The 115,343-nt window shown below is 70.1% G+C and carries 90 protein-coding genes (1 of these 90 running past the window's edge); 40 read left to right on the top strand and 50 right to left on the bottom strand.

All coding sequences use genetic code 11. From position 1 onward, the window contains the following. From ACGFJ2_RS43990 to ACGFJ2_RS43980, 3 genes are all read left to right on the top strand, one after another. On the top strand, positions 1 to 585 hold the final stretch of the coding sequence (locus ACGFJ2_RS43990) for an aminotransferase class I/II-fold pyridoxal phosphate-dependent enzyme (RefSeq protein WP_393478696.1). 1,200 nt of this gene lie to the left of the window's left edge; the window shows 585 of its 1,785 coding nt (coding positions 1,201-1,785); its start codon lies off the left edge, out of view; it ends in the stop codon at positions 583 to 585. Then, positions 582 to 1,385: a phosphatidate cytidylyltransferase gene (locus ACGFJ2_RS43985; protein WP_393478693.1), complete on the top strand. Its 804-nt coding sequence runs from the start codon at positions 582 to 584 to the stop codon at positions 1,383 to 1,385. The genes ACGFJ2_RS43990 and ACGFJ2_RS43985 overlap by 4 nt, the downstream gene beginning before the upstream one ends. 64 nt (positions 1,386 to 1,449) lie before the next feature. Then, entirely contained in the window at positions 1,450 to 1,881 is a 432-nt protein-coding gene (locus tag ACGFJ2_RS43980; RefSeq protein ID WP_393478691.1) for a DUF1622 domain-containing protein, read from the top strand. Here the strand turns inward: ACGFJ2_RS43980 and ACGFJ2_RS43975 are convergent. From ACGFJ2_RS43975 to ACGFJ2_RS43965, 3 genes are all read right to left on the bottom strand, one after another. Beyond that, on the bottom strand, positions 1,870 to 4,779 hold the full coding sequence (locus ACGFJ2_RS43975; protein ID WP_393478688.1) for a CBM35 domain-containing protein: 2,910 nt from the start codon (positions 4,777 to 4,779) through the stop codon (positions 1,870 to 1,872). The genes ACGFJ2_RS43980 and ACGFJ2_RS43975 overlap by 12 nt on opposite strands. Before the next feature lie 134 nt (positions 4,780 to 4,913). Continuing rightward, positions 4,914 to 6,794 carry a potassium transporter TrkA gene (locus tag ACGFJ2_RS43970; protein WP_393478686.1) on the bottom strand — a complete coding sequence of 627 codons (1,881 nt, stop codon included), beginning with the start codon at positions 6,792 to 6,794 and terminating at the stop codon, positions 4,914 to 4,916. Between the two features lie 247 nt (positions 6,795 to 7,041). Then, positions 7,042 to 9,030 (bottom strand): GTP-binding protein, encoded by a 1,989-nt coding sequence (locus tag ACGFJ2_RS43965; protein WP_393479272.1) that lies wholly within the window; start codon positions 9,028 to 9,030, stop codon positions 7,042 to 7,044. 243 nt (positions 9,031 to 9,273) lie between these two features. Here ACGFJ2_RS43965 and ACGFJ2_RS43960 point away from each other — a divergent pair, with 243 nt between their 5' ends. After that, positions 9,274 to 10,452, top strand: coding sequence for a cytochrome P450 (locus ACGFJ2_RS43960; RefSeq protein ID WP_393478683.1), 1,179 nt, complete (start codon positions 9,274 to 9,276; stop codon positions 10,450 to 10,452). Between the two features lie 19 nt (positions 10,453 to 10,471). Next, the gene (gene clpX / locus ACGFJ2_RS43955; RefSeq protein ID WP_393478680.1) at positions 10,472 to 11,686 is read left to right on the top strand and encodes an ATP-dependent Clp protease ATP-binding subunit ClpX; all 1,215 of its coding nucleotides are present in this window, start codon (positions 10,472 to 10,474) and stop codon (positions 11,684 to 11,686) included. A 4-nt stretch (positions 11,687 to 11,690) separates the two neighbouring features. On the opposite strand, the gene ACGFJ2_RS43950 is transcribed toward clpX, so the two are convergent. After that, on the bottom strand, positions 11,691 to 12,677 hold the full coding sequence (locus ACGFJ2_RS43950) for a phosphotransferase family protein (protein ID WP_393478678.1): 987 nt from the start codon (positions 12,675 to 12,677) through the stop codon (positions 11,691 to 11,693). Positions 12,678 to 12,835: 158 nt separating this feature from the next. Here ACGFJ2_RS43950 and ACGFJ2_RS43945 point away from each other — a divergent pair, with 158 nt between their 5' ends. The 4 genes from ACGFJ2_RS43945 to ACGFJ2_RS43930 all read left to right on the top strand — a co-directional run bounded on the left by ACGFJ2_RS43945 (position 12,836) and on the right by ACGFJ2_RS43930 (position 19,928). Next, entirely contained in the window at positions 12,836 to 13,318 is a 483-nt protein-coding gene (locus ACGFJ2_RS43945) for a cation:proton antiporter regulatory subunit (RefSeq protein WP_357954113.1), read from the top strand. 8 nt (positions 13,319 to 13,326) lie between these two features. Continuing rightward, positions 13,327 to 14,487 (top strand): cation:proton antiporter, encoded by a 1,161-nt coding sequence (locus ACGFJ2_RS43940; RefSeq protein ID WP_357954116.1) that lies wholly within the window; start codon positions 13,327 to 13,329, stop codon positions 14,485 to 14,487. Between the two features lie 219 nt (positions 14,488 to 14,706). Then, positions 14,707 to 18,669, top strand: a complete 3,963-nt coding sequence (locus tag ACGFJ2_RS43935) for a Pls/PosA family non-ribosomal peptide synthetase (RefSeq protein WP_393478674.1) — start codon at positions 14,707 to 14,709, stop codon at positions 18,667 to 18,669. After that, positions 18,666 to 19,928, top strand: a complete 1,263-nt coding sequence (locus ACGFJ2_RS43930) for a M1 family metallopeptidase (protein ID WP_393478671.1) — start codon at positions 18,666 to 18,668, stop codon at positions 19,926 to 19,928. The genes ACGFJ2_RS43935 and ACGFJ2_RS43930 overlap by 4 nt, the downstream gene beginning before the upstream one ends. A gap of 6 nt (positions 19,929 to 19,934) precedes the next feature. Here the strand turns inward: ACGFJ2_RS43930 and ACGFJ2_RS43925 are convergent, their stop codons facing one another. Beyond that, positions 19,935 to 21,299 carry an MDR family MFS transporter gene (locus ACGFJ2_RS43925; RefSeq protein WP_393478668.1) on the bottom strand — a complete coding sequence of 455 codons (1,365 nt, stop codon included), beginning with the start codon at positions 21,297 to 21,299 and terminating at the stop codon, positions 19,935 to 19,937. Between the two features lie 95 nt (positions 21,300 to 21,394). Between ACGFJ2_RS43925 and ACGFJ2_RS43920 the strand changes: the two genes are divergently transcribed. Then, positions 21,395 to 21,976 carry a TetR/AcrR family transcriptional regulator gene (locus ACGFJ2_RS43920; protein WP_357954124.1) on the top strand — a complete coding sequence of 194 codons (582 nt, stop codon included), beginning with the start codon at positions 21,395 to 21,397 and terminating at the stop codon, positions 21,974 to 21,976. 15 nt (positions 21,977 to 21,991) lie between these two features. Here ACGFJ2_RS43920 and ACGFJ2_RS43915 read toward each other — a convergent pair whose 3' ends face one another. After that, on the bottom strand, positions 21,992 to 22,861 hold the full coding sequence (locus tag ACGFJ2_RS43915) for a phenylalanine 4-monooxygenase (RefSeq protein ID WP_357954125.1): 870 nt from the start codon (positions 22,859 to 22,861) through the stop codon (positions 21,992 to 21,994). Positions 22,862 to 22,971: 110 nt separating this feature from the next. Here ACGFJ2_RS43915 and ACGFJ2_RS43910 point away from each other — a divergent pair, with 110 nt between their 5' ends. After that, a complete protein-coding gene (locus ACGFJ2_RS43910) occupies positions 22,972 to 23,508 on the top strand; it encodes an NUDIX hydrolase family protein (RefSeq protein WP_225296815.1) in 537 nt (178 codons plus the stop codon). 95 nt (positions 23,509 to 23,603) lie between these two features. Here the strand turns inward: ACGFJ2_RS43910 and ACGFJ2_RS43905 are convergent, their stop codons facing one another. The 5 genes from ACGFJ2_RS43905 to ACGFJ2_RS43885 form a co-directional block, all read right to left on the bottom strand. Then, positions 23,604 to 24,257 carry a DUF4142 domain-containing protein gene (locus ACGFJ2_RS43905; protein WP_393478664.1) on the bottom strand — a complete coding sequence of 218 codons (654 nt, stop codon included), beginning with the start codon at positions 24,255 to 24,257 and terminating at the stop codon, positions 23,604 to 23,606. A gap of 104 nt (positions 24,258 to 24,361) precedes the next feature. Further along, positions 24,362 to 24,838: a MarR family transcriptional regulator gene (locus ACGFJ2_RS43900; protein ID WP_357954129.1), complete on the bottom strand. Its 477-nt coding sequence runs from the start codon at positions 24,836 to 24,838 to the stop codon at positions 24,362 to 24,364. A 76-nt stretch (positions 24,839 to 24,914) separates the two neighbouring features. After that, complete coding sequence (locus tag ACGFJ2_RS43895; protein WP_357954131.1) at positions 24,915 to 25,583, bottom strand: nitroreductase family protein; 669 nt, start codon at positions 25,581 to 25,583, stop codon at positions 24,915 to 24,917. After that, positions 25,580 to 27,265, bottom strand: a complete 1,686-nt coding sequence (locus tag ACGFJ2_RS43890; protein WP_393478661.1) for an AMP-binding protein — start codon at positions 27,263 to 27,265, stop codon at positions 25,580 to 25,582. Before ACGFJ2_RS43890 ends, ACGFJ2_RS43895 begins: the two co-directional genes overlap by 4 nt. A 334-nt stretch (positions 27,266 to 27,599) precedes the next feature. Further along, positions 27,600 to 29,375, bottom strand: a complete 1,776-nt coding sequence (locus ACGFJ2_RS43885; protein WP_393478658.1) for a PA14 domain-containing protein — start codon at positions 29,373 to 29,375, stop codon at positions 27,600 to 27,602. Positions 29,376 to 29,558: 183 nt separating this feature from the next. On the opposite strand from ACGFJ2_RS43885, the gene ACGFJ2_RS43880 reads away from it, so the two are divergent. The 5 genes from ACGFJ2_RS43880 (at position 29,559) to ACGFJ2_RS43860 (ending at position 35,488) form a co-directional block, all read left to right on the top strand. Then, positions 29,559 to 31,199: a serine/threonine protein kinase gene (locus ACGFJ2_RS43880; RefSeq protein ID WP_393478656.1), complete on the top strand. Its 1,641-nt coding sequence runs from the start codon at positions 29,559 to 29,561 to the stop codon at positions 31,197 to 31,199. A 935-nt stretch (positions 31,200 to 32,134) separates the two neighbouring features. Continuing rightward, the gene (locus ACGFJ2_RS43875) at positions 32,135 to 33,019 is read left to right on the top strand and encodes a hypothetical protein (protein WP_393478653.1); all 885 of its coding nucleotides are present in this window, start codon (positions 32,135 to 32,137) and stop codon (positions 33,017 to 33,019) included. Between the two features lie 96 nt (positions 33,020 to 33,115). Then, positions 33,116 to 33,529: a peptidase inhibitor family I36 protein gene (locus tag ACGFJ2_RS43870; RefSeq protein WP_357954140.1), complete on the top strand. Its 414-nt coding sequence runs from the start codon at positions 33,116 to 33,118 to the stop codon at positions 33,527 to 33,529. Positions 33,530 to 33,814: 285 nt separating this feature from the next. Beyond that, on the top strand, positions 33,815 to 34,807 hold the full coding sequence (locus tag ACGFJ2_RS43865; protein WP_357954142.1) for an NlpC/P60 family protein: 993 nt from the start codon (positions 33,815 to 33,817) through the stop codon (positions 34,805 to 34,807). Positions 34,808 to 34,882: 75 nt separating this feature from the next. Then, complete coding sequence (locus tag ACGFJ2_RS43860) at positions 34,883 to 35,488, top strand: Chromate resistance protein ChrB (protein WP_357954144.1); 606 nt, start codon at positions 34,883 to 34,885, stop codon at positions 35,486 to 35,488. Positions 35,489 to 35,516: 28 nt separating this feature from the next. Here ACGFJ2_RS43860 and ACGFJ2_RS43855 read toward each other — a convergent pair whose 3' ends face one another. Next, positions 35,517 to 35,726 carry a hypothetical protein gene (locus tag ACGFJ2_RS43855; protein WP_357954146.1) on the bottom strand — a complete coding sequence of 70 codons (210 nt, stop codon included), beginning with the start codon at positions 35,724 to 35,726 and terminating at the stop codon, positions 35,517 to 35,519. 9 nt (positions 35,727 to 35,735) lie between these two features. Further along, positions 35,736 to 36,509 carry a COG4280 domain-containing protein gene (locus ACGFJ2_RS43850; RefSeq protein ID WP_393478649.1) on the bottom strand — a complete coding sequence of 258 codons (774 nt, stop codon included), beginning with the start codon at positions 36,507 to 36,509 and terminating at the stop codon, positions 35,736 to 35,738. Positions 36,510 to 36,691: 182 nt separating this feature from the next. Here ACGFJ2_RS43850 and ACGFJ2_RS43845 point away from each other — a divergent pair, with 182 nt between their 5' ends. Beyond that, positions 36,692 to 38,215, top strand: coding sequence for a flavin monoamine oxidase family protein (locus ACGFJ2_RS43845; RefSeq protein WP_358184267.1), 1,524 nt, complete (start codon positions 36,692 to 36,694; stop codon positions 38,213 to 38,215). 149 nt (positions 38,216 to 38,364) lie between these two features. Here ACGFJ2_RS43845 and ACGFJ2_RS43840 read toward each other — a convergent pair whose 3' ends face one another. Together ACGFJ2_RS43840 and ACGFJ2_RS43835 are read right to left on the bottom strand one after the other, a co-directional pair. Then, positions 38,365 to 39,501, bottom strand: coding sequence for a MalY/PatB family protein (locus ACGFJ2_RS43840; RefSeq protein WP_393479269.1), 1,137 nt, complete (start codon positions 39,499 to 39,501; stop codon positions 38,365 to 38,367). A 5-nt stretch (positions 39,502 to 39,506) separates the two neighbouring features. Beyond that, complete coding sequence (locus tag ACGFJ2_RS43835) at positions 39,507 to 41,084, bottom strand: APC family permease (protein ID WP_358184264.1); 1,578 nt, start codon at positions 41,082 to 41,084, stop codon at positions 39,507 to 39,509. A gap of 74 nt (positions 41,085 to 41,158) precedes the next feature. Between ACGFJ2_RS43835 and ACGFJ2_RS43830 the strand changes: the two genes are divergently transcribed. Beyond that, complete coding sequence (locus tag ACGFJ2_RS43830) at positions 41,159 to 42,079, top strand: LysR family transcriptional regulator (protein WP_357954154.1); 921 nt, start codon at positions 41,159 to 41,161, stop codon at positions 42,077 to 42,079. Between the two features lie 104 nt (positions 42,080 to 42,183). On the opposite strand, the gene ACGFJ2_RS43825 is transcribed toward ACGFJ2_RS43830, so the two are convergent. The 4 genes from ACGFJ2_RS43825 to ACGFJ2_RS43810 all read right to left on the bottom strand — a co-directional run bounded on the left by ACGFJ2_RS43825 (position 42,184) and on the right by ACGFJ2_RS43810 (position 47,603). Then, a complete protein-coding gene (locus tag ACGFJ2_RS43825; protein ID WP_357954156.1) occupies positions 42,184 to 42,423 on the bottom strand; it encodes a hypothetical protein in 240 nt (79 codons plus the stop codon). A 109-nt stretch (positions 42,424 to 42,532) separates the two neighbouring features. After that, positions 42,533 to 44,674 carry a hypothetical protein gene (locus tag ACGFJ2_RS43820; RefSeq protein WP_357954158.1) on the bottom strand — a complete coding sequence of 714 codons (2,142 nt, stop codon included), beginning with the start codon at positions 44,672 to 44,674 and terminating at the stop codon, positions 42,533 to 42,535. After that, positions 44,671 to 46,293 carry a peroxidase family protein gene (locus ACGFJ2_RS43815; protein ID WP_393478645.1) on the bottom strand — a complete coding sequence of 541 codons (1,623 nt, stop codon included), beginning with the start codon at positions 46,291 to 46,293 and terminating at the stop codon, positions 44,671 to 44,673. Before ACGFJ2_RS43815 ends, ACGFJ2_RS43820 begins: the two co-directional genes overlap by 4 nt. Positions 46,294 to 46,295: 2 nt before the next feature. Then, complete coding sequence (locus ACGFJ2_RS43810; protein ID WP_393478643.1) at positions 46,296 to 47,603, bottom strand: cytochrome P450; 1,308 nt, start codon at positions 47,601 to 47,603, stop codon at positions 46,296 to 46,298. A gap of 204 nt (positions 47,604 to 47,807) precedes the next feature. Between ACGFJ2_RS43810 and ACGFJ2_RS43805 the strand changes: the two genes are divergently transcribed. Continuing rightward, positions 47,808 to 48,791 carry an acyl-CoA desaturase gene (locus ACGFJ2_RS43805; RefSeq protein ID WP_393478641.1) on the top strand — a complete coding sequence of 328 codons (984 nt, stop codon included), beginning with the start codon at positions 47,808 to 47,810 and terminating at the stop codon, positions 48,789 to 48,791. Positions 48,792 to 48,902: 111 nt separating this feature from the next. After that, entirely contained in the window at positions 48,903 to 49,805 is a 903-nt protein-coding gene (gene ppk2 / locus ACGFJ2_RS43800) for a polyphosphate kinase 2 (protein WP_393478639.1), read from the top strand. Here ppk2 and clpB read toward each other — a convergent pair. From clpB to ACGFJ2_RS43765, 7 genes are all read right to left on the bottom strand, one after another. Further along, a complete protein-coding gene (gene clpB / locus ACGFJ2_RS43795) occupies positions 49,794 to 52,397 on the bottom strand; it encodes an ATP-dependent chaperone ClpB (RefSeq protein ID WP_393478636.1) in 2,604 nt (867 codons plus the stop codon). The genes ppk2 and clpB overlap by 12 nt on opposite strands. A gap of 24 nt (positions 52,398 to 52,421) precedes the next feature. Then, positions 52,422 to 52,715: a chaperone modulator CbpM gene (locus tag ACGFJ2_RS43790; protein ID WP_357954169.1), complete on the bottom strand. Its 294-nt coding sequence runs from the start codon at positions 52,713 to 52,715 to the stop codon at positions 52,422 to 52,424. Further along, entirely contained in the window at positions 52,712 to 53,638 is a 927-nt protein-coding gene (locus tag ACGFJ2_RS43785; RefSeq protein WP_393478633.1) for a DnaJ C-terminal domain-containing protein, read from the bottom strand. The genes ACGFJ2_RS43790 and ACGFJ2_RS43785 overlap by 4 nt, the downstream gene beginning before the upstream one ends. Next, positions 53,638 to 54,336 (bottom strand): nucleotide exchange factor GrpE, encoded by a 699-nt coding sequence (grpE, locus tag ACGFJ2_RS43780; protein WP_393478630.1) that lies wholly within the window; start codon positions 54,334 to 54,336, stop codon positions 53,638 to 53,640. The genes ACGFJ2_RS43785 and grpE overlap by 1 nt, the downstream gene beginning before the upstream one ends. 1 nt (position 54,337) lies before the next feature. Beyond that, positions 54,338 to 56,221 (bottom strand): molecular chaperone DnaK, encoded by a 1,884-nt coding sequence (dnaK, locus tag ACGFJ2_RS43775; RefSeq protein WP_393478628.1) that lies wholly within the window; start codon positions 56,219 to 56,221, stop codon positions 54,338 to 54,340. 43 nt (positions 56,222 to 56,264) lie between these two features. Next, entirely contained in the window at positions 56,265 to 56,741 is a 477-nt protein-coding gene (locus ACGFJ2_RS43770) for a general stress protein (protein WP_357954175.1), read from the bottom strand. 142 nt (positions 56,742 to 56,883) lie between these two features. Then, entirely contained in the window at positions 56,884 to 59,595 is a 2,712-nt protein-coding gene (locus ACGFJ2_RS43765; protein ID WP_393478625.1) for an AAA family ATPase, read from the bottom strand. A 155-nt stretch (positions 59,596 to 59,750) separates the two neighbouring features. On the opposite strand from ACGFJ2_RS43765, the gene ACGFJ2_RS43760 reads away from it, so the two are divergent. Beyond that, positions 59,751 to 62,738 (top strand): glycoside hydrolase domain-containing protein, encoded by a 2,988-nt coding sequence (locus tag ACGFJ2_RS43760; protein ID WP_393478622.1) that lies wholly within the window; start codon positions 59,751 to 59,753, stop codon positions 62,736 to 62,738. 94 nt (positions 62,739 to 62,832) lie between these two features. On the opposite strand, the gene ACGFJ2_RS43755 is transcribed toward ACGFJ2_RS43760, so the two are convergent. Further along, positions 62,833 to 63,984, bottom strand: a complete 1,152-nt coding sequence (locus ACGFJ2_RS43755; RefSeq protein ID WP_357954180.1) for an ROK family transcriptional regulator — start codon at positions 63,982 to 63,984, stop codon at positions 62,833 to 62,835. A gap of 77 nt (positions 63,985 to 64,061) precedes the next feature. Between ACGFJ2_RS43755 and ACGFJ2_RS43750 the strand changes: the two genes are divergently transcribed. The 6 genes from ACGFJ2_RS43750 to ACGFJ2_RS43725 all read left to right on the top strand — a co-directional run bounded on the left by ACGFJ2_RS43750 (position 64,062) and on the right by ACGFJ2_RS43725 (position 72,423). Continuing rightward, a complete protein-coding gene (locus ACGFJ2_RS43750; protein ID WP_393478620.1) occupies positions 64,062 to 65,324 on the top strand; it encodes a Gfo/Idh/MocA family protein in 1,263 nt (420 codons plus the stop codon). A 1-nt stretch (position 65,325) separates the two neighbouring features. Then, complete coding sequence (locus tag ACGFJ2_RS43745; RefSeq protein WP_393478617.1) at positions 65,326 to 66,570, top strand: ABC transporter substrate-binding protein; 1,245 nt, start codon at positions 65,326 to 65,328, stop codon at positions 66,568 to 66,570. Then, complete coding sequence (locus ACGFJ2_RS43740) at positions 66,567 to 67,448, top strand: sugar ABC transporter permease (protein ID WP_357954187.1); 882 nt, start codon at positions 66,567 to 66,569, stop codon at positions 67,446 to 67,448. The genes ACGFJ2_RS43745 and ACGFJ2_RS43740 overlap by 4 nt, the downstream gene beginning before the upstream one ends. Then, positions 67,445 to 68,311: a carbohydrate ABC transporter permease gene (locus ACGFJ2_RS43735; RefSeq protein ID WP_357954188.1), complete on the top strand. Its 867-nt coding sequence runs from the start codon at positions 67,445 to 67,447 to the stop codon at positions 68,309 to 68,311. The genes ACGFJ2_RS43740 and ACGFJ2_RS43735 overlap by 4 nt, the downstream gene beginning before the upstream one ends. 8 nt (positions 68,312 to 68,319) lie before the next feature. Further along, positions 68,320 to 70,053: a beta-galactosidase family protein gene (locus tag ACGFJ2_RS43730; protein WP_393478613.1), complete on the top strand. Its 1,734-nt coding sequence runs from the start codon at positions 68,320 to 68,322 to the stop codon at positions 70,051 to 70,053. 63 nt (positions 70,054 to 70,116) lie between these two features. Beyond that, positions 70,117 to 72,423, top strand: coding sequence for a family 43 glycosylhydrolase (locus tag ACGFJ2_RS43725; RefSeq protein WP_393478611.1), 2,307 nt, complete (start codon positions 70,117 to 70,119; stop codon positions 72,421 to 72,423). Positions 72,424 to 72,482: 59 nt separating this feature from the next. Here the strand turns inward: ACGFJ2_RS43725 and ACGFJ2_RS43720 are convergent, their stop codons facing one another. From ACGFJ2_RS43720 to ACGFJ2_RS43695, 6 genes are read right to left on the bottom strand one after another with little or no spacing between them, the layout of a single operon-like run. Next, positions 72,483 to 73,103, bottom strand: coding sequence for an alpha/beta hydrolase (locus tag ACGFJ2_RS43720; protein WP_393478608.1), 621 nt, complete (start codon positions 73,101 to 73,103; stop codon positions 72,483 to 72,485). A gap of 41 nt (positions 73,104 to 73,144) precedes the next feature. Further along, on the bottom strand, positions 73,145 to 74,137 hold the full coding sequence (locus ACGFJ2_RS43715) for a hypothetical protein (RefSeq protein ID WP_393478605.1): 993 nt from the start codon (positions 74,135 to 74,137) through the stop codon (positions 73,145 to 73,147). A 2-nt stretch (positions 74,138 to 74,139) separates the two neighbouring features. Then, the gene (locus ACGFJ2_RS43710) at positions 74,140 to 77,757 is read right to left on the bottom strand and encodes a WD40 repeat domain-containing serine/threonine protein kinase (protein ID WP_393478602.1); all 3,618 of its coding nucleotides are present in this window, start codon (positions 77,755 to 77,757) and stop codon (positions 74,140 to 74,142) included. 55 nt (positions 77,758 to 77,812) lie between these two features. Then, positions 77,813 to 78,481: a DNA-binding response regulator gene (locus ACGFJ2_RS43705; protein ID WP_393478599.1), complete on the bottom strand. Its 669-nt coding sequence runs from the start codon at positions 78,479 to 78,481 to the stop codon at positions 77,813 to 77,815. Continuing rightward, complete coding sequence (locus tag ACGFJ2_RS43700) at positions 78,478 to 79,596, bottom strand: hypothetical protein (RefSeq protein ID WP_393478596.1); 1,119 nt, start codon at positions 79,594 to 79,596, stop codon at positions 78,478 to 78,480. The genes ACGFJ2_RS43705 and ACGFJ2_RS43700 overlap by 4 nt, the downstream gene beginning before the upstream one ends. Next, complete coding sequence (locus ACGFJ2_RS43695) at positions 79,593 to 80,747, bottom strand: ATP-binding protein (protein WP_358184210.1); 1,155 nt, start codon at positions 80,745 to 80,747, stop codon at positions 79,593 to 79,595. Before ACGFJ2_RS43695 ends, ACGFJ2_RS43700 begins: the two co-directional genes overlap by 4 nt. Positions 80,748 to 81,051: 304 nt before the next feature. On the opposite strand from ACGFJ2_RS43695, the gene ACGFJ2_RS43690 reads away from it, so the two are divergent. After that, positions 81,052 to 81,882: a SpoIIE family protein phosphatase gene (locus ACGFJ2_RS43690; protein ID WP_393478593.1), complete on the top strand. Its 831-nt coding sequence runs from the start codon at positions 81,052 to 81,054 to the stop codon at positions 81,880 to 81,882. A gap of 189 nt (positions 81,883 to 82,071) precedes the next feature. After that, positions 82,072 to 83,142: an ADP-ribosylglycohydrolase family protein gene (locus tag ACGFJ2_RS43685; protein ID WP_393478590.1), complete on the top strand. Its 1,071-nt coding sequence runs from the start codon at positions 82,072 to 82,074 to the stop codon at positions 83,140 to 83,142. Positions 83,143 to 83,341: 199 nt separating this feature from the next. On the opposite strand, the gene ACGFJ2_RS43680 is transcribed toward ACGFJ2_RS43685, so the two are convergent. Then, positions 83,342 to 84,316, bottom strand: a complete 975-nt coding sequence (locus tag ACGFJ2_RS43680; protein ID WP_393478587.1) for a maleylpyruvate isomerase family mycothiol-dependent enzyme — start codon at positions 84,314 to 84,316, stop codon at positions 83,342 to 83,344. Between the two features lie 60 nt (positions 84,317 to 84,376). Beyond that, positions 84,377 to 85,318 (bottom strand): LuxR C-terminal-related transcriptional regulator, encoded by a 942-nt coding sequence (locus ACGFJ2_RS43675; protein ID WP_393478585.1) that lies wholly within the window; start codon positions 85,316 to 85,318, stop codon positions 84,377 to 84,379. A gap of 199 nt (positions 85,319 to 85,517) precedes the next feature. Here ACGFJ2_RS43675 and ACGFJ2_RS43670 point away from each other — a divergent pair, with 199 nt between their 5' ends. The 4 genes from ACGFJ2_RS43670 to ACGFJ2_RS43655 all read left to right on the top strand — a co-directional run bounded on the left by ACGFJ2_RS43670 (position 85,518) and on the right by ACGFJ2_RS43655 (position 89,298). Then, entirely contained in the window at positions 85,518 to 85,994 is a 477-nt protein-coding gene (locus tag ACGFJ2_RS43670) for a hypothetical protein (RefSeq protein ID WP_393478582.1), read from the top strand. Positions 85,995 to 86,038: 44 nt separating this feature from the next. After that, a complete protein-coding gene (locus ACGFJ2_RS43665) occupies positions 86,039 to 86,536 on the top strand; it encodes a hypothetical protein (protein ID WP_393478579.1) in 498 nt (165 codons plus the stop codon). A gap of 69 nt (positions 86,537 to 86,605) precedes the next feature. After that, positions 86,606 to 88,162 carry a M48 family metalloprotease gene (locus ACGFJ2_RS43660; protein ID WP_393478576.1) on the top strand — a complete coding sequence of 519 codons (1,557 nt, stop codon included), beginning with the start codon at positions 86,606 to 86,608 and terminating at the stop codon, positions 88,160 to 88,162. Beyond that, positions 88,081 to 89,298: a hypothetical protein gene (locus ACGFJ2_RS43655; protein ID WP_393478573.1), complete on the top strand. Its 1,218-nt coding sequence runs from the start codon at positions 88,081 to 88,083 to the stop codon at positions 89,296 to 89,298. Before ACGFJ2_RS43660 ends, ACGFJ2_RS43655 begins: the two co-directional genes overlap by 82 nt. A 61-nt stretch (positions 89,299 to 89,359) precedes the next feature. Here the strand turns inward: ACGFJ2_RS43655 and ACGFJ2_RS43650 are convergent, their stop codons facing one another. The 5 genes from ACGFJ2_RS43650 to ACGFJ2_RS43630 all read right to left on the bottom strand — a co-directional run bounded on the left by ACGFJ2_RS43650 (position 89,360) and on the right by ACGFJ2_RS43630 (position 95,147). Further along, a complete protein-coding gene (locus tag ACGFJ2_RS43650) occupies positions 89,360 to 89,944 on the bottom strand; it encodes a GNAT family N-acetyltransferase (protein ID WP_393478571.1) in 585 nt (194 codons plus the stop codon). 272 nt (positions 89,945 to 90,216) lie between these two features. Further along, a complete protein-coding gene (gene uidA, locus ACGFJ2_RS43645) occupies positions 90,217 to 92,007 on the bottom strand; it encodes a beta-glucuronidase (protein ID WP_393478568.1) in 1,791 nt (596 codons plus the stop codon). A 41-nt stretch (positions 92,008 to 92,048) separates the two neighbouring features. Then, entirely contained in the window at positions 92,049 to 92,918 is an 870-nt protein-coding gene (locus ACGFJ2_RS43640) for a carbohydrate ABC transporter permease (protein ID WP_393478566.1), read from the bottom strand. Position 92,919: 1 nt separating this feature from the next. Continuing rightward, positions 92,920 to 93,693, bottom strand: coding sequence for a sugar ABC transporter permease (locus tag ACGFJ2_RS43635; RefSeq protein WP_358184185.1), 774 nt, complete (start codon positions 93,691 to 93,693; stop codon positions 92,920 to 92,922). A 167-nt stretch (positions 93,694 to 93,860) separates the two neighbouring features. After that, positions 93,861 to 95,147, bottom strand: a complete 1,287-nt coding sequence (locus ACGFJ2_RS43630; protein WP_393478563.1) for a sugar ABC transporter substrate-binding protein — start codon at positions 95,145 to 95,147, stop codon at positions 93,861 to 93,863. Between the two features lie 159 nt (positions 95,148 to 95,306). On the opposite strand from ACGFJ2_RS43630, the gene ACGFJ2_RS43625 reads away from it, so the two are divergent. After that, positions 95,307 to 95,927, top strand: a complete 621-nt coding sequence (locus ACGFJ2_RS43625) for a TetR/AcrR family transcriptional regulator (RefSeq protein ID WP_357954229.1) — start codon at positions 95,307 to 95,309, stop codon at positions 95,925 to 95,927. A gap of 185 nt (positions 95,928 to 96,112) precedes the next feature. Then, positions 96,113 to 96,892, top strand: coding sequence for a pectate lyase (locus ACGFJ2_RS43620; RefSeq protein ID WP_357954231.1), 780 nt, complete (start codon positions 96,113 to 96,115; stop codon positions 96,890 to 96,892). 125 nt (positions 96,893 to 97,017) lie between these two features. Here the strand turns inward: ACGFJ2_RS43620 and ACGFJ2_RS43615 are convergent, their stop codons facing one another. Further along, a complete protein-coding gene (locus ACGFJ2_RS43615; protein WP_357954233.1) occupies positions 97,018 to 97,845 on the bottom strand; it encodes a hypothetical protein in 828 nt (275 codons plus the stop codon). Between the two features lie 253 nt (positions 97,846 to 98,098). Between ACGFJ2_RS43615 and ACGFJ2_RS43610 the strand changes: the two genes are divergently transcribed. Continuing rightward, entirely contained in the window at positions 98,099 to 99,223 is a 1,125-nt protein-coding gene (locus ACGFJ2_RS43610; protein WP_393478559.1) for a S8 family peptidase, read from the top strand. Here the strand turns inward: ACGFJ2_RS43610 and ACGFJ2_RS43605 are convergent. From ACGFJ2_RS43605 to ACGFJ2_RS43590, 4 genes are read right to left on the bottom strand one after another with little or no spacing between them, the layout of a single operon-like run. Further along, a complete protein-coding gene (locus ACGFJ2_RS43605) occupies positions 99,213 to 100,775 on the bottom strand; it encodes a glycoside hydrolase family 43 protein (RefSeq protein WP_393479267.1) in 1,563 nt (520 codons plus the stop codon). The genes ACGFJ2_RS43610 and ACGFJ2_RS43605 overlap by 11 nt on opposite strands. A gap of 33 nt (positions 100,776 to 100,808) precedes the next feature. Next, the gene (locus tag ACGFJ2_RS43600) at positions 100,809 to 101,654 is read right to left on the bottom strand and encodes a carbohydrate ABC transporter permease (protein ID WP_357954236.1); all 846 of its coding nucleotides are present in this window, start codon (positions 101,652 to 101,654) and stop codon (positions 100,809 to 100,811) included. Further along, positions 101,651 to 102,601: a carbohydrate ABC transporter permease gene (locus tag ACGFJ2_RS43595; protein WP_393478557.1), complete on the bottom strand. Its 951-nt coding sequence runs from the start codon at positions 102,599 to 102,601 to the stop codon at positions 101,651 to 101,653. The genes ACGFJ2_RS43600 and ACGFJ2_RS43595 overlap by 4 nt, the downstream gene beginning before the upstream one ends. Positions 102,602 to 102,608: 7 nt before the next feature. Next, the gene (locus ACGFJ2_RS43590; RefSeq protein ID WP_357954240.1) at positions 102,609 to 103,883 is read right to left on the bottom strand and encodes an extracellular solute-binding protein; all 1,275 of its coding nucleotides are present in this window, start codon (positions 103,881 to 103,883) and stop codon (positions 102,609 to 102,611) included. Between the two features lie 221 nt (positions 103,884 to 104,104). On the opposite strand from ACGFJ2_RS43590, the gene ACGFJ2_RS43585 reads away from it, so the two are divergent. After that, complete coding sequence (locus tag ACGFJ2_RS43585) at positions 104,105 to 105,172, top strand: LacI family DNA-binding transcriptional regulator (RefSeq protein ID WP_393478554.1); 1,068 nt, start codon at positions 104,105 to 104,107, stop codon at positions 105,170 to 105,172. Here ACGFJ2_RS43585 and ACGFJ2_RS43580 read toward each other — a convergent pair. The 3 genes from ACGFJ2_RS43580 to ACGFJ2_RS43570 form a co-directional block, all read right to left on the bottom strand. After that, positions 105,160 to 106,074: a CoA ester lyase gene (locus ACGFJ2_RS43580; RefSeq protein ID WP_357954245.1), complete on the bottom strand. Its 915-nt coding sequence runs from the start codon at positions 106,072 to 106,074 to the stop codon at positions 105,160 to 105,162. The genes ACGFJ2_RS43585 and ACGFJ2_RS43580 overlap by 13 nt on opposite strands. Further along, positions 106,064 to 107,323 (bottom strand): CoA transferase, encoded by a 1,260-nt coding sequence (locus tag ACGFJ2_RS43575; protein ID WP_357954247.1) that lies wholly within the window; start codon positions 107,321 to 107,323, stop codon positions 106,064 to 106,066. Before ACGFJ2_RS43575 ends, ACGFJ2_RS43580 begins: the two co-directional genes overlap by 11 nt. 97 nt (positions 107,324 to 107,420) lie before the next feature. After that, the gene (locus tag ACGFJ2_RS43570) at positions 107,421 to 108,338 is read right to left on the bottom strand and encodes a LysR substrate-binding domain-containing protein (protein ID WP_393478550.1); all 918 of its coding nucleotides are present in this window, start codon (positions 108,336 to 108,338) and stop codon (positions 107,421 to 107,423) included. 103 nt (positions 108,339 to 108,441) lie between these two features. Here ACGFJ2_RS43570 and ACGFJ2_RS43565 point away from each other — a divergent pair, with 103 nt between their 5' ends. The 3 genes from ACGFJ2_RS43565 to ACGFJ2_RS43555 are packed head-to-tail and all read left to right on the top strand — an operon-like array spanning position 108,442 to position 112,911. Continuing rightward, positions 108,442 to 109,800, top strand: a complete 1,359-nt coding sequence (locus tag ACGFJ2_RS43565; RefSeq protein WP_393478547.1) for a CitMHS family transporter — start codon at positions 108,442 to 108,444, stop codon at positions 109,798 to 109,800. A gap of 22 nt (positions 109,801 to 109,822) precedes the next feature. Beyond that, positions 109,823 to 111,352, top strand: a complete 1,530-nt coding sequence (locus ACGFJ2_RS43560) for a CocE/NonD family hydrolase (protein WP_393478545.1) — start codon at positions 109,823 to 109,825, stop codon at positions 111,350 to 111,352. 44 nt (positions 111,353 to 111,396) lie between these two features. After that, positions 111,397 to 112,911: a tannase/feruloyl esterase family alpha/beta hydrolase gene (locus ACGFJ2_RS43555; RefSeq protein WP_393478542.1), complete on the top strand. Its 1,515-nt coding sequence runs from the start codon at positions 111,397 to 111,399 to the stop codon at positions 112,909 to 112,911. A 29-nt stretch (positions 112,912 to 112,940) separates the two neighbouring features. Here ACGFJ2_RS43555 and ACGFJ2_RS43550 read toward each other — a convergent pair whose 3' ends face one another. Then, complete coding sequence (locus ACGFJ2_RS43550; protein WP_393478540.1) at positions 112,941 to 114,212, bottom strand: cytochrome P450; 1,272 nt, start codon at positions 114,210 to 114,212, stop codon at positions 112,941 to 112,943. A gap of 10 nt (positions 114,213 to 114,222) precedes the next feature. Continuing rightward, positions 114,223 to 115,113 (bottom strand): TetR family transcriptional regulator, encoded by an 891-nt coding sequence (locus ACGFJ2_RS43545; protein WP_357954258.1) that lies wholly within the window; start codon positions 115,111 to 115,113, stop codon positions 114,223 to 114,225. Positions 115,114 to 115,343: the final 230 nt, after the last annotated feature.

The raw sequence follows: 115,343 nt of genomic DNA, 5'->3' as shown, positions 1-115,343 counted from the left end.
TACGTCGAGTACGCCGACTCGGGGCATTCGCCGTCGTCGCAGTCGCCGCCGTCGTCGCCGTCACCGTCGCTGGAGCGGTACGCCGCTGCCTCGGGCAATACCGTGGTGTGCAAATCGCTGTCCAAGATGTACGCCCTATCCGGTCTGCGGGCGGCCTACCTCGCCGGACCGGCGGAGCTGGCGGCCGAGTCGCGCCGCTGGACCCCACCCTGGGGGCTCAGCCTGCCCGCCCAGATCGCCGCCGTGCACGCCCTGCGCGACCCCGGCTACTACGCCGGATGCTGGGCCCGGACCCGTACCCTGCGCTCCGGCCTCGCCGAACGGCTCGCCGGTCTCGGCGACGACCTGCGGGTCCACGAGTCGGCCGCCAACTTCGTCCTGCTGACGCTGCCCCGGTCCGGACCCACAGCGGCCGGTCTGGTGGCGGCGTGCCGGCGGGACGGGGTGTTCCTGCGCGACCTGTCGCCCCTGTCCCCCGCCTTCGAGGGCCGGACGGTACGGATCACGGTACGCGACCCCGACGCCAACGACCGCGTCGCCACCACCGTCGCCACCGCACTGGACCGCCTGCGGACCACCCCGTGATCACACCTGCCACAGCCGTCCCGTACATCGCCGTCGCGCTCGTCGTCGGTGGGGTCGCCGTCGCGCTGTCGCGCCGGCGGGAGTACATGCTGCGGTGGTGCGCTTGGGCGGTGGCCGTGCCCGTCGTGGTCGCCGCCCTGTACGCCGGGCCGGGTGGGGCCGCGGTGCTCGCCGCCGTGGCCGGGGTGGTGTGCGCCGTGGAGTACGGCGGGCTGGTGGGGCTGGCCGTTCCCGACCGGGTGGTGCTCGTGGCGGTCGCGGGCGCGCTGCCGCCAGTGGCGTGGCTGGCGCCGCCGTACCTGCCGCGGGTGCTGGTCGCCGCCGTCCTGGTCGTCGTGCTCGTGCCGCTGCTCGGGGGCGACGCGGCGGGCGGGCTCAGGAGGGCGTCGCTCGGGGTGTTCGGGGTGGTCTGGTTGCTTCCGCTGGTGGGAGTGGTGCTGCTCGGGCCGGTCGTGCTGGCGGTGTTCGTCGCGGTGTCGGTGGGCGACATCGCGGCCTCGTTCGCCGGGCGGTCGCTGGGCGGGCCGTCCCTGTCACCGCTGTCCCCGGCCAAGCGCTGGAGCGGCGCGCTGGCCGGGGCGGCCGTCGGGCTGGGCGCGCTGGCGCTGCTGGGGGCGTTCACCATCCCGCTGGCGATCGCCGTGGCGGCGGGTGCCCCGCTGGGCGATCTGCTGGAGTCGATGGTCAAGCGCGGGGCCGGCGTCAAGGACTCGGCGTCGTGGCTGGCGGGCGCGGGCGGGCTGCTGGACCGGCTGGACTCCCTGCTGCTGACGCTCGCGCTCGCCTTGCTGCTCACCTGACGGGCCTGCGCGCTGGTGGGTACATGCCGGATGACGCAAGCGCGTCCAAGTGGCGTATGCGACCATGATCCGGACGTATCGGCGGGCCGGGGAGAGGGACAGCGTGCAGGTGAAGGACGTCATCGAGCTCATCGGCACGGTGCTGGACATCGTGGGCGTGGCCGTGATCTCGGCCGGCCTGGTCATCGCCACCATCACGTACGGCGTGAGCCTGGCGCGGTCCCGCCAGGTGGCCGGCCTCTACCAGGCCTACCGGCGGGGCGTGGGCCGCTCGATCCTGCTGGGACTGGAGTTCCTGGTCGGGGCCGACATCATCAAGACCGTCGCGGTCTCCCCCACCTTCCAGAGCCTCGGGGTGCTGGCCATCATCGTCGCGGTCCGCACGTTCCTGAGCGTCTCGCTCCAGGTCGAGCTGGACGGCCGCTGGCCCTGGCAGCCGCCCCGTACCGCCGGGGAGCCCGGCGGTACGGGGCGGGCACCGGCCTCAGCCGAGTGACAGCCGGTCCAGGTCGGGCGCGGCCTCCGTGTCGTTGTGAATCTTGATGGTGTTGGCGCCCGCCCGCAGGGTGACGGGCACGGACGTCGTGTACGGGGTGTTGTTGCCGACGCCGCTCACCTTCACCTCGATCGGCGCGGCGTCGTTGACGGTGACGAAGTAGGAGCGGTCGCCGTTGACCGTGAAGTCGATGAACAGCGTGTACTGGCGGGCCGTGTCGACGGTGACGTCCTCGAACAGCACGTACGCGTCCGCCGCCCCGCCCAGGTTGCGCACCTTCTGCCCACCCGAGCAGGGCGAGCAGTTGGTGATGCCCGCGCTGCCGAGCCGGTTGCGCGAGTCCTCGGCCTCCCGCACGAACACCCGGTCGGCCGGACGCAGCCGCACTCGCAGCTGCTTGGTGACCTGGTTGGCGCGCCCCAGCACCTGGAAGGACGCGGTGATGGGGATGTCGGCCGCGGTGACGTCCTGGCCGGGCGGCGAGGTGAGGGTCCAGGTGCCCTCCAGCGTCTGACCGAGCCGCAGGGTGGCGGCCGTCGCGGCGGCGCCCGTCAGCGTCCAGCCGGCCGGCACCACCGGGGCCAGGTTGACCTGGTCGAGCGCGTCGTCGACGTCGAGCCGCAGCTTCGTCGACACCTTCATCGACTGCTGCCCGGGACCGACCCACTGCAGGCCGGACGGGTCCACGGTCATCGTCGTCTTGGGGACCTCCGAGGCCGGCGGCATCGGCGCGACGGCGATCCGGTCGAGCCCTGGGCCCTGCCGGGCCGTACTGGACAGCGTGATCGTGTTGGCGCCCGCGTTCAGCGGTACCGCCAGTGCCGTGGCGGCGGGAACGTCGGCGTTGTCGCCGCTCACCGGCACCTCCACCGCCGCCGCGCCGTTGACGCTCACCGACAATGAGGTGGCCGCGGCGGCGGTGTGATCGAGTTCGAGCCGGTACGTCCCGGCCGCCGGCACCGTGACGTCGCGGTAGGTGACCGCGTTGCGCGGGCCGCCGCCGAGCCCCACCACCCTGGCCAGGCCGGAGCACGCCTGGCACAGGTCCGGCCGGGCCGAGCCGCTCCTGGCCTGCCGCTCCGCCTCCAGCGGCATCGCCGCCCCGAGGCCCACCGGGTAGGCCGACGCCACCTTGATCTCGTCGATCTGAAGCTCCTGGTAGAAGCGCGGCGCCTGCGGGCCGCCCCAGGTGTTGAGGACCTCCAGCTTGAGGTAGCGGGCGCGGATGCCACCGAGGTCGATGAACTGCACGCCGCGCGCGCTGCGCATCGCGGCGGAACGTACGGGCTTGCCCCAGTGCTTGCCGTCGTCGCCGGCGTAGATTCGGTAGTCCTTGATCCGGGCCGAGTCCTCGGGCCGGCCGAACGTCTCGCGGGCGTACGTCGGCGACCACTCGCGCTGGTTGACCGCCAGGTAGGCGGCCTCGCGCCGCTTGCCGAGGTCGAGGGTGAGCGAGACGGGCAGCTTGGCGTCGGCGTCCCAGTAGTTCTGGAAGCTGCCGTCGACCAGGGCGCCGGCCGGGTGACCCGCGCGGGTGGACGTGGCGGTCGCCTTGAGCGCGCTCTGGGGATAGAAGTGCTCCTGGCCGTGGGTCTCGACCTTGAACACGGTGTCGTAGTCGTCCCACTTGGTGATGCCGAGGATCGTCAGGTAACCGCCGGACTGGGCGAACCGCATCCGCTCGCCGGTACGCAGATCGCTCACCGCGGACACGCGGTAGCCGTTGTCGCGCAGCCGCACCTGATCGGTCCTGGGCCTGGTGACCACGTGCACGTACTGGACCTTCGCGCCGCGCTCGACGGTGACGACGCCGTGCGCGCCGTCGTTCCAGAAGCCCGGCTGCATGCCGCCGTACATGTAGCCGCCGCCCTCAGTACCCTGCAGCGAGGACCGGATCGGCGGCACCCACCCGGCCATGAAGTTGTTGAACTCCTCCTGCTGCGGCGGGAACCTGCCGTTGACCATCGGGGTCTCGGCCATCAGCGACTTCATCGAGGAGCCGGCGTTGGTGACGTAGCGGCCGGTGCTGAGGCGGAAGTCGACGGGGTGGCTGCCGCCGTCGTACCACCAGTCGCCGGTGGTCGGGAGCTTGTAGTCGGCCTCGGTCAGGCGCGGCATCGGGGTGAAGGCGGCCTGCGGGTAGTCGTAGGCCGGCGTCATGCCGGTCTTCTGCTCGTTGCTGACCGTGTCCATGATCGGGGTGTCCTCGTTGTTGTTGCTCAGCAACCAGGACGGGCGCTTCTGCCTGATCTGCTCATAAAGCTGGTTCTGCTCCCAGTACTCGTTGTCGTTGTCGATCCAGAACCCGGCCAGGTCCGGATAGTTCTCCATGACCTCGAAGAACAGGTCGTAGCTGAACTGGCCGAATCCGTTCCTGGTGGTCAGGTCGACCGAGCGGCCCTTGTAGGCGGAGTAGGCGGCCGAGTCGAGCGTCTCGACGCCCTGCTCGTTGTGCCACTGCGGGTCGTCGGTCATGTAGAGGATGACCCGTACGCCCTTGGCCTGCCCCGCCTTCACCAGCTCGCCCAGCAGGTCGCGCTGGGTGGCGCAGCTGCCGGGGATCTTCGACGGCCACGGCCGGGCGTAGCCGAGCCTGCTGTGGAAAGTGGCCAGCACGATGTAGGAGGCGCCCAGCTTGCGGGCCTCGTCGACCCAGTAGTCAGGGCTCCAGCCACCGCCGGTGACGTCCCGCTCCCAGGCGGCGCAGTCGAGGTGGCGGGGCGCGGTGAACATGCCCCAGTGCAGGAAGAGTCCCGCGGTCGAGTCGCGCAGCCACTGCTGCCGCGGGTGCTCGACCTCCGCGCCGGCGGCGGGAGCGCCGACGATGTAGGCGGTCAGGGCGAGAAGAAGGGCGGCGCAGGCGGACAGGACTCTGGAGGGGGTGCGGCGGCGCTGCATGGCGATCGCTCTCTCGTTGGGCTGACGGGGGGTAACGCCAACAAGACTGATCTCTCAGACATCCGACGAATACACGAGACAAAGCCCAGAGTCAAGAAACACCGCCCTCCGGGCGGTCAACTCATCCGATGACTTCAGTCCTCAGCGAGGACGATCACCAGGTCGCGGGGGCCGAACGTGACAGCGGCCGACTTACCCGGATTTAGTACGACACCGTAGGCGGGTGGCGAGGCGGCCTCGGCCAGCACGCGGTAGCCGATCGCGGTCTCGCCGCGCGTCCGCGCGGAGTAGATCACGGTGGCGAAGCTGACCGGCACGCCGGGCTGGACGTAGTCCGTCGCCGGCTTGAGGTAGATCTCCGACCCGGCGGAGTCGAACAGGAAGCGGAACACCTGCCCCAGGTGCGGGTTCTCCGACAGCTGGGTCATCAGCAGGCTGATCAGCTTGTCGCTGACGACGAAGTCGTCGGCCTTGGTGACCTGGGCCAGCCGGCGGTTGCGGTCGTCGTTCATCTCGCTGACGATCGCGTACCGCTGCCCGGACTTCGAGGCCATGTCGCGCAGGTGCAGCAGCGTCACCAGCGTGCGCGAGTCGGCGTGCTGCGGCTCCAGGTTGCTGTCGGCCAGCACGATGATGTGGTCGAAGGTGCCCACGTCCAGCGCTTCCAGGGTGACCCGGTCGGTGGTGTCGCACTCCTTGACGTTCACCGCCAGGTTGCGCAGGGCCACCTTCGCCCGGTCCAGGCTGTCGCTCTCCTCGACGGCGGTGGCCGCCACGTGCAGGGTCGACCCGGGCGAGACGTAGTGGTCCAGCTCCTGCACGATCTTCGGGGCGCGGTTGTTCCAGCCCAGCATCAGCGTCCGCTCCGGGGGCGTCTGCTGGCGGACCGGGCGGGTGATCGCGCCCTCGACGATCGGCGGGAAGCTGCGGACGAGCCGGATGGCGGAGTCGTCCTCGGCGACCACGATCATCTGGTCGTCCGGCGTGATCTCGGTGTTCATCGGCGGGTTGAGCACCACGGACCCGTCGCCGTGCCGGATGCCGATGAGCGAGGCGGTCTCGTAGGCGAACAGCGCCTCGCCATAGGGGAAGCCGGTCAGTTTCGGCTCGGGCCGCAGGTAGATCTCGTCGCCGCCGAAGTCCAGCAGGTCCGTGCAGACCACCGACAGGCCCGACTGGCGGCAGGACTGCACGATGAGCCGGGAGGCGATGTCGTCGGTGTCGACCACCTGCGCGTGGCCGCCCCCGGCCAGCTCGGCGGCCACCAGGTTGGTCGTGTCCGTGACGGAGGCGATGATCGGCGGACGGCGCCGTCGCCAGTTGCGGTTCGTCAGCGCCAGCAGCGTCTTGACGACGTGCGCGTCGGGATCGTCACCGGCGGGGGACAGCACGATGGCCGCCCGCGCCGTGTCGAGGCTCATCAGGTCGAGGTCGGTCGGCTCGGTCGGGCTGCCGGAGCGGACGACGACCCGGGTCTTGCCGGTGCTGCCCAGCCGGGAGCGCAGCTCCTCCTCCATGTCCAGCTTGTCGCGGTCCCCCAGGATCGCCACGCAGGACTTCGACTCGCTCTCGTTGGCCTCCACCAGCTCGGGGATGATCGTGAAGATCTGGTCCGACCAGCCGATCAGCGTCGTGTGCCCGGACTCCACGATCCTGGAGCGGCCCTTGCGCAGCTCCGTCAGCTTGTTGTCCAGACCGGTGGTGAGCACACCGACGAGGCTGCTGACGATGAGCAGGCCACCGATCGTGATCGTGAACCCCAGGACGGTGAAGAGCGGGCTGCCCTCGTTGTCGCCCGCCACGGTGCCGGCGTCCATCGCCCGCATGAGCATGCCCCACAGCGCCTCGCCCCAGGACTTGTGCGGCACGTCGTCCTGGGCGAGCAGCATGACGAGCACGCCGAAACCCACGACCATGACCACGGTCACCAGCGCGAGCCAGCCGATCAGGGCCGGAGTGCCCTTCGACATCGTGTTGTCGAACCAATAGCGAAGACGCTCGCGCCGCGTGGCCATGACCAATCCCGTCCTTCATGGATCGCCGCATGGGACAAGCGACCCGGTCCCTATCCCCGTTCGGCGGACGGGACGCCGTGCAGCGCGCCTTCCCCGTGGCTGTCCCGTTCGCCTGTCTCTCGGGCTCTGCCTCGGTGACCGTGGTTACCAGAGGCGCCGGAGGTGACTCTGAGGCGCGCGGGCCCAACAATAGCGACATCTACCCCTTTGCCCCCACTGATCCGTCGAAAGCATCCCTGACCTCTGATCAGACCCGCCGCATGACGTGCAGCAGGTACTCCTTGCGATCCAGGGGGTTGTGGTCCGTGCGCGGCCGGGCCGGTGGCGCGCCGGAGACGGGCTGGTAGCGGTCGAAAGCCGACTCCAGCACGCCTTCGCCGCGGGTCAGCCCCGGCAACTGCTGCTGCAACTCGTGTACGCGGGCCGCCGGGATGTCCCCCTCGACCAGGCAGGACGCGCCTCGCATGGCCGGTGTGCGGGGGACGGCCCGCAGCCGGGCCAGCTCCGGCAGCACGCCGCCGATTGTGTCGGCCGGGACTTCCAAAGTGAAGCGGTGCATCGGCTCGTGCACCCTGGTGCCGGCCTGCCGTAGCGCGTCCATCAGCACCAGTGGCGTCAGGTGGCGGAAGTCCGCGCCGGTGCTCGACATGCTCTTGTCGAAGATGGCGTGGGAGTGACTTTGGCGGGGCGAATAGCCGGAATGCGTCATGGTGACCGTGCAGTCGGTGACCTGCCATCCGTACAGGCCCTGGTTCAGGCTCTCCCGTACGGTGTCCTCGACCGCCTTGTGGAAGGCCGGCGGCAGCGCCCCGGGCGAGACCGCCAGCCGGTAGCGCACGCCGGCGCCCACCGGGGCGGGCTCGACGCGCAGCCCGACGGTGGCCAGGAACGGGTTGGGCGCCTTGCCGTTGAACTCGACCGCCGCGCCCGCGCCGATCGGCCGTTCGACGCAGATCGTGGTCGTCTCGCGGAAGCCGACCTCGAGGCCGAAGTCGGCGGCCAGGGTCGCCTGGATGACCTCCTTTTGCACCTCGCCGTAGAGCGAGACGTAGATCTCCTGCCGGATGTCGTCCTGGCGCAGGTCGATGAGCGGATCCTGCTCGGCGAGCTGGGCGAGGGCCACGCGCAGGGCACCCAGCGCGGCGGGGCGCGCGGGGACGACGACCGTCTCCAGGGTGGGCGGGGCGAAGTGGTGGCCGGCGTCCTTGCGCGGTTCGCCGATCGTGTCGCCGAGCTGGATGTCGGCCAGGCCCCACAGCTTGCCGATCTGGCCCGCCGCGACCGAGGGGCGCTGGACGTCGGCGCCGCGCTCGAACACGCTCAGCGCGGTGACCTTCTGATCGTCGCGGGGCTCGCCCTGACCGTCGTGGAACCGCAGCCGGTCCCGTACGCGTACCGTTCCGCCGAACATCCGGGCATAAGCGATCTTCTCCCCCGCTGGGCCGCGTTCGACCTTGAAGACCGTGCCCGAGACGGGATCGCCGGGCTCGCCCTGGGCGGCGGGCAGCAGTTCCGCGATGCCGGCGCTCAGAGCGTCCACGCCCGCGCCGGTGATCGCCGAGCCGAAGAACACCGGGTGCGCCAGCGCCTGCCCGGTCTGCGCCGCGAGTTCTCGCCGCAGCCGCCGATAGGAGACGGCCGTCTCGTCATGGACGTAGGCGGCCAGGAAGGCGTCGTCGTGGTCGGCCAGCAGCTCGGTCAGCCGCGCGGTGAAGGCGGCGTCGCCGGGCCCGTACGGAAGGAAGGCCGCGTCTGAAGTGCCCGGATCGCGCACCGAGCCCATCGCCACGATCGCGGGCGTCAGCTTCTCGGCGATGGCCCGCAGCAGCCCGTCGTCCTGGGCGCCACGGCGGTCGATCTTGTTGACGAACAGCAGGGTGGGAATCCGCAGCCGCCGCAGCGTGCGCATCAGCACGCGGGTCTGGGCCTGCACACCCTCGACGGCGGAGATGACCAGCACGGCGCCGTCGAGCACGCTCAGCACGCGTTCGACCTCGGCGATGAAGTCGGGGTGGCCGGGCGTGTCGATCAGGTTGACCGTGACGTCGCCGATAACGAAGGAGACGACGGCGGACTTGATCGTGATGCCGCGCTGTCGTTCCAGGGCCAGCGAGTCGGTCTGGGTGCTGCCGTCATCGACGCTGCCGATCTCGTCGATGACACCGGCGGCGTAGAGCAGCCGCTCGGTCAGGCTGGTCTTACCGGCGTCTACATGCGCCAAGATCCCCAAGTTCAACGTGCGTTTCAAGCGTTCTGTCCTCTAGATAGGTGGCTGTTGCCGTAGCGGGGGACACGAACGCCGGCCTCATCGGTGTGCTCCTTGGGTCGGTGGACTGGTTGCCGGGAGGGAGTACAACAGACGGCCGCCGGGCCGGGCAACCGATTTTGCGCGACCTGCTGGAGTTTGCCGAACAGCCATCATCAAGATACCTTCACCATCCGTATGATGAGATCATCCGAAATTCGGCGTGGAGGACACATGACCAGCGACGTACCGCACATCGACCTCACCGACCCCGACGTGCACCGCGACCCCTTCACCGCCTACGGCCGCGCTCGCGAGATCTCCCCCATCGCCCGTGTGGGCGCCCCCGGCTTCGGCCCCATGTGGGTCGTGACCCGCCACGCCGACATCAAGACGATGCTCGGCGACCCCCGATTCGAGATCAGAAGCGACAGCTTCATGCGGCCCGACGTCCCCGAGGACTACCGGCCGCACATGCGCACCATGTCGGAGATGAACGGCGCCGAGCACCTGCGGCTACGCAGGCTGGCCGCCCCCGCCTTCACCGCCCGCCGCGCCGCCGACTTCGCCCCGCGCGTCGCGCCGATCGTCGAGGCGCTCCTCGACGACCTGCCCGGTCACGGCCCCGTCGACCTGATGGCCCATTTCGCCCGGCCGCTGCCCATGGACGTGATCTGCGAGCTCGTCGGCATCCCCGTGCCCGACCGCCTCCGCTGGCGCGAGTACGGCGCCACCGTCGTCACCAGCGCGGGCCCCGCCTTCGCCGCCGCCATACCCGCGATCATCGACGGCGCCAAGGCGGCGGTCGCCCGCCGCAGGACCGAACCCGCCGACGACCTGATCTCCGACCTCATCGAGGCCCAGGCGGAAGACGGCGACCGGCTCAGCGACACCGAGCTCGTCACCCTCATCTGGCATCTGGTCATGGCCGGCCAAACCCCCACCAACCTCATCGCCAACGCCGTCGAGACCCTGCTCACCCACCCCGAGCAACTGGCCGCGCTCCGCGCCGACCCCGGCCTCATGCCTGGCGCCGTCGAAGAGCTCATCCGCTGGTGCGGCCCCACCCTGCTGACGATCCCCCGCTACGCCCGCGAAGACGCCGAACTGTGCGGCACCCCCATAGCCAAGGGAGACGCCGTCACCGCCTCCATCGCCGCCGCCCACCGCGACCCCCGCGCCTACGCCGACCCGGACCGCCTCGACCTCACCCGGCCAGCCGGACAACCCGGGCATCTCGGCTTCGCCCACGGCCCGCACTTCTGTGTCGGCGCCGCCCTCGCCCGCGTACAGACCGAAGTCGCCCTCACCACCCTGCTGCGCCGCCACCCCGGCCTCGCGCTCGCCGAGCCCGCGCCGCGCGCCCCCGACCCCGGCACCTGGCGCCTGGCCGCCCTCACCGTGACCCTCTGATCATCGAGGAGACACCTCAGTGGTCCGCGACCAGCCGACATGCACCTTCTGCGGCAAGACCCAGCGGCAGGTCCGCAAGCTCATCGCCGGCCCCGCCGGCATCTGCATCTGTGACGAATGCATCGGACTCTGCACCGAACTCATCAAGGCCGAGCGCACCCCGCCCCCTGACCTGCCCACACCACGGGACATGCACGAACGCCTCGACCACTACGTCATCGGCCAGGACGCCGCCAAAAGAACACTCGCCGTCGCCGTCTACAACCACTACAAACGCGTCCGGCACACCGAGGACCTCGAACTCGGCAAATCCAACATCCTGCTCATCGGCCCCACCGGCAGCGGCAAGACCCACCTCGCCCAGACCCTCGCCAGAATGCTCGACGTGCCCTTCGCCATCGCCGACGCCACCGCGCTGACCGAAGCCGGCTACGTCGGCGAAGACGTCGAGACCATCCTCCTCAAGCTCCTTCAGGCCGCCGGAAACGACATCGCGAAGGCCGAGACAGGCATCGTCTACATCGACGAGATCGACAAGATCACCCGTAAGAGCGACAACCCCTCCATCACCCGCGACGTCTCGGGCGAAGGCGTCCAGCAGGCACTGCTCAAGATCCTGGAAGGCACCACCGTCGGCGTCGCGCCCCAAGGCGGCCGCAAACACCCCCACCAGGAAGTCATCCACATCGACACCACCCATGTGCTGTTCATCGCGGGTGGCGCCTTCACCGGCCTCGACGACCTCATCGGCCGACGCACCGGCCGCGGCAGCGCCGGATACGCCCCCACCCGGAGAACCGGCCCGCGACCTCACGTCACCCCCGCCGACCTGCTGAGCTTCGGTCTCATCCCCGAACTCGTCGGCCGGCTACCGGTGATCTCCACCCTGGACCCGCTCGACCGCGCGGACCTCATCCGGATCCTCACCGAACCCCGCAACGCGGTCATCAGGCAGTATCAGCGGCTCTTCGCCCTCGACGGCATCGACCTCGAATTCACCGCCGAAGCCCTCGCCGCCATCGCCGACCAGGCGCTCCTGCGCCGCACCGGCGCCAGGGCCGTCCGCGCCATCCTCGAAGAGACACTGCTCAATCTCATGTACGAAATGCCGAGCCGCGACGACGTGGCCCGGATCGTCATCGACCGCGACACCGTACTCGACAATGTCAATCCCACCCTGGTGCCCCACGACCACCCCAGCCGCCGCCCGGAACGCCACGGCAAGTCGGCCTGACAGCTCACCCGCCGACGAACGCCAGCGCCTGCTGCAGATTGTGCTCGGCGATCCCCCGCATGAACTCACGCCCCGGAAAATCACCCTCGATCAACCGCAACGGCCCGGCCACCAGCGACAGCCGCATCGCCAGCGTGTAGAACGACAGCCGCCGCTCATCCAGCCCCTCCCAGCGCAGCGACTCGTAATGCTCGTGGAAGCGCAGGCGCAGGAACGCGTGCTCCCACTCGACGTCGAAGTACATCAGCCCCTCGATGTCGATCAGCATCGGCCGCCCCGCGTCGTCCACCAGCACGTGGTCCGGTCCCAGCTCCCCATGGACCAGCGCGTGCGCCGAGCGCGGCCGAACGCCCGCCGCCAGCTCCCGGACCACGCCCGCCAGCCGATCATGAGCCGCCGCGAGCCGCCCGTCCCGAGCTGCCCCGTCCTCGAGGTCGACGAGCGCCCGGTCGAAGACCAGCTGCTCGCACGACCGGCCCGCCGAGACCCCGCCACGGTCGACCCAGGCCACCTTGCCGAAGCCCGGCGCCACCTGACCCCGCATCTCCTCGAGCGCTTCGGCCAGCCGCGCGAGGACCGGAGCCGCCGCCCGCGGATCACGCTGGAGCAGCGTCTCCAACGTCCCGCCCGGCACGTCCTCGACCACCGCGATGTCGGCCGGATAGAGCTCCCTGCTCCGGTCGGCCAGATAGACCCGCGGCACCCGCACCCCGGCGGCGTCCAGCCGCCGATGAGCGGCCTCGAACAACTCCAGACCGGAAGCGGGCGAGAACGGGTCCGCGGGATCGTCGACCTGAAGACCGGGCCAGTAGTTCTCGGCCGCGTCCCAGATATAGGCGATGGCGGTGAAACCGTCGTCGAGGAGGAGCCGGTACACGCCCTTCTTCGTGCCCCCTCGAAGGCGCGTCACGTCGGCCAGCCGGCGCTCGGCCCCCAGGGCCGCCCGCGCCACACCCGTCAGCTGCTCACGCGCGGCGAACCTGCGTTCCATGGCTCCCCCGATGGTCTAGCGGCGACTTTCAGGTGTGGGACGATAACACGGCGTTGACGCCGTCCCGCCTGCTCTCCCCCCAGACGACCCCCGCTGTCAACACTCAGAATTGATACGGTTTGGCCAAGTAATCGAAATCTTGACCGGATGGGGTAGCGGTGGAGATCGAACAGACGGCGTTGCCAGGAATCGGGCTGCGGCACGAGTTCACCACGCGGTCCGGGCGGCGGATCGGCATCGTCTCACACCGCACCGGCCGCCGGGATCTGGTGATCTACGATCCCGCCGACCCCGATCGCGCGTGCGAGACCGTCAAGCTGAACGACGAGGAAGCCGACGCGCTGGCCGAGCTGCTGGGCGCGCCGCGGGTGATCCAGCGGCTCAACGACCTGCACCGCGAGGTCGAGGGACTGGTCAGCGAGAAGCTGCCGATCGCTGAGGACTCGCCGTACGCGGGCCGGCCGATGGGAGACGCGCGGGTGCGCACCCGTACGGGCGCCTCCATCGTGGCCGCGGTACGCGCCGGCCAGGTCCTGGTCAGCCCGGGCCCGGACTTCGTCCTGGCGGCGGGCGACATCGTCGTCGTGGTGGGCAGCGCTGACAGCACCGCCGCGGTGGCCGACATCTTCATCAACGGGTAGGGCCGCGAGTGCATCACACGGCGATTCTGTTCCTGGAGTTCGGCGCGGTTCTGCTGGGGCTTGGCATCCTGGGAGCGCTGGCCCTGCGCGTCGGCATCTCCCCGATCCCCCTCTATCTGATCGCTGGACTCGCCTTCGGCACCGGCGGCATTCTGCCGCTGGCCACCAGCGAGGAGTTCATCTCTGTCGGCGCCGAGCTCGGCGTCATCCTGCTGCTGCTCACCCTCGGCCTGGAGTACAACGCCGACGAGCTGGTGACCAGCTTGAAGGGCAACGCCCGGGCCGGGCTCGTGGATCTGGTGCTGAACGCGGCACCGGGCGCGATCTGCGCCTTACTTCTGGGCTGGGGCCCGGTGGCGGCGGTGGCGATGGCCGGGGTCACCTACGCCACGTCCTCCGGCATCACCGCGAAAGTGCTGTCGGACCTGGGCTGGATCGGCAACCGGGAGACACCGGTGGTGCTGTCGCTCCTGGTCTTCGAGGACCTGACGATGGCCGTCTACCTGCCCGTCCTGACCGCCCTGCTGGCCGGGTTGAGCCTGGTGGGCGGCGCGGTCACGGTGGCCATCGCGCTGGGCACGGTCAGCGTGGTGCTGCTGGTCGCGCTGCGCTACGGCCGCTTCATCGAGGCGTTCGTGCGCAGCCCCAACTCCGAGGTGCTGCTGCTGAAGGTGGTCGGGCTGGCGTTGCTGGTGGCCGGTGTGGCCCAGCAGCTCCAGGTGTCGGCCGCGGTCGGCGCGTTCCTGGTCGGCATCGCGCTGTCCGGGGAGCTGGCGGAGGACGCCCAGGCGCTGCTGGCCCCGCTGCGTGACCTGTTCGCGGCCGTCTTCTTCGTCTTCTTCGGCCTGCAGACGGACCCGACGAAGATCGGCCCGGTGGCCGGGCTGGCCGTGTTGCTGGCCGTGGTCAGCATGGTCACCAAGTTGCTGACCGGCTTCTACGCCGCTCGCCGGGCCGGCATAGGCAAGGCCGGACGGGCCAGAGCGGGGATCTCGCTGATCCCCCGCGGTGAGTTCAACATCGTGATCGCCGGGCTGGCGGTGGGCGCCGGTGCCCACCCCGATCTCGGGCCACTGGCCGCGGCATATGTGCTGATCCTGGCCGCGTTCGGGCCGCTGGCGGCGCGGCTGGTCCAGCCGTGGATCACCGCCATCGCCAAGCGTGCGTGAGCTCGGGACTAAGCGCGCCCGCCGCCTTTACAAAGTAGACTCCTACCCGCGCGCCCCCGCAGGCACCGCTGGATCGGAATATACGGCCGATGTGCGACTGTTGGTATCCCGGTGGCGCAAAAGCCACAAAGGCGGCGGACGCAGCGTGTGCCCTTCGGAGCCCCTTCAGGGGCAGCAGGATGCGGCAGGGTCGGCTCCGCCTGACTTGAGGAGCAGTATTTGCGCCCATACGCAGCCGATCTCCTACACCTCGATCATATCGAAGACATTGACCGTTTCGAGCCGTTAAGAATCGCTTCACGGGCCGTTTATCCAGCGGGCCCGCTGGCCTCGGCGCCCCGTACCCTGCTCGACATCCTCGACGAGACCGCGCGCCTCCACCCGGACGAACCCGCGCTCGACGACGGCACCACCCGATTCGACTACCGGCGGCTCCGCGCCGAGGTGGCGCGGGTGGCGGACGAGCTCACGGCGTCCGGCGTCCGCCGCGGCGACCGGGTGGGCGTGCGCGTGCCGTCCGGCACCGTCGAGCTGTACGTCACGATCCTCGCCGTGCTCGCGGCCGGCGCCGCGTACGTGCCCGTCGACGCCGACGACCCCGAGGAGCGCGCCGAGCTGGTCTTCACCGAGGCCGCCGTCTCCGCGATCGTGACCGGCAGGGCGAGCGACGAGCCGGCGGACGACCCGGCGGACGAGCTGACCGGCAGACTGGTCGTACGGACCATGTCGCCCGAGTCGCCGGCCCCCCGCGACGATCACGCTCCGCGACCGCCCGAGCCGGACGACGACGCCTGGATCATCTTCACCTCCGGCTCCACCGGCAAGCCCAAGGGCGTCGCCGTGACGCACCGCTCCGCCGCCGCGTTCGTCGACGCCGAGGCCGGCCTGTTCCTCCAGGAGCGCCCGCTGGGCCCCGGCGACCGGGTGCTCGCGGGCCTGTCGGTCGCCTTCGACGCCTCCTGCGAGGAGATGTGGCTGGCCTGGCGGCACGGTGCCTGCCTGGTGCCCGCCCCCCGGTCGCTGGTGCGTACCGGCATGGACCTGGGACCCTGGCTGGCCGCGCAGGGCATCACGGCCGTCTCGACGGTGCCTACCCTGGCCGCGCTCTGGCCGGTCGAGTCGCTCGACGGCATCCGGCTGCTCATCTTCGGTGGCGAGGCGTGCCCGCCCGAGCTGGTGGAGCGGCTGGCCGTACCGGAACGAGAGGTCTGGAACACCTACGGCCCCACCGAGGCGACGGTCGTCGCGTGCGCGGCGCGGCTCACCGGCGCGGAGCCCGTACGCATCGGGCTGCCCCTCGACGGCTGGGATCTGGCCGTGGTCGGCGAGTCGGGCGACCCGGTGGCCATGGGCGAGACCGGAGAGCTGATCATCGGCGGTGTGGGCCTGGCCCGCTACCTGGACGCGGCCAAGGACGCCGAGAAGTACACGCCGCTGCCGTCACTCGGCTGGGAACGCGCCTACCGCAGCGGCGACCTCGTACGCGCCGAGCCGGAAGGGCTCTACTTCCTCGGCCGGGCCGACGACCAGGTGAAGCTGGGCGGCCGGCGGATCGAGCTGGGCGAGGTGGACGCCGCGCTGCAGGCGCTGCCGGGCGTCACGGGCGCGGCCGCCGCGGTGCGGACCGCCGGTGGCGGCCACCAGTTGCTCGTCGGCTACCTGGTCGCGGGCGACGGGTTCGACCTCGCGGAGGCCCGCGAACTGCTGGCGGAATCGCTGCCCGCCGCGCTGGTCCCCCGGCTGGCGATGGTCGAGGCGCTCCCGACCCGTACCTCGGGCAAGATCGACCGTGACGCGCTGCCCTGGCCGCTGACCGAGCCGGGCACCTCGGCCGCCGCGCCCGGCGAGCTGAGCCCGGTCGAGACCTGGCTGGCCGAGCGGTGGAGCGACATCCTCGGCGTCGCGCCGGACGGGCCGGAGGCCGACTTCTTCACCGACGGCGGTACGAGCCTGGCCGCGGCCCGGCTCGTGTCGGTCCTGCGGGCCGACTACCCGGACGTGGCCGTGGGCGACGTCTACGCGCACCCGACGCTGGCCGGGCTGGCGGAGCTGCTGGCCACGCGCGGCCCGGCCAAGTCGGCCCGCCGGGCGGTGACCCCGATGCCCGTGCGGGCCTCGGTGGCGCAGGCCGCGCTGATGGTGCCGCTGCTCACGGCGGGCGCCATGCGCTGGATCGTGCTGCTGGCGACGCTCGGCAACCTGCTCGCGCCGCCTTGGGCGCCTGCCCTGTCGTGGTGGTGGGTGGCGCTGGGCTGGCTGGTCTTCGTCACCCCGCCGGGACGGATGGGCCTGGCCGCGGGCTCGGCCCGGCTGCTGCTGCGCCGCGTACGGCCCGGCCGCCATCCGCGCGGCGGCGGCGTGCACCTGCGGCTGTGGTTCGCCGAACAGCTGGCCGCCAGGCTCGGCGTCCCCGACCTGGCCAGCGCGCCCTGGATGGGCCTGTACGCCCGGATGCTCGGCGCCAAGGTGGGCCCCGACGCCGACCTGCACTCCGCTCCCCCGGTGACCGGGCTGCTCCGGCTGGGCGGCGGCGCCTCGGTCGAGCCGGAGGTCGATCTCAGCGGCTACTGGTACGACGGCGACGTCGTGCGCGTCGGCGAGATCCGGATCGGCGCGGGCGCCACGATCGGCTCCCGGTCGACGCTGCTGCCCGGCACCAAGATCGGAAAGAACGCCCAGATCGCCCCGGGCTCGGCGGTCGCGGGCACCGTACCGGCCGGGCAGCGCTGGGCCGGGGCCCCGGCCTCCCGGCAGGGCAAGTCGCGCCGGTCCCGGCCTTCCGACCGGGCCGTCCGCTCCCGGCGCTGGGTGCTGGTGTACGGCCTGTCGGCCGTCGTGCTCAGCCTGTTCCCCGCGGTCGCCATCGTGTCCGGCCTGGCGGTCCTGGCCCGCTACGCCGGGGACGCGCGCACCCTCGGCGAGGCGCTCACCGGCGCGCTGATCGGCGTGCCGCTCGCGACGGTCGTCGGAATGGCGGTGTTCGCCCTGGTCACGCTGGTGAGCGTGCGGCTGCTCGGCATCCGCCTGCGCCCCGGCCACCATCCGGTGCACAGCCGCCAGGCGTGGCAGGCGTGGGCGACGGGCCGGCTGATGTCCGCGGCCCGGGTCTGGCTGTTCCCGCTGTACGCGAGCGTGCTGACGCCGGCCTGGCTGCGCGCGCTCGGCATGAAGGTGGGCCGGGGCGTGGAGCTGTCGACCGTGCTCGCGCTGCCCACCATGACCTCCGTCGGTGACGGCGCCTTCCTGGCCGACGACACGATGGTGGCCCCGTACGAGCTCGACGGCGGCTGGATGCACATCGCGACGGCGCGCATCGGCAAGCGGGCCTTCCTCGGCAACTCGGGGATGACCGCGCCGGGCCGCAAGGTGCCAAAGGACGGCCTGGTGGGCGTGCTGTCGGCGACGCCGAAGAAGGCCAAGTCCGGCTCGTCGTACCTGGGCATGCCGCCCGTCGAGCTGCGCCGGACCACCGAGGAGGGCGACCGGAGCCGCACCTACGACCCGCCCGCGCGGCTGAAGGTGGCCCGCGCGCTGGTCGAGATCTGCCGTGTGGTGCCCGCGATGGGCACGGTGGCGCTGGCCGTGCTGACCGCCGGGGCCGTGGAGTGGCTCGCGGCGTCGTACGGCTTCGTGGTGGCCGCGCTGCTCGGCGGCGTGCTGTTCCTCACGGCCGGAGTGGTCGCGGCGGCCGTGGCGACCGCCGCGAAATGGGCGCTGGTGGGCCGGATCGCGGCGGGCAACCGGCCGCTGTGGAGCTCGTTCGTCTGGCGCAACGAGCTGGCGGACAACTTCGTGGAGGTGCTGGCGGCGCCCTGGTTCGCCGAACCGTGGCTGGGAACAGCGCCCCTGAACGTGTGGCTGCGCTCACTCGGGGCAAGCATCGGGCATGGGGTCACCCTTCACACCTACTGGCTGCCCGAGGCGGACCTGGTGAGCGTCGGCGACGGCGCCAGCGTCAACCGGGGCTGCGTGCTGCAGACGCACCTGTTCCACGACCGGGTCATGAGCATGGACACCGTCACGCTGGACGGGGGCGCGACACTCGGCCCGCACGGCGTGATCCTGCCCGCCGCGCGGGTCGGCGCCGACGCCACGATCGGCCCCGCCTCGCTGGTCATGCGTGGAGAGGGCGTTCCCGACGGCTCCCGATGGTTCGGCAATCCCATCGCGGCCTGGCGATGACGTCGTACTTCCCCTCGCACGGCGACCTCAGGTACGGGGTCGCGCACTACGAACTGGCGCTGAAGTACCGCGTGTCGACCAACTGGCTGGACGGCACGGCCCGGCTGTCGGTGCTCGCACACGAGCCGCTCGACGGCCTGGACCTGGACTTCGGCCAGTTCCGCGTGGTCGGCGTCACCGTCGGCGGCCTCAGCGCCCGCTACACACATCGCGACGGCAAGCTGCGCGTCAGCCTGCCGTCGACACTGCTCGCCGGGGACACCGCCACGGTGGAGGTCCGCTACACCGGCAGTCCCCGGCCGGTGCGGAGCCCGTGGGGCGGCCTGGGCTGGGAGGAGCTGAGCGACGGCGCGCTGGTGGCCGGTCAGCCGATCGGCGCGCCCTCGTGGTTCCCGTGCAACGACCGGCCCGACGACAAGGCGTCCTACCGGATCACGGTCACCACCGCCTCGCCGTACCAGGTGGTCGCCAACGGCGTGCTCGCCGGCAAGTCGCGGTCGGCGGGCACCACGACCTGGGTGTACGAGCAGGCCGAGCCCATGGCGAGCTACCTGGCCAGCGTGCAGGTCGGGCGCTACCAGTTCACGGACGTGGGCCGCACGCGCCTGGCCCACCCCTCCCGGCTCGGGACGCGCGCCCGCCACGACTTCGGCCGCCAGGACCAGATGATGGCGCTGTTCACCGACCGGTTCGGCCCGTACCCCTTCGCCACCTGCACCGTCGTGGTGGCCGACGACGACCTCGACATCCCGGTCGAGGCCCAGGGCATGGCGATCTTCGGGCGCAACCACGTCGACGGCCGGCGCGGGCACGAGCGGCTGGTCGCGCACGAACTGGCGCACCAGTGGTTCGGCAACAGCCTGACCGTGGCCGCCTGGAACGACATCTGGCTGCAGGAGGGCTTCGCCACCTACGCCGAGTGGCTGTGGTCGGAGGCGTCCGGCGGGCAGACGGCCGACGAGCTGGCCGCCCGCTGGCGCCGCCGCCTGGAGGTGCTCCCCCAGGACTTCGTGCTGGCCGACCCGGGGCCGGCGGTGATGTTCGACGACCGCGTCTACAAGCGCGGGGCCCTCACCCTGCACGCGCTGCGGCGGACGCTGGGCGACCAGGCGTTCTTCTGGCACCTGCGGGACTGGACCACCGCTCACCGGCACGGCAACGTCTCCACCGACGCCTTCATCGCCCACATGCGGCGGCACACCGCCCTGCCTGTCGGGCCGCTGTTGTCGTCGTGGCTGTACGACAAACAGCTGCCGTGACGCCGGTCACGTGCGCTGATACCAGAGAGCCGGTACGACGGCGAGGGCGGTGAACGCCAACGCCCAGGCGAACGTGTGGCCGAACGCGGTCCCCGGATGGTCGGCGAGCTGGCGTTGCAGGATGACGGCGAGCACGGCGGTGCCGAACGAGCCGCCGAGCTGCTGCATGATCCGGGTGGTGCTGCTGGCGTGCGGAATCCGCGCCCGGTCCAGGCCGCGGAAGGCGCCGACCATGATGGCCATGTTGGCCGCGCTCAGCCCGGCACCCCGGACGACCAGCGCGACGCCCAGGATCAGGCCGCCGGTGTGCCGGTCGGCGAGGGCGAAGGGGAGGGTACCCAGCGCCGTCATGGCGATGCCCGCGAGGACGACCGGCCGGGGGCCGACGCGGTCGGTGACGCCGCCCAGCCCTCTGGCGAGGAGGCTGCCCAGCCCCTGCGGCGCCAATAACAGCCCCGCGGCCACCACGCTCGCGCCGCGGTCCTGCTGGTAGTACAGCGGGAGCAGCAGCATCGATCCGAACATCGCCAGCCCCGACAGGAACAGCAGCGCCGAGGACACGGCGAACGCCCGCGTGCGGAACAGCCGCAGGTCGATGAGCGGGTCCTCGGTGCGCGTCGCGCGGTAGGCGAAGCCGGTCAGCAGCAGTGCCCCGGCCGCCAGCGGGCCGAGCACCGCCGCGTGACCGAACCCGCCTTCGGCGCCCACCCGCGTCAGCCCGTACACGAGGGCGGCCAGCGCGGGCGAGAGCAGGAGCAGGCCGGTCACATCGAGGCGGTGGCCGTCGCGCGGAGAGTCGGCGGGCAGGCCGCGCCAGGCCAGCAGCACCGCGAGCAGGCTGATGGGGACGTTGACGTAGAAGATCCAGCGCCAGCTCAGATGACCCGCGATCAGGCCGCCGGCGACCGGGCCGAGGATCGGGCCGACGAGGGCGGGCAGGCTGACGACGGCCATCAGCCGGCCGAGCCGCCGGCCGTCCGCCGCCCGCATGAGCACGGTCTGCAGGATCGGCAGCATCAGCCCGCCGCCGACGCCCTGCGCCACGCGGAAGGCGATGAGCGAGCCGAGGTTCCAGGCCAGGCCGCACAGCACGGAACCCGCCAGGAACAACAGCTGCGAGGCCAGCCACATCCGCTTGGCGCCGAAGCGGTCCACGGCCCAGCCGGTGATCGGGATCGCCATCGCCAGCGCGAGCAGGTAGCCGGTGCTCACCCACTGGACGGCCGACACCGGCGCGTCCAGGTCGCGGCCCAGGGTGTGCAGGGCGACGTTCACGATGGTGCTGTCCAGCAGGGGCGCCAGCGCGCCGAGAACGAGGATCCCGGCGAGCTTCAGCACCGCGGGGTCCAGCCGTTCGGAGGTGGTGGTCATGTTCCGTCTCCCCGGTCGATTAGAGACGCATCGTCTCCAATCCGTACGATAAGCTCGGCATGACAGGAGACGCAACGTCTCTAACGGAGGTTCTGGTGCCGCAGCAGACCAACCAGCGCCGTCGCGGCGCGGCGCTGGAGGAGACGATCCTCGAGGCCGCCTGGGCGGAGCTGGCCGAGGTCGGCTACGCCCGTCTGACCATGGAAGGCGTGGCCGCCCGGGCCCGCACCGGCAAGCAGGTCCTCTACCGCCGCTGGCGCAACCGGGCCGAGCTCGTCGTCGCCGCCATGCGCCACAGCACCGGATCCATCGCCGACCAGCCGCCCGACACCGGCGAACTGCGCGGCGACGTCCTCGCCGTGCTGCGCCGGATGGTCGAGCGGCAGCGCGACATCGGCCAGGACGTCATCCACGGCCTCCTGGCCGACGCCCCCGACCTCGACCCGGGCCCGTTCGCCATCATGAGCGAGGTGATGACCGGCGTGCTCGAACGGGCCGCCCAGCGCGGTGAGATCGCCTCCGCCCAGCTGAGCCCCCGCGTCGTCTCGGTGGCGACCAACCTGCTGCGCCACGAGATCATGTTCGCCCGGCACCCCGTCTCCGACGGCACGCTCGTCGAGATCGTGGACGAGGTGTTCCTGCCCCTGGTCCACGCCACAGCGCGCCGGCGCCGTTAGGCGTCCGGCGGGTCTCTAGCCTTGTGGCCGCAGTCGCGCCGCCGTGTCGTCGTCGAAGGTGTCGAGGAAGGCCGCGAGGGTGTCGGCGACGTGCGGCAGGGAGCGGGCGCGGAACAGCACGGGCTGGTATCCGGAGATCTCGTAGGGGGTGGCCAGCACCTCGAGCGGCTTCAGGTCGCGGATCCGGCTGCGGCCGATCCGCTCGATCTCGCCGTACGACGACAGCAGCGCTGCCCCGTACGCCTTCGGACTCCCGCCCTCCTCCAGAACCCCATATTCCAGGGTGAACCAGTACAGATCACTGATGATCTGCAGGGCTTTCTCCGTCTCCACCCGCGTCGCGGCGTTGCCGATCAGCCGGTAGATCGCGGCGAACTCCGGCGCGGCCAGGTGGATGCCATGGCCGAACACGTCGTGGATGATGTCCGGCTCCGGCGAGTACAACGGCACCGCCGGGTGGCGGACGAACTGCACGGCGTGGAAGTAGCCCCGGGCCATCGACCCGAGGAAGCGCTTGTTCTCCACCACTCCCCCGGCCAGCGTGAAGTCGAACCCCGTCAGCCGCCGCAGCCGGGCGCCGACCACCGCGTGCGGCGGGATGCGGTCGGCGGGGACCCGGATCTCCTCCCGCGCCTCCAGCGCGGCCCGGCACGCGTGGGCGCGGTGCGCGCCGTCGAGCGCCCGATGGACCCGGCGCCAGGTGGCGTGCTCGCTCTCGGTGTAGTCCACCGGCGGCGACGGGTCCCCCACCCGGTGGCCGCGGGCCAGCTCGGCGAACGCGTGGCGCCGGGCGAGGTAGCGCGAGTCACACCGCCCGGGGTGCTCGGCGGCGGCGCCGATCGCGCCGTCGGCGCTGATCGGGGTCCGGCGCCACACATCGCTCATGGACAGATTCATTACCGGACGGTCGCGCGCCTGACGCCTGCGGCCATAGGCTTTACCGAAGCTTGGCGGGTCCGCGTGGATCATGGGACGCTGGGACGTACGATCGGCAGATGACCGAAAAGACCGAAACTGTGCCCGGCTGGCTCGCTCCGGAGGAACTGGAGTCGGTTCGGGGGCGGATGCCGATCCTCTATATCGACGCCGTGCCCGTGCGAGTCGACGAAACCGGCGTGGTGACCCGCGTCGGCCTGCTGCTGCGCATCGCCTCGGACGGGACGGTCAGCCGGGCGCTGGTCTCGGGACGCGTGCTGCACCACGAGCGGGTCCGCGACGCGCTCCTGCGGCATCTCGAGAAGGACCTCGGCCATACGGCGCTGCCCCAGGTCCCGGCGTCGCCGCAGCCGTTCACGATCGCCGAATACTTCCCGACGCCGGGTGTCACGCCCTACCACGACCCGCGCCAGCACGCGGTGTCGCTCGCCTACATCGTCCCGGTCGCCGGTGACTGCCGGCCCCGCCAGGACGCGCTGGACTTCGTCTGGTTCACGCCGGAGGAGGCCGCGTCCCCGCTGGTCCAGCAGGAGATGACGGGCGGCCAGGGGGTGCTGCTGAAGCAGGCGCTCGCCCAGGTCGGCCGCCTGCCGTAACCCGGTCGGGGCAGGCGCTCGCCCAGGTCGGCTACCTGCGTGACCCGGCCGGGGCAGGCGCCCACCCAGGTCGGGCGCCTGCCCTGACCGGGGGATCAGGCGGCCGGCGGGGATGGGAAGGCGTCGGGGCTGACCAGGCCGGTGCTCTCCAGCAGCCGCTGATGGTTCAGCACCGCCGCGTTGGCCTTCTCGGAGAAGGGCCGGACCAGGGTGTTCTGCGTGCTGCCGCGCACGGCGCCGATCAGGCCGAAGATCTGGCCGTGCGCGAGGCGCAGCCACTTCACGAACGTCGAGTCATACTCCTTGCCGGACCGGCTGGAGATGTCATCCATCCATTCCTTTTGCAGGTCGGTCGGCTTGATCGGCAGCTGCACCTTGAGCTTGGCCGCGAGAGCGAGGACCTGCTCGTCGAGAACACTGTGCTGGGCGGCGATCTCCTTGCTGATCTGCCGGACCCGCGCGGTGCTGGCCCGCGTCTGGGCCTCCTGCGCCATGGTCATCTCCCACAGGGTGGCGAGCCGGACCTTGGTGATCAGCTCCCGGTCGGCCGCCGACAACGGGCCCCACTTGGTCGCCCACGTACTGTCGTCCTTCACCGTCGCGGCCGCAGCGGGCGGCGCGCTCCCACCGGTCGGCACGACCGTCGCGCTGGGAATCTGGGCGCCGGGCAGACCGGCGCACGCGCTGAGAGCCAGGAGCATGGCGACGCCACTGATGACGAGAACGGGACGGCGGTGTCGCAGTCGCACGCCGTCACCCCCTTTGGGTCTGGACTGTTCAGAAGGAGGTACGCAGGCGCGGGCGGTGCCGTTCATAGCAGGATGCAATTTTTGCCCTGAGCAAAGATTTTCTCTCAGACGTCCCAGCCGAGCGGATGCAGGACGCTCTCCGGCGGCTCACCACCCGCCTCGTTGAAGGCCGTCATCGCCGCGACCAGCGCCCGGCGCTGCTCGGCCGGCATCCGCGAGACGATCGCGGCGATCTCCGTACCGCGCCGGGCGGTGACCTGGTCCACGATCTGCAGTCCCTCGGCGGTCAGGCGCATCAGGCTCTCCCTGCGGTCGCGCGGGTTGGCCTCGCGCACGATCAACCGGGCGGCGACGAGGCGGTCGGCCATCCGCATGGCCGTGGAGGGGTTGACGTTGAGCAGGTCGGCCATGGCGACGAGCTTGGTCGCCCCGCGCCCGGCCAGCACCACGAGCATGCGGAACTGCGGCAGCGTGACCTTGTCCCCGACCGCGCCGAGCGAGCGGACGGCGATGGCGACGAGCAGGCGCGAGCCGGTGAGAACCGCCGCGACGACGGCGGACAGGTCCTCCCGGTTCTCCACATTCCCCTCTGGCAAAGGCCCCTCTGACATAGGCACTGTTGTACACGCCCTTCTGAGGGCGTCAGATCGGTTTGCGTCAGCCGGTCTGGGTACTCGGCCCGCTCCAGCGATCCAGGTGGAGTACGTCGTCGAGCGGCAGGCGCGAGGCGGGCTTGAAGCCGTCCCCGGTGTAGTAGGCGGTGGGGATGAGCGCGCCCTGCCGGATGTCGTCGGGGAGGCCGAGCAGCTCGGCCACCTCCCGCTCATAAGCCAGGTGCAGGGTGGTCCACGCTGTCCCCAGCCCGCGCGACCGCGCCGCGAGCATGTAGCTCCAGGCCGCCGGCAGCAGCGACCCCCACAGGCCGGCCTGGTTCCCCTCGGGGAGCCGGGACGCCTGGATGCACGGGATCACCAGCACCGGCACCTCCCCCATGTGCTCGGCGAGGTGGACGGCGCTCGCCGCGACGCGCTGCTGCACCTCGGCGCGGACCGGATCGTCCTGGGCCATGCTCGCGGTCACGCTCGCGGAGGAGAAGTACACCTGCGCCGAGCGCAGGTAGTAGTCCCCGATCCGCCCGCGCAGCTCGGGATCGGTGACCACGATCCAGTGCCAGCCCTGGCGGTTGCCGCCGCTGGGCGCCTGCAGCGCGATCTCCAGGCACTCCCGCACCAGTTCGATGGGGACGGAGCGGTCGAGGTCGAGACGCTTTCGCACGCTTCGCGTGGTGGTGAGCAGTTCGTCGAGACCGAGCGATGGGATCGTCATGAACTCATCGTGCCACCGGCCAGTTTCCGCCGGTCCACCTTCCCCGTCTGATTGCGGGGCAGGGTGGTCACGAACTCGATGTCGCGCGGCACCTTGAACCCGGCCAGCTCGTACTTGACCGCCTGCTTGAGCTCGTCGGCCGACAGCTTCGCGCCCGGCGCCCGGACCACGTAGGCGGCCAGGCGCTGACCGTACTCCTCGTCCGGTACGCCCAGGACGGCCACGTCGGCGACGCCCGGCTGGCGGCCCAGGAGGTTCTCCACCTCCTGCGGGAACACGTTCTCGCCACCCGAGACGATCATGTCGTCCTCGCGACCGTCGATGAACAGCAGCCCCCGCCCCTGCCGATGCCCGAGGTCGCCGGTGCTCAGCAAGCCACCGACCTCCCCAGCGGACCCGTTGCCCCCATCGGCCCTGTCGGCCTTGTTGACCCCGTCGGCCTTGTTCGCCCTGCCCGCATCGCCCGCATCGCCCGCATCGATCCCGCCGTCACCGCGACCTCCGCCGCCCGAGTAGCCGCTGAAGGTGAGGCCGCCGCCCACGAGCACACGGCCCACCTCGTACGGGGGCAGCTCGCGGCCGTCCGGGCCGGCGATCAGGACCGTGGTCCCGCGCACGGGGCGCCCGATCGTGTCCGGGGCGGCACGCAGGTCGGCGGGGGTGGCCAGCGTGACCCAGCCGACCTCGGTGGAGCCGTAGAGGTTGTAGAGCACGTCACCGTAGGCGTCCATGAACGCGGTGGCCAGGTCCGGCGGCAGCGCCGACCCACCGGAGACCACCACGCGCAGATCCGGCAGCGACGGGACGCCTCCGCGGGCGAGCAGCCGTTTCAGCATGACGGGCACGGCCACCATCGCCGTGGCCCGATGGCGTCTGAGGACGCGCTGGACCGTCTCGGGATCGAAGCGCCGCGTCAGCACGACCGGGCAGCCGAGCACCAGCGCCACGCCGTACCAGAGCAGGCCGAGACCGTGGAACAGCGGCGGCGCGATGAGGATCGGCTCGCCGCTCCGCAGCGGCACGGTGGCCAGCATCGAGGTGAACGGCTCGGCCAGCGCGGTCAGCGACAGCCGGCGCGGCGCGCCCTTGGGCACGCCGGTCGTCCCGGACGTGAGCAGCACCAGCCGTCCCGGCCGGCGCGGCGCCGGGGGCTCGGGTCCGTCGGCGGTCGCGATCAGCTCGTCCAGGTCGCTGACGCGGGTCCCGGCGAAGTCCACCGCCGGCAGCTCCGGCGCGGCGATCAGGGTGCGTACGTCCTCGCGTTCCAGCACCTCACGGAGACGCGGGCCGGCCAGGCCGGTGTTGAGCAGCAGCAGGTCCGCGCCCAGCCGCGAGACGGCCGCCAGCGCCTCGACGAAGCCGCGGTGGTTGGGCCACATGATCGCCACGGTCTGACCCGGCTGTACGCCGAACCGGCCGTACAGGGCGGAAGCCAGCGCCACCACCCGGGCGTCCAGCTCGGCGCACGTCAGTGAGCCGTCCTCGTCGTGGATGGCGGGGCGGTCCGGCCAGCGCGCGGCGGCCATGGCCACGCCCGTGGCCGGGGTGACGTGGAAGTGCCGGAACGCCTCGATCATGCGCGCCAGGTTCGCGGGCGGCACGGGGCGGAGCAGGCCGTTGCGGGCGAACGTCTCCACGGCCTCGACACCGAGGCCGCAGAGCCGGGTCAAGCTGGTGATCATCCGGGCACCTCTCCTCCGGGGCAAGAAAGCCCTACCCCCGGATCGGGGCGTCAAGTGCGGTGACTTCCGGATGGTTCGTCACACGACCGTCTCGGTCTCTGTGACGGTCCGCGGTGGCTGAGGTCCTTGGGAGGGATACCCCCTCGGGGGCGAGAAAGGAGACCGCCCGTTGTGGCAGAGGTCCCCAAGGACGGACACCCCCAATGGGGGCGAGCAAGGGGACCGGCCGTCGTGGCAGACATTCCTCGGGAGGGACGCCCCTCGGGGAGGAAGAAGATGGTCCGGCACCAGCCGGTTCGGGCCCACCCCTGGGCCGGGGTGGGCGCGGGGCTGCCTATCCGGCGAGCAGTTTCTCCGTCGGGATGATCTGGCGGGGCAGGGTGGGGCTCTCCCATCGCAGTTCGGCGATGGCGTCGTAGCCGCTGTCGTAGAACTCCATCTTGATGTCGTGCGCGCCCGCCGTCAGGGCGATCTGGCCGGTGTCGTCGCGTTTGGAGTGGTCGGTCCAGTTGTCGATGAGCGGCTTGCCGTCCACCCACAGCCGGACCCCGTCGTCGCTGGTGGTGATGAAGGTGTAGGTCTCCGCCTTGTCGGCCACGACCTTCCCCGTCCAGCGCACGCTGAAGGTGTCGGCGCCGATGGCGGGGGCCGGCGCGGCCGAGCCCCAGTCGAAGTTCACGGTCGGGTCGATCCTGGTGACCGTGGCGCCGGTGAGGTCGGCGTTGTCGAAGTACGTCGCCGACAGCCCCTGCTGGTCGATCACCAGCGTCGTCGCCGAGCCCGCCGGGAGCGTGACCGTGGCCTTGCCTCCGGTGATCGTGGCGGTTCCGGTCCGGTGCGGAGTCCAGGCGTCCGATGTGCTCTGCCAGATCGCGGCCGTCCCGGTCGTCAGCCCGGTCAGCGCGAGAGCGGCGTCGATCGGGTCGGCCCCGACGTTGACCAGGACCACGTTCTTGCTCTGATCCGAGGCGAAGACGTGCAGCTTGTCGTTGTTCGCGCTCGCCTGGACGATGGTCTTGCCGAAGGGCCGGAACAGCCCCTCACCGGTGTACATGCCGATGCCGTGGTAGATGGGCAGGGGCTCGTTGCGCGGGATGTTGCCCTCACCCTTCTCGCTGGTCAGGCCGAGCTGCCCGTTCTTGTCGCCGTACTGGTAGGCGCTGGCGCCCGCGTGCAGGATCTGCCCGAGCGCCGCCGCGCCCCACACCGTGTTGAAGTGGGTGAGCGTACGGTGGCCGTCGTCGTCCTTGTGGTCGGAGTTGAACTCGCCGATCTGAATGTCGATTTTCCGGCCCAGTATGGACTCCGCGAGCGCGCTCACCTCCTTGATGTCGGTCTCGTACGTGCGGATCACGCTGCCGAGGAGCTGCTCGTCGGTGATCTGATCGTCGCCGGAGCCGTAGTCGTGGTAGTCGACGAAGTCGACGCGGCTGCCGGAGCCTTCGAGGAACGTCTTGATGTAGGGGCGGTCGTCCCAGGCCGTAGCCGGGCCGCCCACCTTGACCGCGGGGTTCTCGGCCCGCAGGGCGTCGGTGATCAGGTTGAAGCGTCTGCTGTACTCCGCCGCCGTCATCTCCGGCTTGTCGGGAGTGCACGTGCAGTTGAGCTCATTGCCGAGGATGAACCGCTGGACCGGCTTACCGGTCGCCGCGAAGTGCTTGTAGAGGGCCACCGCGTCACCGCGGTTCACCTCCGCGCTCTGCCGCCCGTCCACCTGGAGGATGACGACCGGCTCGGCGCCGAGGTCGCGGATGGCGGTGATCCAGGCGTCCCCCGAGACCTCCGTGGCGCATTTGTAGCCGCCGCAGACGATCGGGCTGTCATGGTTGCCGGGCTCCTGGTAGTGCAGCTCGATCCGCATCCGGCCGACCCCGAGAGCGCGCAGCCGGTCGCGGTGCTTGGTGTCGTTGGTGATGTACGAGCCTTCGCCGTACCCGGTGATCCCGATGCCGAAGTCGGTGGGGGCGATCGTCCGGATCGGTTGGGTGAAGTCCACCGAGACGGTGGCGGCCACTGCCGCCTCCGCCGGTGCGCCCGCCGTCCAGACCGCCGCGGCGGCCAGGCCGCCCGCGAGAACGGCGTGCAGCGTACGACGTGCCAGTGCGATCATCCTTCTCCTGTCACAAGGTCCACAAGATCCCGTGGATCATGACATATGCGGATTACGCGGAAGTGACTTCTCGAGTGCATGTGGCGCGCGGCACTTCTCTGATCTCGTGGCGCCGAGGGAGCATGGGCACACAACACCGTGATCCGGCACAATCGGCTCTATGCAGACGCACGAGAGGGCCTGATGCGACCTCTCCGCTCGAACGACCCCCGGGAAGTCGCCGGATACGTCCTGCGGGGACGGCTCGGCCAGGGCGGGCAGGGCACGGTGTTCCTGGGCACGTCCGCCAGCGGGCAGCAGGCGGCCGTCAAACTCCTGCACGCCCCCTTCGGCCACGACCTTGACGCCCGACGGCATTTCCACCGTGAACTGGCGGCCCTGCAGCGGGTGGCGCCGTTCTGCACGGCCCGCGTCCTGGCGGCCGACCCCGACACCGACCCTCCATACGTCATCAGCGAGTACATCGAGGGCCCTTCGCTGCAGGACGCGGTGCGCGACAACGGGCTGCTGGGCGGCGCGGACCTGGACCGGCTGGCCATCGCGACCGCCACGGCGCTGGGCGCCATCCACGCGGCGGGGGTGGTGCACCGCGACTTCAAGCCCGCGAACGTGCTCCTGGCCGCAGACGGTCCCCGGGTCATCGACTTCGGGATCGCGCGCCCGATCGACGCCACCGCCGCCACGGTCAGCGGGGTCGTGGGCACACCGGCGTACATGTCGCCCGAGCAACTGTCCGGCCACCCCGCCGGTCCGCCCCTGGACATGTTCGCGTGGGGGTGCACCATCGCGTTCGCGGCCAACGGGCGGCCGCCGTTCGGGCACGAACCGCTGCCCGCCGTGATCAACCGCATCCTGAACGCGGAACCCGATCTGGGCCTGCTGACCGGTACCTTACGCGGCTTCGTCGCCGCCTGCCTGCACAAGGACCCCTCGTGGCGGCCCACCGCCCGGCAGGTGCTGCTGGGACTCATGAACAAGCAGCCGGGTCCCCCTTCGTACGGGACACCGTTTCCCGCTTCGCACGACACATCACCGTCCAAGGTGACACCACCGGCGCCCCGGCAGAGTCCTTGGCCGGTCACGCCGCAGCCCGCCACACCCGCCCCGACACAGCCGGGCCGTGCGCGTGGCGGCGTGATCGCCGGCGCGGTGCTCGCGGGGGCCCTCGTGATCGCCCTCACGGTGACCGCGGCCGTCGCCATCACCCGGGACTGGACGCCGCAGACCCCCACCAGCCCATCGGCTTCGGCGACGTCCCCGACTGCGACGGCTGGTGCCACGGCCACGCCCACACCCAGCCCCGCGGCGCAGGTGGCCCGCTCACCGCGCCTGGGGCTGGAATTCTGGCAGGACAACGTGGCCAGCCCGATGGCCATCAGCGACCTCGACCGGCCCGTCACCACCGTCACCATGAAGCGCCGGCCGTTCGAACTGCGCTTCCCCACTCTCCCCAAGGACACGGCGGCGCAGGTCTGCGCGTGGACGGACGACTCGGTCTTCTCCGTGGACGACGGCGGCAAGGTGGCCGACCATCCCTGCTTCAGGCCGGGGACCGGCATCGCCGACTACGAGCACGGGTCGGGGACGCTGTACCTGAACAACCGCGGCCACAACTACCTGATCGGCGACCGGGTCGGGCACAGCTCCGCCTCCCAGGACTCGGTCCTGTTCTCCACGGTCTTCAAGGACGGCGCCTCGACGCTCCTGGCCGCCCAGCAGAAGGATCTGTATCTGACCGTCTTCATCGACCTGAACGGAGACGGGACCTTCAAACGAGCGTCGCCGGGCGAGTACGAATACGTCATCCTGCGCTTCTCCGGCTGAGCGCGCTCCCCGTCTCTTCAACCACCGGGCGCCGGCCCCGGCCGCGGTGACCATGGCCGCCACCACACCCACGCCCGGTCCGAACCGATGCGTCCAGGCGATGACGGCGTCCACCCCCCACAGTGCCGGCGGGACGCCGATCGAGACCGACAGGAGAGTGGCGGTCACCGCGGCTGCGCGGTCTTCGAGCCAGGTGACGAGCGTCCGGCGAATCTGAAGCCCTTTCACGTTCAACCCTCACATCCAGTTCAGCGGTGAATCCTGTCGAAGAGGATGTAGGGGGCCACCGAGCCGTTTGCCCTCCGGCGAAATTCCGCGCCCGACTTTCGGCGGCGGGCGAGGGTAAATCCGCCGCGCTCGCCTATACCAAGGCGATGCCCATTCCACCTGGGGCCATCACTGGGTTCATTCCTCGGCATTTCATATCAATGTGCCCATATCGGACAGTAGAAAAGACCGCATCGAACATGGGGAAAAAGACGATGCTCGCCCTTATATCTAAGACGACAACCTTTCGTCTGGGGCGCACGCCCTCCACTTCCCCCCTAGGAGCCGAGCATGTCGGATGCTTCCCGACCTGGCCCGGAGGTGCATGTGTCCCCGCCTGGGAACGGGCGGCCGGATCATGCCGATCAGTTTCTCGAAGCGGAGCACGTACTCATTGGCGAGGACATCGGGGCCGAGCTGGACGAGGCGATCGACGCGGTCGAGCGCGGTCTCGGTACGCACGCGGAGGAGAGGAGAGCCGAGGACGGGAAACAGGAGCGCCGTCTACTCGGTGGCATTCAGCCCCGACGGATCGACACTCGCGGTCGCCGGCCGGAGCGTCGAGTTGTGGCGCCGCCCGTGACGGCCCCTGCCCGACGGGGCTGCCCTCCCGCAACCCGTCCGAATGCTCTTGAATTGCGGTCATACACGCGAGGATGATCGCCCCTATGCGAGTTGTCGTTCTCGTCTGGGAAGTTCTGCTCGGACTCGCCACGATCGGGATGATCGTGGTGGCGCTGCTGAGCGCGCCGAGCGTGCATCTGGTCAACGTGCTGGCGCAGGCCGGGCCCTTGGGGCTGGTGGCGACAGGGCTGGCACTCTCGTTCCGCGCCGGGACCCCCAATGTGGCCGTCGGGTCGATCTCCGCTCTCACCGGCATGGTCACCGCGTCTCTGGCGACGCAGGGACTGGGCTGGGCCGCGGCGATCATCGCGATCGTGCTCGCCACGGTCGGCGGGCTCGTGCTGGGCCTGTTCGTCGCCGCGCTCTCGGCTCCGGCGTGGGCCGTGACTCTCGGCGCGGCCGTGGCCTGCGAGGCAATGGTCGTCGCCATAGCGGACGGCCAGACCATTAGCTTCCAGCTCGGCGGTGATTTTCCGGGCTATCTGTGGTTCGTGCTGTTCGTCATCGTGTCCTTGGGCGGCGCGCTGGCCTGGAGCGCCCTGCGCCTGAAGTCGGTGTGGCTCGGCGCCCTCGTCGGACTGGGCGGGTCGAGCCTGCTCGCCGCCCTGGGCGGAGTGGCGCTGCTGACCCGCCTCCACGCGGCGAGCCCCATTTCGAGCTGGACCACCACCCTCACGGCCCTGGCCGCGGTCCTGCTGGGCGGGATCAGCGTGCACGGCAAGCGGGGCGGCGTGGCGGGCACCGTGCTCGCGGTGCTCTTCCTGTCGCTGGTCCAGGGGCAGCTGGCGCTCTGGGGCACGCCGTTCTGGGTGTTCATGCTCGTCACCGGAGCGGTGATCCTGGCCGCGCTGCTGGCCGGGCGGCTGGCCGACCTCGCGGCCCCGGAGGCACCCCGGCCCGTGACGCCGGAGCCGCGCATGTCCGTGTGACACGGCCCTTCTGTGAATCGCAACCCTTCCGCCGGGAAGATCGCATCATGTATGTTCGACCCGTCATCGAAGGAAAGTTTCACGTGAAGAGGGGCAATGGGCAAGAAGCTTCAGATGCTCGCGCTACCGATCGCAGCCGCCGCGCTGGCCATCCTGCCGACCATTCCCGCCCAGGCCGCCACGGGCTACGACCGGTGCCATGCCGGCAACTACTGCATGTTCTCCGGCCTCGACGGCACGGGCGACATCATCGAGATCCAGAGCGACACGCCGGATCTGGCCGCCTTGAACATGGCCGACCGGGGCAAGTCCGACTGGAACCGGACGAGCTCCTACATCCACCTCTACTCCGAAGCCAACTACGGCGGCTGCTCGGCGGTGACGTCTCCGGGCGGCAAGGGCAACTTCTTCTCCACCTACCGCGACTTCTTCGACTCCGTCCGCATCGGCGGACAGAACGGCCCGTCCTGCGGCATCGAGGACACCTTCCGGGTCAAGTCCCACTCCTGACGGCAGCACGAAGCTGACAGCGGCACGAGGCTGACAGCAACACGAAGCTGATAGCAGCACCTTGCGCCCCGGCATCGCACCCGCGATGCCGGGGCGCATTCATGTCCGCTCGGTTGCCCACTGAACGTCCCGGGGTCCGCGCGCGTATCTCCTCATGGGTCGGCGCACCAAACCCCTATCGCCGTTAGTACGGAACCACGCAGGCCGTCCCTGCGCCGAACAGGCCATCACTTCTGTACGGTTCCGGCCAACAGTGGACTGTTACGAGGAGGCATCGTAGTGGCCGTGCCGACAAGGCTTGGGCGGATGGCTATGGCCGCGGCGCTGGCGTCGCTCGCATGGGCCGCCGCCGCCCCGGGGAGCGCCGTCGCCGAGCCGGCGCCCACCCCGCAGGCCAAGGCCAAGGCGAGGGCCAAGCTGGTCAAGCTGAACGAGCAGGCCGACAAGGTGGTCGAGGAGTACAACCAGGCCACCGAGAGCTACCAGAAGGCCAAGAAGAAATACGACGCCCTCAACGCCGAAGTCGGCCGCAAGGGCGTACAGGCCGACGCCCTGCGCAGGGACCTCGCCGCGGTGGCGGTGAGCAACTATCAGTTCGGCGAGTTCGCGGGCTGGCAACGCTTCGTCGTCGAGGGCACCCCCGAGGCGACCCTGGGCGGCATGGCCGCCCTCGACCAGATGGCGCAGGACAGGGCGGCGAAACTCCGCGCTTTCGAGGCGACCACCAAGGACCTGCGTGATCGGCGCAATGACGCCAAGACCGTCCTGGCCGAGACCGACGCGGCGCGCGACAAGGTGCGCGGACAGAAGACGGAGGTCGAGAAGCTCATCGCCGAGCAGACCAAGATTCTGCGGAAGCTGGGCGCCTTCCGGTCGGGCAACCCCAACAGCACCGGCCTCAAGTACACCGGGCCGGCCTCCGGCAACGCCCTCGCCGCGCTCCAGTTCGCCTTCGCCCAGGTCGGCAAGCCGTACCGGTACGGCGCCACGGGTCCCGGCTCCTACGACTGCTCCGGCCTCACCCAGGCCGCCTGGCGGGCCGCGGGGGTCGGGATCCCCCGCACGACGTACACCCAGTGGAGCTGGGGCGCGAGCCGTCGCGTGTCACTCGACAAGCTGCGGCCCGGCGACCTGCTCTTCAGCAGAGGACTGGGCCACATGGGGATGTACGCGGGCAACGGCAAGATGGTCCACGCGCCGCAGACCGGGGACGTCGTCAAGGTGGTCGACCTCGACGACTACTGGCGTGCCCGCCTCCTCGGCGCCATCCGCCCCTGACCATGACGCGGCCGGTCACGGGTGCCGTGGGGGCGGCTACGATCGACTCGTCGAGCTGTGCGGAGGAGGCGGGTCGTGCCGGGCACCGAAAGGCCGAAGACCGGCCACACTCCCGAGGGCCAGGAGGCCGCCAAGCCGGCGAAGCCGGTCACCTGGCTCATGCTGATCTACCGGGTGCCCAGTGAGCCGACCCGGTTGCGCGCGGCGGTCTGGCGACGGCTGCGCAACCTCGGCGCCATCTACCTGCAGAACTCCGCGGCCGCCGCACCGCGGACGCCGCAGAGCGAGCGGATGCTGCGGGCGCTGCGCAACGAGATCGTCGAGTCGATGTCGGGCCAGGCGTTCCTGGTCAGCACCTCCTCGATCATCGGGGAGACCGAACTGGTCGCCCTCTACAACGCCGCCCGCGACGACGAATACGAGGAGATCCTCGACAAGTGCGTCGACTTCCACGCGGGCGTGGCCAAAGAGGTGACCGCGCGGCACTTCACCTATGGCGAACTGGAGGAGAACGAGGAAGACCTCACCAAGCTCAAGGGCTGGTACGAGAAGGTCAAGGCGCGTGACGTCCTGGGCGCCTCGCGGGCCGCAGAGGTGATCCAGGCGCTGGAGGACTGCGCGAAGACGCTGGAGGAGTTCGCCACCTCGGTCTACGAGGCCGAGGACAGCGCCATCTTCTAGCCGCGCGCACTTCTGGTCACGCGCACGTCTAGTCGCGCGTGTCGATCCGCAGGGCGATGACGAAAGCGGCCATGAGGCACAGGCCGAGCACCGGTGTCAGCACCGGCTCCGGCACCGCGAACGCCAGCAGGACCACCGTCCCGAGCGCCAGCGTGGTGACGACGGCCACGGCGATCTTCCAGTCGTCGCCGATGATCAGGTCGTACCAGAACTGCCCGAATCCTCGGATGAAACCCATGGTCCGCTCCTAGACAGACGTGCTCGGGACGGCGGGTCGCCGGAGAGCGTGGATCATCAGCCGCGACAGCCCGAACCACGCGGCGATGAGCACCGGGATCGCCAGGTCGGCGCCCGGCCACTCCAGGCTCTGGCGGCTGCCGGTGAAGATGCCCAGCCCTTCGACCGACCAGAAGGTGCCGAAGGCCGCGAGCAACAGGCCGACGCCGTACTTCATGGTGTTCTCCGGCACCTTCGACAGCGGTCCCCTGATGGCGATGCCCACGGCGAGGACGAGGAGCACGCCGATGCCGGCGGCGCCGATCGCCACCGGCATATTGCCCGCGCTCAGGCCGAAGGTGATCACGATGAAGACCACCTCGACGCCCTCGAGGAAGACCCCCTTGAAACTGATCATGAACGAGAACCAGTCGAGGCCCCTGGCCCTGACCGCGCCCGCGCTCTCGGCCGCCGCCACCTCCTCGGCGAAGATCTGGTCCTCGTCGTGCATGGCCTTGCGCCCGGACGAGCGCAGGATCGCCTTGCGCAGCCACTGCAGGCCGAAGATCAGCAGGAGGCCGCCGATGGCGAGCTGGAGCGCCGCCGCCGGCAACCAGGTCGTGAGCGCGTACCCGGCGAGGGCGGTGAAGGCGGCCAGCGCGACGAGGGCCGCGGCCACGCCCGCGAGCGTGGAGCGCCAGCTCCGCGTCACGCCCATCGCCATCACGATCGTCAGGGCCTCCACCATCTCCACGATCGAGGCCAGCAGCACCGCCGCGCCCAAGCCCCATGCGGCCGCGTTCATCGACCCACCGCCTTCCGCCACTTCCCTCCACGACGAACTACCGTCCGCCGTGAAATATAACCACTGTTAGTTTGCCCATATATCCAGCGCCATGTCTACGAAGTGTGGACCGGCCGCCCGCTGCCGTACGAACTCCCCCCTGGCGATCATCGTCACTTAAAGCGATCATAGATGTGCTTTAGGTGACGACGAAGGAGTGTGACGCCCTGGAAGAGAACCCGTCGACAGCGCTCGGTACGGCCATGCCCGCGGAGCTGATGGCCGCCGGAGCACCACGACCGAGTCAGGACCTCAGAGTGCCCGCGGACCTGGTCGCGGCGGCCGAGCACGGACTGGCCGCCGGCGGCCGGCCGAACAAACGCGTACTGATCATCGGTGGTGGAATGGCCGGTCTGGTCGCCGCCTACGAGCTGATGCGACAGGGGCACGAGCCCATCGTCCTGGAGGCCCAGCAGCGGGTCGGCGGGCGCGTGCTCACCCTGCGCGGATTCGCGCCCGGCCTGTACGCCGAGGCGGGCGCGATGCGGATCCCGCGCGTGCACGACCTCACCCTCGCCTACTGCGAGAGGTTCGGGCTGACCCTGCGGCCGTTCGTCATGGGCAACCCTCGTGCCCTGGCCTACATCCAGGGCGTCAGGACCACGATCAAGGAGCTCAACGACAATCCCGACATCATCGACTTCGGCCTGGCCGAGCACGAGCACGGCCGCACCTACGAGGACCTGTGGCGCACCGCCACCCAGGAGATCCACGACCTCTACGCGCAGGAGGGCGAGAACGCGCTCGACCGCATCTGCGCCGAGTATGACCGCTACTCCATCCGCAGCTTCCTTCGCGAGCGTGGGTTCTCCGAGGGGGCCATCGAGCTCTACGGCGTCATGAGCTTCCGGGAGGCCAACCTCAACGCGGCGGTCATCGAGCAGTTCCGCGAGATCATCGGGCGAGCGTTCGAGGACATGCAGGAGATCGAGGGCGGCGCCGACCGGTTGCCGACCGCCTTCTACCACGAGCTCAGGAACCACATCCGGTTCGGTCACGAGGTCTCCGCCATCGAGCAGGACGACCACTCGGTCACCCTGCACCTCAAGACCGGATCGGGCCGGACGACGCTCACCGGCGACTACGCCATCTGCACGATCCCGTTCTCGGTGCTGCGCGACGTCGAGACCCGGCCCGCGTTCTCCCGCCGCAAGCAGCGCGCCATCCGCGAACTCAACTACAACGCCTCCACCAAGATCCTCTTCCAGGTGCGGCGGCCGTTCTGGGAGCAGACCGACGGCATCATCGGCGGCACCACGGTCACCGACCTGCCGATCCGGCGCATCTGCTATCCCTCGCATCCCGTCCCCGACGAACGCTCGATCCTGCTGGCCAGCTACACCTGGGGCCAGGACGCGCTGCGCTGGGGCGCGATGTCCGCGCAGAAGCGGGTCGACCAGGCCCTCGAGGACGTCGCCAAGATCCATCCCCACATCTACGACCACTTCGAGTTCGGCGTCACGCACGCCTGGTACAACGACCCCTACGCGGCGGGCGCCTTCGCCCTGTTCGAGCCGCACCAGCAGAGCAGTCTGCATGACGCGATCATGGCGCCGGAGGGCCGTGTGCACTTCGCCGGTGAGCACTGCTCACTGTGGCACGCATGGATCGAGGGCGCCCTGGAGTCGGGGCTCAGCGCGGCACGAGCCGTACACGAGGCGGGCTGAGCACAGCCGGTGCAAATCGCGGAAGCGCCACGCGCTTCCGCGATCCACGACGGGGCGGCCAGCCCGGCTTAAGCGAACTGCTGGAGTCACTACGCGCCGCCGGCAGCGTCGAGACGGTCCGCCGTGCCCCGACGAGCGCGTCGTCCTACCTAGCGGCCGAGCAGACAGCCGATGACTTGATCAAGGGCATCCGTGAGTACGTCAGGCGGGGTCGCGAAGTTGAGCCGGATGAAGCCGAGCCCTGAGGCTCCGTGATCGACGCCCGCGGTGGTGGCGACGTTGGTCCGCTCCAGCAGGTGGGCCGCCGGGTCAGCGAGCCCGAACCGGCGCAGGTCGAGCCAGGCGAGGTAACCCGCGTCCGGCTCGATGTATCCGATGTCCAGGTCGACGAGCATGTTGGTGACCAGCTTCCTGTTGCCGTCCAGAAACCGGACGGCCTCGCGCAGCCACGGCCCGCCGTCGCGGAGCGCGGCGACGGTGGCTGTCATGCCGAGCGGGCTCATGCCACCGACCGCCGCCCGCGGTAGGCTCTGCCAGAGCCGCGCGTCGTCTGGATTGCTGAAAACGATCAGCCCGCACCGCAGGCCGGGGAAGTTCCACGCCTTGGTCGCGCTGATCAGAGTGATCGCGTTGTCGTCGAGCGAGCCGTACGGGATGAAATCGAGGTGATAGCGCAGCGGCGCGTGGATCTCGTCGCTGATCACTCGCGCCCCGTGCCGCGCGGCGAGTTCGGCCAAGCCCTGCAACTGGTCGCGATCGAACACGCGGCCCGTCGGGTTGCTGGGATGGCAGAGCAGGACGCTGCCCGCGCTGGCGCGCAGTGCCCGGTCGATGCCGTCGAGGTCGAGTTCGTAGCCTCGTTCTCCGATCCGCATCGGAACTTCGACGGCCTCGCGACCGGCGACCCGGATGGCGTCGAAGAACCGGCCGTAGGTGGGGGTCGGCACGACCACCGGCGAACCCGCCCTGGTCAGATGCTTGATCGACATGGTCACGCCGCGCATCAGCTCCGGCAGCAGCCGCACTCGGTCCGGGCCGACCGTGAGGCCGTGCACCTCGGTGAGCCATTCGCTGGCCGCCTGGGGAACCTCGCTGAGTTCGTCGGCGATCGGATAGCCGAACGCTTGCCGTCGCACGTCGTCCTGAACGGCGGCGAGGACGGGTCCGGCGACCGGCAGGTCCATCTCGGCGACGGTGAGATCGATGATGTCCCGGTCGTACTGAGACCACCGCTTGTTCCGCCGGGCGCGGGATCGCTCGAGGTCCCAGTCGAGGTCGATCGCCATCTCGATCAAGCCATGCTCCTGACGTCTTGTGGGGTTGCGGCCGCCGCCAGTGATCGCTGGTGGCGCAGGCCGGATCGGTGCGCGAGCGACCAGATTCCCGCGCTGAGCACACCGACGAGAATGGAGTCGTACGGCGCGGCGACGACGCCGGCACCTTCGAACGAGCCGAGCGCGGACAGCACCGCGAGCATGAGCAGGAAGCCCACCAGCCAGCCGCCCGCCGCTCGCACCCTGGTTGTTCGGACGAGGTAGATCAGGAAGCCGATCAGCAGCAACGGCACGGCGACCCGGATCTTTTCCCAGGTCGACCAGTAGAGAATGAGGCCGGAAAGCACGAAGGACGCGAAGCCGACCGGAATCGCCCACCTTCGGAGCCAGCCCTTCTCCAGCGGAGTCGTCGCCGCGAGTACGGTGACCGCGACGGAGACGGCCGCGTACGAGAGTCCGTAGTAGAAGCTCAGCGAGCTGGCGATGGATTTCCAGTTCCCGAAGGTGAGCACGATGACCGAGCCGACGCCGACGTTGAGCAGCAGCGCGCGCCGGGGAATGCCGAACCGGGAGTCCACTTTTGTCAGTGCGGCGGGCAGCAGGCCGTTCTGCGCGGCGCCGTAGGTGTAGCGGCCCTTGACGCCGATGCCGATCAGCAGGCTGCCGGAGGGGGAGAAGATCGCGTCGGCGAGCAGCACGGTGGCGAACCAGGACAGGCCGAGCAGGGTGGCGAGCGAGGCGAGCGGCGAATTGAGGTTGATCCCGTGCCAGCCGCTGCCGAGCAGCCCGTTGGGCAACGAGAAGATCATCACGGCTTGCAGGCCCATGTACAGCACGATCGTCCCGGCCAGCACGATCAGCGTGGCCCTCGGCACAGTGCGGCGCGGGTCCTTCGCCTCGCCGGACATCACGGCCGCGGCGTTGATTCCGGTGAACGAGTACACCAGCCCGCCGCCCACCACCGCGGTGAGTGCCGCCGAGACGCCGTAGGGTGCGATCCCGCCGCCGGCCGCCACGTTGGTCGTGTCGAAGCCACTGGCCAGCAGAAGGATCACGGTAAGTACCGGGATCACCACCTTGATGGTGGCGACCACGTTGTTCACCTTGGCGAGCAGTTTGATCCCGAACAGGTTGAGCGTGCAGAAGAACACGAGCAGCCCGGCGGCGATCAGCCGTCCCGCCCAGCTCAACGACTCGCCGGACATCACCCACGGCAGCCACTTGGCCGCGTATTGCACCACCGCCGTCGACTCGCTCGGCCCGGCGCTGACCGCCTGGAGAAACACCGCCCAGCCGACCACGTTGCCGACCAACGGGCCTGACGCCAGTTGCGGCCAACGGACGTTGCCCCCGGACATCGGATGGCGGAAGGCGAGGTCGATGAAGGCGAGTGATACCAGAGCGGTAGCGACCGAGGCGATCGTCCAGGACAAGAAGGCTGCCGGCCCGGCCGCTTTGGCCGCGGTGTACGGCGCGAGCAGCCAGCCCGACCCGATGACGCTGGAGAAAGTGATCAGGGAAAGGGATATGGTGCCGAGCCCGCGCCGCAGGCGCAGATCTTCGCCCGGCGAAACGCCCGATGGTGTCTGATTCATGCCCTGAACTATCGATTATGTGTGAATCGTTAGGGTAGACCAGAAATGCCTGGGGCCAGGGTTAGGCTGTGCCTATGACTGTCACCGGCTTCGGCGGGCCCGGTCACAAGATCGAGACAATGGATCTGGTCGTGTTCACCACGGTGGCCCGCACGGGAAGCCTCGGCGCCGCGGCGAGCGAACTACGGCTGTCGATGCCGTCGGTCAGCGCCAGGATAGCCGCCCTGGAGCGCAAGCTCGGCACCGCGTTGTTCGTGCGGGGCCCGCGGGGCAGCGCCACCACCCCGGCCGGCGAGCGGTTGAACGACTACGCACAGCGATGTCTCGACCTTCTCGACGAGGCAGCCATCGGCGTGGCGAAGCACGAGACCCAACGGCTCGTACTCGCCGCGCCCGCGAGCCTCGGCGACGTCGTCTTCCCCGCCGTGCTGCGGGCGGTCGCAGGCGAACCGATTGCCGTGCACTGCCGGGTCGCACACAGCGGTGAGGTCGTCGGCCGCCTGGTCGACGGTAGCGTCCACGCCGGATTCGTGATGCCCAAGGTGCCGTTGCGCGGGTTGCGGTCCGAGCCGATCAACCGATCCGCGCTGGTGGCGGTGTGCCCTCGGCACCATCCTCTCGCCGATCGCAGACGCCTCAAGATCGAAGACCTCAGCCGAACCGGCGTCATCGTCTATCGCTGGGGTCGCGACGCCCAGGAACTCGCCGCTTCCCTCGAACATCCGGACCGAGGGCTCAACGCCCCGATCCACACCACCGGCCTGCCGTCGACCGCGATCCGGCTGGCGGTCGACGCCGGCTTCGTCGCCATAGTCCCCGCTTTCGTCGCAGCACGATCGATCCGGGACGGCGACACTGTGCTCCTGCCGCTACGGTTCGGCAGCTGGCGGGTCGACGTGCAGTTCGTCTACGCCTCGGCCACCGCCGACCGGCTCGGCGTGCGCACCCTGCTGGACAACCTGCCCGCCCTCCGCACCGCCTTCGACGAGGGATGACCGGCAGTGGTTCGCCCCCTTGGCCCGACCGTCCCGCCTGCACGTCGGCGGCCTGCCACAGCACGCCGAAAAAGAAGCTCCGCCCGCTCCTAGCGGCGGGCGCGTCAGCGGCGCGCCCGCTCGGCGTATTGGCGTAGGTGCGCCGCCGCCGTGGTCAGGTCGGCGGCGGCCGCCGCGCAGGCGGCGAGGTGGGCGTTGATCGCCTCACGCAGCCATGGCGGCGCCCCGCCGGTCGCCAGCCTGGCCTCGATCTCGCGCAGGCGTACGGCGCAGTCGGTCAGCGCGCGGATGTCGGCCTGCAGGAGTGCGGCGTGGGCGGCGATCGCCGCGGGATCGGCTGTCATCGGTCCTCCGGTCGGGGGGTCGGCAGCTCAGGGGCGTCGGTAGCGCAGGGAACTGGCAGCTCAGGGGGTCGGTAGCGCAGGGGGACAGCCGCTCAAGCGCGTCGGCCGCTCAGGGAGTGGGCAGTGGGACGGCGGCGTCGCGGAGTGTCTGGCGGGCGGTGGCCGACAGGCACAGCAGCGGGCGGGCGCCGTCGAGGCCCAGCTCGCGAAGCCGGCGGGCCAGCGGGTGCGCCGACCCCGGCGCCACGGTCAGCCGGAGCCGTGGCACCGGATGCAGGCGGCCCAGGCCGCGGGTCCGTACGCAGGCGCGCAGCGCGCCGCCCTCCGCCCCCCGCGCGTAGCCGACCAGGTCGCGGTCGCTTACCGGCAGCCAGGGGCCGAGGACCCCGCTCAGCGTGAGCAGCCGGTCGTCGGAGCCGCCGACGGCGATGCGCGCGTAACCGGTGGTGAGCTCGAACTCCAGCGGCACCAGGTACGGCTCGCCGCCCCACAGTCGTGGCGCCACGGCGCCGAGGGCGGCGGCGTCGATCACGGAGCCGGCCAGGAAGCTGCCCGAGCGCCGCCGGTCGGCCCCGCGCGGCAGATCGAGCCAGACGCGCGGCGACCTCGACCGCCACGGACCGGGTACGACGATCCCGAGGTGGAGCTCGCGGTAGCCGCCCGCGCTCGTACGCCGGTCCCAGGAGGCGTGCACGGCGACCAAGGCTCGCCCGCCGACCCGTACGGCGGGCCCGAACCCGGTCCCCTCCAGGAGTGCCGCCGCCCCGGCCGGGTCCGCGGCGAAGTAGGCCGTGAGGCCGCTGCCGTTGTGGCACCTGATCGGCAGCTCGACCCCGTCCATGGCGTACGTGGGCACCGTGAGGAAGGGCGACCCGGCGGGGCGGGGGGCGCGGTCGGACAGCCGGTACGCCTGCGAGCGGACGACCTGCCCCCGGAACGGCCCGAGCCGCCCGTCGATCCGGCGACGGGCCTCGGGCAGGTCGTCGGCGATGTTGGCGATGTAGTGCTCGATGCTGTGGCAGAGCGGGAACAGGTGGGTGGCGTCGAAGTAGTCCACGACGTACCAGTCGGGATGCGGGTCGAAGCAGGTGCCCGCGCCCTGCCCGTCGAGGGTGGGGACGATGTCGTGCTGGTTGGTGACGCTGGCGACCCAGGTGCGCGGGTCGGCGGGCCGCTTGAAGTCGACGGGCGCGCCGACCGCGACGGCGTGCGTGACGGTGTAGCGGGCGCAGAACTCCGCGTCCTGGGCCAGGTTCATGATGGCCGCGCCGCCCGCGCTGTGGCCGATCAGAGCCAGCTCGGCGCCCTGGGGCAGACCGTAGTCGTCGATGGCCTTGGCCAGCGCGCGGCTGTAGGGGCTGCTGTCCAGCACGGCACTGCTGAAGGCGCCGAGCAGGTCCTGGGGCGATTCGCCGTCGAGCCGTCCCGCCCGCATACCGGGCGCCTGGACGACGTGACGCACCACTCCGTCGAGGCCCGCCACGCTCTGGATGAGCACCCGTCCCGTCGTACCGACCACGCTGATGTTGCGCAGGAACCCGAGCAGCGAGCCCTGCGGGCTCAGCCGCGCGGATTCGGCCGCGGACAGCTCGACCCGGCGCGCCGCCCCCTCCCCCGTGTCGAGGACGGCGACCATCCTGTTGCTCATGCCGGTGATCGGGTCGGCGGTGGCGTAGCCCTTACCCGTCGCGATCAGCCAGGCGGTGTCGTCGTTGAGCGGGTTCTCGTCGAGCAGCGCCCGCAGGGCGAGGACCTCGCCGAAGACCGGGGCGAGGGCGCTGAGCGCGCGTACGGCGCCGCGGTCCTTGAGCAGGGCGCGCAGCGCGCGGACGGCCTCCAGGTCGCGGTCGGCGGCGGCGGCCTCGATGAGCCGGCCGAGCATGGGGTCGGCGCTCAGCTCGGGGTGGTCGAGGGCGACGGCGGCGATCCGCAGCCGCAGTGAGGTGGCCAGCACGCGTACGGCCAGGCTCTCCGCGCCCGCCATGCCGCCGAGCTTGGCCGCCAGGGTGCCCAGCGGGCCGCCGGTGAGCGCGTAGCCCAGACCCGCGCCATTGGTGATGGCCCGCAGCAGCGCGCGGTGGGCCAGGTAGCCCGCCGAGGGGGCCTGCGGCAGGGCGCGGAGCAGGGCGCCGTCGGTGAGCGCGGCCGTGGCGTGGCCGGCCGCCTCCCGGATCGTGACCCCGATGTCGACCAGCTCACGGGCCGCGGCACGCAGCGGCCCGGCGGCCGGGTCGCCGCCGCCGCCGCTCATCGGGCCGTCCGTCGCGTCATGCTGACGAAGCGGGGGCCCGGATCCTCCGGGACGTTGCGGTGCAGTACGTCCGACAGCGTCCGCGTGCTCGCGATGATCCGCATGCCGTGCGGGGAGAAGGTCGCCGCGTTGGACACCCTCGGGGCCAGCAGCGGATTGGTCAGCGCCTGGGAGAAGGCGTCGATGGCGATGATCTTCGTGAGCAGCGGCGGCAGGATGGCGTCCGGGCTGCCGGGCTCCTCGGCGAACAGGCCGACGTACAGGTCGAGGTCGTCGACGCTTCGGTAGAGCTCCCGCAACGCGCCGCTGACCCGCGCGTCGCCGGAGACCTGGTCGAAACCGCGCACCCGGGGGAACCTGCAGTGTTCGCGGTAGCTGTTGTAGGGGGCCAGGCCGAGCGTGCGCGAGTCGGCGATGCTGGCCACGTCCACCTCCCTCAGGAGGGGGTCGGTGTTGAACAGGCCGACGCGGCCGGCGCGCTGGCGGGAGGCGTCCTCGAAGAGCCGGCCGAGGCCGTGCTCAGGGATCAGCGCGCCGCCGAGCAACGTCCGCGCCATCGGCAGGTCGTGGCCGCCCACCGACAGCTGGGAGGGGATCAGGCTGTGCCAGCGGTAGACGAGGTTGAACTCCACCGAGGCCCAGTTCTCGCGGTGCCAGGGCACGTGGGCCAGCATCGCCGACAGCCGCGAGTCCAGGGTGAAGCGGAAGTGGTAGGGCGTGATGTGGTTGATGTACTCCTCGACGACCAGCTTGATCAGCAGCACGATGAGGATGTTGCGCGCCGTCTGGAACAGGCGCTCGTCGTCCCAGCGCGGGCAGAGCTGGCCGAGCAGGCGGGCCACCCTGTTGTGCTCGCGCAGGAACAGCACCGTCAGCATGGTGAAGCCGAGCTGGATGTTGCCCCGGTCGCTCCCGGTCGCGAACAGGGTGTCGCGCTGCTGGTCGGTGAGCTCGGCGAAGCGGATGACGCTCAGGGCGGCGAACTCCGGTTTGACCTTGCCGTTCTCGCACAGGTAGGGCGGGAACTCCCCGCCGTTGATGAACTGGCTCTTGAGCAGCCCGCCATGGAAGGTACGGAGTGCGGCCGTCGCCGTCTCGTGCAGGCCGTAGACCTGGTTGAGGTCGATGTGGTGGTTGGAGCTGTTCTTGCGGGGGTCGCGCGGGACGTGGACGTCACCGCGCAGGAAGCCGTCGGTGAACCACTGGGCGAAGTAGGCGAACAGCACCGTGGAGCGCGGGCACGGGATCATGCTCTCGCCACGGGTGAACAGGTCGGCGGCCTTCTCGGGGGTGGGCCGGGCACTCTCGGGCACGGCGAGCGGGGGCAGGTGCCTGCCGCTGTAGGTACGGTCGGTCAGCGAGGCCCATGAGGTGTAGTCGGCCATCGTGCTCAGCGGCTCCGGCCGGGGCGGCATCTCGCGGACCGCCTGGTCGATCAGCAGGGCGTTGAGGCGACGCCGTACGGGCCGGATGGACTGGACGAGATCCCAGAACGGCCGGCCGTTGGTCAGCGCCAGGAACCTGAGCCGGTTGACGGCCCCGTCGGTGGCGATGCTCCGCGCCGTCGCCCTGCCCTTCGGCGTCGTCCCGCTCTCGGCCGTGGTCCCGCGCTTCGCCATCGTCATTGTTCCTGGCCTTCGGCGCCGAGCCCGAGGACGAACCGGTCGGGGAAGATCCCGCCGGCGCGGACGACCCGCCCCTCCGGCGGTGGGAGCAGGCGCACCCCGGGACGCAGCAGCAGGCGGCGTACGGCCTCGCAGATGACGGCCCTGGCCGGATGCACGCCCAGGCAGGCGTGCTGACCGAAACCGAAGAACAGCTGATGGTGCCCCGGCCGGTCGAGGCGGAACTCCTCGGGCTCGGCCACCACGTCCGCGTCGAACATGGCCGAGGCCGGCGCGGCGAGCACGAGCGTGCCCGCGGGGATCATCGTGGCGCGGGGGGTGCCGGCGGCCAGGACGTAGTCGCGCTCGCACAGCCGGGGCAGCAGCTTGAAGAACGGGTTGAACCGCAGCGCCTCCCAGACATGACGGTCGAACCGGGCGGGGTCGGGGTCACCGGCGGCCTCGATGGCCTGGGCCAGCACCTCCGGGCGCAGCAGAAGCTGCTCGACCGCCTCGACCATGGCTCCGGGCGCGCTCTCCACGAACCCCAGCGGCAGGCCGGCCATGTTGATCAGGATGCGTTCGTCGTCCACGCCGATCTCGGCGGGCAGGGCGGTGGCGGCGAGCCGGGTGAAGACGTCGTCGGGCAGGCGCCGTCCGGCCCGCAGCGCGGCCCGGCGTTCGGCGAGCCGCTCGCGCAGATAGGCGATCATCTCCGAACCCGCGCGGACCGACGCGGCCTGGATCTTCGGATCGCCCAGGAAGTTGGCGAAGCCGTCGGTGACGATGGCCCGCGTCCACCGCGACAGGGTCTGCGCGTCGGGGCCGGGGAAGCCGAAGTAGGTCGCGGACACGCCCAGGGCGACGGGGCGGAACAGCCCGTGGACCGCTTCGACGCCACCGGACGGCCAGGCGATGTCGAGCCGTTCGTCGGCCAGCCGCCCGGCCAGCTCGCGCACCCCGGCCACGTCGCGCGGGTCGAGCATGACCTGCATCAGCCCTTTGTCCCGCCAGTTCATCGGGGTGGCGTCCCGGCCCAGCATGAAGGGGCCGCCCAGGGCGGCGTCGAGACGGGGGCCGAAGGCGCGTACGGAGAAGACGGTCTCGCGGGAGAGCACCTCGGTGACGTCGGCGAAGCGGGTCACGACCGTGAAGGCGGGCGTGACGAAGATGGGGCGTCGCTCGCGCAGCTCGGCGAACAGGGCCCGCCAGTCGCTGCGCAACCACTCCCGGACCAGGCCGAACGCGGAGATCGGATCACGCGCCAGCGCCTCGTCGTATCTCTCCAGATGGCCGCCCGTGGTTGTCTGATCGACAGCACCCATGCCGTATGGCCCTTCTGTCCGACGCCGGAGCGAACAAAGATCATTACGGTCTGTAGCCGCAACTAGGCATGCGATACCCATTTCTTGGTGACTACCGTATGGAGTGTTTTGATTCCCCTGAGTGATGGAGTCGTCACTTCCAGGTCATTGCCGTGCGCTGGGGACGCGGCCGTTGAATGAGGAGCCCAACCGTCCTCGCCGATCATGGGAGGTAGCGTGAGCTCGTCATCCATCCCGCAGCCGGATTCGGGCACAACGGACTCGGGCCAGGCGGAGACGGTGACGGCCACCACGGGCCGCCGGACCGTCTATCTGATCGTCCTGGTGGTGTTGCCGGTGCTGCTTCCCGTCCTGGCCGTGCCCGCCGCCTGGGGATGGGGCGTCGGCCCGCGTGACGTGGTGATCGCGGTGGTCATGTACCTGGTCAGCATCTTCGGAATCGCCATCGGCTACCACCGGCTCTTCACCCACCGCGCCTTCAGGTGCAACCGGCCGCTGCGCGTCGCGCTCATGCTGGCCGGCGGCATGGCGGTCGAGGGCCCGGTCACCCTGTGGACGGCCGAGCACCGCCGGCACCACAAGTACGCCGACCGCGAGGGCGACCCGCACTCGCCGTGGCGTTACGGCGACAGCGGCCTGGCCCTGCTGCGCGGCATGGCGCACGCCCACATCGGCTGGTTCTACACCGCACGCGACCGCTCCAGCCGCCGGCACTGGGTGCCCGACCTGCTGGCCGACCCGGACGTGCGGCGGTTCGACGCCGCCTATCCGGCCGTGGCGGCATTGTCGTTCGCGCTGCCGGCCGCGGTGGGCGGGCTGTGGTCGATGTCGTGGGCGGGGGCGTGGACGGCGTTGTTCTGGGGCGGGCTGGTCCGCTACGCCGTGGTGCACCATGTCACGTGGTCGGTGAACTCCATCGCGCACACCTTCGGTGACCGCCCGTTCCGTACCCGGGACCGCTCGTCGAACGTACGGTGGGTGGCGTTGCTGACGCTCGGCGAGGGCTGGCACAACTGGCACCACGTGGAGCCGACCTGCGCGCGGCACGGGGTGCTCAGCGGGCAGCTCGACCCCAGCGCCCGGCTGATCCGGTGGTTCGAGCTGGCGGGCTGGGCCCACGGCGTGCACTGGCCGGACCCCGGCCGCCTGAGCGCCCGCCGCGTCGGTCAGCGCGATCAACGCCCCTGACGGCGCCGCCCCCGGGCGGTCGAATGGGCGACCTCGGACGGACATCAAGCGTTCAACTGTCCGCCTCGCACATACCGCTTTACTTGGCGTTTTTTGGGCAAGTCGGTTGTTATGGAGCGGGTTTCTCTGCTGGACTCCACCCCCGGGCTGCTGGTGGACGACAGCGACGACGACGATCCGGTGCTGCTGCGGCCGGACGGCAGCCGGGTCGACACCTGGCGTGAGCACTATCCCTACCCCGAGCGGCTGCCGCGGGAGAAGTACGACCACGACAAGCGGCTGTTGCAGATCGAGCTGCTGAAGCTGCAGTACTGGGTCAAGGCCAACGGGCAGCGCCTGGTGATCCTGTTCGAGGGGCGTGACGCGGCGGGCAAGGGCGGCACAATCAAGCGGTTCATGGAGCATCTCAACCCGCGCGGGGCCACCGTGGTGGCGCTGGAGAAGCCGTCCGAGCGCGAGCGTACCCAGTGGTACCTGCAGCGCTACATCGCCCATCTGCCCGCGGCCGGGGAGATCGTGCTGTTCGACCGCTCCTGGTACAACCGCGCCGGGGTCGAACGGGTGATGGGGTTCTGTACCGAGGCCGAGTGCCGCGAGTTCATGGTGCAGGTGCCGCAGTTCGAGCGGGCGCTGGTACGCGACGGCATTCACCTGGTCAAGCTCTGGTTCTCGGTGACGCGCTCGGAGCAGCGCACCCGGTTCATCATCCGGCAGGTCGATCCGGTACGGCAGTGGAAGCTGTCGCCGATGGACCTGGCCTCGCTGGACCGGTGGGACGACTACACCAGTGCCAAGGAGGAGATGTTCCTCAACACCGACATCCGCGAGGCGCCGTGGACGGTCATCAAGAGCAACGACAAGAAGCGGGGGCGCCTGGAGGCGATGCGCCACGTGCTGAGCCGCTTCGACTACGACAACAAGGATCACCAGGTGGTCGGCACCCCGGACCCGCTCATCGTCAGGTCGGCGTCCGACATCTACGACGAGGACCACACCGCGGGGTCACCCCCCTGACCCGTGGAAGGTGACGGTCAGCTCGCCCTTGTCGACGTCGACCGTGACGGTCGAGCCCTCGGGGATGTCGCCGCTGAGCAGCGCGCGGCCGATCCTGGTCTCGACCTCGCGGGCGATGAAGCGCCGTAGCGGCCGGGCACCGTAGACCGGGTCGTACCCCTGGTTGGCGATCAGCCGCCGCGCCGCCTCCGTCACCTCCAGGGTGAGCCGCCGGTCCGCCAGCCGCTGCCTGATGTCGTCGAACATCAGGTCGACGATCTGCTCGATCTCGTTCTCGGTCAGCGGCTTGAACAGCACGATGTCGTCGACCCTGTTGAGGAACTCGGGCCGGAAGTGGCGGCGCAGGTCCCCCATCACCCGCTCGCGCGCCTCGGGCTTGATCTCGCCGTAGGAGGTGACGCCGTCGAGCAGGTACTGGGAGCCGATGTTGGAGGTCATGATGACCACGGTGTTGCGGAAGTCGACCGTACGGCCCTGCGCGTCGGTCAGCCGCCCGTCGTCGAGGACCTGCAGCAGCGTGTTGAACACGTCCGTGTGGGCCTTCTCGATCTCGTCGAACAGCACCACCGAGTACGGCTTGCGCCGCACCGCCTCCGTCAGCTGGCCGCCCTCCTCGTACCCGATGTAGCCCGGAGGGGCGCCGACGAGACGGCTGACGGTGTGGCGCTCCTGGTACTCGCTCATGTCGATGCGGATCATGTTGTCCTCGGTGTCGAACAACGCCGCCGCGAGCGATTTGGCCAGCTCGGTCTTGCCGACCCCGGTCGGCCCGAGGAAGAGGAAGGATCCGATGGGACGTCTGGGGTCCTTGATGCCGGCTCGGGCGCGGATGACGGCGTCGGCCACCAGCCGCACCGCCTCCTCCTGGCCGATGACGCGCTCGTGCAGGATCTCGTCCAGGCGCAGCAGCTTCTCGCGCTCCGCCTCCTTCAGCCGGCTCACCGGGATGCCGGTCCAGCGCGAGACGATGGAGGCGATCTCCTCCTCGGTCACGACCTCGCGCAGCAGCCGGTGCCCGTGCTGCCGGGTGTCCAGCCGCTCCTCCTCGCCACGCAGCCGCCGTTCCAGCTCGGGGAGCTTGCCGTGGCGCAGCTCGGCGGCGCGGTTGAGGTCGTAGTCGCGCTCGGCCAGCTCCGCCTCCCGCCGTACGGCCTCGATCTCCTGCCGCAGGGCCTGGACCTTGCGCAGGGCCGAGCGCTCGGCCTCCCACTGCGCCCGCATCGCGTCGGCTTCTGCGCGCAGGTCGGCCAGCTCCTTGCGCAGATCGGTGAGGCGGGTCCGGCTCGCCGCGTCGTCCTCCTTGGCCAGCGCGGCATCCTCGATCTCCAGCCGCATCACCCGCCTGGTCAGCTCGTCGAGCTCGGCGGGCATGGAGTCGATCTCGGTACGGAGCATCGCGCACGCCTCGTCGACCAGGTCGATCGCCTTGTCCGGCAGGAACCGGTCGGCGATGTAGCGGTGGCTCAGATTCACCGCGGCGACGAGCGCGCTGTCCTGGATCTTCACGCCGTGGAAGACCTCCAGCCGCTCGCGCAGTCCGCGCAGGATCGAGATGGCGTCCTCGACGGAGGGCTCCTCGACCAGCACCGGCTGGAAGCGCCGCTCCAGGGCCGCGTCCTTCTCGATGTGCCGGCGGTACTCCTCGACCGTGGTCGCGCCGATCATGTGCAGCTCGCCGCGGGCGAGCATCGGCTTGAGCATGTTGCCGGCGTCCATGGCGCCTTCGGTCGCCCCGGCTCCCACCACCGTGTGGAGCTCGTCGACGAACAGCAGGATCCGGCCCTCGGCCGCCTTCACCTCGTTCAGCACGGCCTTGAGGCGTTCCTCGAACTCCCCGCGGTACTTGGCGCCGGCCACCAGCGAGCCCATGTCCAGACTGAAGATCGTCTTGTCGCGCAGTCCCTCGGGGACGTCACCGCGCACGATCCGCTGGGCGAGCCCTTCGACGATGGCCGTCTTGCCGACACCGGGGTCACCGATCAGGACGGGGTTGTTCTTGGTCTTGCGGGACAGGATCTGGATCACCCGGCGGATCTCCGAGTCGCGGCCGATGACCGGGTCGAGTTTGTCCGCGCGGGCCTCGGAGACCAGGTCGCGCCCGTACTTCTCCAGCGCCTCGTAGGCCACTTCTGGCATCGCGGAGGTGACCCGCTGGTTGCCCCGGACGGCGGTGAGCGACTCCAGGAAGCGGTCGCGGGTCAGTCCCTGGCCGTGCAGCGCCCTTCCGGAGGCGCCCGAGGTCCCCTCCTCGATCATGGCCAGCAGCAGGTGCTCGACGGAGACGTACTCGTCCTTGAGCCGCTTCGCCTCCCGCTCCGCGCTGTCGAGCAGCCGGGACAGCCGCTGGGTGACGAAGACCTGGCCGGGTGTCGTCCCCGGCCCGCTGACCTTGGGCCGGCGCGAAAGCTCCGCCTCCAGGTCGGTGATCAGGCTGTCCGTGTTCGCCCCCGCCGCCGCCAGCAGCCGGGGCGCCAGCCCTTCCGGTTGTTCGAGCAAGGCCAGCAGGAGGTGCTCGGCGTCGACCTCGGTGTGCCCGTGGCGTATGGCCTTGGTCTGTGCGTCGTGCAGGGCTTCCTGCGATTTCTGCGTCATCCGGTTCGGGTCCACTCCAGCCCCCTAGTGTCGTTCCGACAAGCGCCGCAGGTTTGCTTCCAGCTCCTCGATCCGGTCGAGCAGGTCGATCACCAGCCCGATGGCGGCGTAGTTGATCGACAGGCCGTGGTGCAGCCGCTGGATCCGGGCGGCCACGGCCACCTGGGCCGGCGGGAAGCACAGCTCCCCCCTGGCGTCCCTGACCGGTTCGAGCAGGCCGAGCGCCACGAGCCGGCGGACGGCCTCCGGGTGCAGGCCGGTGGCGCGCGCGTAGGAGTTCAGGTCCAGGCGCGCCGGCCGTACGAGTGCGTAGGTCATGAACGCCCCCTCGGGTCGAAGGCCGAGACGGCGGCGAGCTGCTCGAACAGCCGCCGCTCCTCCTCGGTGAGCCGGGGTGGCACCATGACGCGCACCTCGGCGAAGAAGTCGCCGGCGCCACCGCCGCGCGGGTCGGGCATGCCGCGCCCGCGCAGCCGCAGGCGGCGGCCAGACGAGGTGCCCGGCGGCACCTTCAGCTTCGCCTCGCCGCCCGGCGTGTCGATGGCGACCGTGGCGCCCAGCGCGGCCTCCCAGGGCGCCAGCGGCAGAACGGCGTGGATGTCGCGTCCCTCGACGCGGTAACGGGGATGGTCGGCGATCCGGACGATGAGGTAGAGATCGCCCCGCGGCGCGTCACCGCTTCCGTGGCCGCCCTCACCGGCGAGCCTGACGCGCCGGCCGTTCGTGACGCCCGGGGGGATCGTGACGTCCAGCCGCCGGCCGCCGGGCAGCGTGATGGTGCGGCGCCCGCCCTTGTACGCCTCCTCGACCGTGAGCGTCAGCTCGGCCTCCTGGTCGGCACCGGGCACCGGCCCCCAGCCGCGCGCGCCTCGCCCGCCTCGGCCGCCGAACATGCCGCCGAGCAGGTCCTCGATGTCGATGCCGCCCTCGAAGCCCTCTCCCCCCGCCGGACGCCACTGACGGCCGCCGCCGGCGCGGGCGCGGGCGTACTGCTCGGGGTCCACGTCGGGCGGCACCTGGCGGAAATCAGGACCGAACGCGTCATACCTGCGGCGCGTCTGCGGATCGGACAGCACGGAGTACGCCTCCGAGATCTCCTTGAACCGGTCCTCCGCCCCGGGATCCTTGTTGACGTCGGGATGGTTGGCGCGTACGAGCTTGCGGTAGGCCCGCTGGATCTCGTCCTGGTCGGCCTTCCGGTCGACGCCCAGCACTTCGTAGAAGTCCCGCCGGACGACCATCACTCCGCCTTCTTCGACACGACCACCACCGCGGGCCGCAGCTGCCGCTGGCCGTCGCCATAGCCGGGGCGCACCACCTGGACGACGGTGCCGGGCGCGACGTCGTCCCGTTCTACGGTGGCCACCGCCTCGTGGTGGACCGGGTCGAAGGGCACGTCGCTCTCGTCGTGGCGGGCGTACCCGAGGCGGGACAGCACCGCCAGGGCCTGGTCCCGTACGGCCCGCACCCCCTCGACGATGGCGCGCGCCTCGCCTTTCTGACCGGCCGCGTGGCCCAGCGCGAGCTCCAGGTTGTCCAGGATGGGCAGCCAATCGGCCGCCACCCGGTCCCGCTCCTCGGCCCGCAGCCGTTCGGCGTCGCGGGCGATGCGTTTGCGTACGTTGTCCAGTTCGGCGACCGAACGCAGCCAGCGGTCCTCCAGTTCGGCGAGCTTCGCGTCGGTCTCCGCGGAGGCGTCAGTCCCTGCGGAGGCGTCGGTCTCCGTAGAGGCGTCGGCGGAGGTCTCCACGGGCGCCTTCGCAGGCACGTCGGCGGGCGTGGGCCTGGGCACGTCCGCCTTCGCGGGCGTGGGCCTGGGCACGTCCGCCTTCGCGGGCGTGGGCCTGGGCGCGCTCGCCTTCGCGGGCGCGCCCGGTGCCTGCCGAGCCGGTGCTTCGGCCTGGTCCGTCCGGTCCGTCCGGTCTTCGTGGCCGTTCATGTCACTCCGTGTCGGATGTGGTGAACTCGGCGTCGATCACGTCCTCGTCGCGGCCGGAAGCGGCCTCCGTCCTGCCCTGGGGCGGTACGGCCTGCCCACTGACCGCGAGCCCGTGGTAGACCTGCTGGAGTTCGCCGCTGAGGCCGCGCAGCCGGTCGAGCGGCGCCTCTTCCTTGACCGCCTGCCGGGCGTCCTGGACGAGTTGCTCCGCACGCGCCTTCTCGTGGACGGGCACGGCGTCGCCGAGCTCCTGCAGGCGGCGTTCCACCTGGTAGGCGACGGAATCCAGCTCGTTGCGCGCGTCGATCGCCTCCCGGAGCCGGGCGTCCTCGGTGCGGTGCTGCTCGGCTTCGGCGACCATCCGCTCGATGTCCTGCTTGTCCAGGTTGGAGCTCTCGCTGATGGTGATCTTCTGCTCGGCACCGGTGTCCTTGTCGCGGGCGGTGACGTTGAGGATGCCGTTGGCGTCGATGTCGAAGGTGACCTCGATCTGCGGCTCTCCGCGCGGCGCGGGGCGGATGTTCTCCAGCCGGAAGCGCCCGAGCACCCGGTTGTCGGCCGCGCGTTCCCGCTCCCCTTGCAGGATCACGATGTCGACGGCGTTCTGGTTGTCGTCGGCGGTGCTGAAGGTCTCGGTCCGGCGGGCCGGGATCGTGGTGTTGCGTTCGATGACCTTGGTCATGACGCCGCCGAGCGTCTCGACGCCCAGCGAGAGGGGCGTGACGTCGAGCAGGACGACGTCCTCGACCTCGCCCTTGAGGATGCCGGCCTGGATCGCCGCGCCGATGGCCACGACTTCGTCCGGGTTCACCGTCATGTTGGGGTCCTTGCCGCCGGTGAGCCTGCGTACGAGGTTCTGCACGGCGGGCATGCGGGTCGATCCGCCGACGAGGATCACCTCGTCGATGTCCGACGGCCTGAGCTTGGCGTCCTCCATCGCCTGCTCCACGGGATGGACGCAGCGCTCGACCAGGTCGGCGGTGATCTGCTCGAACGTGGAGCGCATGAGCGTGGTGTTGAGGTGCTTCGGCCCCGCGGCGTCCGCCGTGATGAACGGCAGGCTGATCGTGGTCTGGGTCACCGCCGACAGCTCGACCTTGGCCTTCTCCGCCGCTTCGAACAGCCGCTGCAGGGCCTGCGGGTCGCGGCGCAGGTCGATACCCTGGTCCTTCTGGAACTCGTCGGCCAGGTGGTCGACGATCCGCCGGTCGAAGTCGTCGCCGCCGAGGTGCCCGTCGCCGGAGGTCGAACGTACTTCGACGACCCCCTCACCGATGTCCAGGATGCTGACGTCGAAGGTGCCACCGCCCAGGTCGAAGACCAGTACGGTCTCGTTGGACTTCTTGTCCAGCCCGTAGGCCAGCGCGGCGGCGGTCGGCTCGTTGATGATCCGCAGGACTTCCAGCCCGGCGATGCGGCCCGCGTCCTTGGTCGCCTGGCGCTGGGCGTCGTTGAAGTAGGCCGGGACGGTGATGACGGCCTCGGTCACCTTCTCGCCGAGGTACTTCGCCGCGTCGGCGGCCAGCTTCCTCAGCACGAGGGCCGAGACCTCCTCCGGCGCGTACTGCTTGTCGCCGACCTGGAAGCGTACCGATCCGTCCGACCCCTCCACCACGTCGAAGGAGACCGCGTGGATCTCGCTCTCGACCTCGTTGAAGCGGCGGCCGATGAACCGCTTGGCGGAGTAGATCGTCCCTTTAGGGTTGAGTATGGCCTGCCGGCGGGCCAGCTGGCCGACCAGCCGCTCGCCCTGGTCGGTGAACGCCACCACCGACGGTGTCGTCCGGGACCCCTCCGCGTTGGGAATGACCGTGGGCTGACCGTCCTCCGTGGCGGCGATCACCGAGTTGGTCGTACCGAGATCGATGCCGACTGCTTTCGCCATGGCGAGCTCCCCCTAGCCGCTTTTCTTGCTTTCCGCTCTTTTGCTAGCCGCTTGTCTTGCCGAGCAGTTCCTGAGCCCTGGCCACGTGTTCGGATTCGACGAGGACGTCGTACTTGTCGGCTACCAGCCCGCTCTCCGAGACGAAGTCCCGGCGGCCGCCGTGCACCGAGTGCGAGATCAGGCCGTAGATCGCTCCGGCGATCAGCCCCCACAACAGGCCCCACAGCAGCAGGCCGACCATGGCCGAGGGCCTGGGCGCGAAGAAGATCCCCAGGAACAGGCCGATGAGCACACCGAACCAGGCTCCGGACGCGGCGCCCAATCCGGCGGCGCGCAGGTACGTCATGCGCGAGACCACCCGCTCGATCGAGCGCAGTCCCACGCCTACGATGAGCGTTCCCTGTACGGGGAACCCGTGGTCGGACAGGAAGTCCACGGCCTTCTCGGCCTCGGCGTACGTCGGATAACTGGCGACCGGGACCCGGTTCGCGGTGATCGGGCCCGGGGATGCTAGAGACACGGCTCCTCCTCGCGTTCAGGCGGGATATCTCTGCGTACGCTCGCGAGTGCGTACGCTTTCGAGGCTTCTCCGGGCATCCGTCCGCCACATCCCCCAGATGTGTAGTCATCACTGACTGTGCGGTCATCCGGGCGGGTTTCGCTCAGGCTCCTGCCACGCCGGACGGGCCGGTCTCGATCCTTCCCTGCGACACCATGAGGCGTACGAGCTCGATGCGGGAGTTGATGTGCAGCTTGCGGTACACGTGCCGCAGGTGGAAGGCCACCGTGTGCACGCTGATGAAGGTCTGCTCGGCGATCCGCCGGTTGGTCCATCCGTCGGCGACGAGCAGCGAGATGTTCCGCTCGGTCTCGGTGAGGCTGTCCCAGCCGGAGACCGGCCGCTCGGCGTAGCTCCAGTGGCGGTGACGGACGCCCATGCCGCGCAGCCGTTTGCGGACGCGCGCCGAATCCCTGACGGAGCCGAGGTCCTGGTAGATCGCGAGGGCGCGATCCAGGTTGCCGGCCGCTTCCTCGTGCCGCCCGGCCGTGACGAGCGCCATGCCGAGGTCCTCCGCGGCCGAGGCCCGCGCCCACGCGTCGTCCGTCCGCTCGGCGGCCTGGGCGAGGGCGTCGCAGTCGCCGTCGAGCAGGCCGCGGGCGTGCGCGGCCGAGGCGACCAGCGCGGCGAACTCCGGATTGCCCTTGCTGAGCGCCTCCACAGTGGCCACGACCGCCTCGGCCGCCGGACGGTCGTCGGCGGCGAGGGCGACGCGGACCATCCACGCACCCGCCGTGGGTTCCACGGCGAGCATCGAACGCAGCCGCCCGAGTGGTGCGGGAAGGTCCGTGAGCAGTGTCATCGCGCTCAGCGGTCCGTCGCGTACCTCGGCGACCTGTGCCGTCAGCAGGGTGTGCCGTGGATGGCCGTCGAGTGGGCCGCCTGTTCCGTCCGCGACGTACCGCGACGCCGCGCGCAGGTCGCCGCGCCGCAGCGCGACGGTGGCGAGGACGGCGTTGGCCACCGTGGCGGGCAGCGGGGTGCCCAAGGTGGTGGCCAGGTCCAGGGCTCTCTCCGCCTCGGTGACGGCGTCGGCGAAACGGCCCGCGGCGAGCTCGGCCCGGGCCTCCAGAGCGGAGGCGTCCGCGGTCCAGGTCAGGTGGCCGTCGGCGGACATGTCCGCACGGGCCTCCCGGAGGATGGCGCGGGCCTGGTCGAGCCGGTGGACGTCCATGAGCAGCGCGGCGGAGACGAGCAGGGGCTCGTAGCGATGCACGGGCGACTCGTCCGTCCCGGCCGGCCGCTCGTCCGTGACGGCCAGCCGCCGGGCATCCTCGGCGAACGCCAGCGCCTCGGAGAGCCGACCCTCCTCCCACTCGGTGACCGCGAGCGCGACCAAGGCCGCGACCGTGGCCACCGGACCGTGCCGGGCGCCGCCTTCCAGGACCTCGTACGCGTACTCCCGGGCGGACGTGCCCGAATCCCGCAGGCGCGTCAGGGCGTACAGCCGGACCAGGACCGCCCGATCGCGCACATGGCCGGGTAGATCGGGCACGGCCAGCATCGTCTCGGCCAGCCGCAGGGCTTCCTCGATCCGGCCGGTCAGATACATGATGTCCGACAGGAGGCAGCGCAGCTCGGCCGCGTCGTCCGCCGGGTCGCGATCCGCCAGGCCCTCGTCGACCAGCCGCTCGGCCTCCTGCAGCCGCCCCCCGGCGATCGCCGTGTCGATAAGCGCGGCCAGGTGGCCGGAGCCGCGGCCAGGGCCGGGGCCATGGCCGGGGTCGAGGTCGGGGCCGGAGACGCCCAGTGACCGGCTCGCAGGTCCGGCGTAGACATCCGGAGGCCGATTCGCCGGTTCGGCGTGGGTGCGGGCGCCGAGTTGGTCCAGCAGCGCGTGCCGTACCGGTTGCGGGACCCGCGTGGCGACCACGAACCTGACCAGTTCGTGCCGGAAGGTGAGGCCCTGTGGGGTGGCGGCCAGGATGCCTGCCGCCATGCACTCCTCGACCAGCGGAAGCAGGGCGGCCGGTGTGGTGCCCAGCAGTGACACGGCCTGTTCCGGCGAGAAGGACCGGCCCAGCACGGCGACGGTCTCCACCAGATTCCTGGCACCCGTGCTGAGGGCATCGATCCAGTGGCGGACGACCATCCGCAGCCGGTGGGGAACGTACCCATGCGGCAGGACGGCTCCGGCTCCCAGCCGCCCTTCGTCCCGGAGCCCGGCGAGCAGCTCGCTGATCAGCAGCGGGTTGCCGCCGGCGCCGCCCGCCAGTGCCAGCAGGGCCGGCTCGGGTGGCGCCCCGAGCGTCTGCGTCATCAGCCCGACGACCGCCTCCGGCGAGAGCGGCGTGAGCTCGAGCCTGGCGGCTCCTTCTCGCTCCAGGAGGTCGAACAGGAAGGCGGCCTGGCCCTGTTCCACCGCGGTGGATCGGCTCAGCAGCCAGCCGATGGGCCGGGACGCGAGCACGTGGTGCAGGGCGCGCAGCACCATCAGCGTCATCGGGTCCGCCCAGTGCAGGTCGTCGAGCACGACCAGCACCGGTCCCGTGGCCCGTTCCTCGAGGCCGGATCGCAGGCGTTCGAGGGTACGCGCCCGCGAGTCGCCGGGATCACCGCCGGCGGCCGGCTCGAAGCGCAGGTCGAGAGCCTGGTACAGCATTCCGCAAGGGATCAGCTCGCCCAGCTCCCCCGGGCCGCCCTGGAGCACGCTGAGGTGGCGCTCGCCCGCGGCGCGGGCGGCTTCGGTGAGCAGGCGAGTCCGGCCTGCCCCCGGTTCGCCGTCCACCAGCAGCGTCCCGGCCGCGCCACCCTCTATCGTGCGCAGCAGGCTCTCGACACCGTGCCATTCCCGATCGCGTTCCCACATTCGCATCCCCCAATTCCTGGCTATCCGGACGGAGGACGCCGAACCTCATGTGGGGGGAGATTTTTCGCGCGTCCCCGCGGGCGACGTTCCGCCCGGCGCGGGAATCCCAGGCGGCACACCCTCTTGACCCAGACTTACACAAGAACCCATGATAAGTGCTCATGCTACGCCGAGCACTTCCCTTACTCTGCGCGACCTTCCTGCTCGCACCGTTCGCGCCCGCCGCCATCGCCGGCACGAACGCCGCACAGCTCTGGGTCGAGAGTCCGCAGAAGACCGTCTACCGCACGACGACGGTTCCGCAGAGCCCGAACACCGCCATCAGCCTCGTAGCCGCCCGCGGTGAGTACGAGAGCGCGCAGATCGCCGTACGCGCGAAAGAACGGCTGCGCATCAAGCGCGTCCGATTCGGCAACCTGACCGCGGGCGGCCGGCGGCCGATCGCGGGAGCCAACCTGAGCTACCACTTCGTCGCCTACAAGGACGACAGCAAGGTCGCGGCGAACCCGTTCTTCCCCGACCGTGAGGGCAACCTGCTCTATCCCGAGTCGGCCATGCCGGATCCGCTCTCCAACGACCAGGAGACCTGGGTCGAGGCCGGCCAGACTCAGCCGGTCTTCGTCACCGGGTTCGTGCCACGCGGCACGGCACCCGGCACCTATCGAGGAACGGCGACGGTCGAGACGACCCGGGGCGACTACCCGGTCCCGATCACCTTCAGCGTGCACGCCGTCGAGGTCCCCACGATCGACAAGTCACCGTTCACCAACTACCAATGGACGATGACGAACGGTTTCACCTGGGACGGCTTCAGCTGGAACGGTGCGGCCGGCCAGGCCTATGACGTCGGCAAGTACTACTACGGCGTCGAGACCTACAGCGACGCGTGGTTCCGCCTCATGGACGAGTTCGCCCGCAAGCTCGCCGAATATCGCACCAACATGGTCTGGCTCCGCACCGACCTGTTCCTGCAGTCCACCGGCACGGAGCTGTCGGAATTCCTTCAGGGGATTCCGCGCGACATCGACTGGACGAACTTCGACCGCTACGTCGCGACGTTCAAACGGCACGGGATCACCAGCTTCGCCAACCAGCATCTCATTCACGCGCTGAACAAGATGCCGGACAACGAGAAGCCCAACGACAGCTGGAACACCAAGCTGCCGGACAGCCTGCCGGTCACCGACGCGTTCCTGACCAACTATCTGACCGCGCTGCACCAGCACCTCAAAAGCAAGGGCTGGACGAACGGCCTGACGTGGTACCAGCACATTCAGGACGAGCCCATCACCGCCGCCCAGCGCAACCTCTGGACCTATGTCGCGCGCAAGATCAAGCAGATCAACGCCGATATCGGCGCCGACTTCCGCACCATGGACGCCGATCCCGATGGCATCCTGCTCGACGACAAGACCAAGCCCTATGTCGACACCTGGGTTCCGCTGACACCGGCGTTCGAGCGCAAGAAGGCCGGCTACAAGGCACAACAGGCCGCGGGTCAGGACCTGTGGGTCTACACGTGCGAGGTCAACACTCCCCCGTGGCTCAACCGCTTCTGGACGCAGCCGACGATGACCGGCCGCATGCTGTTCTGGGACCTCGAGCGTGAGGGCGTGCAGGGTCATCTGCACTGGGCGTGGAACGCGTGGTACGTGGGTCCCTGGAAAGGCGACTCCTACATCGTCTATCCCGACAAGGCCAACTTGACGGTGAAGAGCAGCGTGCGCCTCGAGGCGCAACGCGACGGTCTTGAGGACTACGAGCTGCTCTACATCCTGAAGAAGCGCGACCCGGCCTTGGCCCAGCGGATCGTCGACAGCGCGATCAGCCCGGAGGACCCGCGGCGCTACACGCTCGACCCGGCCTATCTCGACGCTCTGCACGGCTACCTCGTGCGGGCGGCCGCGGGCGAGCCTGTGGGCGCCATTCCCCAGCCGACCAGCCCCTATGAGGGCCAGGACGTCCCGAACACCTTCCTGGTCGACAACACCGACAGCGGCATCGGCTACTCCGCCGGCTGGGCGCCCCGGCAGCGGCAGTCCGCGTACCTCGGCAGCGTGCACATCGGCAAGAACGCCGGCGACAAGGCGACCTACGAGTTCGAGGGCACCGGTATCGACGCGTTCTTCGAGAAGAACACGACGACCGGAAAGGTGTCCGTGTCGGTCGACGGTGGGCCGGCCACGGTGCTCGATCTCTACGAGGCGGTCCAGTACGACCGCTTCACCGCGTATCAGAAGACCGGCTTGAGGCCGGGCAAGCACCAGATCCAGCTCACCAACCTGGAGAACAAAGAGGTGCGGCTCGACGGATTCCGCGTGCGACTCGCGCCTGGGCAGCGGCACTTCGACGCGACGTTGAAGGATCTCAAGCTCACCAACGTCTCGGAATTCTCCTTCGAGGGATATCGCGGTGACTACACGCTGCTCGTCAACGAGGGCAAGAGCACAGTCGGCCTGACCCCGACGCTGACCGACGCCGGCGGCACGATCACCGTCGACGGCAGCCCGGTCGCCAACGGCGCGAGCGTCGACGTCAACGTGGCGAACGGCAAGAACAAGGTCGAGATCCGCACGCTGGCAAGCGATGGCAAGACCGCGAAGACCTATGCGCTCACGCTCGTGAAGGGCGCGGTGAACACGGCGGACGCCAACATCGCCCGAAGCTATTCGGCGGTATCCGCTTCGGCCGCCCGTGATGGCGACGGCGGCGTGCAATACGGCCCGCAGAAGATGGTCGACGGCGAATACGGCACGATGTTCGCCGCCAAGCAGGGCTACACCGACGCGAATCCGTTCCCGCACGAGATCGTGCTGGACTGGAAGGAGCCGAAGGCGTTCAACACGCTCGTGGTCGCGACCCGTGGTGGCATTCCGCAGGGCCTGACCGATGTGGACGTCGAGGTCTCGGCCAACGGCACCGACTGGACGACCGCTGTGCGGGGCGCCGCGTTCCGGTGGACGCACGACGATGACGACGGAGTCATGGAGTACTCGGCCGCCGATCTTCCCGACCTGCAAGGCGTCAGGAAGCTACGCCTGAAGATCAACGATGCGAACTACACCCGCTGGAGCATGTACGCCGTCTATGAGCTGGAGCTCTACAACCTGCCGGCCATCCGTTCGGCGACGAGCGGTCAGCCCAGATAGCCGCCATCTAGCACGCCGGTGAGCAAGCAGGTTCGCGCCCGTCGCCTTGGTCAGGCGACGGGCGCCATCTGTGGCACCGCGAGAGCGATGATCGTCAAGCGGATGGCTTGGGCAGGGGAGCGTCGAAGTCGTAGAGGCGGGCGTCGACGTGATCGAGCGCGCGCCGTACCGCCCCCAGGACCACGGCCTGCTCCCCCAGGTCGGAGATCACCACCACGGGAGGTTCGAGGCAGAACGGGTCCAGGTGCCGGCGCACCGGCTCAAGCAGCACGTTGCCCGAGCGCGAGACGCCGCCGCCGATCACCACCAGTTCGGGATCCACGGTCAGCACCAACGCGGCGATACCTTCGGCCAGGTCGCGCGCGTACTGATCGACCGCCCACCGCGCGGCCGGGTCGCCGGACCTGGCCACGGCGAAGACCTGGGCGGCGGCGTCCTGTGGCGCTGTGCCGGGCGGCAGACCCTGAAAACCGGTCAGATGGACGGGCGCGCGGTGCCAGCCGATCAGCGGCAGCGCGCCGATCTCGCCCGCGCCACCCCTGGCTCCTTTGAGCAGCTTGCCGTCCACCAGGATGCCCGCACCGGTGCGCACGCCGGACAGCACGAACACCAGGTCGTCGATGTCGCGGGCCTGGCCGCGCCAACGCTCGGCGAGCGCGGCCAGGTTGCAGTCGTTCTCCACCAGTACGGGGCAGTCGAAGCTCGCCCGCAGCTCACCCGCCAGATCGAGGCCGGTCCACTCGGGCAGGCCGACCGACAGTTTCACCACGCCCTCGGGGGTCACCACGCCGGTGGTGCCCGCGCAGACGGCGGCGATGCTGTCGGCGGTCAGCCCGGCGGCCTCCAAGGCGCCCGCGATCGCCCTCCTGAGGCCGGCCAGGCGCTCGGCGCGACCGGCGGCGGCGGTGGTCCGCTCGTCGTGCGCGGCCACGACCGTGCCGTCCAGATCGGCGACGCTGGCCCTGAGCGTGTAGGAGCCGATGTCGATCCCGAGCACGTGACCGCCCGTCGCGTGGAAGGCGAACAACCTGGCCGGCCGCCCCATCTGGCCGCTCTCCGGCGGCAGTTCCCTGAGCCAGCCCGCCGCCAGCAGCTCCTCGACCAGGCCCTCCACGGTCGGCCTGGACAGCGCGGCCTCCTTGGCGAGGTCGGTCAGCCCGAGCGGCCCCCGCGCCCGGACCGTGCGGAGCGTCGTCACGAGATTGATCCGGCGAAGCCGCGAGGTGTCGCCGCCGCGGATCGTCATGCTTGCCCCCTTGACAGATGCTATGCGGCAGAAATAAAAACATCCTTCATTAGTAAGTCTCACTATAGGGGATGTGAATGGTCACTCTTGCCGTGATTGGAGCGGGCCTGCGCGGCGCAGGTTACGCGAGGCTGGCGCGCGAAGCCGGGTGGGCCGAGGTCGTGGCCGTCGCCGAGCCCGACCCGGCCAGGCGGGCGGAGTTCGCGGCCGAGCACGGCATTGCGGCCGAGCGCGCCTTCGCCGACTGGCGGGACCTGCTGGCCGGAGAGCGGCTGGCCGACGCGGTGATCGTGGCCACGCAGGACCGCCTGCACCTTGAGCCCGCCGTACGCGCGGCCGATCTGGGCTACCACATCCTGCTGGAGAAGCCGATGGCGCCGACGGAGGAGGACGCCGCGGCCATCGCCGCGGCCGCCGACCGCAACGGCGTGATCCTGGCGGTCTGCCATGTGCTGCGCTACGCGCCCTACACCACCAGGCTCAAGGAGCTCCTGGACGCGGGCAGGATCGGCCAGATCATGAACATCCAGCACCTGGAGCAGGTCGGCTGGTGGCACCAGGCACACTCCTTCGTGCGCGGGAATTGGCGGAACGAGGCCGAGTCGGCCCCGATGCTCCTCGCCAAAGCCTGCCATGATCTTGACTGGCTCGTGCACATCAAGGGCGAAGTGCCCGAGCGGGTCTCCTCCTTCGGCAAGCTGGCCCACTTCACCAAGGAGAACCAGCCCGCGAAGGCCGCCGACCGATGCCTGGACTGCTCCGTCGAACCCACCTGCCCCTACTCGGCCAAGCGGCTCTACATGGACTCCCTCGCCGATCCGAACCGGCACATCTGGCCGCTCGGCGCGATCACCAGGGACTTCACCGAGGAGGGCGTGCTCACGGCCCTGCGCGAGGGCCCGTACGGCAGATGCGTCTACGCCTGCGACAACGACGTGGTCGACAGCCAAGTGGTGATCATGGAGTTCGCCGACGGCACGAGTGCCACCTGCACCGTGACCGCGTTCGGCGCGCTCGAGCACAGGAAGACCAGGATCTTCGGCACGCGCGGCTCGATCGAGTGCGACGGCGAGACGCTGCGCGTGCACGACTTCCTCACCAATGAGGTGTCGGTGATCGACGCCCTCGCCGGAGCGGACGCCTCGGCCGCCTCCGGTCACGGAGGGGGTGACGGGGCGCTGCTGAAGGCGTTCTTAGCCGCCGTCCGCGACAACGACCCGGCCTTGGTCTCGACCAACGCGCAAGCCAGCCTCGCCACCCACCGGGTGGTCTGGGCCGCGGAACAGGCCAGGCACACCCGTACCGTCGTTTCGATAGAAAAGGCCCCCCACCATGCGTAAATTGACTGCCGTCCTCCTGATCGGCGCCCTCGGCCTGGCCGCCTGTGGCAAGAAGAACAGCGGCGAACCCGCCCAGCAGTCGCTGTCGTACCGCTCGTCCTGGGGTGCGGCGGAACCCCAGTCGAAGATCATCAAGACGATCTTCGACGACTTCGCCAAGGAGACGGGCACCAAGGTCGACGTGAAGTTCGTCGGCCGCACCGGCAACGAGAACCTCAACGCCGAGATGGCCTCCGGCCAAGGCCCCGACCTGTTCGACACCACCACCGGCGATATCGACACGCTGACCGCCCAGCAGATCATCGGTCCCATGGACGACGTGGAGAACGCGCAGGTCCCCGGCGAGGGCAAGACGGTCAAGGACGTGCTCCCCGAGCCGGTACGGCGGGCCTCCTCCGGCAAGAACGGCCTGGCCTACATCCCGCACACGATCATCTCCACCGCCATCTGGTACGACGCGGCCAAGCACCCCGGGCTGAACCCGCAGACCTGGGAGGAGTTCATCGCCTTCCTCGACGAGTCCAAGAAGGCCGGCCGCACCCCGATCGGCCAGGACGGCACCATCGCCTTCTACAACGTCTTCTGGTTCTACAGCCTGCTGGTGGGCGCCAACGGCGCCGGGAGCCTCGCCGAGCTGGCCAAGGACCCGGCCAACTGGGACAAGCCCCAGGTGCTCGACGCTGCGAAGAAGGTCGAACAGCTCGCCAAGGGCGGCTACTTCCAGCGGGACTTCATGGCGACCAAGTTCCCCGCCGCGCAGAACGCCTGGGCGGCGGGCACGTACGACCTGAACCTCAACGGCACCTGGCTGGCCAGCGAGGTCCAGCCCCAGCTGGCTCCCGGCTTCAAGGTCGCCTCGTTCCAGGTCCCCACCGGCGGCAAGAAGTCCATCGAGGTGGGCACCCTCGGCTGGGGCGTGAACGCCAAGGGCAAGAACGTCGCCACGGCCAAGAAGTTCCTGGCCTTCGCGCTGCAGAAGAAGTACATGGAGCAGTTCTCGACCGTGGCGCTGAACATCTCCTCGCGCGGCGACGTGCCCGCGCCCGCGCACATGGCCAACGTGCAGAAGGCCGTGCTGGAGGCCAAGGAGACGCACCTGAGCTACGACTACGCGGGCGCCGACAAGACCTGGTGGGGCGACATGTTCCTGCCGCTGAGCGACAAGCTCCTCTCCGGCAAGATCGACGCGACCACGTTCGTCCGCGAGGGCAAGAAGAGCACAGCCGAGCACCTGGCGACTGGATGAAAACCTATGAACGGGCCTTCTGGCCCTTTCTGCTGCCCGCGCTCCTGATCTACACCTTGCTGTTCGTCGCGCCCTCGCTGTTCGGGATCTGGGTCGGCTTCACCAAATGGTCGGGGCCCGGCTCGGAGATGACCTGGCGCGGGCTGGACAACTACGTGGCGCTGCTGCACAACGACGTCTTCGTCACGGCCTTCACCAACACCTTCGTGATGGCGGCCGTCGGCGGCGTCCTGATCTTCGGCTCCACGTTCCTCGCCATGGTCGTGCTCAGGCAGCTCAAGGGGCGGGCCTTCATCCGGGCCGTCGTCTTCCTGCCGATGGTCATCTCGATCATCGCGATCGGCGCGGCGGTGGGCTTCCTGCTCAACCCCGAGGGCGCGGTCAACACCGTGCTGGAGTGGATCGGCCTGGACCCGCGGCCCTGGCTCGGCCCCGACATGGTGTTCCGCTGCGTCGTGGGCGGGCTGGTCTGGTCGAGCACCGGCTTCTACGTCGCGCTGATGATGTCGGCGGCCGACGCCATCCCGACGCATGTGTACGAGGACGCCCAGCTCATCGGGGCCACCAAATGGGAGCAGTTCCGGCACATCACGCTGCCGTTGACCTGGGACGTCCTCGCCGTGGCCGCCGTACTCTGGGTGGTCGGCAGCCTGAAGATCTTCGACATCGTGCTGGCCTTCACCACCGCGGGAACCGCCGCCGCGCCGCCGATCCCCGCCCGCACGATCGCGGTGCAGCAGTACATCGTGGTGAAGGGCGCCGGCCTGCCGGAGCTGGGAAGCGCGGCCGCCATGGGCGTGATGACGCTCCTCGTGACGGCCGTACTGATCGTGCTGACCCGGCGCATCACCAGACGTGATCGAGTGGAGCTGTCATGAGACGTCTGATCGGGGACATCCTGCTGCCCCGGGCCACGGCGATCGCGTTGTGGGTCTGGGTGGCCTTCAACCTCGCCCTGATCGGGTGGGTGGGCATCCAGTCGCTGAAGGACTCGGGTGAGGTGTGGCTGCATCCGTTCGGCCTGCCGAAGAGCCTGCGCTGGGACAACTTCAGCTCGGCGTGGCAGGCGGCGGAATTCTCCGCCGCGGCCATGAACAGCGTGGTGCTGACCCTTCTCGGGTCCGTGCTGATCGTGGCGGTGTCCGCCCCCGCCGCCTATGTGCTGGCACGCTCAAGCCGGCGCGTCGCCGGCCCCGCGATCAACTACTTCGCGATAGGGCTGAGCATCCCGATCCAGACGATCCTGGTGCCGATCGTGGTGATCAAGCTGTCGGTCTACACCTTCATGGAGGACTGGGTCACCGGCTGGTGGGACAACCGCATCACCTTGCTGGTCTTCCAGGTGGCGCTGTCGGTGCCCTTCGCGGTGTTCGTGCTCACCGGGTACATGCGCTCGCTGCCGCACGAGATCGAGGAGGCGGCCGAGATCGACGGCGCCGGCCCGCTCCGCGCGTTCGTTCAGGTCATCATGCCCGTGGCCAAGCCTGGCTTGACGACCGTGTTCGTGCTCAACGTCATGGGCCTGTGGAACGAGACCCTGCTGGCCCTGCTGATCGCTCCGCTCCCCGAGGAACGCAACCTGCCCGCCGCGCTCCTCGGTCTGTACAGCAGCATGCAGTACAGCTCCGACTGGGGCGGCATGTTCGCGGGCATCGTGATCCTGGTCTACCCCATGATCGTGCTCTACCTCTGGCTGGGCCGCCGCATCGTCGACGGCATGACCGCCGGAATCAGCAGGTGATCGGCGAGATGCGTGCCTTCTCCGTCGATGGCGGCTCATTCCGGCTGGACGGCGCGGAGTTCAGGGTGCTGTCGGGCGCGGTGCACTACTTCCGCGTGCATCCCGAGCAATGGCGGCACCGGCTGGCCATGGTGCGCGCCATGGGTCTCAACACGGTCGAGACCTACATACCGTGGAACCTGCACGAGCCGCGGCCGGGAGACTTCCGCCGCCTGGACGAGCTGGGCGCGTTCCTCGACGCGGCGGCGGCCGAAGGTCTCCTGGCGATCGTGCGCCCCGGACCGTACATCTGCGCCGAATGGGACAACGGCGGGCTGCCCAGCTGGCTGACCGGCACCATCCGCGCCGGCGACCCCGGCTACCTGGCTCACGTCGACCGCTACTTCGACCGGCTGATCCCGCAGGTGGCCGAGCGTCAGGTCACCCGCGGCGGCAACGTGATCATGGTCCAGGTGGAGAACGAGTACGGCTCCTACGGCAGCGACCACGCCTACCTGCGCCACCTGGCGGACGGCCTGATCAGCCGCGGCATCGAAGTGCCCCTGTGCACCTCCGACGGGCCGGCCGACCACTACCTGACCGGTGGCACGATCGACGGCGTGCTGGCCACGGTGAACTTCGGCTCCGAGCCCGAGCAGGCCTTCGCCACACTGCGCGCCCACCGGCCGGGCGACCCGCTGTTCTGCATGGAGTTCTGGTGCGGCTGGTTCGACCACTGGGGGCACGAACACGTCACCCGCGACCCGCGGGACGCCGCGGACATCCTGGAGCGGATCCTGGCCGCGGGGGCGTCGGTGAACCTGTACATGGCGCACGGGGGGACCACTTTCGGAACGTGGGCGGGCGCCAACCGCACCGGGGACGACAGCGCCGGCCCATGGCGGCCCACGGTGACCTCCTACGACTACGACGCGCCCATCGACGAGCGCGGCGCGCCCACCGAGAAGTACTGGCGGCTGCGGGACGTGCTCTCCCGCTACAGCGACGAGCTCCCCGACGTGCCACCCGTGCCCGCCACGCTGCCGCCCGCCACGCTACGCCCCGCCCATTCGGTACGGCTGCGCGAGGCGCTGGACGCCATCGCGCGGCCGGAGACCACCGCGCCGATGCCGCCGGCGTTCGAGGACCTGGGGCTGAACCACGGCTTGGTCCTTTACCAGGCGACCGTTCCCGGACCGCGCGGACCGTACCCGCTCACCCTGCGCAACGTGCGCGACCGCGCGCACGTCTTCGTCGACGGCCGCCTCGCGGGCATCGTCGAGCGGGACACCGATCCCCCCGCGCTGCTCGCGGACGGGCATGCCGCCCTGGAGATCCTCGTGGAGTCGATGGGACGGACCAACTACGGTCCGCTGCTCGGCGAGCGCAAGGGCATCCTCGGCGGTGTCCTGCACCACCACCAGTACGTGCACGGATTCACCGCGCGGCCGATCCCCCTGGAGGACATATCGCGGCTGAGGTTCCAGCCGGGAACGACGAGCGAGCCGCTCTCGTTCTTCCGCACCACACTCGAGGTGGCCGAGCCAGGGGACGCGTTCCTGGCACTGCCCGGCTGGGGCAAGGGATACGTCTGGATCAACGGCGTCCTGCTGGGCCGCTACTGGAAACAAGGACCTCAGCAGACCCTGTACGTCCCGGCACCTCTGCTCGAAACGGGCACCAACGAGATCATCCACCTGGAATTGGACCAAGTGGGCGCCCTGCTGCAGATCCGCGCCCGGCCCTCGCACGACGGCTCTTAGACGCGTCTAGCCTATTTTTCCGGTTTATTGACGGAAAAATACGGCGTCGACAGACTCTGCGGCATGCCCCAACCCCATGATCGTTTGTCGCGGCTCAGCCGGGCCCTCGGCCTCACCGTCCTGCTGTCCGGGCTGGTCATCGGCCCGCCGGCGGCGGCGCAAGCGCCGAGCACGTACGCCAACCCGGTGTCGGCGGGCGTGGTCGACACCTTCCCCGACCCGACGATGATCCACGGCAAGGACGGGTTCTGGTACGCCTACGGCACCCAGAACCCGGTGTTCAACAGCAAGGGCGAGGACGGCGAGCGGATCTTGCCGATCCTGCGTTCCAAGGACATGGTGCGCTGGGAGTACGCCGGGCAGGTCTTCACCCCGGAGACCCAGCCCGCCTGGCACAACGCGGCGCGGCTGTGGGCGCCGGACGTCAGGTACATCAACGGCAAGTACTACCTCTACTATTCGGTGTCCCCCAACGGGGGTGATCTCGGACTGGCGACGGCACCGACCCCGACCGGGCCGTGGACCGACGCGGGTGACGTGCTGCCGTCCTCGACCGCCTGCCCCACGGGCAACATCGACCAGGCGCAGTTCACCGACATCGACGGCACCCCGTACATGTACTGGGGAAGCTACGACATCATCTGCGTCGCGAAGATGAACGCCGACGCCACCCGCATCGAAGGTCCGGCGACCCAGGTGGCCAGGGGGCGCCGGATGGAAGGCGCGTACGTCGTCCGGCATGACGCCTTCTACTACCTCTTCTACTCCGATGCCGGCTGCTGCCAGGGTGCCTACAGCGGGTACCAGGTCAAGGTCGGCCGGGCCACCACTCCGTCGGGCCCGTTCGTGGACGACGAGGGCGTCAACCTGATGGACCTGACCAGCAAGGGCGCCATCGTGGTCGGCGCCAACGGCAACCGCTGGGCCGGCCCGGGACACAGCGGCTTCCAGACCGACCTGTCCGGCCAGGACTGGCTTGTCTACCACGGCATCTCGACGGCCGACCCCGATTTCCCGCCGATCGGCGGCGGGCGGCTCGCGGGCCTGAGCAAGCGCCCGCTGCTGATCGACCGGCTGGACTGGATCGACGGCTGGCCGGTGGTACGCGCCGGAGCCGGACCGTCCGAAGGCGCCCAGCCCGCGCCGGTGACCTCCTTCGCCGCCGGCGGCACGTTCAACGACGGCTCCCTGACCGGCTGGCGGGCCGAGGGTGGCTGGTCGGTGCGGACCGATCAGGACGCGCGGGGGTACGCGAGCCACGCCGGAAGCGCCACCGGGTACCTGGTCTCCACGAAGAAGGCCCCCACGGCCGACGTGCGGGCGCAGGCGGATCTGCGGCTCACCGCCGGCGCCGTCGGCCTCACCCTCGCCTATGCCAACCGCGAGAACAACGTCGTGGCCTGGCTGGACCGGGACAGCCGCGCGCTGGTCACCGACGTGGTGATCGGCGGCAGGAGCCGCGGCAGGTCGGTGACGGCGCTGCCGGCCGGGTTCGACTTCGGCACCTGGCACACCGTGGTGGCCGAGCTGCGCGGCCCCGAACTGAGGGTCAAGGTGAGCGCCGACCAGCTCGGTGACCCGGTCGCCGAGCAGACCCGCCGCCTGCCGAGGGCCGCGGCCCGTCACGGCTCGGTCGGCGCGGTCGCGCGCGGCAGCGGCGCCGATGCCGACAACGTCGGTGCCGCGAAGCTGTACACCCCCGTCACCGAGCGGGTACCCCACCCCCGGCCGGGTCCGTTGCTGCCCGCCTACAGCGACGAGTTCGACGGCGACACCGTCCCCGGCTCGCCTTGGCAGTGGGTACGCGGCCCGGCGGCCGGCGTCACCATGACCGGCGGCGCGCTGTCGTGGCCGACCCAGAACGCCGAGCTGTACCAAGGCACCAACACCGCGTCAGCGCTGCTGCGGGAAGCGCCGGAGGGCGACTACACAGTGGAGACGAAGATCGACTTCGCGCCTGCGCAAGCGGGTCAGCAGGCCGGGATCCTGCTGTACGAGAATGACGACCGGTACTTCAAGATGGTGCACTCGGTGGTCCCGCTGCAGCGGGGCAACGGGGCGGTGGTCCAGCTCAGCGAGTTCGCCAAGGAAGGGGAGCGGCCGACGACCACCCCGCCGACCGCGGTCTTCAACGGCCCGATGTTCGGCGGCCCGACCGCTGACACGATGTGGCTGCGGCTGTCCCACCACGCCGACACCGCGCACGGCGAGACCGAGGTGCGCGCGGCGACCAGCAGGGACGGCGAGCACTGGGTCTACAACGGCGTGTGGACGCTGCCGGCCAAGGAGCGGCTCAAGATCGGGCTGGTCTCGATGAACAAGTCAGGTGCCGTGGCCCGGTTCGACTACGTCAGGACTTATCGCGACTGATCCCACTCAGCTGGTGAGGGTCCGGTGCAGCCGATGGGGCCGCACCGGGTCCTGCCTGCCTAGGCCCGCTCGGCCAGCTCCACCACGGCCCGGATCAGCTCGTGCCCGTTCAGCATGGCCGGATCGTTGTGTCCTGCCCCCATCACCTCGACGGTCGTGACCTGTCCTCCGGCCGCCTTGACGACCTCCCTGCTCAGCCACGCCGGGACGATCGTGTCGCGGGTCCCGTACACGACCACGGTCGGCGTCCGCACGTCTCCGATCCGCTCCGCCACCGGGAACCGGTCGCGCAGCAACAGCCGTACCGGCAGGAACGGATAGTTGACCTGCCCCGCCGCGGCCAGGTCGGTGAACGGCGAGCGCAACACCAGCCCCACCGGCGGGTGCTCCCATGCCAGCCGCGTCGCCACCGCCGCCCCCAGGCTCTCCCCGTTGCCCGCGTTCCCGCCCACGACCAGCACGGTCACGTCCCGAACCCCGGGAACATACCAGGCGGACAGCCTCAGCCCATCACCCGTGACGAACGAGACGTCCCGCGCCCCGGGGATGACCTCGCCCGCCGGCGGCACCAGCGACCGGTCGGGCAGGTAGATGAGCCGCCGCTGGAACAGCCACAGCAGCCCGAGCAGCAGGACCGCCACCGCGACGATCACAACCGCGGCCCGCGTCAGCGACGTCACCCATCAACTGTACGCAAGGCCGCTCAGGGGTTGGGGCGGGCTCAGTTGACGGTCACCCTGATCTCCGCGAACTCGTTCGCGGAGCTGGAGATCTTCACCCCCCACGCACCGCTGCTCACCGCCTTGGCCTTGATCAGGTATCTGCCCTTGCCCTTGGTGACGCTCTTGCGGTTGGTGCCGGATCCCTTGAAGAACAGCTCGGCCGTCTCGTTGTTGAGCGTGCTCCAGGGGTCGTTGACGCTGTCGCGCTTCTGCACGGTGCCGGTGTGCCGGATGGTCGTGTTCTTCGGGACCGACTGGCCGCTGACCGTGTGAGATACCTGGTAGAGGCCCTTCTTCTCCACCTCCGAGTGCTGCTGGGCGCTGCGCGAGCCGCGCAGTGCCTCGGCGTCGGCGGACAGACCGCTCCCCGTGCCGGGCCTCCCGGAGTCGGGTGTGCCGGTGCCGGGGAACTCCGCCCGCCAGAAGCCGGAGTTCTGGGCGATGACGACCGCCCTGAACTCCCCGTCCTCCCCCGTCTCCGTACGGGTGATCTCGGTCCACGCCAACTCCTGGTCGGCGCGGAACTCCAGCAGGATCGGCAGGCCGCCGAGTCTCGCGTCGTCTGCTCGCAGAACCCCGGTGAAGGTCAGCTCGTCGCCCTCGGGCACCGGATCGGGCGCCAGGCTGAACGCGTCGATCCGCGTCACCGCGCCCGCCTGGTCGTCGGCCGCCACCGTGAAGGTGTCCTCCACGGCGTCACCGCGCGCGCCGACCCGCGCCCGCCAGACCCCCACGGTCTTCACCACGGCCTCCGCCCGCCACAGGTCGCCGAACTCGCCGGTCTCGACGTGTTCGAACGCGAGCCGCTCCCGCTCCCCGCCGGGGCCGTACAGGAGGCCGTCGAGGCGGCGTACCCCGGCGGTCGCGACCTCGACGGCCAGCGGCGCTCCGGAGATCACCGGGGCCGGTGTGATGTCGATCGACTCGATGATCCCGTCGTCGCGCAGCAGCCTCCACAGGATCGTCCGCGGGGTGGTTCTCAGGGTCGCCATGGTCAGCACACCTCTCTGAAGGGGATCTCAGGTATGAACCTGGCCCACTCGGCCGGGCTCAGGTCGGCGCCCGCGCGGGCGCAGATCCGGGCCACGGCCAGGGCGGGGTCGACGGGGATGGCGTGGATGGTGCCGTCCGCCGCGATGCTGCGCAGTTGCCGGCCGTCGGCGGAGAATCCCAGGGCCAGCACCCCGCCGGCGTGCGCCTTGAACGGATCGCCCAGAGAGGTACGGGCCGCCACGTCCCACAGCTGGACGCGGCCGCTGCTCCCGCCGGTGGCCAGGATGGCGCCGCCCGGCTGGAAGGCGATCGCCATGACCGTGTCGAACTCGCCGCGCCCCGGCGCCAGCCGCCCCAGCTGACGGCGGCCGAGCCCGTCCCACAGGTCGACGCCGAGCTGGCGGAAGCCGACCGCGATCGTCGCGCCGTCCGGGGCATAGGCCAGCGACCTCGCCCCGTCGACGCTGCCGCCGAACGGCCGGTCGCGCAGGACGTTCCCGGCGGTGAGGTCGATGAGGGCGGCGTCGCTGCCGCCGATCGCCAGGGTCTTGCCGTCGGGCCGGAAGGCCATCGCGTCGAACCCCGCCCTCGGCAGGTCCGCAAGCCGCCGGTGACCGCTGGCGTCCCACAGCTCGGCACGGCCCTCGGCGGGGGACACGACCAAGGTACGTCCGTCGGGGCTGAAGGCCAGGCCGTCGATGTACTGGCGGCCGCCCGCCGGCAGCCGCGCGATCTCGGTCCGGCCGGCCACGTCCCACAAGGTCACCGTGGTCGTCCCGGCCGATCCGGCGGCCAGCGTCCGGCCGTCGGGACTGAACGCCAGGGCGTACGCGCCGTCCGCGTCGTCGGCGTGGTCAGCGGCGGCGTCAGCGTCCTCGCCGTGGTCAGCGGCGTGGGCGTCGGTGTTCTCGGCGTGGTCGGGAGCGGCGTCGGTGTTCTTGGCGTGGTCAGCGGTGGGATGGCGATGGCCGAGTGTGCCCAGTGACCGGCCGGCGGCGACGTCCCACAGCACCAAGCCGCCGGGTGTCTGCAGCGCGGCGATCCGTCCGGCGGGGTCGAACGCCGCCGCGCCCGCCGCGCCCGCCACATGGACGCCCGCGGTGAGGTCGAGCACCGCCACCGCGCCCCTGCCCAGCAGGTAGCTGAGCCGCGTGTGCCCGGCGTCGAGCCGGGCCGAGGGCATGCCGGAGGTGTCGGTCAGCGGGTAGTGAAGGGTCGGCTCGCCGGTCGCGACGTCCCAGACGGCGATGGCCGTGCGGTCGTACGAGATGAGCAGCCGCCCGTCCGCGCTGAAGGACAGCCAGGCGGCCGTGATGCCGTCGACGAGCGAGTCCGGACGGAACCGCCTGGTGGCCAGGTCCCACAGCCGGATCTCGCCGCCTGTGGCGATCGCGGCCGTGCCGGGCCCGAAGGCGACCGCGCCGCCCGTTCCCCCGATCCGGCGTCGCGAGCCCAGCTCCCACAGCTCGTAGCGGGCGTCGGTGAAGGTGGCGGCGGCGTAGTGGCCGTCGTCGGACAGGGTGATCCGGTCGATCCGTTCGTCCCGCGTGCCCATGACCAGCTTGCCGGTGCGGGCGTCCCGGACCTCGCCCCTGCCCTCGGCCGTCGCCAGGCCCAGCAGCCGCCCGTCGCGGCTGAGCACCGCGCCGAGCGCGGTCCCGGCGATGCGCGGGCCCGCCCGGCCCGTCGCGACGTCCCAGACGCGGACGCCGTCGGGGCCGCCCACCGCGACCTTCGTCTGGTCGCCGCTCAGGGCGATCACGCGGACGCCCGTACCCACGCCGTCGACCGTGCGGATCGTCCGGCCGGCCTCGCGCAGGGTCACCCGGCCCGCGTCGGCGACGGCCAGCACGCGGCCGTCGGCGCTGAGGTCGAAGCGCGCGTCCGCCCCGGCGGCGGGAGGCGGCAGCACGGTCAGTTCGCGCTGCGCCAGCGCGCTGTACAGCACGGCCCGCGCCTCCTGGACCGGCGCGATCCGCCAGGCCGCCACGCTCAGCAGCATGGCCTTGACAGGGTCGGAGGTCTGGAGCGTCTCGGCGAGCATCGCGGTCTTGCGGGCCACCGCGATGTCCCGTTCCCGTACGGCCGCCGCCCGCTGCCCGGCGGCAACGCCCGTGGCGGCCAGCGCGACGACCAGCATGGCGGCCAGCGCCGCCATGACCTGCCGTCTGCGACGGGCCCGGACCCGGCTGTAGGCCAGGCCCGCCGCCAGGAAGGCGTTCTCGACGAGGTTCAGCGTCACGTGCTGGCGGCCCGTCGCGGCCCAGCTCAGCGCGGACTCCAGGGAGCCGCCCTGGTAGAGGTCGCCGGTACGGCGGCCGTGCGCGTCCCACCGCTGGGCGGCCTCGCCGAGCCTGCGGTGGATGCGCAGCCCCGCCCGGTCGGCGTCGATCCACCCGCGCATCCGCGGCCAGGCGCGCAGCAGGGCCGCGTTGGCCAGCGACACCGTGTCGCCGTCGCGTACCACCAGCTCGGCCCGGGTGAACCCGAGCAGCACCCGGTCCAGCATGGGTGGGTCGACGACCCCGTCGTCGAGCTCGCCGGACGGCACCTTGCGCAGCATGTCCTCGGCGCCCTCGCCGGGCGTGACCAGGCGCAGCATGATCTGCGGCACCACCGCCTGGTCGGTGCCGCGCAGCCGCCGATAGATCTGCTCGGCCACCAGCTCCAAGGGCGGCTGCGCGAGCAGGGCGGGCGGCCGGATCACGTCGGCCGCGCGGCTGCCCTCGGCCAGCAGCGCCCGCGTCCCGCCGTCGTCACGCGGGACGACACCCTGGCCACTTTCACGCGGGACGACGTCCCGGCCGCTGTCGCGGGAGACGACGTCCCGGCCGCCGACCAGGGCCAGCAGCAGGCTCCGGGAGCTGGGGCGCTCGCCCGGGTCCTTGGCGAGGGCCGCCGTGACCAGGGCGCGCAGCGGCTCGGCCAGGCCGGACACGTCGGGGGCGGCGGCGAGGATCTGGTGCAGCAGCCCCGCCAGGTTCTCGCCGGTGAACGGGTCCCGGCCGGTCGCCGCGTACAGGACGACGGCGCCCCACGCCCAGATGTCCACGGCCGGGCTCGCGCGCTGGCCGATGACGCTCTCCGGGGCCATGAACGCCGGCGTCCCGGCGACCTGGCCGGTCGGGGTGAGCGACATCTCCGACGTCCTGGCGATCCCGAAGTCGATCACCCGCGGGCCGTCGGGGCCGATCAGGACGTTGTCGGGTTTCAGGTCGCGGTGGATCACCCCGGCCTCGTGGATCGCGGTCAGCGCGGTGGCGATGCCGGTGGCCAGCCGGTGCAGGTCGTCCGGCCGGTACGGCCCGGCGGTCGCGACCGCCCGGCGCAGGCTGGGGCCGCCGACGTACTCACTGACGATGTACGGGCGGGGGTCGTCGAGCTCGACCGACAGCACCCGAGCCGTACAGAACGCCGACACCTGCCGGGTCGCCGCGGCCTCCTTGGCGAACCGGTCCCGCAGCTCGGCCCCGGCACCCGGATGCAGGACCTTGATCGCCACCCGCTGCCCTGCGGGGTCGTACGCCTCATAGACCACTCCCTGGCCGCCCTCCCCCAGCCGGCCCGCGAGCCAGTATTCACCGAGCTGGCGCGGGTCGCCGGGAACAAGGGCGGGCATGTTCTCGATGGTGCAACGCCATCACCCCATCGAGAAGGGGTCCCGTACGGCTCTCCTAGGTCGCCTCTCCTGAGCGCGCGGCCAGGGAGGTGTAGACGGTCACCTCGTCAGGACTGACCAGGCCGTCCTGGATGGCGCAGATGAGCAGCTTCTCCTTGGTGGGCGCGGGCCGCCCCGCCGCCGCGTACTTGACGCGGGCCCGGTCGATGTACTGGCGTACGGTCCGCTCTTTGATCCCCATCCGCGCGGCCACCGACGCCTTGGACATCGACTGGAACCAGAACAGCAGCGCGGCCCGCTCCTTGTCCGACAGCTGCGGCCGGTGCGGGCCCTCGTCGGTCGCGATCGCCTGCGCCATCGGCGGCGTCATGCTCGGTTTGTCGGCGGCCACCTCCAGGATGGTCTCCAGGCAGGACTCCCGCGTGGCCCGTCCCTTGCCGATGAACGCCGAGGCCCCGGCGTCCAGCACGGCGCGCACGATCTCCGGCTCCTCGTGCTCGGAGAAGACGATGACCCGCTGCCCGCCGCCGCATAACTCGGCGACCCGGTCGACGACCAAGGTGCCGTTGAGGTTGAGATCGAGCATCAGCACGTCGGCGGCCACGCCGCGGACGGACTCGATCGTGGACCCTTGGGCGACCAGGCGCACCGGGCCCGGCGGGCTGAACCACGACCTGACGCCGTCCACCACGACCTGGTGATCCTCCACCAGGGCGACGGTCACGGGCCCTGCCAGATGCTGTTGACCCATAACTCCCCTCCGTGCCGCTGATAGGTGACGACGACGCCGCTCGGCTCGTGTACCGGGGTGGTGCTGATGGGCAGATCATCATTGTCGGCCACGACGGCCACGCTCATCATCGTGGACATCGCGGACACGGTGACCCTGGCCCGCGACCTGGCGCCGTCCAGTGCCCGGATCGGCGCTCTGAGCAGGTCCTCGCGTACACCCTCCGGCAGGTCGGGCAGGTTCTCGCCGAACGGCGGCGCCGTCACCAGGACCTGGCGCCGCTCGGCCGCCTCGATGCGCTCGCGCAACGCCGACACCAGCGCGTCGGGCACGTCCTCCCGCTCGGTGATGAGGCGGCGCAGCCGCATGGCGCCGGCCGTACAGTCCGCGCGGACGCGGGGATCGCCGGGATCGGCGCCGTCGGCCAGCTGCTTCAGCAGCGACTCGGCCACGTCGCGGATGGCGTCGTACCTGCGCAGCCGGTCGGCGTGGATGCTCCGGGCGGACACCCGCCAGGCGTCGTCGGCGGCGAGCCGGCGGGCCAGCAGCACCGCGTCCTCGGCGCGCACGCGCAGCGTGTGGCAGCCGGCCAGGTAACCGAGCTGGAGGGTGATGCTGCCCACCTCGACCATCAGGTACTTGGCGATGGAGACACGGTCGAGCGTCCCGGTCGCGGCCATCGCCGCCAGCATGATGCCGGCGTTGGCGGCGAGGAAGACGAACAGCTCGCCCCGCCCGCGCGGCCGGTTCCACAAGAGCATGACTCCGAGCCAGCCCACCGAGCCCCAGCCCCAGTTGATGGGGCCGATCAGGTCCTTCGGGTAGCAGGCCACGATCACCGCGATGTCCAGGGCCAGCACGGGCACGGCGAGCTCGCGTCCCCGGGCCGGGCCGCTGGAGGTGCGCAGCAGGGCCACGGCGGCCAGCACGGCGATCGCGGTGTAGAGGAGCCAGGCCGCCGCCGCGACCACCGGCCAGCGGAAGTCGTACCAGCCGGTGATCGTGACCGTGAGGTCGTAGCCGGTGTGCCAGAGCATGGCGATCATCACGGCGCCGATCGCGGTGTAGCGGGCGTAGCGCTGCGCGACCTGTTCGATCTCTTCGGTCACGGCCGCCACCACAGGCTCACCCTGGTGCCCTGGCCGCCGGAGGAGATCTCGGCGCCGCCGTTCGGCAGGGACCGCATCGTGTCGAGGATCGAGCCGCGCACGCCGAACCGGTCGGGCGGCAGCCGGTCCTGGTCGAACCCCCGGCCCTCGTCGGCGACCTCCACGCGGATCTCGCCGTCGCGCCTGCTGGAGAGCAGTTCCGCTTCGTGTACGCCGGAATGCCGGGCGACGTTGGCCAGCGCCTCGGTGACGGCGCGGGCGAAGCTCTCCGCGACCTCCCCCGGCACCGTTTCCGCCGTCAGGCTCCGGTGGACCTCCAGACCCGTGACCCGCTCGGCCACCTCGTCCAGCAGGGCGTCCAGGGCGATGGAACCGGCGGCGGCGCGCGGGGTGTCCCGCAGTTTCTCCAGCGCCGACAGGTCGCTCGCCGCCTGGCCGCGCAGGGTGGGCGAGGGCTCGTCGTAGGTGCCCAGGCCGACCATCGTCAGCGTGTGCAGTGACGTCTCGTGGATGCTGCCGACCTGCCGCAGCTCGTCCTCGCGCCGCAGCCGCTCCACCATGAGCGTGATCTCCCTGCGCGCGCTCTCCCTCAGGAAGGCGTCCGCCGAGGCGGCCGAGCGGCGCAGCAGCATCATCAGCACCACGATCGAGAGGATCTGTACGACGTGCGTCCCCAGAGTGATGCTCACGTCCTGGGGAGGGGAGGCGAGCCGGGCCCCGGCCAGGTACGCCCCCGACACGGCCAGGCCGGTGGGGACGGCCACCTTGGGCGGCCAGGCGACCCCGGCGACGACGATGGTCATCGTGACCAGCCCCGCGATCCAGCTCGCTCCGTCCTCGAGCGCTTCCCTGGCCACGAGGTGGCGCTGCGAGAGGCACAACGTGATGGTGATGGCCACGTCACCGGCCGCCAGCCACTTGGGCAGCAGCTCCCCGCGCCACACCAGGCGGGCGAACAGCGCCGTCCACACGAGGTCCACCGCCAGCATCGGCACCAGCCACGCGACGGAGACCGGCGGCACCGCGCCGAGCGCGGCGGCGACGACCGCCACCAGGCCGACGGCGACACGGGCCGCCGCTCCTGTACGAGCGATGGCCTGCTCCAACTGCCTGGCCGCCGAGTCGTACCTCGTGGAACCGGGGAGAGCCATGCGCCGTCCGCTCGCGATGGGAGCACAAAACGGGTCTCACGATAACGCACCGAATGTGAACGGATCGGCTTTCTCCGGTCGTGGCGGCGGATGGGGTCATGGGTCCGCATTGCTGTTTCCTCGGGCCGGCTCTACTGCGGGATGCACCGCGTCCTACGCACCCTGAACCCCCGGCCACCGCGCCGCATGACGGCCGATCGGCCGTCAGTCATATCACCGCGCGCGAGCGTGTACTGGGGCGCGTGTCGCGATGACCGCGGCTACGGGGGCACATGTCGCGATGACCGCGACGAGAGGGGACCTCATGACCTTCATCGTGATCGCGATCCTGATCACCTGCCTGTCCGTGATGGCGATCCGTGGTCAACGAGGAACCTGGCCGCCCGGGATGCCGGTGGCACGGCCGCGATTGTCGGCGGTCGGCGGTACGTACGAGGGCTCGCACGGCCGGCCGTCCGACGCGTACGTCATCCAGGAGCGGCTGATCGCGACGGCCAGCGGCGGGCAGCTCGGCGGCCACGATGGTGGGCAGGGCGGCGGGTGGGGTGGGGGGCAGCTCGGCGATGTCTCCGCCGCCGCTGTGGCCCTGGGCGCCGTGGTCGCCGCCCGGCCTCGGTACGGCGCGGCGCGGAAGGTGGACATGAACGGCTGGGCCCAGGCGGTACACCACTCCGTGCGCACCGCCGCCCAGCTCGACCCCGCCACGTCCGGCCTGGTCAACACGCTGGATCTGATCATCCTCGACGCGGCGGACAGCCCGTGCCTGCGTTTCGCCCATGTCGGGAACGGCGCGATCTGGCACTGCCCGAAGAGCGCACGGCCGCAGCCGCTCACCACGTCGCACTCCTTGGAGGACGGGTCGCCGCACTCCTTGGAGGACGGCTCGCCGCAGCGCGGGCTCGGCCTGGCGTCCGCCCTGTCTCCGCAGGTCGGCACCGTGTCCCTCCGTCCTGGTGACCGCGTCGTCATCATCACGAACGGGGCGATCCGGGCGCTCGGCGCCTCGCGAATGACGGAACTCTTCGCCGGAGGCCCGTCACCCGCCGCCTGCCTGGACAGGGTGTTCGACGAGATGGCCGCCGTGGAGCCGAAGGACGACGCGACGGTGGTCATCGCGGACTTCGTCACCACCTGAGGGGTTTCGCGACGGCCGTGGGTGACCTCACCGGTCTGCCGGTCTGCCCGTCCGCTGGTCTGCCGGTACGGCCGATCCGCCGGTACGGCCGATCCGCCGGTCTGCCCATCTGCCCGTCTGCCGTCCGCCGTCCGCCGTCTGCCGGGAGGCCGGTCGGGAGGAAGTGGCAGGAAGTGGCAGGATCTTCCCATGGACTTCCGGGATCGAGTTCGAGGCTGCCTGCTCGGTGGGGCGATCGGTGACGCGCTGGGGGCGCCGATCGAGTTCCAGTCGCTCAGGGAGATCCGCAAGCATCACGGCAAAGACGGTATTTCCGGATATGTCACCGATTGGCGTGGCAAAAGCGGGCTGGTCACCGATGACACGCAGATGACGCTCTTCACCGTGGAGGGCCTCACCCGCGCCGAGTCCCCGGCCGACGCGGTGGAGTCGGTACGCCAGGCGTACCAGCGCTGGCTGGACACCCAGGACTATCCCGCGCCTCCGCCGCCGGACGGTCCGCATCGTACGGGCCGTTTGCGCGAGGAGGGCTGGTTGTACTCCCGGCGGGCACCCGGCAACGCCTGCCTGTCGGGCCTGCACCGGCACTTCCCCGGGCCGGCGCCCCTCGGCGAGCCAGGCCCGGTGAACCCCGATTCCAAGGGGTGCGGAACGGTCATGCGCTCGGCCCCATTCGGCCTGGCCGTCAGGGACCCTCGGGCCGCGTTCGAGCTGTCCGCCGCCTGCGCGCAGATCACCCACGGGCATCCGACCGGCTACCTGGCCGCCGGGGCATTCGCGGCGATCGTCGCACTCCTGGCCGCTGGGCGACCGCTGGCGCACGCCGTACAGGATGCCCTCGATCTGACGTCGACTTACCCACGGCACGAGGAGACGACAGGCGCGCTCCACGCCGCGGTCGAGCTGGCCCGCGGCGGCGAGCACACGCCGGAGGCGGTCGAATCGCTCGGCGGAGCGTGGGTGGCCGAGGAGGCGCTGGCCATCGGGGTCTACTGCGCGCTGGTGGAGCCGTCGGTTGAGCCGTCGGTTGAGCGGGCGGTGGAGCGGGCGGTGGAACCGTCGGTTGAGCGGGCGATGGAGCGGGCGATGCTGCTGTCGGTCAACCACTCGGGAGACAGCGACTCCACAGGCTCGGTCTGCGGCAACCTCCTGGGCGCCGTGCACGGGACCGCCGAGTTCCCTGCCGCGTGGTCACGACCGCTGGAGGGCAGGGAGACGATCGAGCGACTCGCGGACGAACTGTCGACCACGTTCGGCTGATCCGCCCACAGTGCGGTGCGGCAGCCCTCCTGCCAGGCTCCGTCGGCCGTGCGGCGACCCTCCCAGGCCCCGTCGGCCGTGCGGCGGCCCTCCCTAAACTCCGTCCACCGTGCGGCGGTCCATCCCAGGCTGCGTCGGCCATGCGGTGGTATCGCTCCCAGGTATGGAAGTCAGTCGTGGAAGTCGCTGACGAGAGCCGTCAGAGGGCGTAGTTGCGCAGGACGGCGAGCGCCTTGGCGCCGTACGGGCCCGTCGCTTTCAGCGTCGAGTCGGCGGGGGCCAGGCGGTGGGCGCCGACACGGCAGAAGTCGGCGGCTGGGCCTGTGACGGTAGAGGCGGCGGCGGGGTCGCCGAAGCGCCAGAGCTCGCCGTCGGGTGAGGTCAGCTCACAGTAGACGGGCCCACCCTCGACGCCCGCGACGTCGAAGGCGTACGGCAGGGTGCGGTGGCCGAGCCAGGCGATGTGCCGCAGGCGCGCGGTGTCGGGGTATGGGATGCCGAGGGGCGCGGTGATGTCGTAGGCGTGGGCCCAGTGTTCGGCCAGCCGGGTGGTGGCCAGGGTCGCCGGGGACAGCGGGATCGCCACCCAGGACAGACGGGTGCCCTTGGGCTGGGCGCGAAGGGCGTCGGGAATGGCGAAAGCGGCCCTGCGCCAGCGGGCCAGGAGATCGGCGGGGGCGATTCCCCGCTGAGCGGCCACCCTGGCGTCCGCCGCCGCATCCACCCCTCTACCGACCTCGCCTCTGCCGGACCCCCGACCGGAGGCGCCGTTGGTCACGGGCTCCCGACTCAATACGCCGTCGCCGGACTCGCCGCCGGACGCGCCATCGTCCCGACCGAACGCACCGCCCGACTCCCGACCGGGAGCGCCACCGTCCCGACCGGGAGCGCCGTCGGATTCCCGATCGGGAGCACCGTGGGACTCCCGACCGGGCTCGCCGTCGGACTCCCGACCGGGCTCGCCGTCGGCGGCGGGCTTGCGCCTGATCATGACGTCCTCGCCAGCGAGCGAGGCGGCGGCGCGTTCCTCGCTCTGGGCGAGGTGGAGGACCACGTCGGAGACGGTCCAGCCCTCGGCGGCCGACGCGTGGGACCACTCGGCGGGGGTGAGACCGGCGAGGACGGCGTCCAACTGCTCGTACTCGGCCTTGAGGTCGTCGAATATGTCCGTCATAGGCAACAACAATACAGAACAATGTTCTGCCATGGGTGAAAGGCGCCGGCGGCCGATGGGTCAGATCAGGCCGAGGTGGCGGGCGCGGTTGACGGCCAGCAATCGGTCGTGGCAGCCGAGCTTGCGGTAGACGTTCTCCAGGTGCTTGCGGACGGTGCGGACGCTGATCCGGCGCAGGCAGGCGATCTGCTGCGCGCTGAGCCCGCTCGCGACGAGAGTGATCATGTCCAGTTCGCGGCTGGTCAGGCCGGCGCGCAGCCGCATCTCGTCGCGCTGGGCGCTGTCCCATTCCGGCGCGATTCCCGGCATTTCCAGTGCCCCCGCTACTCCCGCTACTCCCGGCGCTCCCGGCGTTCCCGGCGCTCCCGGCGTTCCCGGCGCTCCCGGCGTTCCCGGCGCTCCCGGTGTTCCCGCTGCTCCAGGCATTCCCGCCGCTCCAGGCGTTCCTGGCGCGCCGGGCATTCCCGGTGTTCCCAGCGTTCCTGGCGCTCCCGGTGTGTAGATCCGGTCGAGCAGTGTCAGAACCGGCTGGAGCGCCTGCGCCACCTCCACCTGAGTCTGGCTGAAGTCGTGGCCGGAGCGGTTGACGGCCCATCCGCGGCCGCCCGACGGCAGCCACGTACCGACGACGATGGCGAGCTGGTGCCGGGCCTGCATCGGGACGAACAGCTCGCGGTAGACGCGGTGCGACCGCCAGGCGCGTTCGGCGAGACAGTCGCTGATCCGTCTCGGGGAGACGTCTCCGGGGTGGTCGAGGTAGTGGCGGACGAGAGGGTGCTCGTCCATGACGGCGGCGAGCAGATCGATCGAGATCTCGGCGTCCGGCGGGTCGAACCAGAGCTCCACCGAGTGGGCGGAGAGGTCGAGATTGTTCCAGCCGGCGACATCGCCGTCGAGGGCGGAGATGAGGCAGGCGGCCGCGGCGGCCAAATAGGCGTCGCGGCCGGGCAGGTCGCCGAGTTGATAGCTCAGCTCCATGGGGTTCATCAATGAGCGGCCCATGTCCGCCTCCTCCCCCTCGGACTACGTCAAAGAGCGTATTCCGCGACGCCGGATCCGGTCCGCAGAATATGGGGAAAGGGGAGGGTGAATCATGGCGCGGCAGACAATTCGGTCGCGGTTCAGCGGAAAAGCAGGGGCGACGCCAGAAATACGCATAAATGCTGAAATAGACCACTCTGACGGGTTTCACGCGCGGAGCGTGGGGCGGTCCAGGCACGCCGACGGCGTACGGCTCGGAATGGCGCTCGCGTGCGCCGCAGTTCTGGCGACGAGCGCCTGCGGTGGTCCCGGCGACGGGGGCGGCGGCTCGTACATCCCCACGGTGCGGACGAGCGTCCCCACTGTGCGGACGAACGTTCCCGTACAGCCTGAGCAGGCATTTCCCAGGTCGGCCGTACCCGCTGAGCTCCAGGGGACCTGGAGCGGCGGAACGTCCGGCGGCACCGCCTACGGCTCGGTCACCCTCGGCCCCGAGGGAGATCTGATCATCGCCAAAGGCGGGCTGCGATGGGCGGGCACGGTCGTCGTCGAGCGAACTCAGATGACCTTCTACATTCCCAACACCGCCCCTCGGCGGGAGTCGTGGTCATGGCAGGGCTGCCAGGATCCGGCCGGTTTTGGCTATCCCTATCGGACCCTTTTCCTGAGCGGTTATAGCTATGTTCAGGATTGCTAATCCCGAGTCGAAGATGAAACGTCTGTGCGAAATGTGGAACGGAGATGAACGGCATCGGTGATTTCGGTCTTGCGGACCGCGATCTGCTTCAGGAGATCGCCCGCGAAACGGTGAGACGCGCCGCTCCTGAGGAACTGCCGCTCTTCCCGATGGTGGCGACGGTCTACTTCGACAGGGGCGGCCGTCTCCCAGCCGGGCGGGCAGGACGCGACGAGATGCTGGGGTTCGGGCTGGAGTCAGCGGTCATCCTGCTGACGCCCGTGGTACTCCCTGTCGTCTCGGCGATCCTGGACCAGCTGGCGCAGGACGTCGCCCGTGTGGTGACCGATCTCGGCAAGGATGGGCTGCGCCGGGCGATGCGCGCTCTGCTGCGCCGCACCGCCGAGGCCGAGAACGACGCCCTGCCGCCGGTCCCGGAGCTGACCCCGGAGCAGCTCGCCCGGGTGCGCATGACGGCGCTCGAAAAGGCCCGCCAGATGGACCTGCCGGAGGACAAGGCCGAACTGCTCGCCGACGCCGTCATCGGAAGCCTGGGCGCATGAACAGGCTCCCGCTCGGCCCCACCGAAAGCCTCGGCGCATGAACAGGCTCCCGCTCGAAAGCCTGGGCGCATGAGCGAGCGCCCGCTCGATCCCTTCGCCGTGCCTTCTCAGACCGCGCTGCGATTTGTGCTGTTGATGGGCTCGATCGTCGGTGCGAGCGTGTTCGCCTTCAACATCCTCTACTTCAGCTTGTCGCCGCAGGGCGCGAGCGAGGAGCGGACCTACTCGCGCTGCTGGGAGGTCGCGCCTGGGACCGAGGGCTCGGACATCGGGGCGGTCGCCGGCCGGTTCCTCGCGTGCGTGGCGCCGTACGAGCAGGCCAAGGCCGTCTGGGTGGCGGGCGGGCTCGCGCTGCTCTTCCTGGTGGCCGGGCTGATCTACTGGTACCTGCCCGCCTGGCGGATCCGCCGGCTCGGGCTGCGGCCCCTGCGGGCTGAGGACGCTCCGGACCACGTACGCGAACTGAACGACCTCGTGACCGTCGCGGGCCTCGCGCGGCGCCCCACGTACCTGTGGCGGCTGACCGGCTCCGTCGGCGGGGTCGCCTTCGGCCGTTACGGCCGCCGCTACCTGGGCCTGGACGCCGGCCTGGTCACGAAACTGGTCACCGACAGGACGGCCTTCCGCGCGATCGTCCTGCACGAACTCGCTCACCTGCGCAACGCCGACGTCGACAGGACGTACCTGACGGTGGCGTTCTGGCGGGCCTTCGTGATCGTCGCTCTGGTGCCGGTGACGGTGAGCCTGGCCGACGAGCCGGATGGGGCGTCCCTGGGGGTGGTCTGGCGGCTGTTGTTCCTGCTCGCCGTGGTCTACTTCACCCGGAACGCCGTCCTCCGATCGCGCGAGACGTACGCCGACGTGCGCGCCGCCAGGTGGGAGGGCGGAGCGGGTGGCCTTGAGGCCGTCCTGAGCGGTCGGCAGCACGACGATCCCCCAAGCGGCGGTTCGAGGCACGGGCTGCCGCCGTGGCGCGGGCAGCCTCCACAAAGCGGACTGTCTTCACGGCGCGGGCCGCTTCCGTGGCGCGGACCGTTTCCGTGGGGCGGGCTGGTTCGGCGGCACTTCGAGCCGCAGGTCCGGCTGCGGCTGCTGCGGGATCCGGAGGCTGTTTTCACGCCGGGCTTCTGGGAGTCCTTCGGCGCCGGGCTCGCGACGACCATCGTGTACGGCAACCTCGCCACCCTGCTCTGGCTGGCGGTAGCCCGGCTCGACGCGCTGGTCAACCGGTGGCTGTCGGCGCTGCTGTTCGCGCCGCTCGCGATGGGCGTGGTGGCCGTCGCCGTCTGGCGCTGGTCGGCGTACCGGGCGGTCAGGGGGCGTGCACGGTCCCGGCTGGCGTACGTGGGGCTCGGGCTGGGGCTCGGCCTGGTGCTGGGGCAACCTCTGTCAGCGTCGAGCGCCATCACCGGATCTTGGAGTGGGACGGGCGACGTCACCCCCTGCTCTGGCTGGGCTCGGCGGCGGTCACCGTCGCGTGCGCCTGCCTCATCGTGCGGTGGATCGCCACTACGGCGGCCGCGTGGCTGCCCGTCATCGCGAGGGTGCCGATCGGTGTCGCCGTGGTGCCGATCATCGTGGCGGCCAGTTGCCTGTTCGCGTGCTGGTTCGGCGTCCAGCTCCTGACGCTCGAGGTGCCGGATCTCTCCCAGTTGCCGGCGGGCGACTATCTCCAGGCGAGCGGGCTGAACGACACCGCCACGGTGAATCGGGCCGGGCCTTGGTGGCTGTGGCTGGCGCTGAACCATCCGCTCAGCCAGTACTTCTCGCGGCAGGGGGTGATCGCGGCCGTGCTGGTCGGGGTCTGGGCCGTTCCGCTGGGCGCGTGGCTGGTCAGGCCGCCGATCCACGGGTGCCCGAACTGGCTGACCCGCCTCATAAGCCTGACGCGCCCGCCGCTCGTGCTCACCCGGCCGGCCGCTGCCATCCGGCTGGCGGTGCTGACGGGTGTGGGGGCGGCGGTGGCGTACGCGGCGTCGCTGGTCGCCATCCGTTTCCTGGCTCACCAGGCGTACACACCGGCGCAGCGCGCCCTGCCCGGCTTCGCGTTGCTGTTCAACCATTGGCAGGTGTCGCTCGCCATACTGCTGCAGGCGGTGGCGGCCGCCGTCGTGGCCTGCGTGGTCACTCTCAGGCGGCAGCGCTTCGCTGTCGTCCTGGGGATGATGGCGGCGTTCCTCACGGGCGCCGTCGGCGCGCTCGTCATGCCGTCGACCGGCGTACTCGGTGGCTGCCTGGACGCCTTCAGTCTCAGACCCGGTCCCTGCGCGTGGGACGTATCACTGTCCGCGGTACGCCTCCCGCTCGGGCAGGTGACTGTCGTCGGCTCCCTCGCGGCCCTGGTCGCCGCCCTGGTCGTCCATTGGTTGGGCAGAGCCGCGTCCGTCGTGTCCAGGCGCCCCTCCCCCACCGCTCCCGCCGCAGGCATCTCACCCATCGTGCCCATGGCCATCGCCGTTGCCGCGCTGACCGTGTTGTGGATCCCAGAAACCGTACGAATACCTCCCGAACCACCGCCCGCCACCCTCCGACTGGATCCAGCGGCCCTGGAAGCCTGCGCCCTGCTCCACCGCCTGCCAACCGGCACGCCTGGTCAGGACGAGGCGCGGACCACCCTTCTCGCGCTTCTGGACGCGGCCGACCGCTCGACCCATCCGGTGATGACGGACGAGGCACTGGCGCTGCGTCAAGCGATCGCCGACGGCGACCCCCAGGCGTACGCCCTCCACCTGCGCCGCCTCACGGCCCTCTGCCCACCCTGACGGACTCCCGATCCAGCCGCGTCGGCGAGGTGAAGATCACGTCAACGCCTGGGGCTGTGACCTAGTTGTCAGGGTCACGGAGACCAACGGCATCGTGCTGCCAGAATGGCTGCGAGTAGACCAACGTCCCGATCATCCATGGCTCGTACGCGGGAAACTGGATCACCTGAAAGGCCGCGTCGGGAATGCGCAGGGACGGTCTACGAAAACCATGGACGCCCCCTGGCTGGAAGCCGAAGCGATGGTAATAGCCCGGGTCGCCTTCGAGGAAGACGAGGGGGACAGAGCGTTCGGCGAGCATCTCCAGGCCGCGCCGGACCAGGGCCGATCCGACGCCTTGCCGTTGATATTCGGGCGCCACGGCCAAAGGGCTGAGAACCTGCACCTCGACCAGCCGCCGCGGCGCGTCGAGCAGGCTCGGGGTGAACATGATGTGGCCGATGACCCTTCCGGCGTCCTCGGCCACCAGCGAGATGCCCGTGTCAGGGGTGATCGTGCCACGCAGGGTATCCACGAGGTCGGCCACGAGGGCTCCGTGGTCGCCGAACGCCTGCAGATGCACCGTCCGCACGGGTTCTCTGTCGCCCTGCCGCTCATCGCGAAGATTCATTTCCCGGACAGTAGAGCACTGGTCCGTGGCGAGCATCCGAATTTTCGCGACGACGGCGCAGGGGGTCGTGAGGGCGGTCCATAGGCCTGGCCCCATGTGATCTTGACTATCTTGACCGCGGTGATCGTATTCCGAGGTCGGCGTCCGGGTACGCCGGAGCCTGCCACCAACGTGGCACTCCGCGACGTCGGCACACTTCGGAGGCTCAGCATGCCCGGCGACTTCCTCCAAGAGGTACGTATCTACAAGTGCGGCACCACCTCGGACGGAGGTGCGATCATGTGCTCGGCACCCGAGGCTGTCGACTATTAGGACTCGTCTTTGCGCCAGCGGGCGCGCAGGTGGAAGGCGGCCGTCTTGGGGCGGCGGTCGCGCGTGAAAACGCCCTTCTTGTTGCCGTCGACGCGGAAGACGCCCGGCGTGGTGGCGAAGTCGGCGAAGTTCCACACCTGTTCGCCCACCACCGCGTCGACCCGGTCGAAGACCCGGTGATACACGTCGAGCAGCTCCGCCTGATACTCCTCGGTCCACGGGTTGGGCACGACGCTGCGCAGGCCGGGGTAGGTGTCGGCGCCGTACTCGGTGATGACGATGGGCTTGTCGTGCAGCGCCGCCCATTGCCGCAGTTCGGTCTCCAGCGCGGTCTCGGCCGCTTCCAGATCGCCGGGACCGAAATACCAGCCGTAGTAACGGTTGAGCAGGACCACGTCGAACAGGTCGGTGACCACGCACTGGTCCGGCGGCGCGAGCAGCGCGTTGACGTAGGCCACGGGCCGGGTCGGGTCGAGGCGGCGGGTTTCCGCTGCTAGTGGGGCGAAGTAGTCGCGCGCTTCGGGTTGGACGTGGTCGGGTTCGTTGGCCACGGACCACAACACGACGCTGGGACGGTTCTTGTCGCGCGCCACCAGCTCCTGGAGCGCCCGCAGGTGGACGCGCCGAGTCTCGTCGCTGACCGCGTCCGGGGAGAAGGTGAGCACCCGTTCGCCGGAGCTGAAGACGCCGCCGCCGATGTTGCGGTTGAGCCCGACGGCCGCCGTCTCGTTGATGACGACGACGCCGTGCCGGTCGGCGTAGTCGAGAACCTCCTCCGCGTACGGGTAATGCGAGGTGCGGAAGGAGTTCGCGCCGATCCACTCCATCAGCGCGAAGTCATGCACCATCAGCACGTCGTCGTGCCCCTTGCCGCGCACCGCCGCGTCCTCGTGCTTGCCGAATCCCTTGAAGTAGAAGGGGGTTCCGTTGATCAGGAACTGCTTCCCGCGCACCTCCACCGTGCGTACGCCCACCGGCTGGCGGTAGCTGTCGGTGACCTCACCGGATGCGCTGAGCAGCGTGACCTCGAGTTCGTACAGGTAGCCGTCGCCGGGTGCCCAGGGATGTACGTCGGGCACCCGCAGCGTGCCGACCGCACCCGTGGCGGCGGCCACCTCGGCACCCGCGGCATCGCGCAGCGAGACGCGGACCGAGTCCGTCTCCCCGGTGCTGTCCGCCCGGTAGCCGATGACGCCGGTGGTGTCGTCGAAGGCCGTGGTGACGGTGATGTCGCTGATGTGCTCCGGGGGTGTGGTGTAGAGCCAGACCGGCCGGTGCAGGCCCGCGTAATTGAAGAAGTCGTGGAAGTATCGCTGCACCCGGCGGCCGTCGGGACGTTCCTCGATCGTGCCCGGCGGGATCGTCGCCCAGCTCAGTTCGTTGTTGACCACGACGGTGAGGCGGTTCTCGGCTCCCGGCCGCAGGTGTGCGGTCACGTCCGCTTCGAACGGGGTGTAGCCGCCTTCGTGGGTGACGACCTCGGTGTCATTGACCCAGGCGATCGCGCGGTGGGTGGCGGCGTCGAACCGCAGGACTATGCGCTGCCCTGTCCACTGGGCCGGTATCCATACGTTCGTCTGGTACCAGGCGTCGCCGACGTGGTCCCGGACTGCTACGTCGGGATAGATGTCGTTGTAGCTGGCCGGTACCGGGATGTCCACGGCTTCCGCGAGGGGCGAGCGCCACCAGCCTTCGGCGCGGCCTGCTCCCTCTGCGTCCAGCCGGAACCTCCACAAGCCGGCCAGGGAGCGGCGTTCGCGGGTGGGGCCGTCCTGCGGGCGAAGCATGGTCGGTGCTCCTTTTCTCCGCGCGGTGATGCACGCGGTGGTTATTTGATGCCGGTGTTGGCGATGCCCTGAACGAACTGTCGTTGGAGGAACAGAAAGAGCACCAGGATCGGAGTGACGACGGTGACCGCACCGGCGAGCAGCAGCCCATAGTTGGTGCCGTTGGCGCCCACCGAGAACAGGGCGAGCGCTACGGGCAGCGTGTAATGATCTTCGGTCTGCGCGATCACCAGCGGCCACAGGAAGTTGTTCCACTGGGCGAGGAAGGTCAGGATCGCCAGTGTCGCCAGCGCGGGCCTGCAGAGCGGGATGATCACCCGGAGAAAGATGCGTGTTTCCCCGGCACCGTCGAGCCGGGCCGCTTCGACCAGCGAATCTGGAATGTCCTGGATGAACTGGCGCATGAGAAACACGCCGAGCGGTGTCACGAGGAAGGGCAGAATCAATCCCAGATAGGAATTGCTCAGTCCCATGTTGCTGACGAGGACGAAGAGCGGCACGAAAGTCGTGGTTCCGGGGATGATCAGCATCGTCAGGACGAGGCCGAACAGCAGCCGCTTTCCGGCGAACTCCATCTTCGCGAAGGCGTACCCCGCCATGGAGCAGAAGAGCAGATTGCCCATGACACATACCGCGGCGACCAGCGCGCTGTTGAAGAAGTACAGGCCGAAACTCTGCTTCGACAGCAGCAGTTGGAAGTTGTCCAGCGTCGGAGAACGGGGAAGCCAGGAGCTCGGATAGGCGACGATTTCCCCGGTCGGTTTGACCGATCCCAGGAACATCCACGCGAACGGTGCCAGCGTCGCGATCAGGCCGACGACGAGGGCTCCGTAGAGCATGATGCGGGCAGGTCGGATGCGTACGCCGATGCCGGACGTGGTCGCACCGGTGCTCGCGCTCGCAGTGGTCATATCACGCCTTCGCTCGGAAGATACGGAACTGCAGGAGGCTGAGCAGCGCGATCGCGGCCACCAGCACGTACGAGGCGGCGGCGGCCGTGCCATAGTTGCCGAAGCCGAATTGCTCGAAGGCGTAGTAACTGATCGACGTGGTGCTGTCCAGCGGGCCACCACTCGTCATCACGAACGGCTCCTCGAAGAACTGCAGGTAACCGATGCTCAGCAGCACGGCGACCACCAGCGTGACCGGTCTGAGCAATGGCAGGGTGACGCTGCGGAAAGTACGCCAGCGGGTGGCGCCGTCAATGTGGGCCGCCTCCCGCAGTTCCTCGGGAATGGACTGCAGTCCGGCCAGGAAGATCACCATGGGGATGCCGAAGTGGCGCCAGACCGCCATGAGAATGAGCGCGGGCATGGCCCAGTTCGGGTCGTTCAACCAGTCCGGGCCGTGGATTCCCACGACGGCGAGGGCGGAGTTGATCATTCCGTCCTCCTCGTAGAGATATCTCCACACCACCGCTACCGCCACGATGCTGGTCACCACGGGCGCGAAATACGCGACCCTGAAGAGTCCCTTCGCCCGCTGGATCCCGTAATTGAGCGCGACGGCGAGACCCAAGGCGATGACCATCGTCAGCGGGATTCCGGCGACGACGAAGTAGACCGTGTTGAGGGCTGCCCGGAGAAAGGTCGGATCCCCGAAGAGGCTGGTGTAGTTCTCAACGCCCACGAAGTTGACGCTGAAGGGCGCCCGTACGTCCCGGTTCGTGATGTCCGTGACGCTCATCGACAACGAGGAGAGCACTGGCCACACGCCGAAGGTGGCGAAGAGTACGATGAAGGGCGCGCAGAAGGCCCACGCGACCAGGGTGCGCCGGGAATGTCCAGACATAGCCTGCGGCGGCCTGGCAGCCCGGCCCGACGAGGAGCGCATGGTGGCAAGAGAGGCCATCTCTACGCCCCGGTTCCGATCGCCGACGCCTTTTTCTGGATCTCCTGCAAGGCCGCCTGCGGCGAGGAGACGCCCTTGGCCACCTTTTCGAACTCGGCGTCCAGTACCGCGGTGACCTGTCGCCATGTCGTGGTGTTCGGTCCGGGCTGTGCGGTCTTCAGCTGCGTACGGAACACGGCCAACGTCGCATCGGTCGCGAGCTTGCCCTCGTTCCAGGCCGACTCGACGGCGGGCAGGTCTCCGGACAGGTCGTACCAGGTCTTCTGGGCGTCAGGACTGGCCATCCACCGGATGAACTTCCAGGCGCCGTCCCGGTTCTTGGCGTCCTTGAACACCGCCCACTGTCCGCCGCCGATGTAGCTGGCGTTGGACTTCGGCCCGGAGGGGAGCGGGGTGATGCCGACCTTGTCGTCGACGAAGGACGCGCCTCCGGCGGATTTCAGCAGGCTCCCCTCCCAGGGGCCGGCGATGAGCGCGGCGGTGGACCCGGCGACGAACTGTGGCTCGATCTCGCCCAGGCTCACCGGGCCGTTCGGGCTGGTGATCTTCGAGCTGATGAACGACCGGTAGAACTCGAGCCCCTTGAGCGCCTCCGGCGTATCGAAGGCGAACTTGGTGCCGTCCTCGCTCATGAGCTGGGCTCCGGCCTGCCACATGAACGGTACGACGCCCTGCCAGGTCGCCGCGGCACCGGTGGGCAGCGACAGCCCCCACTTGGCGCCTTGCTTCTGAAGGGCCTGGAGGAACGGGCCGTACTCCTCCCAGGTCTTGGGCGCGGAGACCCCGGCGGCCTTGGCCATGTCCTTGCGGTAGAACAGGGAGCGCGTTTCCACGTACCAGGGGACGCCGTACTCGGCGCCCTCGAAGAGGGTGCTCTGGACGGCGCCGCGGTAGAAGGAGTCGTAGTCGACGAGCTTGGACGGGACCTTTTCCAGCCCGCCCGTGGACGCGAACGCCGCGAGGTCCACCGCCCCCACCATGGTGGCGTCCGGGGTGTCTCCTGAGGCGATGGCGGTCTGTACCTTCTTGGCGTAGTCCTGCCAGGGAACCGCTGTCACCTGCACTTTCGCGCCGGGGTTCGCCTTGCCGAACTCGGCGGCGAGCTTGGGCAGGAGTTCGCCCTCCGTTCCCATCGCCCATACGGTGATGGCGCCGTCGGCAGGTTTGGCGTCAATCGGGGCGGCCGCCGCGGACTGCGCCGGGCCGGCGTCGGACCGGCCACAGCCGGTCAGGAGCAGTGCGACGGCCAGGCCGCCGACTAGTGACTTCGCAATGGTTGAGCTGCACATTTGTGGTTCCGGTCCTCTCCACCCGAGGGAAGCTCCACCGCTTCCTCCGCAAGTCGTGGTGTGGGTGAGCGAGACGTTATCCCAAAAACCGAACAGTTGCCATAATTTGGTTGTGAGAATTCCCCCTGCAACGGGCGCAGGGCCCATAGGGTTGATCGCATGACCGAAGAGACGGCGAGCCGACCCGGCACGCGGCGGGGCCCCTATGCCAAGAGCGCGCGCCGCCAGGCCGAGATCGTCGCCTCCGCGACGTCCGTCTTCTCGGCCCGCGGCTACCGAGGCGGGTCGTTGCGGGAGATCGCGAAGCAGCTGGACCTCAGCCTGACCAGCGTCGTCCATCACTTCCCCAGCAAGAGCGCGCTTCTCGTGGCCGTACTCGAGAACGCCGATTCCGCGCACGCCGGCTCCTTCACCACGGACTGCCGGGAGCAGGGTGTGGCGTACGCCGTGCTTCAGTACGTTCGCCGGAACCTCGAACGCCCCGAGATGCTGAGGCTGCTCGCTCTCATGGCCGCGGAGTCGTCGGCTGCGGACCATCCGGCGCATGAGTGGTTTCGCGACAGGTACGACAGATTGATCGAGACGCTGGCGGTCGCCATCCGCCGGGACCAGGACGCGGGCCGCGTTTCCAACAGCCGGGCCCCCGAGGGTATCGCCGAGTCCCTGGTGGCCCTGTGGGACGGGCTTCAACTCCAGTGGCTCATCAACCCGCGGCGGGACCTGGTCGCGGCGATGAGGTCCTCGCTGGCGGACCTACTGGAACCACCGCGGCAGAACTGAAAGTTTCACTCCCAGCAAACAGCCTTGTCATGCTCTGGCCAGCCACGACGCCTTCTCGCCGGACGCCGGAGATCGCGTCTTCGTTGACGACCGGAAAGCGCTTTCCTACATTGACGGTCATTCACTCACCTGTCTTTCGTTCACATACGCGTACGACAGGCGAAGGCATCCGCAGGGAGGCAATCGTGAGAAAGACGATCCCGGCTCGGATAGTGGCGGTAGCGGCCGCCGCGCTGGCCTTGGCCGGCGGCATCGCCAGCGGGCCGTCGGCATCCGCCGCGGCCTGGCCGACACCGAGCGGCCAGCAGGGCGTCGGTGCGACGATCAACGTATCCGGCACGGTCGACGGCAAGATGATCCGCTACTACGGCATCGGAGACCTGGGCAGCGGCGGCCAGGAAGAGGGCCAGAGCCCGATCTTCAAGCTCGCCAACGGCGCGGTGCTGAAGAACGTCATCATCGGCTCCCCCGCGGCCGACGGCATCCACTGCACGGGCACCTGCACCCTCCAGAACGTCTGGTGGGAGGACGTCGGCGAGGACGCCGCCACCTTCAAGGGCACCTCGTCGTCCCAGACGATGACGATCGACGGCGGCGGCGCCAAGGCGGCCAGCGACAAGGTCTTCCAGCACAACGGCCCCGGCACCATGTACATCAGGAACTTCCAGGTGACGAACTTCGGCAAGCTCTACCGCTCCTGCGGAAACTGCTCCAAGCAGTACGCGCGCCACGTCGTCATCTCCAACGTCACCGCCACGTACTCGGGCAAGACGCTGGCCGGCATCAACACCAACTACGGCGACACCGCCAGGTTCTCCGGCATCACGATCGTCGGCGACTCCGGCAAGAAGATCGTGATCTGCGAGAAGTACAAGGGCGTGACCAGCGGCGAACCCACCAAGATCGGCAGCGGCGCCGACGGCGTCAACTGTATCTACTCCAGTTCGGACATCACCTACCGGTAGACGAAGATCGAACATGACCGGCGCCGGTCGGATCTCCATCTGACGTCCGAACCCTGAGCGCGGTCCCCCGCCGCGACGGGAGACCGCGCTCAGCACCCCGATCCGCGCAGCGTGGCGCGGTGCGGCTACCAGGCCCTGGCCCAGGAAGGGGACGGTGTCGGGTCCGGGGTGAGGTCGCGCAGGTCGTGGGACCAGGTCTGCGTCCACCCGCCGGACCGCCGCTCAATGATCTTGACGGCGCCGTCCCGGGTGGCCATGAGCAGCCGCCCCTCACCATCCCAGTCCGCCCAGGCCGCCTCGGGTAACGGCGTGAGGCGGCCGTCGTCCTCCTCCCGCAGGTAACTGACCTGTACGCCCTCGATCCCATGCCGTTGGAAGTCGGTCCCGGTGTGCGCCAGCACCAGGGCGCGGTCGCCGCCCGGCTGGACGCGCCCGATGAGTACGGCCGCGCGCAACCCATGCGCCGCTCCCTCAAAGGGGCGCCAGCCGCGTTTGTACTCGTTCTGCAGATCCCGATAGGCCCAGTCGAGGCTGAGGGCCTCCACCACCACACCGTACGGATAACTGCCGTGAAAAGGCCGCTTCGCCATCGAAGCGGAGATCGTCAGCCGGTTGTCCGCGGCGAACGCGCAGCCGCCGGTCCAGGTGCCGCCGGTGTGCCAGGCCGCGAGGGCGGTGAGCCACGGCGCCTTGGACACGGCGAAATAGGTGTCCCACGGAGACTCCCCGTGCCCGAGTGCGAAGTACCCGAGAAGCCGCCCGTCAGGCGATAAGTCGCATCGACGCGGGTACAGCATCCCGCGAAACCAGGCGCCGGATCTCACTTCACGCAGCCGCAGGTCCCACTCCAGCAGGTGCCACCAACCGGCCGGGCCACGACGCATGATCAGCGCGACGGGCGCGGCGGTGGCGACGAGCACGTAAAGACGGCAGGGCGGGGCTGAGCTGGTCATCGGGCGGCTCCCCGTAGACGTGACATTCCGACGGTAGCCCGCGGACGACCCGGACATCGAGCCCTTTTCCCGCGCGGGCCTTCCTCAGCAATCCCCCGTAAAACACCCCACTGATAAAGCACTTTTCACTCCGCGTACCCAAGCGAGCGAATCGCTATATGCGCGAATGGAGAAATGGCACTAAGGAGATCATCGCCCATGCACTCGAAAGGGCACCTTGGTGAGAAAGTATCTAGCATCGGGCATATCAGGCATGCTGCTGGCCCTCGCGCCGGCGGTCGCCTTCCATCCGGCGCGGGCCACCGACGGCGACGCCATCGGAGCCACTCACCCGTCGTCCGCCAATTACATCGTGACGTTGAAAGAAGGCGCCGAAATACCGGCGTACATCTCGCCGAACCATATCTATCACCACGCCGTCAACGGCTTCTCCGCCACGTTGACCCCGGAAGAGGTCGCCCTGCTTCGCGGCAACCCGGACGTCATAGCGATCGAGACGGACAAGCCCGTCAAACTGGACCCCGCGCCGAGCACCGAAGCCGAACTCCCTTGGTACCAGCAGTTCAGCCCACCGTGGAACCTCGACCGCATCGACCAGCGATTTGGCTTGAATAATCGGTACATATTCCGATACACCGGCGCGTCGGTTCGCGCCTATGTGATCGACACCGGCATCCAGACCGACCAGGGCGAGTTCGGCGACCGCGCCATCAACGTGTTCGACGCTTTCGGTGGCGACGGAGTCGACTGCCAGGGCCACGGCACGCACGTGTCCGGCACGGTGGGCAGCGAGTCCTGGGGAGTGGCGAAGCTGGTGCGGCTGCGCGGGGTCAAGGTGTTCCCCGAGTGCAGCGGTGACACGTCGACCTCGGCGATCATCGCCGGCATCGACTGGGTGACCGCCCACGCCATCCACCCGGCCGTGGCCAACCTCTCGCTGGGCGGCCCCCAGTCCGTGGCACTCAATACCGCGGTGACCACCCTCGCCAACTCCGGCGTCTTCGTCTCGGTCGCCGCCGGCAACGAGAACGCCGACGCGTGCACCAGATCACCGGCGAGCGCCCCGAACACGCTGACCGTGGCCGCCTCGGACATCAACGACACCAAGGCCTGGTTCAGCAACTTCGGACCCTGCGTCGACCTGTACGCACCAGGGGTGGGCATCCCGTCCGTCCCGCTGGCCGGGATCTACCCGAGCGTTCTGAGCGGCACGTCGATGGCGGCCCCCACGGTGGCCGGGGTGGCCGCCCTCATCAAGGACCGGTACGGCGAGATGTCGTCCAGCGTTCTCAACGCCTTGATCATCAATTGGGCCACCCAGTTCGCGGTCAACGGCAACCCGCTCTCCACGCCGAACCGATTGCTGTTCAAGCCTTGACCCGTCCCTCGTGATCGCCGGCCTGGTAGTCGAACCAGTCGAAGCTCGCGCTGCCGTCCGTGACGTACATGCCGATGACCCGCCCCGTGAAGCCGGTCGCCACCTCCGTGGACAGGTAGCGGCCGTCCAGCTCGGCCAGCAGAACGCCGCCGGCGGAGAAGGCGATGGTGTCCGGGCCACGGGCGCCGACGCCAACCGGCTCACCGACGCCCGCGTCCACCGAAGCGGAGGCAGGCGCGGACGCGGATGCAGACGCGGGCGTGGTCACGGACGGCGGCAGGAGGTCGCGCGTACGGAAGTCGATGGCGAGGGTGACCGGCCCCGGAGGTACGGGCTGGTCCGCCACGCACTGGCGCACCGGGCCGATCCGCGCGATCAGGCGCGCCCACCCCGCGTGTACCTCCAGGTCGTAATGGTGGGCCTCGTCCAGGCGCACGGACAGCCCGGCCGTGGCCGATCCCGGCTCCAGGAGGGCGGTGACGCGGCAGTCGTGGTGCTGCTGCCGGCGGCCGACGAAGGTGCATCCCGGGCGGTCCGTCGTGGTGCCGGTGGCGTGCAGGGTGAGCCGGCCGGGGCGCTCGGTCAGCGACCAGGAGCCGTCCGGGCGGCTGCGCGGTGAGATCCAGTACGGCGCCAGCGCGGCGGCGTCGAAGTCGTCGCGCGGCGGCGTTTCAGGCAGGGGATGCCAGGCGGCGGGCGCCGGATGGCGTTCGAGGACCGGTCCGACGACGGGCCAGCCGTCCACCCATTCCACCGGGGTGAGGAACGTCTCCCGCCCGAGGACCTGGAACTCCGGCGTGTAGCCGCGCGGGCGGGTGCCGAGCAGGACCATCCACCAGCTGCCGTCGGCCGCCTCCACCAGGTCGGCGTGGCCGGTGCTCTGGATCGGCCGGTCGGTGCCGCGGTGCGACAGGATCGGGTTGGCCGGGCCCGCCTCGAACGGGCCGCGCGGCGAGCGGGCGCGGGCGATCGAGACGCTGTGGGCGCGCTCGGTGCCGCCCTCGGACATCAGCAGGTACCACCAGTCGCCCACCTGGTAGAGGTGCGGGCCTTCCGGATATTTCATGCCGACGCCTGACCAGGCGGGATACGGGCCCTCCAGGACCTTGCCCGCCACCGGGTCGATGCGCGCGACCTGCGTACCAGAGAAGGCGCACCAGCAGGAGCCGTCCTCGTCCCACGCCAGGTCGGGGTCGATGCCCGGCAGGTCGATCCAGACGGGGTCCGACCACGGGCCTTCGGGGCGCTCGGCGGTGACGATGAAGTTGCCCCGGCCGCTCACGTTCGTCGTGATCAGGTAGAACCGGCCGTCGTGGTGGCGGATCGTCGGCGCGTAGATCCCGCCCGAGGCGGGCACCTCAGGGGGCAGCTCCAGCTGTGACGGCCGGTCGAGCACATTGCCCAGTTGCCGCCAGTGCACCAGGTCGCGGCTGTGGAAGATCGGGACGCCGGGGACGTACTCGAAGCTGGAACAGACGAGGTAGTAGTCCTCGCCGACCCGGCACACGCTGGGATCCGGGTGGAACCCGCCGATCACCGGGTTGTCGTACATCCGCACGTTGAGCGGTTCCTTTCCAAGAGAAGATCAGCCCTTGAAGGCGCCGTCCATGATCCCGGCCACCATGCGCCGGCCCACGAAGACGAACAGCACCAGCAGCGGGAGGGTGGCCAGGAACGAGCCCGACATGGCGAGGCCCAGGTCGATGGAGTAACTGTTCTGCAGTGCCTTGATGGCGATCTGCGCGGTGTACATCTCCGGCGATTTCAGCACGATGAACGGCCACAGGAAGTCGTTCCAGGCGGTGACGAAGCCGAGCAGGCCGAGCACGAACGCGGCCGGCCGCACCAGCGGGAACGCGATGCGCCAGAAGATCTGCCAGGTGGTGGCGCCGTCGATGCGCGCGGCCTGGAGGATCTCGTCACTGATCGTGGTGGACAGATGCTGGCGCATCCAGAAGATCCCGAACGCGCTGGCCAGGCCGGGCACGATGAGCGCCTGGAGCGTGTCCACCCAGTTCAGCGAAGAGATGATCATGTACTGCGGGATGACGGCGAGCTGTGTCGGTACCGTCATGGTGAGCACGACGATCAGGAACAGCACGTTGCGGCCGGGGAAGCGCAGCTTGGCGAAGGCGAACCCGGCCAGCGAGCACAGCACGGCATGCCCGACCGCGATCGTACCGGCCACGATGAGGCTGTTGACGATCGAGCGGACGAACGGCACCGTCGTGAACACCAGCCCGGCCAGATGGAAGAAGTTGCCGCCGGGCGCGATCTCGGGCGGCAGCCGCGTGGCGGTCGCCGTGTCGGTCGTGGCCACCACGAACATCCAGTACAGCGGGAACAGGCAGGCGAACACGGCCAGTCCCAGCAGGACGTAGGTCCACCAGCGGACGCGCTCACCCGAGCGCCGGATCGTCTTGGTCATCATCGCTCCGGGCGGATGCGGGTGGACAGAACGTAGTTGACCGTCGCGAGCCCGACCACCAGCACGAACAGCGCCACGCCGATGGCCGCGCCGTAGCCGAACTGGAACTGGCCGAAGCCCTGCTCGTACAGGAACAGCGTCAGCGTCTGGCATTGCCGGATCGGCCCGCAGGTGAGCGGCGAGAGGCGGGAGACGAGCAGCGGCTCGGTGAAGATCTGCAGGCCGCCGATCGTCGAGGTCACGATCGTGAACACGATGACCGGCCGCAGCGACGGGATCGAGATGTGGCGGAACTGCTTCCACCCGCCCGCGCCGTCCACGGCCGCCGCCTCGTAGATCGCCCGCGGGATCGCCTGCAGGGATGCCAGGTAGAGCAGCGTGGTGTAGCCGAACCAGCGCCAGGTCACCATGACCGCGATCAGCACGTGGCTGCCCCACACCGACTGCTTGAAGTCGATCGGCTCCACACCGGCGAACCCGAGCAGCCAGTTGAGCAGGCCGTAGTCGCGGTCGAACATCTGGGAGAAGACGATCGTGGTGGCCGCCACCGAGGTGATGTACGGCACCAGCATCGACATCCGGAAGAACACCGCCAGCCGGAGCCGGGCGTGGTTGAGCAGGTGCGCCAGGCCCAGCGCCAGCAGCAACTGCGGCACAGTGGACAGCAGCCAGATGCTGATCGTGTTCCAGGCCGCGTCCCAGAACCGCGTGTCGGCGAACAGACGGGTGAAGTTGTCCAAGCCGATGAAGACGTGCTCGCCGATGGGGTTCCAGTCGAACAGCGCCACGTAGAAGGTGAAGAGCAGCGGCACCAGCCCGAACACCGCGAAGATCAGGAAGAACGGCGCGATGTAGGCGTACGGCGCGATGCGTTCGGTGATGCTCTGCCGCACCGAGGTCGTCCCGGCGGGCGGCGCTTGCGTCCGCCGGGTGCTGAGGGTCGTCGTCACGCTCGTCCTACTTGCCGATGGCGGTCTTGATGTTGGCCAGCGCCGCGTCCCACGCCTTGGCCGGATCGCCCTTGCCCTGCTCGACGTTGGTGATCGCGTTCAGGAGCTCCTGGCCGATGGCGGAGCTGTCCGGCCCGATGTAGAACGGCTTGAGCCCGAGCAGCGAGTTGGTGTAGATCGTCCCGGTCGGGGCGTCGGAGAAGAACGGGTCCTTCAGGGCGGTGAGCTTGGGGTCCTTGTAGACCGACGGGGTAGTGGGCAGCGCGCCGGTGACGACGAAGTGCGCCAGCTGGCCCTGCGGGGACTGGGTCTTGGAGATGTAGTCCCAGGCGGCCTTGGGGTTCTTGGCGCCCTTGGGGATGGCCAGGTAGCTGCCGCCCCAGTTGCCCGCGCCTCCCGGGATAGTGGCGATGTCCCACTTGCCCTTCGTACCGGGCGCGTTGTTCCGGATCTGTTCCAGCAACCAGGACGGCGCGGAGATCACCGCGAACTGGTCCTTGCCAATGCCGGCGCTCCATCCATCGGAGAAGGAGCTCTGCTTGGCGGTGATGCCCGCCTGCACCGCCTTGAGAGCGAGGTCGAAAGCCGTCTTGACCTGCGGGCTGGTGCTGTAGACGACGTTGCCCGACGGGTCGTAGTACTTCTGCGGCCCCTGGTTGACCGCCTGGTGGAACACGCTGGTCCCGGCGTTGTCGACGAACGCCTTCTTGGTCGCCGCGGTGTACTTCTTGCCGGTCTCGATGAAGGCGTCCCAGGTGGGCCAGAGCTTGCCCACCTCCTCACGGTCGGTCGGCAGCCCTGCGGCCTTGAACAGGTCCGTCCGGTAGGCGACGGCCATACCGCCCACGTCCGTCGGGATGCCGATGATCTCGCCACCCTTGGCGGTGCTCTGGCTCATCACCCAGTCCAGATAGTCGCCCTTGATCTTGTCGGCGCCCAGTTGCCGCAGGTCATAGAAGTTCTGCGGCTGCTGCACGAACTTGGGCAGATCGTCGCCCTGGATCAGCACCAGGTCGGGCACCTTGCCGCCGGCCAGCGCCGTGGTCAGCGCCTGCGCCGTCTCCACCGAGCCGCCCACTTCGGTCAGCTTCACCTGGATGCCCGGGTTCTGTTTCTGGTAGACATCGACGTCGGCTTTCTGGTTGATCCCGGAGAACGACCAGAACTCGAACGACTTGCCGTCACCCGTCGGTTGCGACGGAGAACCGCCGCCACCACAGGCGGCCGCGGTCAGGGCGAGGGCCGTGGCGAGCACGGCCGATGTTGCGATACGGAGCTTCACGGCGATCTCTTCCCCTGGGGGTCGGTGCTGAAGAGCTGGTAGGGACTGACGGCGGCGCGCCCATGGAGTGGAGTTCGTCGCGGCGCCTGAAATTTTCGTAACTAGGGCCGATCGTTAATCGGGGACTTTAGGCACTTCACGCGAAACCCGTCAATAATCTGGTCGCAAGATTGCCGAAACAGTCGGACAGGAGCCTGAAAGCGTGGCGTTAGACTGCGCCCATGACCGCGACCCAGGAGCCGCCCGCATCCGGCACCGCAGCCGGCACCGCAGCCGGCCCCGCGCCCAACCAGCCGCTGACCATCGCGCAGCTCGCCGAGCTGGCCGGAGTGTCCACGGCCACGGTCTCCAAAGTGGTGAACGGCCGTTCCGAGGTCGCGCCGGAGACCCGGGCCTTGGTCGAGGGGCTCATCCGCGAGCACGGCTACCGGCGGCAGAGGCGGCGCGACAGCCCCGCCGCCCTGGTGGAGCTGGTCTTCCACGCGCTGGAGGGCGACTACCCGATAGAGATCATCAAGGGCGTCGAGCGGGTGGCGCAGGAGCACGACCTGGCGCTGGTGCTCTCCCAGCTGCAGCACCACCACGTACCGGGCCGGAGCTGGATCGAGGGTGTGATGAGACGCCGGCCCAGTGGTGTCATCGCGGTGTTCAGCAGCCTGACCGACGCGCAGTGCCACCAGCTGGCCAGCCGTGACATCCCGCTGGTCCTGCTGGACCCGAGCGGCGAGCCCGGCCACCAGGTGCCCTCGGTGGGCGCCGGCAACTGGAACGGCGGCCTCTCGGCGACCCGCCACCTGCTCCAGCTCGGCCACCGGCGGATCGGCATCATCACCGGCCCCGACTACGCGCTGTCCAGCCGGGCCCGCCTCGACGGCTACCGCGCGGCGCTGGACATGGCCGGCGTGCCCGTCGACCCGGACCTGATCTGCGCGGGAGACTTCCTGGTCGAGGGCGGCCTGGCCATGGCCCATCGGCTGCTGCGGCTGCCCGACCCGCCCACCGCGATCTTCGCCTGCAACGACGGGCAGGCCACGGGCGTCTACGGGGCGGCCTACGAGCGGGGACTACGCATCCCCGATGACCTGAGCGTGATCGGCTTCGACGACCTCCCGCCGATGCGGTGGGCCATCCCGCCGCTGACCACGATCCGCCAGCCGCTCACCGAGATGGCCGCCGCGGCCACCAGGATGCTGGTGGCGCTCACGCACGGCGAGCCGGTGCCGCAGAACCGGATCGAGCTCGCCACCGAACTCGTGGTGCGAGGGAGCACCGCCCTCTACGGCCGCTGAGAGGTTCCGAAAGTTTCTGGATCCTTTCCGTATGTATCAAGAGCGAACCGCGCCCGGGTGGCCATGGCCTCGTCCACCATCTCCCCCTCGAAGGTGATGGCCCCGGCGCCGTGCCCCTGTGCCTCCTCCACGGCGGCGATCATCCGCGCGTAGCGGGCGAGCTCATCCGGGGTGGGCGAGAAGACCTCGTTGATCACGGGGACGTGGGCGGGATGGATCGCCATCATGCCCTCGTACCCCAGGGAGCGGTTCTGCTCGGCGAACGCCCGCAGTCCGTCGAGGTCGGCGATGTTCGTCCAGAGGCCCGCGATCGGGCAGGGCGCGCCCGCCGCCCGCACGTCCAGCAGGACACGGGAGCGCAGCGCCAGGGTCTCGGTGCCCTCAGGGCTCCAGCGGTAGCCGACCGCCCGCTCGACGTCGCCCCCCTTGCCGGTGACCGCGCCCAGGTAGGCGATGCGCGGCGCGGCCCGGCCGATGTCGTACGCCGCACGCAGCGCGCCGGCGCTCTCCAGCAGCGGCACGAGGGCGATGTGCCCCTCGGGCAGGCCGTGTTCGCGCTCGCACCAGCTCAGCAGCCGGTCGGCCAGGCGTACGTCCCCTTCGTCCGCGACCTTGGGCAGGACCACCCCGGCCAGACGGGCGTGCGTGATGGCGCGCAGGTCCTCGGCGGACGCCCAGCCGTCGAGGGGGTTGATCCGGACGAAGAGCGCCATGTCGCCCGTCGCGCCGGCGACGGCCTCGGCCACGCGCGCGCGGGCCGCGGCCTTGCCGGCCTGCGGGACGGCGTCCTCCAGGTCGAGGATGGCCGCGTCGGCTCCGGCGGCCGCCGCCTTGGCCAGCCATTCGGTACGGGTGCCGGGGACGAAGAGCAGGGAGCGCAGCGGCGGCCGATCAGATGACACCGCGCTTCTCCAGATCCGCGAGCTGGTCGGCGCCGAGCCCGAGCCACTGCCGGTAGACGAGGGCGTTGTCCTGCCCGAGCGCGGGTCCGGTGCGCCAGACGTGTCCGGGTTGCTGGTGGAAGTGCGGGAGGGCGGCCTGCATGCGGACCGGCCCGAGGTCGGGGTCGTCGACGGTGATGATGTCGCCGCGTTCGGCGTACACGGGATCACCGGCGATGTCCTCGGCGGTGAAGACGCGAGAGGCCACCACCTCGGCCTCCGCGAACGCCTCCAGGCACTCGGCGGCCCCGCGCGCGGCCACCCATTCGCGCAGTCCCTGGTCCAGCCGTTCCCGGCCGGCGAGTTGCCGCTGCGTCGTGGCGTACTCCTCCTCGGGCAGGCCCAGGAGCCGGACGACGTTCAGGACCGAGCGGAGGGTCGCGGAGGTCACGGTGATCCAGTCGCCGTCTCCGGACAGGTAGGTGTTGATGACCGCGGCCGGTGCGACGGCCAGCTGGTTGCCGGACCTGCCGGGTACGACACCGAGCTGGTCATGCGTAATGACCTGCCATTCGACCAGCCGGAACAGCGGCTCGAACAGGGCCAGGTCGATCCACTCGCCGTCGAAGGCGGGGTCGTTGGCCCGCCGGTGCAGGGCGGCGAGCACGGCGTACGCGCCCATCAGCCCGGTCACGGCGTCGCCGTGGGAGAACCCGGTGTGCACGGGCGGCCCGTCGGGAAAGCCGGTCAGGTGCACCACACCGCTCCTGGCCTCGCCGACCTTGCCGAAGCCCGGCGCGTCGGCCCGCGAGGACGTCGCGCCGAACCCGGAGATCTGCAGCAGGACCGCCTTGGGGTTGATCCGGTGCACGGCCTCCCAGTCCAGCTCCCAGGCCCGCAGCCGGCCGGGGCGCAGCGTGACGATCACGACGTCGGCCCAGGCCACGAGCCGGTGCGCCACCTGCCGGCCGTCGGGGTCGTGCAGGTCCAGGGTGACGGAGCGCTTGTTCCGGCCCGCGACCTTGAACCACAGCGGTACGCCGTCGCGCGTGGGGCCCATGGCGCGGGCGGCGTCACCGACGCCGGGGGGTTCGACGTGGATCACGTCGGCGCCCTGGTCGGCGAGCATGGAGCCGGCCAGCGGCCCGGCGACCACATGGGCGAACTCCACCACTTTCAGACCACGCAACTGCCCCTGGCCGTGCTGCTGTTCGGTCGCCTGGTCGCTCGCCTGTTCCGTCGCCTGTTCCGTCGCCTGTTCGGTCGCCACGCATGAGCTCCTTCGCACTGTCCGGTGCTGTCATCCTGCCCAAGGCGAGAAATGCGGGTCCAGCACAAGAAGTCGATAAATTCATGCTATTTACGCATTAACCCATCCAGGAGACGCCCGGCGGCAGCTCCGTACGGAACTCTTCGAGCACGTCCAGGAACGCGGCCGCCGCGAGCGGCAGGGTTCGCCGCGCCCGGACCACGACGTCCAGGCGCCGCTCCACCACGGGCCCGGTCAACCGGCGGTGCACGACGTGCCCCGGACCCAGGAGGGGCAGCACCAGAGCGGGCATCGCCGACACGCCGAGACCGGCGGCGACCAGGCCGCCCACCGTCGCCACGTTGCTCGCCTCCGCCGCGGGCGTCACCGCGGCGCCCGCCTGGGCGAACGCCGCGTCGGTGAGCCTGCGGACACTGGACTGCGGCCCGACGGCCAGGAACGGCTCGGCGGCCAGCTCCTCCCAGGTGACCTCGTCACGCTCGGCGAGCGGGTGCCCCTCGGGCAGTACGGCGTGGAACTGATCGCGGATCAGCGGACGATGGTCGAGGCGATCCGGCGACGCGCCCACCGTGGTGATCGCGAAGTCGGCGTCACCCGACAGCACCCTGCCGAGCACGGCCCGTTCGAGCCCGTCCATGATGCGGACCGCCACCTGCGGCCGCTGCCGCCGGAAGGCGGAGATCATGCGCGGCAGCAGCACCGCCGCGACCGAGGGCAGCGTGGCCACGGCCACCACGCCCGACTCGCCGAGCAGGTAGCGCCGCAGCTCCTTCATTCCCGACTCGTGGGCGCCGACGATCTGCTCGGCCACCCGCAGGGTCTCCAGGCCCGCCGCGGTGAGCTGGACGTTGCGGGTGTCGCGCTCCAGCAGGCGGGCGTCGAGCACCCGCTCCAGGTCGGCGACGGCGCGGCTCAACGTCGACTGCGAGACGTGCAGGTGCGCCGCCGCGGCGGTGAAGCTCGCCGCCCTGGCCACGGCGACATAGGCGGCGAGTTGCCGGAGAGTAGCGTCCATGGAGCCAACCTATGCACATACCGCATGGATAAATCCACTTTTGATGGTGGACGTGAAAGGTCAGCGCTCGGAAACTTCTCCGTAACCCTCCGAAAGGACCTCGATGATCGCGCTCCTCGGCTTTCTCACCATCGGCCTGTTCCTGGTGCTCACCATGACCAGGCGCGTGTCGGTCCTCACCGCGTTGGTGCTGGTCCCGGTGTTGACGGCGCTTGCCGGCGGTTTCGGCGCCGAGATGGGCCCGATGATCCTCGCCGGGCTGGGCAAGGTGGCGCCCACCGGCATCATGATCGCTTTCGCGGTCCTGTACTTCAGCCTGATGATCGACACAGGGCTGTTCGACCCGCTGATCCGCGGCATCCTGCGCCTGGCCAAGGACGACCCGCTGCGGATCGCCGTCGGCACGGCCGTCATCACGATGTGCGTGGCCCTGGACGGCGACGGCGCCTCGACCTTCCTCATCACCGTCTCGGCCCTGCTGCCCGTCTACAAACGGCTGCGGATGAGCCCTCTGGTGCTCACCGGCGTCGTCTGCCTGGGCGCCGGTGTGATGAACATGATCCCCTGGGGTGGCCCCACCGCGCGGGCGATGGCGGTGCTGAAGCTGGACAGCTCGCAGGTGTTCACCCCGGTTCTGCCCGCGATGGTCATCGGCATCGTCTGGGTGCTGGTGGCGTCGTACCTGATCGGCCTGCGCGAACGCCGTCGCCTCGGCACGGTCTCCCTGCCCGAGCCCTCGCCGGACCCCTCGCGGGGGTCCTCGTCGGAGCCTTCGTCGGAGCGCGCGGCCGAGTTCGTCGCCGGAGACGGGCCGGGGACGCCCCTCGCCCCGCCGCGCCGGCACCCGGCCCTGACCGTCTTCAACCTGGCGCTGACCGTCGCGCTGCTCGTCGGGCTCATTCTGCAGGTCATGCCGCTTCCGGTGCTGTTCGTGGTCGGGTTCGCGATCGCCGCGCTGGTCAACCACCCCTCCTGGGAGAAGCAGCAGGAACTGCTCGACAGGCACGCCAAGAGCGTCGTCCTGGTCACCACGATGATCTTCGCCGCCGGGGTCTTCACCGGAATCCTCACCGGGACCAAGATGATCAACGAGATGGCGACCGCGTTCGTCAACATCATCCCCGACTCCTTCGGCGGCCACCTGCCGGTGCTGGTCGCGATCACCGGCATGCCGCTCAGCCTGGTCTTCACCCCCGACGCCTACTACTTCGGCGTACTGCCCGTGCTCGCCCAGACCGCCGGCGGCTTCGGCATCGAGTCCGCCGAGGTCGCCAGGGCCGCCATCCTCGGCCAGATGACCACCGGCTTCCCGCTCAGCCCGCTCACCGCCGCGACGTTCATCCTGGTCGGGATGAGCGGCGTACAACTCGGCCAGCACCAGCGCTTCATCTTCGGCTGGGCGTTCGCCACCACCCTGGTCATGACCGTGGCCGCGCTCCTGACCGGCGCCATCTCCCTCTGACCGCGCGAGGAGCACCCCCCTCATGAAGTACGGCAGAATCGCCGCCGCCTTGTCCACCCTCTCCGCCCTCTTGGCAACGCCCACCCCCGCACACGCCGACACCGTGCTGCCCCGGGATCCCTTCTTCTCCTACGACCGGGCCGCCGCGTACGGCGTGCACACCGAGCGGGTCTCGGTGCCCCTGCGCGACGGCAGCCACCTGGCCTGCGACCTGCATCGGCCCGCCGGCCCCGACGGCAAGCCCGCCGACGGCCGCTTCCCCGGCATCGTTTACGACTACAACGCCTACGACCAGTTGCAGCCACAGGGCCAGGCGGCGGCCTTCTTCGTCACCCGCGGCTATGCCGCCGCCGTATGCAACGCCCGCGGCACGGGCGCCTCACCCGGGCGCCTCGACCCGTTCAGCGCGCAGGAACAACGCGACAACTACGACCTCATCGAGTGGCTGGCGGCCCAGCCCTGGTCCACCGGCAAGATCGGGCAGACCGGCGTCAGCTACGGCGGCCACTCCTCCCTCCTGGTCGCGGTGAACAAGCCGCCCCACCTCGCCGCGATCATCCCCGTCGACGGAATCAGCGACTGGTACGAGAACACCATCTACCGAGGCGGCATCTACTCGGCCAGGATCCGGGACTGGCAGCGCGCCGTAGCGCCCGACACCCTGGTCACCTACGCCGAGCACCCGCTGTACGACGACTACTGGCGAGAGCGCAGCGTCAAGGCCCGCTGGAAGAACCTGGACGTCCCGGTTCTGGAGATCGCCGGTTGGTACGACAGATACCGGGCCGCCATGGTGGCGAACTTCCAGGCCCGCCCGAAGAACGTCTGGCTGGTCGCCGGCCCCTGGCAGCACGGCTGGCCGTCGGGCCAGCCCGCCGACATCGGCAACGGCGCCTATCTCGCCTGGTGGGACCACTGGCTCGGCGGCCGCGCCGACGCGCCACTGCCCGCCGCCAAGGTGACCTCCTATCAGGTGCCGGGCACCGGCTGGCAGCAGTTCGCCACCTGGCCCCCTCCCGGCACCCGGCAGACCCGGCTCGGCCTGAGCGCCGACGGCACACTGACGACCGGATCGACCAAGCCGGCCACCCTCGCCTTCACCGTCAACACCGAGACGACCCCCGCGACCCCGGACGAGCGGCTCACCTTCCAGACACGGCCCTATCAGCAGGACACTGTCCTGGCCGGCGACGTCAACGCGAAGGTACGCGCCGCCTTCAGCGCCACCGACGGCAACATCGCGGTCGTGGTCGAGGACGTCGCCCCCGACGGTACGGCCGTCCGCATCACCCAGGGCTGGCTGAAGGCGAGCCACCGGTTCGCACACGAACGCGCCGTCCCCGTCCGGCCGGGCAAGACGTATGACCTGGAGATCCGCACCTGGCCGACCCACTACCGGCTGAGCGCCGGCCACAGCCTCCGCGTGACCGTGTCCAGCGACGATTATCCCGAGATCGACTCCGACGCCCCGGCGGGCCGGGTCCACCTGCGCGTGGGATCCGGCGGCACCGAGATCCGGCTCGGCACGCTCACGGGGAAGGACGGCCAATGATCCACCTTTGGAGACCTTTGGCCGTATTCGCCACCGTACTGTCGATGGCGATCCCCCTGAACGCGCAGCCATCCGCCGCTGCGGTGACCGAGAGCGGCACGTGCGAGAGCCTGACCGCCATGACGCTCCCCCACGCGACCGTCACCCTCGCCGAATCGGTCCCGGCGGGCAGGCACACCGCTCCCGACGGCCGTGTCCTGCCGTCCGTACCCGCCTTCTGCCGCGTCCACGGCGTCGCCAAGCCGGTGCCGAACTCCAACATCGGCTTCGAGGTGTGGATCCCTGAGCAGGGGTGGAACCAGCGGCTGCTGATGTTCGGCAACGGCGGATACAGCTCGGCCATCGACTTCCCGTCCATGGGCGGCCCCGCGCTGGCGGCCGGGTACGCCACCGTCGGCACCGACACCGGGCACACCGGTGACGACCCGGACGTGTTCGTCCAGGGCGCCGCCAATCCGGAGATCATCGTCGACTGGGGCCACCGCGCGGTCCACGAGACGATCGTCAACGCCAAACCGATCGTCGAGGCGTACACCGGCGCCAAGCCGCGCTACTCCTACTTCATCGGCTGCTCCACCGGCGGCCACCAGGCGCTGATGGAGGCCCAGCGCTACCCGGACGACTTCGACGGCATCGTGGCCGGCGCCCCGGGCAACAACCGCGTCGCGCTCAACGCCGGTTTCCTCTGGCAGTTCCTCCGCAATCACACCCCGGGAGGCGTCCCTGACCCGATCGTCCCGGCGGCCAAGCTGCCGCTGCTGACGAACGCGGCCGTCAAGCGGTGCCGGGGCAAAGACGGCGGCCTGGCGACCGACGACTTCCTCACCGATCCGCGACGCTGCTCCTTCGATCCCGCCTCGCTCCGCTGTCCCGCAGGCGACGCTCCCACCTGTCTGACGAAGCGCCAGGTGCAGGCGTTGCGGGAGATGTACGCGGGCGCCCGCGACCCGCGTACCGGCGAGCAGATCTACCCCGGTTGGCCGGTGGGCAGCGAAGCCCCCGTGGTGGACGCGTCGGGCACCGTGCGGGTGGGCTGGAGCTCGTACTGGGGCGCCGCCGAGCCGGCGCGGGCGAACTTCTGGCGCTACTGGGTCTTCAACGATCCGAACTGGAACTGGTGGACCTTCGACTTCCACCGCGACCTGCGCCTGGCCGAGAAGAAGCTCGGCCCGATCATCAACGCCACCGACCCGGACCTCAGGCCGTTCCGGCGGAGCGGCGGCAAGCTCCTCATGTACACGGGCTGGGCCGATCCGGTCGTCTCCGCCCACGACACCATCGACTACTACGGTCAGGTGGTTCGCGCCACCTCCGGTGAGCGTCAGCCGGGCAGCACGGCGGTCGCGCGGACGCGGGAGTTCGCCCGGCTGTTCATGGTCCCCGGCATGGCCCACTGCGGCGGCGGCCCCGGCCCGAACGTCTTCGACACGCTGACCCCGATCGTGAGCTGGGTCGAGCGCGGAGCGGCGCCCGCCGAGATCGTCGCGACGAAGTACGTACACGACAACCCGGCGGACGGCGTCGCGATGACCCGTCCCCTTACGCCCTTCACGTGTTAGCGGTCAGGCAGGGCGTACCGGGACGGAGGTCAGCCGACGCGGATCGGGAGGGTGCGCGGCCCGCGGACCTGACCGGCGGCCCAGGTCACCGCGTCCGGGTCGGCCAGACTGAAGTCCGGGAACCGCTCCAGCCACACCTCGAGCGCGACCCGCAGCTCCATGCGCGCCAGATGCGAGCCCACACAGCGATGAATGCCCAGGCCGAACGCGACGTGCCGGTTGACCTCCCGGTCGATGACGACCTCGTCAGCCCGGTCGAACTGCGCCGGATCACGGTTGGCCGCCGGGAACGACAGCAGGATCCAATCGTCGGCCTTCATGTCGCCGCCGCGCCAGTGCATGTCCTGCTTGACCAGCCGGGCCATCGTGACCGGCGCGTACGCCCGCAGGAACTCCTCCATCGCGGTCGGCAGCAGCTCCGGCTCGGCGACCAGCCGCTCGCGGTCGGCGGGCGTCTTCGCCAGGTGCCACAATGACGCGCCGATCGCGCTCCAGGTCGTGTCGATGCCGGCGATGAGCAGCAGCGCCATCGTGCCCGCCACGTGCGACGGCTCGAGCTTGTTGCCGTCGAGCTCGGCGTCGATCAGGTAGCTGGTGAGGTCGTCGCGCGGGTGCTCGACATGCTCACGGATCTGCACGAGCAGGTAGTCGAACAGCTGCTGCGAACGGGCGAAACGTTCCTCCGGCGGCAGGTTGATGCCTTCGAGCGCGTTCTCGACGAACACCCGGAACTGCGCCCCGTCCTCGGGCGGGAAGCCGAGCATCTCGGCGATGACCCGCATCGGGATGTGCTGGGCGTAGTCGACGGCGGCGTCGACGACGTCCTGCCCCTCCATCGCGTCGATGAGCGCGTGGCAGTACGCCCTGGTGCCCGCCTCCCGCTTGGCCACCGCCGACTTGGTGAACGCCGGCAGCAACAGCTTGCGCGCGTGGTGGTGGAAGGGCGGGTCGGAGGAGATCGGCGGCGCGGTGCCCACGGGGGCCAGCTCGACGGGCGGCCGGAAGTTGCTCATGATGATCGCCCGCGACGAGAAGTGCTCGGTGTCGTAGGCGATGGCCGCGACGTCCTCGTAGCGGGTCGGCAGCCACCCGCCGCCGAACCGCTCGGTGTGCGCGATCGGGCAGCGCTGCCGCAGCTCGTCCTGGATGGGGTACGGATCGGCAGCCCACTCCGGCTCGGCGTGGGAGAAGTCAGTCGCCCAGTCCGAGACGGGCCCGGTGATGACCTCGTTACGCGAGCCCGGGGGCGGCTCTTCCAGCGTCCCCCGGTACTCCTGGTTGAAGCGGTCGTCCACGGTCATATCTATCCTCCTAGAGGATCTCGATCGCTCGTTCGGGACAGTTGGACACCGCCAGGCGCGCCGCGCGCTCGTTGTCCGGCGGCACGATCCCCTCGCCGATCACCTGCCCGTAGCCCTCGTCGTCCTCGCCGAACAGGTCGGGGGCGAGGTCGTAGCAGCGACCATGCCCCTGACAGCGCTCGGAGTCGATCCGCACTTTCACTGTGGTGCTCCCCTCTGGAGCTGTGGTCTCAATGGTCTGTGCCGTGGTGTCGACGGCTTGCGCTCTGGTGCTGATGGCTTGCGCTCTGGCGCCGATGGCTTGTGCGGTGGTGCTGATGGGGGCCAGGGCGGCGACGACGCGGGTGAGCAACGCGGTCCACTCCTCGTCGTCCACCGCGTGCAGGTCCGGGGTGATGAGCGCGCTACCCATCGCGAGCAGGAGGCAGAAGTGGGCGAGCGCGTTCCCCGACAGCGCGGGGTCGAGCTCGCCATCACCCTCGGCGATGCCGGCGAGCCCGGCCAGCCAGTCGGCGCGTTCGCCGATGTAGTCGCGCATCGGCTGCGCGACCTCCTCATCACGACGGGCCGCGACCAGGGCCTCGACGATGAGATAGCCACCGGCATCACGCTTGCGCGGCAGCCGCCGACCGACCACGACGAGCAGCTCCGCGATAGACCGGTCCGGATCGGCGGCCAGCAGATCGGCCAGCAACCGCGGCCCGTGCGCGCGCAACGCGGCCACGAGCAGCTGGGCCTTCGACCCGAAGTGGGCGTACAACGCGCCGTTGCTCACCCCGGCGGCCGCGGCGATGTCCGCCACGCGCGTACCTTCGTACCCGCGCTCGGCGAACACCTCGGCGGCCGCGCGCAGCAACCGTTCACGCGTCTCGGCGGCGGTGACGCCCGCGATACGCCCCATGATCAAATTAAAAGACCGTTCATTTGATTCGTCAAGGGCGGCTTCGCTCTGAGTGGGCGGCTGTCTGACGGCCTTGCAGATGGAAGTGCGTCACGCCAGATGGAAGCGGACATGGCAGTGGGCCATCGGGGTTGGTGACGTTGGGAGCGCTAGCTGGCCCATGGGGGCGATAGTTGGCCCATCTGGGAGCGATAGTTGGCCCCGCGCCAGGAGGGAAGGCCCTTCCACAG

Source organism: Nonomuraea sp. NPDC049028, assembly GCF_043197735.1.
Classification (GTDB): Bacteria; Actinomycetota; Actinomycetes; order Streptosporangiales; family Streptosporangiaceae; genus Nonomuraea.
The sequence above is the reverse complement of the archived record's forward strand: the minus strand, read 5'-3'. Positions and strand labels throughout refer to the sequence as shown.

Coding starts and splice junctions, on each gene's coding strand:
- ACGFJ2_RS43980 (WP_393478691.1), top strand. CDS start 1,450: ATGATCCGGACGTATCGGCGGGCCGGGGAGAGGGACAGCGTGCAGGTG.
- ACGFJ2_RS43975 (WP_393478688.1), bottom strand. CDS start 4,779: ATGCAGCGCCGCCGCACCCCCTCCAGAGTCCTGTCCGCCTGCGCCGCC.
- ACGFJ2_RS43970 (WP_393478686.1), bottom strand. CDS start 6,794: ATGGCCACGCGGCGCGAGCGTCTTCGCTATTGGTTCGACAACACGATG.
- ACGFJ2_RS43960 (WP_393478683.1), top strand. CDS start 9,274: ATGACCAGCGACGTACCGCACATCGACCTCACCGACCCCGACGTGCAC.
- ACGFJ2_RS43950 (WP_393478678.1), bottom strand. CDS start 12,677: ATGGAACGCAGGTTCGCCGCGCGTGAGCAGCTGACGGGTGTGGCGCGG.
- ACGFJ2_RS43930 (WP_393478671.1), top strand. CDS start 18,666: ATGACGTCGTACTTCCCCTCGCACGGCGACCTCAGGTACGGGGTCGCG.
- ACGFJ2_RS43925 (WP_393478668.1), bottom strand. CDS start 21,299: ATGACCACCACCTCCGAACGGCTGGACCCCGCGGTGCTGAAGCTCGCC.
- ACGFJ2_RS43915 (WP_357954125.1), bottom strand. CDS start 22,861: ATGAGCGATGTGTGGCGCCGGACCCCGATCAGCGCCGACGGCGCGATC.
- ACGFJ2_RS43910 (WP_225296815.1), top strand. CDS start 22,972: ATGACCGAAAAGACCGAAACTGTGCCCGGCTGGCTCGCTCCGGAGGAA.
- ACGFJ2_RS43895 (WP_357954131.1), bottom strand. CDS start 25,583: ATGACGATCCCATCGCTCGGTCTCGACGAACTGCTCACCACCACGCGA.
- ACGFJ2_RS43890 (WP_393478661.1), bottom strand. CDS start 27,265: ATGATCACCAGCTTGACCCGGCTCTGCGGCCTCGGTGTCGAGGCCGTG.
- ACGFJ2_RS43885 (WP_393478658.1), bottom strand. CDS start 29,375: ATGATCGCACTGGCACGTCGTACGCTGCACGCCGTTCTCGCGGGCGGC.
- ACGFJ2_RS43880 (WP_393478656.1), top strand. CDS start 29,559: ATGCGACCTCTCCGCTCGAACGACCCCCGGGAAGTCGCCGGATACGTC.
- ACGFJ2_RS43875 (WP_393478653.1), top strand. CDS start 32,135: ATGCGAGTTGTCGTTCTCGTCTGGGAAGTTCTGCTCGGACTCGCCACG.
- ACGFJ2_RS43870 (WP_357954140.1), top strand. CDS start 33,116: ATGGGCAAGAAGCTTCAGATGCTCGCGCTACCGATCGCAGCCGCCGCG.
- ACGFJ2_RS43855 (WP_357954146.1), bottom strand. CDS start 35,726: ATGGGTTTCATCCGAGGATTCGGGCAGTTCTGGTACGACCTGATCATC.
- ACGFJ2_RS43850 (WP_393478649.1), bottom strand. CDS start 36,509: ATGAACGCGGCCGCATGGGGCTTGGGCGCGGCGGTGCTGCTGGCCTCG.
- ACGFJ2_RS43840 (WP_393479269.1), bottom strand. CDS start 39,501: ATGGCGATCGACCTCGACTGGGACCTCGAGCGATCCCGCGCCCGGCGG.
- ACGFJ2_RS43835 (WP_358184264.1), bottom strand. CDS start 41,084: ATGAATCAGACACCATCGGGCGTTTCGCCGGGCGAAGATCTGCGCCTG.
- ACGFJ2_RS43830 (WP_357954154.1), top strand. CDS start 41,159: ATGACTGTCACCGGCTTCGGCGGGCCCGGTCACAAGATCGAGACAATG.
- ACGFJ2_RS43825 (WP_357954156.1), bottom strand. CDS start 42,423: ATGACAGCCGATCCCGCGGCGATCGCCGCCCACGCCGCACTCCTGCAG.
- ACGFJ2_RS43820 (WP_357954158.1), bottom strand. CDS start 44,674: ATGAGCGGCGGCGGCGGCGACCCGGCCGCCGGGCCGCTGCGTGCCGCG.
- ACGFJ2_RS43815 (WP_393478645.1), bottom strand. CDS start 46,293: ATGGCGAAGCGCGGGACCACGGCCGAGAGCGGGACGACGCCGAAGGGC.
- ACGFJ2_RS43810 (WP_393478643.1), bottom strand. CDS start 47,603: ATGGGTGCTGTCGATCAGACAACCACGGGCGGCCATCTGGAGAGATAC.
- ACGFJ2_RS43805 (WP_393478641.1), top strand. CDS start 47,808: ATGGGAGGTAGCGTGAGCTCGTCATCCATCCCGCAGCCGGATTCGGGC.
- ppk2 (WP_393478639.1), top strand. CDS start 48,903: ATGGAGCGGGTTTCTCTGCTGGACTCCACCCCCGGGCTGCTGGTGGAC.
- clpB (WP_393478636.1), bottom strand. CDS start 52,397: ATGACGCAGAAATCGCAGGAAGCCCTGCACGACGCACAGACCAAGGCC.
- ACGFJ2_RS43790 (WP_357954169.1), bottom strand. CDS start 52,715: ATGACCTACGCACTCGTACGGCCGGCGCGCCTGGACCTGAACTCCTAC.
- ACGFJ2_RS43785 (WP_393478633.1), bottom strand. CDS start 53,638: ATGGTCGTCCGGCGGGACTTCTACGAAGTGCTGGGCGTCGACCGGAAG.
- grpE (WP_393478630.1), bottom strand. CDS start 54,336: ATGAACGGCCACGAAGACCGGACGGACCGGACGGACCAGGCCGAAGCA.
- dnaK (WP_393478628.1), bottom strand. CDS start 56,221: ATGGCGAAAGCAGTCGGCATCGATCTCGGTACGACCAACTCGGTGATC.
- ACGFJ2_RS43765 (WP_393478625.1), bottom strand. CDS start 59,595: ATGCGAATGTGGGAACGCGATCGGGAATGGCACGGTGTCGAGAGCCTG.
- ACGFJ2_RS43760 (WP_393478622.1), top strand. CDS start 59,751: ATGCTACGCCGAGCACTTCCCTTACTCTGCGCGACCTTCCTGCTCGCA.
- ACGFJ2_RS43755 (WP_357954180.1), bottom strand. CDS start 63,984: ATGACGATCCGCGGCGGCGACACCTCGCGGCTTCGCCGGATCAATCTC.
- ACGFJ2_RS43750 (WP_393478620.1), top strand. CDS start 64,062: ATGGTCACTCTTGCCGTGATTGGAGCGGGCCTGCGCGGCGCAGGTTAC.
- ACGFJ2_RS43740 (WP_357954187.1), top strand. CDS start 66,567: ATGAAAACCTATGAACGGGCCTTCTGGCCCTTTCTGCTGCCCGCGCTC.
- ACGFJ2_RS43735 (WP_357954188.1), top strand. CDS start 67,445: ATGAGACGTCTGATCGGGGACATCCTGCTGCCCCGGGCCACGGCGATC.
- ACGFJ2_RS43730 (WP_393478613.1), top strand. CDS start 68,320: ATGCGTGCCTTCTCCGTCGATGGCGGCTCATTCCGGCTGGACGGCGCG.
- ACGFJ2_RS43725 (WP_393478611.1), top strand. CDS start 70,117: ATGCCCCAACCCCATGATCGTTTGTCGCGGCTCAGCCGGGCCCTCGGC.
- ACGFJ2_RS43715 (WP_393478605.1), bottom strand. CDS start 74,137: ATGGCGACCCTGAGAACCACCCCGCGGACGATCCTGTGGAGGCTGCTG.
- ACGFJ2_RS43710 (WP_393478602.1), bottom strand. CDS start 77,757: ATGCCCGCCCTTGTTCCCGGCGACCCGCGCCAGCTCGGTGAATACTGG.
- ACGFJ2_RS43695 (WP_358184210.1), bottom strand. CDS start 80,747: ATGGCTCTCCCCGGTTCCACGAGGTACGACTCGGCGGCCAGGCAGTTG.
- ACGFJ2_RS43690 (WP_393478593.1), top strand. CDS start 81,052: ATGACCTTCATCGTGATCGCGATCCTGATCACCTGCCTGTCCGTGATG.
- ACGFJ2_RS43685 (WP_393478590.1), top strand. CDS start 82,072: ATGGACTTCCGGGATCGAGTTCGAGGCTGCCTGCTCGGTGGGGCGATC.
- ACGFJ2_RS43680 (WP_393478587.1), bottom strand. CDS start 84,316: ATGACGGACATATTCGACGACCTCAAGGCCGAGTACGAGCAGTTGGAC.
- ACGFJ2_RS43675 (WP_393478585.1), bottom strand. CDS start 85,318: ATGGGCCGCTCATTGATGAACCCCATGGAGCTGAGCTATCAACTCGGC.
- ACGFJ2_RS43665 (WP_393478579.1), top strand. CDS start 86,039: ATGAACGGCATCGGTGATTTCGGTCTTGCGGACCGCGATCTGCTTCAG.
- ACGFJ2_RS43660 (WP_393478576.1), top strand. CDS start 86,606: ATGAGCGAGCGCCCGCTCGATCCCTTCGCCGTGCCTTCTCAGACCGCG.
- ACGFJ2_RS43650 (WP_393478571.1), bottom strand. CDS start 89,944: ATGCTCGCCACGGACCAGTGCTCTACTGTCCGGGAAATGAATCTTCGC.
- uidA (WP_393478568.1), bottom strand. CDS start 92,007: ATGCTTCGCCCGCAGGACGGCCCCACCCGCGAACGCCGCTCCCTGGCC.
- ACGFJ2_RS43640 (WP_393478566.1), bottom strand. CDS start 92,918: ATGACCACTGCGAGCGCGAGCACCGGTGCGACCACGTCCGGCATCGGC.
- ACGFJ2_RS43635 (WP_358184185.1), bottom strand. CDS start 93,693: ATGAGCGTCACGGACATCACGAACCGGGACGTACGGGCGCCCTTCAGC.
- ACGFJ2_RS43630 (WP_393478563.1), bottom strand. CDS start 95,147: ATGTGCAGCTCAACCATTGCGAAGTCACTAGTCGGCGGCCTGGCCGTC.
- ACGFJ2_RS43625 (WP_357954229.1), top strand. CDS start 95,307: ATGACCGAAGAGACGGCGAGCCGACCCGGCACGCGGCGGGGCCCCTAT.
- ACGFJ2_RS43615 (WP_357954233.1), bottom strand. CDS start 97,845: ATGACCAGCTCAGCCCCGCCCTGCCGTCTTTACGTGCTCGTCGCCACC.
- ACGFJ2_RS43610 (WP_393478559.1), top strand. CDS start 98,099: ATGCTGCTGGCCCTCGCGCCGGCGGTCGCCTTCCATCCGGCGCGGGCC.
- ACGFJ2_RS43605 (WP_393479267.1), bottom strand. CDS start 100,775: ATGTACGACAACCCGGTGATCGGCGGGTTCCACCCGGATCCCAGCGTG.
- ACGFJ2_RS43600 (WP_357954236.1), bottom strand. CDS start 101,654: ATGATGACCAAGACGATCCGGCGCTCGGGTGAGCGCGTCCGCTGGTGG.
- ACGFJ2_RS43585 (WP_393478554.1), top strand. CDS start 104,105: ATGACCGCGACCCAGGAGCCGCCCGCATCCGGCACCGCAGCCGGCACC.
- ACGFJ2_RS43570 (WP_393478550.1), bottom strand. CDS start 108,338: ATGGACGCTACTCTCCGGCAACTCGCCGCCTATGTCGCCGTGGCCAGG.
- ACGFJ2_RS43565 (WP_393478547.1), top strand. CDS start 108,442: ATGATCGCGCTCCTCGGCTTTCTCACCATCGGCCTGTTCCTGGTGCTC.
- ACGFJ2_RS43560 (WP_393478545.1), top strand. CDS start 109,823: ATGAAGTACGGCAGAATCGCCGCCGCCTTGTCCACCCTCTCCGCCCTC.
- ACGFJ2_RS43555 (WP_393478542.1), top strand. CDS start 111,397: ATGGCGATCCCCCTGAACGCGCAGCCATCCGCCGCTGCGGTGACCGAG.
- ACGFJ2_RS43550 (WP_393478540.1), bottom strand. CDS start 114,212: ATGACCGTGGACGACCGCTTCAACCAGGAGTACCGGGGGACGCTGGAA.
- ACGFJ2_RS43545 (WP_357954258.1), bottom strand. CDS start 115,113: ATGGGGCGTATCGCGGGCGTCACCGCCGCCGAGACGCGTGAACGGTTG.